At 63.2% G+C, this 112,238-nt stretch carries 110 protein-coding genes, 1 tRNA gene and 1 other RNA gene (2 of these 112 running past the window's edge); 63 read left to right on the top strand and 49 right to left on the bottom strand.

Annotated elements, in window-relative coordinates:
• The 3 genes in view from AC1DQK_RS03665 to AC1DQK_RS03655 are tightly spaced (each overlapping or abutting the next) and all read right to left on the bottom strand, a layout consistent with a single transcriptional unit that may run on beyond the window.
• A protein-coding gene (locus AC1DQK_RS03665; protein ID WP_477867503.1) for an adenosylmethionine--8-amino-7-oxononanoate transaminase crosses the window boundary here: on the bottom strand, positions 1–936 show its 5' portion. It extends 315 nt beyond the left edge of the window; only the first 936 of its 1,251 coding nucleotides appear in the window; it begins with the start codon at positions 934–936; the stop codon falls past the left edge of the window.
• Positions 933–1,562 (bottom strand): dethiobiotin synthase, encoded by a 630-nt coding sequence (gene bioD / locus AC1DQK_RS03660; protein WP_477867501.1) that lies wholly within the window; start codon positions 1,560–1,562, stop codon positions 933–935. The genes AC1DQK_RS03665 and bioD overlap by 4 nt, the downstream gene beginning before the upstream one ends.
• Positions 1,559–2,668, bottom strand: a complete 1,110-nt coding sequence (locus AC1DQK_RS03655; protein WP_477867499.1) for an 8-amino-7-oxononanoate synthase — start codon at positions 2,666–2,668, stop codon at positions 1,559–1,561. Before AC1DQK_RS03655 ends, bioD begins: the two co-directional genes overlap by 4 nt.
• Positions 2,669–2,796: 128 nt before the next feature.
• On the opposite strand from AC1DQK_RS03655, the gene grpE reads away from it, so the two are divergent.
• Positions 2,797–3,333, top strand: coding sequence for a nucleotide exchange factor GrpE (gene grpE / locus AC1DQK_RS03650; protein ID WP_477867497.1), 537 nt, complete (start codon positions 2,797–2,799; stop codon positions 3,331–3,333).
• A 33-nt stretch (positions 3,334–3,366) separates the two neighbouring features.
• Here grpE and AC1DQK_RS03645 read toward each other — a convergent pair whose 3' ends face one another.
• Together AC1DQK_RS03645 and AC1DQK_RS03640 are read right to left on the bottom strand one after the other, a co-directional pair.
• Positions 3,367–4,302, bottom strand: coding sequence for a sulfotransferase family protein (locus AC1DQK_RS03645; protein WP_477867495.1), 936 nt, complete (start codon positions 4,300–4,302; stop codon positions 3,367–3,369).
• Positions 4,302–4,763 carry a copper chaperone PCu(A)C gene (locus tag AC1DQK_RS03640; protein ID WP_477867493.1) on the bottom strand — a complete coding sequence of 154 codons (462 nt, stop codon included), beginning with the start codon at positions 4,761–4,763 and terminating at the stop codon, positions 4,302–4,304. Before AC1DQK_RS03640 ends, AC1DQK_RS03645 begins: the two co-directional genes overlap by 1 nt.
• A gap of 162 nt (positions 4,764–4,925) precedes the next feature.
• On the opposite strand from AC1DQK_RS03640, the gene dnaK reads away from it, so the two are divergent.
• On the top strand, positions 4,926–6,821 hold the full coding sequence (gene dnaK, locus AC1DQK_RS03635) for a molecular chaperone DnaK (RefSeq protein WP_477867491.1): 1,896 nt from the start codon (positions 4,926–4,928) through the stop codon (positions 6,819–6,821).
• 76 nt (positions 6,822–6,897) lie between these two features.
• Complete coding sequence (gene dnaJ, locus AC1DQK_RS03630; RefSeq protein ID WP_477867489.1) at positions 6,898–8,025, top strand: molecular chaperone DnaJ; 1,128 nt, start codon at positions 6,898–6,900, stop codon at positions 8,023–8,025.
• Positions 8,026–8,047: 22 nt separating this feature from the next.
• Here the strand turns inward: dnaJ and AC1DQK_RS03625 are convergent, their stop codons facing one another.
• Positions 8,048–11,263: a DUF3857 domain-containing protein gene (locus tag AC1DQK_RS03625; protein ID WP_477867487.1), complete on the bottom strand. Its 3,216-nt coding sequence runs from the start codon at positions 11,261–11,263 to the stop codon at positions 8,048–8,050.
• A 180-nt stretch (positions 11,264–11,443) separates the two neighbouring features.
• The gene (locus tag AC1DQK_RS03620) at positions 11,444–12,445 is read right to left on the bottom strand and encodes a hypothetical protein (RefSeq protein WP_477867485.1); all 1,002 of its coding nucleotides are present in this window, start codon (positions 12,443–12,445) and stop codon (positions 11,444–11,446) included.
• A gap of 367 nt (positions 12,446–12,812) precedes the next feature.
• On the opposite strand from AC1DQK_RS03620, the gene AC1DQK_RS03615 reads away from it, so the two are divergent.
• From AC1DQK_RS03615 to AC1DQK_RS03565, 11 genes are all read left to right on the top strand, one after another.
• Positions 12,813–13,685: an alpha/beta fold hydrolase gene (locus AC1DQK_RS03615; RefSeq protein ID WP_477867483.1), complete on the top strand. Its 873-nt coding sequence runs from the start codon at positions 12,813–12,815 to the stop codon at positions 13,683–13,685.
• A 5-nt stretch (positions 13,686–13,690) separates the two neighbouring features.
• Entirely contained in the window at positions 13,691–14,833 is a 1,143-nt protein-coding gene (locus tag AC1DQK_RS03610; protein ID WP_477867481.1) for a glycosyltransferase, read from the top strand.
• Positions 14,834–14,940: 107 nt separating this feature from the next.
• A complete protein-coding gene (locus AC1DQK_RS03605) occupies positions 14,941–16,344 on the top strand; it encodes an NAD(P)H-dependent flavin oxidoreductase (protein ID WP_477867479.1) in 1,404 nt (467 codons plus the stop codon).
• A gap of 239 nt (positions 16,345–16,583) precedes the next feature.
• A complete protein-coding gene (locus tag AC1DQK_RS03600; protein ID WP_477867477.1) occupies positions 16,584–17,135 on the top strand; it encodes a hypothetical protein in 552 nt (183 codons plus the stop codon).
• Positions 17,136–17,140: 5 nt separating this feature from the next.
• On the top strand, positions 17,141–18,181 hold the full coding sequence (locus AC1DQK_RS03595) for a hypothetical protein (RefSeq protein ID WP_477867475.1): 1,041 nt from the start codon (positions 17,141–17,143) through the stop codon (positions 18,179–18,181).
• A gap of 136 nt (positions 18,182–18,317) precedes the next feature.
• The gene (locus tag AC1DQK_RS03590; RefSeq protein WP_477867473.1) at positions 18,318–18,512 is read left to right on the top strand and encodes a hypothetical protein; all 195 of its coding nucleotides are present in this window, start codon (positions 18,318–18,320) and stop codon (positions 18,510–18,512) included.
• Entirely contained in the window at positions 18,513–18,692 is a 180-nt protein-coding gene (locus AC1DQK_RS03585) for a hypothetical protein (RefSeq protein ID WP_477867471.1), read from the top strand.
• A 454-nt stretch (positions 18,693–19,146) separates the two neighbouring features.
• A complete protein-coding gene (locus AC1DQK_RS03580; RefSeq protein ID WP_477867469.1) occupies positions 19,147–19,845 on the top strand; it encodes a glutamine amidotransferase in 699 nt (232 codons plus the stop codon).
• Positions 19,846–19,906: 61 nt separating this feature from the next.
• Positions 19,907–20,245 (top strand): STAS domain-containing protein, encoded by a 339-nt coding sequence (locus tag AC1DQK_RS03575; protein WP_477867467.1) that lies wholly within the window; start codon positions 19,907–19,909, stop codon positions 20,243–20,245.
• A gap of 25 nt (positions 20,246–20,270) precedes the next feature.
• On the top strand, positions 20,271–21,233 hold the full coding sequence (locus tag AC1DQK_RS03570; protein ID WP_477867465.1) for an MBL fold metallo-hydrolase: 963 nt from the start codon (positions 20,271–20,273) through the stop codon (positions 21,231–21,233).
• A complete protein-coding gene (locus AC1DQK_RS03565; RefSeq protein WP_477867463.1) occupies positions 21,208–23,268 on the top strand; it encodes a CHASE2 domain-containing protein in 2,061 nt (686 codons plus the stop codon). Before AC1DQK_RS03570 ends, AC1DQK_RS03565 begins: the two co-directional genes overlap by 26 nt.
• Here AC1DQK_RS03565 and AC1DQK_RS03560 read toward each other — a convergent pair.
• Complete coding sequence (locus tag AC1DQK_RS03560; protein ID WP_477867461.1) at positions 23,265–23,855, bottom strand: OmpA family protein; 591 nt, start codon at positions 23,853–23,855, stop codon at positions 23,265–23,267. The two genes, AC1DQK_RS03565 and AC1DQK_RS03560, sit on opposite strands and share 4 nt — an antisense overlap.
• Positions 23,852–24,286 carry a FecR family protein gene (locus AC1DQK_RS03555; protein WP_477867459.1) on the bottom strand — a complete coding sequence of 145 codons (435 nt, stop codon included), beginning with the start codon at positions 24,284–24,286 and terminating at the stop codon, positions 23,852–23,854. The genes AC1DQK_RS03560 and AC1DQK_RS03555 overlap by 4 nt, the downstream gene beginning before the upstream one ends.
• A 42-nt stretch (positions 24,287–24,328) precedes the next feature.
• On the opposite strand from AC1DQK_RS03555, the gene AC1DQK_RS03550 reads away from it, so the two are divergent.
• The 6 genes from AC1DQK_RS03550 (at position 24,329) to AC1DQK_RS03525 (ending at position 27,826) form a co-directional block, all read left to right on the top strand.
• Positions 24,329–24,742 carry an ATP-binding protein gene (locus AC1DQK_RS03550; protein WP_477867457.1) on the top strand — a complete coding sequence of 138 codons (414 nt, stop codon included), beginning with the start codon at positions 24,329–24,331 and terminating at the stop codon, positions 24,740–24,742.
• 231 nt (positions 24,743–24,973) lie between these two features.
• Positions 24,974–25,819, top strand: a complete 846-nt coding sequence (lgt, locus tag AC1DQK_RS03545) for a prolipoprotein diacylglyceryl transferase (RefSeq protein ID WP_477867455.1) — start codon at positions 24,974–24,976, stop codon at positions 25,817–25,819.
• 60 nt (positions 25,820–25,879) lie between these two features.
• Positions 25,880–26,938, top strand: a complete 1,059-nt coding sequence (locus AC1DQK_RS03540; RefSeq protein WP_477867453.1) for a class I SAM-dependent methyltransferase — start codon at positions 25,880–25,882, stop codon at positions 26,936–26,938.
• Positions 26,939–27,064: 126 nt separating this feature from the next.
• Positions 27,065–27,322, top strand: a complete 258-nt coding sequence (locus AC1DQK_RS03535; RefSeq protein ID WP_340315320.1) for a hypothetical protein — start codon at positions 27,065–27,067, stop codon at positions 27,320–27,322.
• 20 nt (positions 27,323–27,342) lie between these two features.
• Positions 27,343–27,537, top strand: a complete 195-nt coding sequence (locus AC1DQK_RS03530; RefSeq protein WP_340315319.1) for a hypothetical protein — start codon at positions 27,343–27,345, stop codon at positions 27,535–27,537.
• Positions 27,538–27,616: 79 nt separating this feature from the next.
• Positions 27,617–27,826, top strand: a complete 210-nt coding sequence (locus AC1DQK_RS03525) for a hypothetical protein (protein WP_477867451.1) — start codon at positions 27,617–27,619, stop codon at positions 27,824–27,826.
• 129 nt (positions 27,827–27,955) lie between these two features.
• Here AC1DQK_RS03525 and AC1DQK_RS03520 read toward each other — a convergent pair whose 3' ends face one another.
• The 7 genes from AC1DQK_RS03520 to AC1DQK_RS03490 all read right to left on the bottom strand — a co-directional run bounded on the left by AC1DQK_RS03520 (position 27,956) and on the right by AC1DQK_RS03490 (position 33,205).
• Positions 27,956–28,564 (bottom strand): hypothetical protein, encoded by a 609-nt coding sequence (locus AC1DQK_RS03520; RefSeq protein ID WP_477867449.1) that lies wholly within the window; start codon positions 28,562–28,564, stop codon positions 27,956–27,958.
• 16 nt (positions 28,565–28,580) lie between these two features.
• Complete coding sequence (locus AC1DQK_RS03515; protein ID WP_477867447.1) at positions 28,581–29,027, bottom strand: EF-hand domain-containing protein; 447 nt, start codon at positions 29,025–29,027, stop codon at positions 28,581–28,583.
• Positions 29,028–29,058: 31 nt separating this feature from the next.
• Positions 29,059–29,742 (bottom strand): squalene/phytoene synthase family protein, encoded by a 684-nt coding sequence (locus AC1DQK_RS03510; RefSeq protein WP_477867729.1) that lies wholly within the window; start codon positions 29,740–29,742, stop codon positions 29,059–29,061.
• Positions 29,735–30,172 (bottom strand): response regulator, encoded by a 438-nt coding sequence (locus AC1DQK_RS03505; RefSeq protein WP_477867445.1) that lies wholly within the window; start codon positions 30,170–30,172, stop codon positions 29,735–29,737. Before AC1DQK_RS03505 ends, AC1DQK_RS03510 begins: the two co-directional genes overlap by 8 nt.
• A 95-nt stretch (positions 30,173–30,267) precedes the next feature.
• Positions 30,268–31,707: a pyruvate dehydrogenase complex E1 component subunit beta gene (locus AC1DQK_RS03500; RefSeq protein WP_477867443.1), complete on the bottom strand. Its 1,440-nt coding sequence runs from the start codon at positions 31,705–31,707 to the stop codon at positions 30,268–30,270.
• Between the two features lies 1 nt (position 31,708).
• Positions 31,709–32,806 (bottom strand): pyruvate dehydrogenase (acetyl-transferring) E1 component subunit alpha, encoded by a 1,098-nt coding sequence (pdhA, locus tag AC1DQK_RS03495; RefSeq protein WP_477867441.1) that lies wholly within the window; start codon positions 32,804–32,806, stop codon positions 31,709–31,711.
• 90 nt (positions 32,807–32,896) lie between these two features.
• Positions 32,897–33,205: an FtsB family cell division protein gene (locus tag AC1DQK_RS03490; protein WP_477867439.1), complete on the bottom strand. Its 309-nt coding sequence runs from the start codon at positions 33,203–33,205 to the stop codon at positions 32,897–32,899.
• Between the two features lie 371 nt (positions 33,206–33,576).
• On the opposite strand from AC1DQK_RS03490, the gene folK reads away from it, so the two are divergent.
• The 7 genes from folK (at position 33,577) to cysK (ending at position 39,901) form a co-directional block, all read left to right on the top strand.
• Complete coding sequence (gene folK, locus AC1DQK_RS03485) at positions 33,577–34,071, top strand: 2-amino-4-hydroxy-6-hydroxymethyldihydropteridine diphosphokinase (protein WP_477867437.1); 495 nt, start codon at positions 33,577–33,579, stop codon at positions 34,069–34,071.
• Between the two features lie 37 nt (positions 34,072–34,108).
• Positions 34,109–34,184: transfer RNA gene (locus AC1DQK_RS03480), tRNA-Lys, on the top strand.
• Between the two features lie 216 nt (positions 34,185–34,400).
• Positions 34,401–34,568: a Flp family type IVb pilin gene (locus AC1DQK_RS03475; RefSeq protein WP_477867435.1), complete on the top strand. Its 168-nt coding sequence runs from the start codon at positions 34,401–34,403 to the stop codon at positions 34,566–34,568.
• Between the two features lie 201 nt (positions 34,569–34,769).
• On the top strand, positions 34,770–35,270 hold the full coding sequence (locus tag AC1DQK_RS03470) for an outer membrane protein (RefSeq protein ID WP_477867433.1): 501 nt from the start codon (positions 34,770–34,772) through the stop codon (positions 35,268–35,270).
• A 60-nt stretch (positions 35,271–35,330) separates the two neighbouring features.
• Complete coding sequence (locus tag AC1DQK_RS03465) at positions 35,331–37,610, top strand: ATP-dependent helicase (RefSeq protein WP_477867431.1); 2,280 nt, start codon at positions 35,331–35,333, stop codon at positions 37,608–37,610.
• 90 nt (positions 37,611–37,700) lie between these two features.
• On the top strand, positions 37,701–38,987 hold the full coding sequence (locus tag AC1DQK_RS03460) for an MFS transporter (protein ID WP_477867429.1): 1,287 nt from the start codon (positions 37,701–37,703) through the stop codon (positions 38,985–38,987).
• Positions 38,984–39,901 (top strand): cysteine synthase A, encoded by a 918-nt coding sequence (cysK, locus tag AC1DQK_RS03455; RefSeq protein ID WP_477867427.1) that lies wholly within the window; start codon positions 38,984–38,986, stop codon positions 39,899–39,901. Before AC1DQK_RS03460 ends, cysK begins: the two co-directional genes overlap by 4 nt.
• A 78-nt stretch (positions 39,902–39,979) precedes the next feature.
• On the opposite strand, the gene rpoH is transcribed toward cysK, so the two are convergent.
• Both rpoH and AC1DQK_RS03445 read right to left on the bottom strand, forming a co-directional pair.
• Entirely contained in the window at positions 39,980–40,885 is a 906-nt protein-coding gene (rpoH, locus tag AC1DQK_RS03450; RefSeq protein ID WP_340315296.1) for an RNA polymerase sigma factor RpoH, read from the bottom strand.
• A gap of 108 nt (positions 40,886–40,993) precedes the next feature.
• Complete coding sequence (locus AC1DQK_RS03445) at positions 40,994–41,959, bottom strand: RluA family pseudouridine synthase (RefSeq protein WP_477867425.1); 966 nt, start codon at positions 41,957–41,959, stop codon at positions 40,994–40,996.
• A gap of 17 nt (positions 41,960–41,976) precedes the next feature.
• Here AC1DQK_RS03445 and AC1DQK_RS03440 point away from each other — a divergent pair, with 17 nt between their 5' ends.
• The 11 genes from AC1DQK_RS03440 (at position 41,977) to msrA (ending at position 52,836) form a co-directional block, all read left to right on the top strand.
• Positions 41,977–42,372: a M67 family metallopeptidase gene (locus AC1DQK_RS03440; protein WP_477867423.1), complete on the top strand. Its 396-nt coding sequence runs from the start codon at positions 41,977–41,979 to the stop codon at positions 42,370–42,372.
• Between the two features lie 82 nt (positions 42,373–42,454).
• Complete coding sequence (locus AC1DQK_RS03435) at positions 42,455–43,084, top strand: histidine phosphotransferase family protein (RefSeq protein WP_477867421.1); 630 nt, start codon at positions 42,455–42,457, stop codon at positions 43,082–43,084.
• 206 nt (positions 43,085–43,290) lie between these two features.
• Complete coding sequence (locus tag AC1DQK_RS03430) at positions 43,291–45,702, top strand: beta strand repeat-containing protein (protein ID WP_477867419.1); 2,412 nt, start codon at positions 43,291–43,293, stop codon at positions 45,700–45,702.
• Positions 45,703–45,797: 95 nt separating this feature from the next.
• Positions 45,798–48,158 (top strand): chemotaxis protein CheA, encoded by a 2,361-nt coding sequence (locus AC1DQK_RS03425; protein WP_477867417.1) that lies wholly within the window; start codon positions 45,798–45,800, stop codon positions 48,156–48,158.
• Positions 48,155–48,592 (top strand): chemotaxis protein CheW, encoded by a 438-nt coding sequence (locus tag AC1DQK_RS03420; protein WP_477867415.1) that lies wholly within the window; start codon positions 48,155–48,157, stop codon positions 48,590–48,592. Before AC1DQK_RS03425 ends, AC1DQK_RS03420 begins: the two co-directional genes overlap by 4 nt.
• A 74-nt stretch (positions 48,593–48,666) precedes the next feature.
• Entirely contained in the window at positions 48,667–49,035 is a 369-nt protein-coding gene (locus AC1DQK_RS03415) for a response regulator (protein WP_477867413.1), read from the top strand.
• Between the two features lie 3 nt (positions 49,036–49,038).
• Positions 49,039–50,181, top strand: coding sequence for a chemotaxis-specific protein-glutamate methyltransferase CheB (cheB, locus tag AC1DQK_RS03410; protein WP_477867411.1), 1,143 nt, complete (start codon positions 49,039–49,041; stop codon positions 50,179–50,181).
• On the top strand, positions 50,172–51,017 hold the full coding sequence (locus tag AC1DQK_RS03405) for a CheR family methyltransferase (protein WP_477867409.1): 846 nt from the start codon (positions 50,172–50,174) through the stop codon (positions 51,015–51,017). Before cheB ends, AC1DQK_RS03405 begins: the two co-directional genes overlap by 10 nt.
• A gap of 39 nt (positions 51,018–51,056) precedes the next feature.
• Complete coding sequence (locus AC1DQK_RS03400; protein ID WP_477867407.1) at positions 51,057–51,773, top strand: N-acetylmuramoyl-L-alanine amidase; 717 nt, start codon at positions 51,057–51,059, stop codon at positions 51,771–51,773.
• Positions 51,774–51,783: 10 nt separating this feature from the next.
• An RNA gene (gene rnpB, locus AC1DQK_RS03395) (RNase P RNA component class A) lies at positions 51,784–52,163 on the top strand.
• A gap of 127 nt (positions 52,164–52,290) precedes the next feature.
• Complete coding sequence (gene msrA / locus AC1DQK_RS03390; protein WP_477867405.1) at positions 52,291–52,836, top strand: peptide-methionine (S)-S-oxide reductase MsrA; 546 nt, start codon at positions 52,291–52,293, stop codon at positions 52,834–52,836.
• 6 nt (positions 52,837–52,842) lie between these two features.
• On the opposite strand, the gene AC1DQK_RS03385 is transcribed toward msrA, so the two are convergent.
• From AC1DQK_RS03385 to AC1DQK_RS03375, 3 genes are read right to left on the bottom strand one after another with little or no spacing between them, the layout of a single operon-like run.
• On the bottom strand, positions 52,843–53,817 hold the full coding sequence (locus tag AC1DQK_RS03385) for an L-threonylcarbamoyladenylate synthase (protein WP_477867403.1): 975 nt from the start codon (positions 53,815–53,817) through the stop codon (positions 52,843–52,845).
• Positions 53,818–53,856: 39 nt separating this feature from the next.
• A complete protein-coding gene (locus tag AC1DQK_RS03380; RefSeq protein ID WP_477867401.1) occupies positions 53,857–54,204 on the bottom strand; it encodes a GntR family transcriptional regulator in 348 nt (115 codons plus the stop codon).
• Between the two features lie 42 nt (positions 54,205–54,246).
• Positions 54,247–54,828 (bottom strand): nitroreductase family protein, encoded by a 582-nt coding sequence (locus AC1DQK_RS03375; protein WP_477867399.1) that lies wholly within the window; start codon positions 54,826–54,828, stop codon positions 54,247–54,249.
• Positions 54,829–54,956: 128 nt separating this feature from the next.
• On the opposite strand from AC1DQK_RS03375, the gene AC1DQK_RS03370 reads away from it, so the two are divergent.
• The 3 genes from AC1DQK_RS03370 (at position 54,957) to thiD (ending at position 59,048) form a co-directional block, all read left to right on the top strand.
• A complete protein-coding gene (locus tag AC1DQK_RS03370) occupies positions 54,957–56,738 on the top strand; it encodes a peptide MFS transporter (protein WP_477867397.1) in 1,782 nt (593 codons plus the stop codon).
• A gap of 158 nt (positions 56,739–56,896) precedes the next feature.
• The gene (glmM, locus tag AC1DQK_RS03365) at positions 56,897–58,234 is read left to right on the top strand and encodes a phosphoglucosamine mutase (RefSeq protein WP_477867395.1); all 1,338 of its coding nucleotides are present in this window, start codon (positions 56,897–56,899) and stop codon (positions 58,232–58,234) included.
• Between the two features lie 4 nt (positions 58,235–58,238).
• Positions 58,239–59,048, top strand: a complete 810-nt coding sequence (gene thiD / locus AC1DQK_RS03360; protein WP_477867393.1) for a bifunctional hydroxymethylpyrimidine kinase/phosphomethylpyrimidine kinase — start codon at positions 58,239–58,241, stop codon at positions 59,046–59,048.
• Positions 59,049–59,077: 29 nt separating this feature from the next.
• Here thiD and AC1DQK_RS03355 read toward each other — a convergent pair whose 3' ends face one another.
• Positions 59,078–59,512, bottom strand: a complete 435-nt coding sequence (locus tag AC1DQK_RS03355) for an RrF2 family transcriptional regulator (protein ID WP_477867391.1) — start codon at positions 59,510–59,512, stop codon at positions 59,078–59,080.
• A 94-nt stretch (positions 59,513–59,606) separates the two neighbouring features.
• On the opposite strand from AC1DQK_RS03355, the gene AC1DQK_RS03350 reads away from it, so the two are divergent.
• The gene (locus AC1DQK_RS03350; RefSeq protein WP_477867389.1) at positions 59,607–60,050 is read left to right on the top strand and encodes a globin domain-containing protein; all 444 of its coding nucleotides are present in this window, start codon (positions 59,607–59,609) and stop codon (positions 60,048–60,050) included.
• A gap of 95 nt (positions 60,051–60,145) precedes the next feature.
• Here AC1DQK_RS03350 and rplI read toward each other — a convergent pair whose 3' ends face one another.
• The 3 genes from rplI to rpsF are packed head-to-tail and all read right to left on the bottom strand — an operon-like array spanning position 60,146 to position 61,431.
• Entirely contained in the window at positions 60,146–60,742 is a 597-nt protein-coding gene (gene rplI, locus AC1DQK_RS03345; protein ID WP_477867387.1) for a 50S ribosomal protein L9, read from the bottom strand.
• A gap of 18 nt (positions 60,743–60,760) precedes the next feature.
• Positions 60,761–60,985, bottom strand: a complete 225-nt coding sequence (gene rpsR / locus AC1DQK_RS03340) for a 30S ribosomal protein S18 (RefSeq protein ID WP_037527061.1) — start codon at positions 60,983–60,985, stop codon at positions 60,761–60,763.
• A 14-nt stretch (positions 60,986–60,999) separates the two neighbouring features.
• Positions 61,000–61,431, bottom strand: a complete 432-nt coding sequence (rpsF, locus tag AC1DQK_RS03335; RefSeq protein ID WP_477867385.1) for a 30S ribosomal protein S6 — start codon at positions 61,429–61,431, stop codon at positions 61,000–61,002.
• Positions 61,432–61,662: 231 nt separating this feature from the next.
• Here rpsF and AC1DQK_RS03330 point away from each other — a divergent pair, with 231 nt between their 5' ends.
• From AC1DQK_RS03330 to mltG, 6 genes are all read left to right on the top strand, one after another.
• On the top strand, positions 61,663–62,349 hold the full coding sequence (locus AC1DQK_RS03330; RefSeq protein ID WP_477867383.1) for a hypothetical protein: 687 nt from the start codon (positions 61,663–61,665) through the stop codon (positions 62,347–62,349).
• A gap of 74 nt (positions 62,350–62,423) precedes the next feature.
• A complete protein-coding gene (fabD, locus tag AC1DQK_RS03325; protein WP_477867381.1) occupies positions 62,424–63,359 on the top strand; it encodes an ACP S-malonyltransferase in 936 nt (311 codons plus the stop codon).
• A gap of 54 nt (positions 63,360–63,413) precedes the next feature.
• Complete coding sequence (fabG, locus tag AC1DQK_RS03320) at positions 63,414–64,151, top strand: 3-oxoacyl-[acyl-carrier-protein] reductase (RefSeq protein ID WP_477867379.1); 738 nt, start codon at positions 63,414–63,416, stop codon at positions 64,149–64,151.
• Between the two features lie 128 nt (positions 64,152–64,279).
• Positions 64,280–64,516 (top strand): acyl carrier protein, encoded by a 237-nt coding sequence (locus AC1DQK_RS03315; protein ID WP_477867377.1) that lies wholly within the window; start codon positions 64,280–64,282, stop codon positions 64,514–64,516.
• Between the two features lie 134 nt (positions 64,517–64,650).
• Complete coding sequence (gene fabF, locus AC1DQK_RS03310; protein ID WP_477867375.1) at positions 64,651–65,916, top strand: beta-ketoacyl-ACP synthase II; 1,266 nt, start codon at positions 64,651–64,653, stop codon at positions 65,914–65,916.
• Between the two features lie 20 nt (positions 65,917–65,936).
• Positions 65,937–66,908: an endolytic transglycosylase MltG gene (gene mltG, locus AC1DQK_RS03305; RefSeq protein ID WP_477867373.1), complete on the top strand. Its 972-nt coding sequence runs from the start codon at positions 65,937–65,939 to the stop codon at positions 66,906–66,908.
• 30 nt (positions 66,909–66,938) lie between these two features.
• On the opposite strand, the gene AC1DQK_RS03300 is transcribed toward mltG, so the two are convergent.
• From AC1DQK_RS03300 to AC1DQK_RS03275, 6 genes are all read right to left on the bottom strand, one after another.
• Complete coding sequence (locus AC1DQK_RS03300) at positions 66,939–67,373, bottom strand: hypothetical protein (RefSeq protein ID WP_477867371.1); 435 nt, start codon at positions 67,371–67,373, stop codon at positions 66,939–66,941.
• Positions 67,374–67,400: 27 nt separating this feature from the next.
• Positions 67,401–67,817, bottom strand: a complete 417-nt coding sequence (locus AC1DQK_RS03295) for a hypothetical protein (RefSeq protein ID WP_477867369.1) — start codon at positions 67,815–67,817, stop codon at positions 67,401–67,403.
• A gap of 66 nt (positions 67,818–67,883) precedes the next feature.
• The gene (gene argC / locus AC1DQK_RS03290; RefSeq protein ID WP_477867367.1) at positions 67,884–68,825 is read right to left on the bottom strand and encodes an N-acetyl-gamma-glutamyl-phosphate reductase; all 942 of its coding nucleotides are present in this window, start codon (positions 68,823–68,825) and stop codon (positions 67,884–67,886) included.
• Positions 68,822–69,757: an NlpC/P60 family protein gene (locus AC1DQK_RS03285; RefSeq protein ID WP_477867365.1), complete on the bottom strand. Its 936-nt coding sequence runs from the start codon at positions 69,755–69,757 to the stop codon at positions 68,822–68,824. Before AC1DQK_RS03285 ends, argC begins: the two co-directional genes overlap by 4 nt.
• On the bottom strand, positions 69,714–70,043 hold the full coding sequence (locus AC1DQK_RS03280) for a MarR family transcriptional regulator (protein ID WP_477867363.1): 330 nt from the start codon (positions 70,041–70,043) through the stop codon (positions 69,714–69,716). Before AC1DQK_RS03280 ends, AC1DQK_RS03285 begins: the two co-directional genes overlap by 44 nt.
• Positions 70,044–70,173: 130 nt before the next feature.
• The gene (locus AC1DQK_RS03275) at positions 70,174–71,562 is read right to left on the bottom strand and encodes a leucyl aminopeptidase family protein (RefSeq protein WP_477867361.1); all 1,389 of its coding nucleotides are present in this window, start codon (positions 71,560–71,562) and stop codon (positions 70,174–70,176) included.
• 129 nt (positions 71,563–71,691) lie between these two features.
• Between AC1DQK_RS03275 and AC1DQK_RS03270 the strand changes: the two genes are divergently transcribed.
• A complete protein-coding gene (locus tag AC1DQK_RS03270) occupies positions 71,692–71,988 on the top strand; it encodes a DUF6894 family protein (RefSeq protein WP_477867359.1) in 297 nt (98 codons plus the stop codon).
• Positions 71,989–71,995: 7 nt separating this feature from the next.
• On the opposite strand, the gene AC1DQK_RS03265 is transcribed toward AC1DQK_RS03270, so the two are convergent.
• The gene (locus AC1DQK_RS03265; protein ID WP_477867357.1) at positions 71,996–72,472 is read right to left on the bottom strand and encodes a hypothetical protein; all 477 of its coding nucleotides are present in this window, start codon (positions 72,470–72,472) and stop codon (positions 71,996–71,998) included.
• 113 nt (positions 72,473–72,585) lie between these two features.
• Here AC1DQK_RS03265 and AC1DQK_RS03260 point away from each other — a divergent pair, with 113 nt between their 5' ends.
• Positions 72,586–72,975: a response regulator gene (locus AC1DQK_RS03260; RefSeq protein ID WP_477867355.1), complete on the top strand. Its 390-nt coding sequence runs from the start codon at positions 72,586–72,588 to the stop codon at positions 72,973–72,975.
• A 106-nt stretch (positions 72,976–73,081) separates the two neighbouring features.
• On the opposite strand, the gene AC1DQK_RS03255 is transcribed toward AC1DQK_RS03260, so the two are convergent.
• The 3 genes from AC1DQK_RS03255 to AC1DQK_RS03245 form a co-directional block, all read right to left on the bottom strand.
• Entirely contained in the window at positions 73,082–73,462 is a 381-nt protein-coding gene (locus AC1DQK_RS03255) for a PaaI family thioesterase (RefSeq protein WP_477867353.1), read from the bottom strand.
• A 1-nt stretch (position 73,463) separates the two neighbouring features.
• Positions 73,464–73,880 (bottom strand): PaaI family thioesterase, encoded by a 417-nt coding sequence (locus AC1DQK_RS03250; RefSeq protein WP_477867351.1) that lies wholly within the window; start codon positions 73,878–73,880, stop codon positions 73,464–73,466.
• 61 nt (positions 73,881–73,941) lie between these two features.
• Positions 73,942–75,888 (bottom strand): potassium transporter Kup, encoded by a 1,947-nt coding sequence (locus AC1DQK_RS03245; RefSeq protein WP_477867349.1) that lies wholly within the window; start codon positions 75,886–75,888, stop codon positions 73,942–73,944.
• 201 nt (positions 75,889–76,089) lie between these two features.
• Here AC1DQK_RS03245 and purC point away from each other — a divergent pair, with 201 nt between their 5' ends.
• From purC to AC1DQK_RS03225, 4 genes are all read left to right on the top strand, one after another.
• Complete coding sequence (purC, locus tag AC1DQK_RS03240) at positions 76,090–76,866, top strand: phosphoribosylaminoimidazolesuccinocarboxamide synthase (protein WP_340315244.1); 777 nt, start codon at positions 76,090–76,092, stop codon at positions 76,864–76,866.
• A 162-nt stretch (positions 76,867–77,028) separates the two neighbouring features.
• Positions 77,029–77,700 carry an RBBP9/YdeN family alpha/beta hydrolase gene (locus AC1DQK_RS03235; RefSeq protein ID WP_477867347.1) on the top strand — a complete coding sequence of 224 codons (672 nt, stop codon included), beginning with the start codon at positions 77,029–77,031 and terminating at the stop codon, positions 77,698–77,700.
• 201 nt (positions 77,701–77,901) lie between these two features.
• Positions 77,902–78,711, top strand: a complete 810-nt coding sequence (locus tag AC1DQK_RS03230; RefSeq protein WP_477867345.1) for a ferredoxin--NADP reductase — start codon at positions 77,902–77,904, stop codon at positions 78,709–78,711.
• 243 nt (positions 78,712–78,954) lie between these two features.
• Positions 78,955–79,389, top strand: coding sequence for a Ros/MucR family transcriptional regulator (locus AC1DQK_RS03225; RefSeq protein ID WP_477867343.1), 435 nt, complete (start codon positions 78,955–78,957; stop codon positions 79,387–79,389).
• Between the two features lie 98 nt (positions 79,390–79,487).
• On the opposite strand, the gene AC1DQK_RS03220 is transcribed toward AC1DQK_RS03225, so the two are convergent.
• The 5 genes from AC1DQK_RS03220 to AC1DQK_RS03200 all read right to left on the bottom strand — a co-directional run bounded on the left by AC1DQK_RS03220 (position 79,488) and on the right by AC1DQK_RS03200 (position 85,429).
• A complete protein-coding gene (locus AC1DQK_RS03220) occupies positions 79,488–81,482 on the bottom strand; it encodes a calcium-binding protein (protein WP_477867341.1) in 1,995 nt (664 codons plus the stop codon).
• Positions 81,483–81,976: 494 nt separating this feature from the next.
• A complete protein-coding gene (locus tag AC1DQK_RS03215; protein ID WP_477867339.1) occupies positions 81,977–82,246 on the bottom strand; it encodes a hypothetical protein in 270 nt (89 codons plus the stop codon).
• A gap of 247 nt (positions 82,247–82,493) precedes the next feature.
• A complete protein-coding gene (locus AC1DQK_RS03210; protein ID WP_477867337.1) occupies positions 82,494–83,021 on the bottom strand; it encodes an FxDxF family PEP-CTERM protein in 528 nt (175 codons plus the stop codon).
• 283 nt (positions 83,022–83,304) lie between these two features.
• A complete protein-coding gene (locus AC1DQK_RS03205) occupies positions 83,305–84,024 on the bottom strand; it encodes a sugar transferase (protein ID WP_477867335.1) in 720 nt (239 codons plus the stop codon).
• 835 nt (positions 84,025–84,859) lie between these two features.
• The gene (locus AC1DQK_RS03200) at positions 84,860–85,429 is read right to left on the bottom strand and encodes a polysaccharide biosynthesis/export family protein (protein WP_477867333.1); all 570 of its coding nucleotides are present in this window, start codon (positions 85,427–85,429) and stop codon (positions 84,860–84,862) included.
• 137 nt (positions 85,430–85,566) lie between these two features.
• Between AC1DQK_RS03200 and AC1DQK_RS03195 the strand changes: the two genes are divergently transcribed.
• The 3 genes from AC1DQK_RS03195 (at position 85,567) to AC1DQK_RS03185 (ending at position 88,544) form a co-directional block, all read left to right on the top strand.
• The gene (locus AC1DQK_RS03195; protein ID WP_477867331.1) at positions 85,567–85,848 is read left to right on the top strand and encodes a hypothetical protein; all 282 of its coding nucleotides are present in this window, start codon (positions 85,567–85,569) and stop codon (positions 85,846–85,848) included.
• Positions 85,849–85,935: 87 nt separating this feature from the next.
• Positions 85,936–87,210, top strand: coding sequence for a lipopolysaccharide biosynthesis protein (locus AC1DQK_RS03190; protein WP_477867329.1), 1,275 nt, complete (start codon positions 85,936–85,938; stop codon positions 87,208–87,210).
• Between the two features lie 74 nt (positions 87,211–87,284).
• Entirely contained in the window at positions 87,285–88,544 is a 1,260-nt protein-coding gene (locus AC1DQK_RS03185; protein WP_477867327.1) for a glycosyltransferase family 4 protein, read from the top strand.
• On the opposite strand, the gene AC1DQK_RS03180 is transcribed toward AC1DQK_RS03185, so the two are convergent.
• The 5 genes from AC1DQK_RS03180 to AC1DQK_RS03160 form a co-directional block, all read right to left on the bottom strand.
• Positions 88,460–89,374: an endonuclease/exonuclease/phosphatase family protein gene (locus AC1DQK_RS03180; protein WP_477867325.1), complete on the bottom strand. Its 915-nt coding sequence runs from the start codon at positions 89,372–89,374 to the stop codon at positions 88,460–88,462. The genes AC1DQK_RS03185 and AC1DQK_RS03180 overlap by 85 nt on opposite strands.
• A gap of 83 nt (positions 89,375–89,457) precedes the next feature.
• Positions 89,458–90,897 carry a glycoside hydrolase gene (locus tag AC1DQK_RS03175; protein ID WP_477867323.1) on the bottom strand — a complete coding sequence of 480 codons (1,440 nt, stop codon included), beginning with the start codon at positions 90,895–90,897 and terminating at the stop codon, positions 89,458–89,460.
• A 42-nt stretch (positions 90,898–90,939) separates the two neighbouring features.
• Positions 90,940–92,067: a glycosyltransferase gene (locus tag AC1DQK_RS03170; protein WP_477867321.1), complete on the bottom strand. Its 1,128-nt coding sequence runs from the start codon at positions 92,065–92,067 to the stop codon at positions 90,940–90,942.
• A complete protein-coding gene (locus AC1DQK_RS03165) occupies positions 92,064–94,118 on the bottom strand; it encodes a GumC family protein (RefSeq protein WP_477867727.1) in 2,055 nt (684 codons plus the stop codon). The genes AC1DQK_RS03170 and AC1DQK_RS03165 overlap by 4 nt, the downstream gene beginning before the upstream one ends.
• A gap of 395 nt (positions 94,119–94,513) precedes the next feature.
• Positions 94,514–95,740, bottom strand: coding sequence for an outer membrane beta-barrel protein (locus tag AC1DQK_RS03160; protein WP_477867319.1), 1,227 nt, complete (start codon positions 95,738–95,740; stop codon positions 94,514–94,516).
• 78 nt (positions 95,741–95,818) lie between these two features.
• Here AC1DQK_RS03160 and xrtV point away from each other — a divergent pair, with 78 nt between their 5' ends.
• From xrtV to AC1DQK_RS03145, 3 genes are read left to right on the top strand one after another with little or no spacing between them, the layout of a single operon-like run.
• Entirely contained in the window at positions 95,819–96,880 is a 1,062-nt protein-coding gene (gene xrtV, locus AC1DQK_RS03155; protein ID WP_477867317.1) for an exosortase V, read from the top strand.
• Positions 96,877–97,575 (top strand): exosortase-associated protein EpsI, V-type, encoded by a 699-nt coding sequence (gene epsI / locus AC1DQK_RS03150; protein ID WP_477867315.1) that lies wholly within the window; start codon positions 96,877–96,879, stop codon positions 97,573–97,575. Before xrtV ends, epsI begins: the two co-directional genes overlap by 4 nt.
• 43 nt (positions 97,576–97,618) lie before the next feature.
• Positions 97,619–98,440, top strand: coding sequence for a SurA N-terminal domain-containing protein (locus AC1DQK_RS03145; RefSeq protein ID WP_477867313.1), 822 nt, complete (start codon positions 97,619–97,621; stop codon positions 98,438–98,440).
• 75 nt (positions 98,441–98,515) lie between these two features.
• Here AC1DQK_RS03145 and AC1DQK_RS03140 read toward each other — a convergent pair whose 3' ends face one another.
• Entirely contained in the window at positions 98,516–103,045 is a 4,530-nt protein-coding gene (locus AC1DQK_RS03140) for a beta strand repeat-containing protein (protein WP_477867311.1), read from the bottom strand.
• A 186-nt stretch (positions 103,046–103,231) separates the two neighbouring features.
• The gene (locus AC1DQK_RS03135; RefSeq protein ID WP_477867309.1) at positions 103,232–103,975 is read right to left on the bottom strand and encodes a Crp/Fnr family transcriptional regulator; all 744 of its coding nucleotides are present in this window, start codon (positions 103,973–103,975) and stop codon (positions 103,232–103,234) included.
• Here AC1DQK_RS03135 and AC1DQK_RS03130 point away from each other — a divergent pair.
• Both AC1DQK_RS03130 and AC1DQK_RS03125 read left to right on the top strand, forming a co-directional pair.
• Positions 103,911–104,048 carry a hypothetical protein gene (locus AC1DQK_RS03130; protein WP_477867743.1) on the top strand — a complete coding sequence of 46 codons (138 nt, stop codon included), beginning with the start codon at positions 103,911–103,913 and terminating at the stop codon, positions 104,046–104,048. The genes AC1DQK_RS03135 and AC1DQK_RS03130 overlap by 65 nt on opposite strands.
• Positions 104,049–104,486: 438 nt before the next feature.
• Entirely contained in the window at positions 104,487–104,666 is a 180-nt protein-coding gene (locus tag AC1DQK_RS03125; RefSeq protein WP_477867307.1) for a hypothetical protein, read from the top strand.
• 17 nt (positions 104,667–104,683) lie between these two features.
• On the opposite strand, the gene AC1DQK_RS03120 is transcribed toward AC1DQK_RS03125, so the two are convergent.
• Both AC1DQK_RS03120 and AC1DQK_RS03115 read right to left on the bottom strand, forming a co-directional pair.
• Positions 104,684–105,319 carry a response regulator transcription factor gene (locus AC1DQK_RS03120; RefSeq protein ID WP_477867305.1) on the bottom strand — a complete coding sequence of 212 codons (636 nt, stop codon included), beginning with the start codon at positions 105,317–105,319 and terminating at the stop codon, positions 104,684–104,686.
• A gap of 351 nt (positions 105,320–105,670) precedes the next feature.
• Positions 105,671–106,192 (bottom strand): hypothetical protein, encoded by a 522-nt coding sequence (locus AC1DQK_RS03115; protein WP_477867303.1) that lies wholly within the window; start codon positions 106,190–106,192, stop codon positions 105,671–105,673.
• 892 nt (positions 106,193–107,084) lie between these two features.
• On the opposite strand from AC1DQK_RS03115, the gene AC1DQK_RS03110 reads away from it, so the two are divergent.
• A protein-coding gene (locus AC1DQK_RS03110; protein WP_477867301.1) for a beta strand repeat-containing protein crosses the window boundary here: on the top strand, positions 107,085–112,238 show its 5' portion. The gene runs 42 nt beyond the window's last position; only the first 5,154 of its 5,196 coding nucleotides appear in the window; the start codon lies at positions 107,085–107,087; its stop codon lies off the right edge, out of view.

Here is a 112,238-nt window from a genome sequence, read left to right as displayed (position 1 = left end):
CCAGATCGCGAGATTGGCGTTGGCGGCGGCGCAGGCGATCGGGTTGGCGGTGTAGCTCGACGAGTGGAAGAACATCCGCGCCCGGTCATCCGACAGATGGGCGTCGAATATCTCCTTCGTGGCGAGTGTCACGGCCAGGGGTATGGCGCCGCCGGTCAGTCCTTTCGACAGGCACATGATGTCGGGTGAGATCCCCGCCTGATCACAGGCGAAGAGCGTGCCGGTGCGGCCCCAGCCGGTCATCACTTCGTCCGCGATGAACAGCACGCCTTCGCGGGCGCAGACGTCGCGCAGCGCCTTCAGGACATGCGGCGGGTAGATCAGCATGCCGCCTGCGCCCAGGATCAGCGGTTCGACGATCAGAGCCGCGGGTGGGTCCTGCGCGCAGAGGTTTTCGAGCGCGGCGATGGTCGTCTCGCCGTCGCCGCGGGGGAAAGGCAGCTTGGCGACGTCGAACAGCAGCGGCGCATAGGCGCGGTTATACACGCCGCGCTCGCCTACCGACATCGTGCCGATGGTATCGCCATGATAGCTGTGCGCCATCACCGCGATCTTGTGACGGGGCTCGCCGCGATTGAGCCAGGTGCCGAGCGCCATCTTCAGCGCGACCTCGACGCTGGTCGAGCCGCTGTCGGAGAAGAAGGCATGCCGAAGCGGGGCTGGGGTGATGTCGACCAGCCCACGCGCCAGCGTCTCGGCCGGCGCATGCGTCCAGCCCGCGAAGATCAGCTGGTCGAGCTTTCCGGCCTGCTCGCGGATCGCGGCCATTATCCGGGGGTGGCAATGGCCGTGCGTCGTCACCCACCAGGAGGAGATCGCATCGACATAGCGGCGTCCGTCGGCGCCGTAGAGCGCTGCACCCTCGGCGCGATCGATCAGCGGGATGTCTTCGCCCAGGCCATGCTGGGTGAAGGGGTGCCAGACGGGCGAACTCATGGCGTGAAATCCTGGAGATCGAAGGCATCCGCGAACGCCTGGGCAAGGCTGGCGGCATGAAGCGGGTCGAGCCGCGGCAGGCGGCCGAGCCGCCTGATTCCGCCGATGGCGGCAATAGTGCGTTCGCTTTCCTCGTTGGCGTCGCCGACGAAGGCGATGCCAAGGATCGGGATGTCGCGCGCGCGCAGCGCCTCGATCGTCAGCAGGCTGTGGTTGATCGTGCCGAGCGTGGTGCGCGCGACGACCACCGTCTCGAACCGCCAGCGCGCGAAGATATCGGCGAACAGCAGCCCGCCGGTCAGCGGGACCAGCAGCCCGCCCGCGCCCTCGATTACCAGCCGACGGTCGCAGCTTGGCGGTTCGAGGATGGCAGGTTCGATGACGACATTGTCGATCGCCGCGGCAAGATGCGGAGAAGCGGGAGTCACCAGCCGATAGGCCTCGGGGAAAATGCGGCTCGCCGGCATGCCGGACAGGCGGCGGACCGTTTCGCTGTCGGTGCCGCCTTCGAGGCCGGCCTGCACCGGCTTCCAGTAGCAGCCATCGATCGCACGCGTCAGCCCGGCGGCGAAGACCGTCTTGCCCACATCGGTGTCGGTGGCGGTGACGACGATCGCCTGGGTCATGCGGACAACTCGGCAATGGCATCGGCGAGGGCGGCGACCATCGACTCGTCGACATTGAGGGTCAGTGAGACGCGCAGCCGGGCGGTGCCGGCCGGTACGGTGGGCGGACGGATGCCGCGGACATCGAAGCCGCGTTCCTGCAGCGCGGCTGCGACCGTCATCGTTCGCGCATCCTCGCCGAGGATGACCGGGATGATCTGCGATCCTTGGCCGGGCAGACGGGTCCCGGCAAAAGCGACCAGCCGCGCCAGCCGTTCCCGCCGCTCGGGTTGCGTCCGGATCAACTGCAGGCTCGCCCGCACCGCTGCCGCTGAAAGCGGCGACGGGGCCGTCGAAAAGATGAAGCCGCGCGCCTTGTTGACGAGCGTGTCGGACAGTACGCGCGGCAAGCAGACCAGAGCCCCTTCGCAGCCAAGCGCCTTGCCGCAGGTCCTGAGCGTCACGACATATTCACGGCCGTCGAGCGCATCGGCAAGACCGCGGCCGTTGTCGCCGAACACCCCGGTGGCGTGAGCTTCGTCGATGACCATGAAGGCCTGCTCGCGTTCGGCCAGTTCGGCTAGCGCCTCGAGCGGAGCGATGTCGCCGTCCATGCTGTACAGGCTTTCGACGGCGATCCAGACGCGGCCTTTGTTGCCGTCTGCCCGCCAGGCGCTGATCGCGTCGGCATAGGCGTCGACGTCGTTGTGCGCCGCCGGAACCGCGGTGGCGCGGCCGAGGCGCATCCCCTCATGCGCGCTCGCATGGATCAGCGCATCGTGCACGATCAGGTCTCGTCCCGCCGGCAGGGTCGAGAAGATCGCACTGTTGGCCGCAAAGCCCGTCGAGAAGAACAAGGCCGTCTCGCTCCCGAAGAAGGCCGCCGCTTCGGCTTCAAGCGCTTCGTGCTCGGGATCGTTGCCCCTCAGCAGCCGGGATCCACCCGCGCCGATTGCGACGCCACGGTCGAGCGCCTCGGCCACCGCGTGACGCAGGTCGGGCGCGTTGGCGAGGCCGAGATAGTCGTTGGACGCGAAGTCATGCCCCCGCCGCGGGATCAGCGAGCGGCGGCGCGAGCGGTGCGCCAGAAGGCTCAGGGCCTCACGATGAGCGTCGAGGATCGACATGCTGCTCCCCTAGGGAATGCCGAACGGCGATGCAATTTGCACGGTACCTCTGGTCGATTGGCTTCGTTTGACTATATCAGCCCGCGAACGAAGGCGGGCGTGGCCTGCGCAACGAACCGGAAGATGGCATGAGCGAAGAAAATATCGGCGAAAACGACGTTGAAACCTCACTGGCCGAGGAGCAGCCCGACAGCGATAACCCGCTTGCGCGCCTGGAGAGCGAGCTTGAGAAACTCCGCAACGAGGTGCTCTACGCGCAGGCGGAAACCCAGAATGTCCGCCGTCGCCTTGAGAAGGAAAAGGCCGATGCATCGGCCTATGCCGCTACCGGCTTCGCCCGCGATGTCCTGTCGGTGGCCGATAATCTCGGCCGTGCGCTGCAGGCGATTCCGGCGGAACTGCGCGACGACGAGCGCATCAAGCCGATGCTCACCGGCATCGAGATGACCGTCAAGGAACTCGACAACGTCTTCCAGCGCAACGGCATCACCAAGATCGAAGCGGTGGGCGCAAAGCTCGATCCCAACCGACATCAGGCGATGATCGAACTGCCGCACGCGGAAGCGGAGCCGGGCACTGTCATCCAGGAAATGCAGGCCGGCTATATGATCAAGGACCGGCTGCTGCGGCCGGCGCTGGTAGGCGTGGCCAAGACGCCGGAATAGGTCCGTCGAACCTCTCCTGTCGCGTCGATGGATTCAATCCTGGTCGTGGGACAGGAGTTCGGCCTGTCGGCGCTTCAGCCGCGCCTTCGCCTTTCTGCTGCCAAACCTGGCGACATAGCTGCCCTTCAGCCAACTGCCGGTGCCCAGCATCCTGCGCTGGTGGTTCGCTATGGCCAGGCTGTTGGTCAGGCTGAGCCCGGCGCGGCGCAAGATCGACGGCGCCCGCACCGTTCCGCTGAGGAAATAGCCGTTCTGGAGCAACCAGCGTGCGGCGCGGTGCTCAGCCGACGAGAGCTCGCGGACATCCGACTTGCGCCACCGGCCGAGATCCTCGCGCGCCGGCTTGCCGGCTTGTTCGAGCATCGCCGGGAGGAACGGGAGGCCGAGATAGTCGCACAGGCGCCGCAGTTCATATTCGGGCTCGCCGGCGAGGGCTTCATATTTGACGGTGAACTGCCGTTCCGGCGGAAGCTTGTGTGACATGCGATCCCAAAGGATCTCGGCTTCCACCCAGTCCTCGATTCCATGCCACAGATTGCCGGCCCTGTGCTCGACCACATTGGCATAGGCGACATCGCGGCCGTCCCGGACCAGGTGGATGAAGCGCGCGTCGGGCCATAGCCACAGCATCCGGTCGAAATGAGAATGAAGGGTGACGCCAACGACCGCGGCTCCCGGCTTCGTCGCCGCGACCTGGTCGAGCAGCGAATGCGCGATGCCGACGAACGATGTGGCGGGCGGTATGCTCAGGCCCAGCCGCTTATAGGCCATGTTATACTCGAGCATTCGCAGGAAGGAATCACGCTTCAGGAAGCGCCCGTCCGGGCTGATCGCGTCGCCGAGGAAGTCGAAAGCGGGGGCGAAGGCGATATCGGGATGATGCGTCAGCATGTGCCGCAGCGTCGCAGCGCCCGACTGTGGCGCGGCAACCAGGAAGACCGGCGAGAAGCGCTGCGGCGACCCGGCCATCAATGCTGCATGCCGGCCATGTCGCCACTCTCGCCGCCGGCCGGGACCGTCTTGGCCTCGACCTCGATCCTGGCGCCGCTCTTAAAGGTGAACAGCATCGGGATCGCCGTGCCGGGCGTTATCCGGGGGTCCACCCCGAAGAGCATCGCATGACTGCCGTTCGGCGCGAATTCGACGGTCGCACCCGCGGGCAAAGGCACGTCCGTCATTGGCCGCATCGTCGTCATGCCCCCGTTCATGCCACTCTCATGCAACTCTATCCTGTCGACGACGGCGCTGTCGATCCTCAGCAGCCGATCGTCTGCGCGCGCGCCCAAAAGCGTGAAATAGCCGGCGGCAGGCCGGCCCTGCACCGCTGCCAGGCGAATCCAGGCGTCTTTCACCACCGGCTTTTCGCCACCTTTCGGATGGCAGGCGGCAAGGGCAGCGAGAGTGATGATAGTGGCAAGGAAGCGACGCATCGATGACTCCGTGACGAACTGCAGGGCAATTAGGGCCAGTTGCGTCTTGCAGCAATCGAATCCCCACCTATATCGCCCCCGTTCAACGCGATCGGCCACATGCTCGCCTCGTCATCTGGGGGCATGGACGGGATCGCCTCTTGGGGGTTTGAAAGGACTGGAATGGCTAAGGTAATCGGTATCGATCTGGGCACCACCAACAGCTGCGTCGCAGTGATGGAAGGCGGCAAGCCCAAGGTGATCGAAAATGCGGAAGGCGCGCGCACGACGCCTTCGATCGTCGCGTTCGCCAAGGACGGCGAGCGGCTCATCGGCCAGCCGGCTAAGCGCCAGGCGGTCACAAATCCCGACAACACGATCTTTGCCGTGAAGCGCCTGATCGGCCGCCGCTTCGACGACCCGATCACGAAGAAGGACACCGAGCTGGTGCCCTATCATATCGTCAAGGGGCCGAATGGCGACGCGTGGGTGAAGGCGGGTGGCGAAGATTATTCGCCGTCGCAGATTTCGGCGTTCACGCTGCAGAAGATGAAGGAAACCGCTGAGAGCTATCTCGGCGAGACGGTGACGCAGGCGGTCATCACGGTTCCAGCCTATTTCAACGACGCCCAGCGCCAGGCGACCAAGGATGCCGGCAAGATCGCGGGCCTCGAAGTGCTGCGCATCATCAACGAGCCGACGGCGGCTGCGCTGTCCTATGGTCTCGAGAAGAATGACGGCAAGACGATCGCGGTCTACGATCTCGGCGGCGGCACCTTCGACATCTCGATCCTCGAGATCGGCGACGGCGTGTTCGAGGTCAAGTCGACCAACGGCGACACCTTCCTCGGTGGTGAGGATTTCGACGCCAAGCTCGTCGAGTTCCTGGCGGCGGACTTCCAGAAGGCCGAGGGCATCGACCTGACCAAGGATCGCCTCGCCCTGCAGCGGCTCAAGGAAGCTGCCGAGAAGGCGAAGATCGAGCTCTCCTCGGCGCAGACGACAGAGGTCAATCTGCCGTTCATCACGGCCGATGCGACCGGTCCGAAGCACCTGGTGAAGTCGATCACGCGCTCCGATCTGGAGCGGCTGGTCGAGCCGCTGATCCAGCGCTCGATCGATCCGGTGAAGAAGGCGCTCGCCGATGCCGGCATGAAGGCCGGCGACATCGACGAGGTTGTCCTCGTCGGCGGCATGACCCGCATGCCGCGGGTTCGCGAGATCGTGAAGAGCTTCTTCGGCAAGGAGCCGCACACTGGCGTCAACCCCGATGAGGTTGTCGCGATGGGTGCCGCGATCCAGGCCGGCGTGCTGCAGGGCGACGTCAAGGACGTGCTGCTGCTCGACGTGACCCCGCTGTCGCTGGGCATCGAGACGCTGGGTGGCGTGTTCACCCGGATGATCGATCGCAACACGACGATCCCGACCAAGAAGTCGCAGACCTATTCGACGGCCGACGATAACCAGAACGCCGTCACGATCCGCGTCTTCCAGGGCGAGCGTGAAATGGCCGCCGACAACAAGATGCTCGGCCAGTTCGACCTGATCGGAATTCCGCCGGCGCCGCGCGGCGTGCCGCAGATCGAGGTTACCTTCGACATCGACGCCAACGGTATCGTCAACGTCCATGCCAAGGACAAGGGCACCGGCAAGGAGCAGCAGATCAAGATCCAGGCGTCGGGCGGTCTGACCGATGCCGATATCGATCAGATGGTCCGCGACGCCGAGCAGTTCGCCGAGGAGGACAAGAAGCGTCGCGAGGCGGCCGAGGCGAAGAACAACGCCGAGAGCCTGATCCATTCCACGGAGCGCCAGCTGCAGGAGCATGGCGACAAGGTCGATGCGAGCCTCAAGTCCGAGATCGAGGCCGCGATCGCCGAAGCCAAGACGGCGGTCGAAGCCGGCGAGCCGGGTGCCATGACCGAGAAGGCCCAGGCACTAGCGCAGGTCGCGATGAAGCTTGGTCAGGCGATCTACGAGCGCGAGCAGGCCGCTGCCGCCTCGCCTTCGCCCGATGAGGCGCCGAAGGATGACGATGTCGTTGATGCCGAATTCTCGGAAGTCGACGACAAGAAGTAAGGCAGGTAGGGCGTGATGCACCACCCGGCCCCGTTGCTGCGCGCGACGGGGCCGGTTAGCATCGTGCGGGGGCGTGATGGCTACTGACATCGACTATTATGAGCTGCTGGAGTGCGAGCGCACTGCCGACGACAAGGTGCTCAAGTCGGCCTACCGCCGGCTGGCCATGCAATATCATCCCGATCGCAATCCGGGCTCGGCCGAGGCCGAGGCCAAGTTCAAGGCGATCAGCGAAGCCTATGACTGCCTGAAGGATCCGCAGAAGCGCGCCGCCTATGACCGGTTCGGCAAGGCGGCATTCGAGAATGGAGGCGGTCAGCGCGGCGGAGGCTTCGAAGGCTTTTCCGACATCTTCGACAACATCTTCGGTGAGTTCATGGGTGGCGGACGCGGCGGCGGGGGCCGCTCGAGCGTCCGGCGTGGCGCCGATCTGCGCTACGATCTCGAGATTACGCTCGAAGACGCCTATGCCGGCAAGCAGGCCTCTGTCACGGTCGATGTCGCGGCACAATGCGAGAAGTGCGACGGTTCTGGCGCCAAGCCAGGGACCGGCGCGCAGACCTGCAAGACCTGCGGCGGGCATGGCAAGGTGCGCGCGCAACAGGGCTTCTTCGTGGTCGAGCGGGCCTGTCCGGCGTGCCACGGCGCTGGCGAAGTCATTTCCGATCCCTGCGATGCGTGCCGCGGCGAGGGGCGGGTCGAGAAGACCAAGACGCTCGACGTGCGGATTCCGCCGGGTGTAGACGAGGGAACCCGCATTCGCCTCACCGGCGAAGGCGAGGCTGGCGCGCGGGGCGGCCCGCCAGGCGATCTCTACATCTTCCTGCACCTGGCCGATCATGCCCTGTTCGAACGCGACGGCACCACGCTGTTCGCGCGTGCGCCGATCAGCTTCACCACGGCGGCGCTGGGCGGCATGATCGAGGTGCCCGGCCTCGACAGGGTACGCCACGAAATCCGCATCCCTGCCGGCATTCAGTCGGGCAAGCAGATCCGCCAGCGCGGCGCCGGCATGCCGGTGCTCAATGGCCGTGGTCATGGCGACCTCGTCATCCAGATCGATGTCGAGACCCCGACCCGTTTGACCGCGCGGCAGAAGGAATTGCTCGAGGAGTTCCGTGCGACCGAGACAGGCGAGGAGAGCCCGCAGTCGAGCGGCTTTTTCGCGCGCCTGAAAGGCATGTGGGAAGACCTGACCGAGTAGCGCGTCAACTGCGCCTCGTCGCCTACAACGTCATTCCATAGTCGCGGAATTCGTTCGCAACGTCGGGATCGGCGCGGGACGCGGCAGTCTGGTCGGCCTCGGCTTTCGCCTTGTCGCCCTTTCGCGCCCAGGCGATCGCCCGCCCGAATAGCGATTGGGCGAGATAGGGCGACTTCGCGATCACGCGATCATAGGCTTCGATCGCCTCGTCGATCCTGCCTAGCTTGAGGAGTACGAAGGCGCGGCTATCCATGATCGCGCTGCTGTCGGGCCGTTTTGCGATGGCTTCATCGCATTCGGCAAGCGCAGTCTGGAGCTGAACGCCAAGTGTCGCCTTTATCCAGCAGAGAGCGTTGAGCGCCGTTGCGTCCGGCTGCACGGCCCGTGCGGCAGCATAGTCCTTGCTGGCTTCAGTTCTACGGCCCGCCAGTTCATAGGATGCACCGCGTTGGACCAGCAGGTAGACGTCCCGCGGCTGCAAAGCGAGCGCGGACGATAAGGTGGCGATTGCGTCGGAGAGGTGCCCACTGCGGCGCTGCAGGGCGGCCTTTTCGCTTAGCGACGTGACGTCCTTGGGGTCGATGCGCAACGCGGCGTTCAGATCGGCAAGCCGGCCCGCCACATCATCCCACTGCCGGGTCTGGCTGCGGTTATAGTAGATATAGGCTTCGGGTTTGATGGCTAGCGCTCGTTCGAACTCGCTGGCCGCCTCCGTGGCTGAGCCGAGTGCATGATAGATGCGCGCGGCAGCGACATGCGCATATCCCTTGTTAGGATTGGCCTCCACCAGCGCAAGCGCCTCGGCCTTGCCATTGCCGATTTGTCCCATGTTCCTGAAGATCGTCGCGCGCAGCAAGTACATGTCAATCCAGTCCGGCGCTGCCTTCAGCGCCATGGCACTGTCGCGCAGCGCAGCCTCATCTCGTTTCAGCGCGCGATAGCTCTGAGCCCTGTGGCCGAGAGTGAAGATGTCTCCAGGCTCGCGAGCGAGTGCGAGTGAGAAGGCGGCTATCGCATCATCATACTGCCCCTGATTCTGGGCGGCCAGACCGCGACCGCGCTGGACGACTATATTGTCTGGCTGGATCGCCGTAGCCGCGTCGAAATCCTTGGCAGCCGCTGCATAGTTGCCGCGCCACACCTGGGCCAAGCCTCTGCCGGCCAGCGCTTGCGCATCCTTGGGATCGGCGACTACAGCCTTGTCATATTCGGCAAAGGCGCCGTCCAAATCACCCTTGTCCAGCAGGATCGATCCACGCGCCACGAATTCGGCTGCTGTCTTGGCGGGCTTGGCGAGTTGCTCGGCGATCTCCTCCTTGGTCTGGCGAAATTGCGGCCCGATGCGAAGTGCCACGTGCTGCTTGGCGAGCGCGCGCAGGGCAATTTGCGCTGCCGGTGCCTCATTTGCCGGAAACTCCGGCATGACGCTCCGCTCGCTCGTTTCGATCGTCAGAGTGGTACCGGTCGTCGTGGCGTGCCGCTTGTACTCCACCCCGGCGATCGTCTGGGCAACTTCTGCGTCGTCCGCCTTGATGCCTGGCGGCAGCAAATAGGTTTCTGTAGTCCGGCTGAAAGCGGGATACCCGACCGTGAAGGGTGCGGTACGATCCTGCTTTACATCCCGATCGAAGTCCGCCTTGAAGCCTATGTCGCTGTCGATGGTCCAGTAGGTGCCGCCCCGCCATTCCATGCGAGCTTCGCCGTCCATGACGAGTCGCTGCTCGCGCCGTTCAGGATCGTAGCTTGCGGTGACCGACTTGATGTCGATGAAGTCGTAGCGGCTTTTCCAATAGTCCCGCAGCCACCGGTCGCGCGCATCGGCTGTCAGATTGGCGATTCCGATGCTCATCGCATAGGCTTCGTCGTCGTACAGGACGCGCTCCGCGTGCGCGGGCGCTGGTCTGCTGATGCCACTCCGCGCATCGATGCGCAGGCTCGTCGATATCGTCGGCGCCTCGGCCGGTGGCGGCAGCATCCGTACAAGCGTTGCGCCGCGGACCAGCGGCAGTCCCCACCCGAAATCGGGCGTCTTCAGTTGGTCGAGCCGCGTGTCGCCGGTGCGGGTGCCATCGAGCCAATAGGTCTTCCCGCCAATCGTGGCACGAACGATGACATGGTTGAAGAGATTGATCATCGGCAGTCGCTCGTCGAGGCCGTCGCCAGCGAAGGCGTTGACGATGACCGGCTCGGCCTGGATGTCGAGCTCCCTGAGGATTGCAAGCAGCAGTGCGGTCTTGGCCTTGCAGTCGCCGAACCGCCGAGTCCAGGTGGTAGTAGCATCGGCTGGCACGAAGTTGCCGCTGCCCATCAGCAGCGCCACATATCGCACGCGGCTTTCGACCAGCATGAGTGTTGCTTCGGCGCGCAGTTTAGCATCGGCGGATGCCGCGCGGATACGGGATATCTCGTCCTGCAATGGGCCGGCCGCCGGCAGCTTCGCCGCCTTTTCGTACAGGGGCGCGAACAAAGCCGCGAGTTCCGACCAATCGCGGAAGTCGCTCAGCTCGACGAGCCCCCGTGTCGAGAAACGGGATGGTGCCCCCTTCGCGGGAACGAACGGCTCCGGTCGATCGACCGACGCCTCGAGCTTGACGAGGTCTCCCTCGCGTTTCGGCTTCATGGCAGGCAAGCCGGGCGTCTGCCGGAACCGCACGGGAACCGATGCCGGCCAGACGGCGCTGAAGTGCAGTCGGCCGACCGGAACATTGGCCAAGCCGGCACCGATCTGTTCGACATGCCGTCCAAAGCTGGGGTCGCTGGAGGTCAGGGTGACCGCAAAGTCGAGGATATCGCCGACCTGAAGCCCCTCGGGCTGGATATTCGCCGTCAACACGCCATCGAGCATGGCGCTCTCCAGATTATTTTCGCGGCGCAGGACCGAGAAGCTCTGGCCGGAAGCGAGCACGTCGATACGCTGGCCGCCGCGCCAGATCGCAACGTGGTGTACCGTGAGCGCATCTATGTCTGGACGCCAGGGGAGCGTGATGTTGCCGGCGGCGAGCCCTTCTGACGTCTGGATTTTGAAAGCGACTTCCGTGTAGCTGCTCAGTCGGCCCGGCTCGAGCTTATATTGTTGATCGCGAAGCAGAAACTGCAAGCTGCCTTCGGCCTTGGCATCGGGTTCCGGGATGATTGCCGCTTTCACCCAGGACGGTGCGGGACCCGTCTCCACCTTGTCGCTGGCCCAGACGGGTGCAACGGAGAACAGCGTCACCAGCCAAGCCGTCACTATCCGCATGAAGATCCCCCTGTCGCCAGCCTAGCCATCTGCTCGACCGGATCAACAGACGATCATTCCACTTTGGCAGGATCACGCTGCGGTTGAACAGAAGGGCGCCGCCCCGCAGCTCGATCCCCGCCATCCGGAAATCGAGCTGCGAAGACGGCGCCCACCCGCTGCTAGCCTGTGATGTCAGCCTCAGCTCTGATAGGCGGGCCGAAAGGCGGGCCGTGGCCGGGCTGGTGCGCGCACCGTAAGATGATCGGCCCCTTGGGCAACTCGCGCCATCTCCCTGATCGGAGCCGGTGATGCGCCCGGCATGGTAGCCGTGGCGGTAAGGCCTTGACGCTCGCGCTGGTCGAAGAAGTTGGCCCGCTTGAGGCGGCGTTTCAGCGAGTGCGAGGGATTGTTCGCCGTCGGGCCTTGATAGGCAGCGCGCGTATGGCGGCCGAACCGAGACAGATCAAACCCGGCGGGAACAGCCGTAACCGGCGCATCGGCGATGAAGCTGTCCGTCTCGCTGTGGCGTGCCATGACCGGCGTTGCCGAAGCGGCTGCTGGCACCGCATAGCCCTGCTCGCGCGCAGCCATCTCCGTGCGGGCAGCGAGCGCCGGTTGTTCCGCATCGACATCGCGGCGGCGACGGCCGAGCGCGAGCGCGCCGCCGGCAAGGGCGAGGATGGCCAGTCCCGCGCCGGCAATCGGGAGGATTTCGCCGCTGCTATCGGTCTGCGTTACCGACTTCTGCGCGTCGACCGGAACCTGGGCGGCGACAGCTGGAGCAGGGGCGGGCGGCTCGCCGGCCGAGCTGCTTGCTACGACAGGAGCGGGCGTCGGCGCGGGGGTGGCCTCCACGCGCGGTGCCGGCGCAGGCTTGACCGCAGCGGCCACAGCCTGGGCCGAGACCTTATGGGTCCGCGCGACCGGGGCGGGAGCGGGTTCCTCGTCGAATACCAGCGGTGCCGGCGCCGTTGTACCCGTAGCCGCCGCTGACGGCGCGGCCGGCGGCGTCGCGGGCGCCACACTCTGCGAGGTCGCCGTCGATGGGGGCGTGACTACCGGCGGCGGCGCCACGACCATCGGCGCGGCCGCTTCCGGCGCTGCGTCGGCGTTCTGAGCGAACCCTGGGGTTGAGGACAAAGCCAAGACGGCGGCGATCGCGGTCAGGCCGGGGCGGAGCGGGTTGGGCTGATGTCTCATGCCGGAATGAACACGGTCGGCGGAGAAAGGTTCTCCCATTCCGACGAATCGCTGCAGTCTTGCGACGAGTCGAGAAATATCCATGGCCAGACATCTCAGTATATACGTGAACATGTGTTCTCGTGTGACCGTTAATGTGGCGTTCATCGCATTGGTTGACCGAGGATATCGGAAGATATGGCGTATCTGTTGTATATATCTCTTGGAAAGTAACGGTTTTATTTGAAACATTGGCTAGTATTGTGTGGCCTTCTTAGTCGGCGTTCCCGTGAAAAGAGCCAGCCATCGCCACGGCGTTGTGGAGCCGGCGCTTGCGGGGTGATGATCATCCGGCGATACGGGGGTGGGGATCCCTGAGGTAGAGCGCATGGCGGAATGGGAAGACGGTTATTGGTGGTCGAAGGATGGCCTGCGCCTCCACTACAGGGATTATTCCGCATCTCCGCGATCACGGCAGTTGCCGATCCTCTGCATTCCCGGCCTGACCCGCAACGCCCGGGATTTCGAGAAGGTCGCGGATCGCCTGGCGGGCAAGCGCCGGATCATCGTCGTCGAGCTGAGGGGGCGCGGCGAGAGCGCGCCTGCCAAGGATCCGATGAGCTATGTCCCCGCCACCTATCTCGAGGACCTGTCCGCGCTGATCGGGCAGCGCGGGCTCGATCGCTTCATCCTGTTCGGAACGTCGCTGGGCGGGATCATGTCGATGCTGATCACCGCGACCCATCCGGGCAAGGTGGCCGGCGTGCTGCTCAACGACATCGGTCCCGAGATCAATCCAGCCGGGCTTGCTCGAATTCGCGCTTATGTCGGCAAGTCCGGCAGCTATCCCACCTGGCTTCACGCGGCGCGCGCCTTGAGCGAGGCGCATGGCGTCGCCTATCCGGATTATACGCTGGAACAGTGGCTCGACATGGCCAAGCGTCTTTGCCACCTGACCGCCGCCGGGCGGATCGTGATGGATTATGATGGCGGCATCGCCGAACCGTTCCGTGTGCCGGGCAACGAGGCGGGCGGCGATCTTTGGCCGTTGCTGGATGCCATGAAGCCGATTCCCAGCCTGCTCGTCCGGGGCGGCATTTCGGATATGCTATCTGCCGAAACCGCGGATAGCATGGTGCAGGCGCTGCCGCTCATGGAGCGTGTCGATCTTCCGCGCATCGGGCATGCGCCCACCCTGTTCGAGCCGGCCAGCGAAGCGGCGATCGACCGGCTGCTCGCCCGCATCGCCAAGGCCGGCTGACCGGGATGTCCCGCGTAGCCAGGATTCTCCACTGCCATTCGACCTTCATGCTCGGTGGCAAGGAGGCGCGCGCGGTGCGGCTGATGAACGGCTTCGGAGCGGAGGCGGAGCATGTGGTGCTGAGCGCGGTGCCCGATGCGCTGGGCGCGCGTGAAGCGATCGATCCTGGAATCAAGGTTTCGTTCCCCGGAACGGACGCACCGCCGCTGCATGGCAAGCCTGGTCTTGCCCGCTATGCCGGCCTTGCCGACTATATGGGTGGGTTCGATCTCGTGCTGAGCTATAATTGGGGCGGCATGGACGTGGTCGGCGCGCGCCGACTGTTCGGCGCCGTGCGCCGTTTGCCGCCGTTGATCCATCATGAGGATGGCTTCAACGAGGATGAGGCGGACCGGCAGAAGCCGGCGCGGGTCTGGTTCCGCCGGTTGACGCTGCCGGCAGCCGAACGGCTGGTGGTGCCGTCGCAACGGCTCGAGGCGATCGCGCGGGACGTCTGGAAGCAACCCTCGAGTCGGGTCCAGCGCATTCCCAACGGCATCCGGCTTCCCGATTTGTCCGGGATGGCGCGGCCTCTGCCGATTCCCGGCGTCGAACCGGGCGGCGGACTTATCATCGGCACGGTTGCCGGCTTGCGGCCGGTCAAGAATCTCTCCCGTCTGGTCAGGGTGTTCGCTGAAGGCGCGCCTGTCGACGCCCGGCTGGTGATCCTCGGGGAAGGACCCGACCGCAGCACGATCATCGCCGAGGCCGAGCGGCTGGGTGTGGCGGGGCGGGTCATTCTGCCCGGCTTCGTGCGCGATCCGGTGCGCATGATGGCGGCCTTCGACATCTTCGCGCTGTCGTCGGACAGCGAGCAGTTCCCCATCTCGCTGGTGGAGGCGATGGCCTGTGGACTGCCCGGCGTGATGACCGACGTGGGTGACATCGCCGCGATGGTCGCGCCCGAGAATCGTCCCTTCATCCTGCCGGCATGCGAGGAGGCCGGAATGGCGGCTGCGCTGCGAAGGCTGGCGTCGGACCCTGCGCTGCGCCGCTCGATCGGAGCCGCGAATCGTGCTGTCGCGCTCCGGGATTTTTCGGAAGACGCGATGCTGTCGAGCTATTATGATCTATATTGGGCAGCGATGGCGGATCGCGTGAGACGGTAACAGCGCCCCTATCGTTTCCCACCCGGCGATTTTTCGCGCATTTAATGATCCTTGGCTCTATAGGGCGCGGATTCCGAAGCTAAGGTTGCGCGGTATTGGAGGTCTCGTTGTTCAAAGGTCTGCGGCCGATCCTTTATGGTGGGCGCGAAGTCTGGCCCCTGATCGAGGGCGGCAAGGGTGTTTCGGCGACCAACCATGCGAGTTCCGGTGCCTGGGCTGCGGCGGGCGGCATCGGCACCGTGTCTGCGGTCAATGCCGACAGCTATGATCCCGAAGGCAAGATCATTCCCCAGGTCTACAAGGCGCTGACCCGGCGCGAGCGCCACGAGGAATTGATCGCCTATGCCATCGACGGCGCGGTAGAGCAGGTCCGTCGTGCCTTCGAGATTGCCGGCGGCAAAGGCGCGATCAACATCAACGTGTTGTGGGAAATGGGCGGCGCCCAGCGCATCCTGCACGGCGTGTTGGAAAGAACCCGCGGCATGGTGGCCGGCGTCACCTGCGGCGCAGGCATGCCGTACAAGCTCAGCGAGATCGCGGCGTCCTATGGCGTCAATTATCTGCCGATCGTATCGTCGGGCCGGGCCTTCAGCGCGCTGTGGAAGCGTGCCTATTCCAAGGCTGCCGAATGGTTGGCCGGCGTCGTATATGAGGATCCCTGGCTGGCGGGCGGCCACAACGGCCTGTCCAACGCCGAAGACCCCAAGGTGCCGCAGGATCCCTATCCGCGCGTCAAGGCACTGCGCGAGACGATGCGCAGCGGTGGCATTTCCGACGATGTGCCGATCATCATGGCCGGCGGCGTCTGGTATCTGCGCGACTGGAACGAGTGGATCGACAATCCTGAGCTCGGCCAGATCGCGTTTCAGTTCGGCACGCGTCCCCTGCTTACCCAGGAAAGCCCGATCCCGCAGGGGTGGAAGGATCACCTGACCAGGATTCAGCCGGGCGATGTGCTGCTGCATCGCTTCTCGCCGACTGGCTTCTACTCGTCGGCCGTGCGCAACCCCTTCCTGCGCAATCTGGAAGCGCGCTCCGAGCGACAGATCGCCTTTTCGATGGAAGCGGCCGGCGATCATCAGTTCCAGCTCGATGTCGGCGTCAAGGGCAAGAGCTTCTGGGTAACGCTGGGCGATCTCGGACGGGCCCGCGAATGGTATGGCCTCGGCTATACCAGCGCGCTTAAGACACCGGACAATACCCTGGTGTTCGTCACCCCCGAGGAAATGAAGACGATCCGCAAGGATCAGGCCGATTGCATGGGCTGCCTCAGCCAGTGCGGCTTCTCAGCCTGGGCCGATACCGAGGGCAACTCGACCGGTCGGCTCGCCGATCCGCGCAGCTTCTGTATCCAGAAGACCCTGCAGGATATCGCTCACGGCGGCCCGATCGACGAGAACCTGATGTTCGCTGGCCACGCCGCCTATAAATTCAAGCAGGACCCCTTTTATTCGAACGGGTTCGTGCCGACGGTGAAGCAGCTGGTCGACCGGATTTTGACGGGGGATTGAGCCGCCAATCTACGATCCGCTTCCCACGAAGGCAAGAATCATAACCGATGGACAAGCCCGTTTCGTCGAAACGTGGCGACACGGTTTTACGCTGCTGCGACTGCTCCGTTTCGGATCAACTACCGCCATGGGCTCAGAAAGGGATTGCAATGTAGGATCTTATTCGTTCACTTTATGTTCTTGCGAGATAAGGTGAGTCGATCGACCAAAGATCCGAACTATGATCGCTATGCACCGCAATGGTGAACAAAGGTCAGGTCGCCGTGCCTTCCGGTCGGAAAGAGCGGGGCGCCTATCTGGTGAGGAAGCCATCGGAACTGCCTTGGTCGGATCGGCTCAGACTCGGTCGGACGAAGTCCGGCGAGGACGAGCCATTTTTGGACGTCCCCGTTCAGGACTCCTATTTTTCCGTTCCGGCTGTGAATGCGAAAACGGGCTCGACTGCCACGGCGGATACGTTGAATTTCGGTAACAAGATGTACTGGCCAAGAGGAACGTTGGCCATCACTCACGGTCATATAGACTCCGGGCCATATCGCAGCGATGGCATGGTCGACGAGGTTAATCCAGATGAGGATCTGCCCTATGGCGATTCCGTCTCGTTGGCCATCGAAACGCCTATGCCTCAAGCAACGGTTTATAAGGGGCAGGTAGGCTGGCATTTCATTGAAAATGGGCGGCTTAAATTCATGTATCCGGTAGGAGCGGATGGTGTAGATCGGAGACAGCTAGGATTGCTCCAAGATCATCTTGATAAGGCTCAAACCCGGTATCAGCGGAGGCCGAAATGAGGTGGGTGATCCTCCTGCTCCCGATGTTCCTTTGCTTGATGCCGGCAACCGCTTACGCCGAGAAGCAGCATCTAGATGCGCCCTGCACCGCCGCCAACGCACGGCCAACATCCATCGCCGAGGCCTCGCGGGGCGGGAAGCGGCGCGAGGGCAGGTGTGTACGGATTACCGGAATCGTCGATTTCTGGACGGTGTATGGCGGCGTGGGCGACATCTACCGCGCTACCAAGGTGTGGGGCAATCATGATCCCCAGGCCCGGCGGGCGGCGCGTATTGGGATCGGGGTGTTTCCGGCAGCCATCGATGGAGCGGAAAAGGGATGGCCGTGGACTGCTGCCGCTCCGCACCGGATAACGCTCATTGGCCGATTGCACGAATGCGGTCGTGATCCGGAGACGGGAGAACCCTATGTTGGATTTTTCATGGAACTGAACTGGTGCCATCACAATGGTGGCACGATCATAGAGCCTGCTGCGATTCTGGCCGATGACCCCGTTGGTCTTATACGCATGACCGGCAGACGTGCGTGGCGTCAATATGGGGATATCGTGCCCGCTAAGAAGGGCGGGTCTTTGGAGGCTAATGCACTGGAATATATTTACCGGATGTTCCTTGCGGCTCACCGGGGGGACCGGCGAGCGATGCTGGACCTTAATGATTTCCAGGGCGTCAAATTGTCGCCAAACGGAAAGGAACTGTCTGAAAACCTCGAAGAGAAGCCTTGGCTTTCAGAGGCTCAGGATGTCCTCGATCTCTGGTTTGGAGATTCCGATTTAGTAATTTCGCGAGTTGCTCGAAGTGCCGTCCCCCCTGCCGTCCGAATTTTCCAATCGCGATGGAAAGGGGGATATAAGGAAGGTCCATGGGCCTGCTGGACATTGGCCTCCCTAGCCGAAAGCGATTGGCCGATCAGCAGTGTCGATACCGGGAATATCGCTGGACGGCCCTATGCCTGTGTCGAGTTGACGACTGAATTATATCAACCAGACGAAATTTTGACCGCAGCTTCTCGCCGAGGCTGGAAACTAAAAGAAGCTGCCAATTGATTATAATCCAATCAACTGAATAACGGCAAGTCCAGTTCAGGACGGGTCCATGAGCCAGGGCAGGTGAGATCTGACGATTCAGGAGCTCGAAAATGCCTGACCTACGCGTAACCTTTCCGAACCCGTGCCATGAAAAATGGGACAATATGATACCGACTGGGTGTCATCGAATCTGCGCACATGCGACAAAATCATCCATGATCTTTCCCAATATGATGTTACCGAGGTCCAGAAGTTATTGCAGGACGAGCCGGATAGCTGCGTTCGCGCCAGCGTGGATGCGTTCGGCGTGGTTGCCACCAAGCCGGAACGCGATGGCAGTATTCGCTGAATGATAGCCATTGCCGGTGCTTCGGCTGGCCTGCTGATAAGCCCACGAGCACTCGCGCACGAAAAGCGCGTCAATGGTTCTATCGTCGGCACTGTTGAAATAGCCGCCTCAAAAACAACAGTGACGGCAACGGCAATTCGTATCGAACCAAAACCAAATCAAATGGTCGTTTTAAGATAAAAAATCTGCCTCCCGGTACATATGCAATCGAGTTTTCTTCAGATTGTGACGGGATATGGAGCGTCAAAGATATCATCGTAGAGGATAGAGAAGTCAACCTGACGAGCGCGCCAGATGATGACCAGCGCTGCATCGTCGTCGGGCTGCTCGAAATAATCGAAAGTGAGGGGTGAACTGGAAATGGTGGTCTATGACGCATGAGCTGCCATGCGGGCCGATAAGCAGGCGAGCATTCTAAACATCATCGGGAAGTAATGTGCAGGCGTCGGTACATCACGATACCAAAAAATGTGACGAGGATTTGTCCGACATCGGCGGCGAAGGGCGGGCGGTTCAGAACTCTCACGGCTACGACTACAGGAAGGTTAATCTACCGAGGCGATAGAGTTATCCTTTCGGCCGGCCAAGAAGCCTTGCCGTTGGAATCCTGTTCCGCCGCGCTAACCTCGCTGCCATGAAGACCGCACTCGTCATCCGCCACACCCCTTATGAAGGCATTGCCGGCTTCCGCGCGCCCGTCGAGGAGGCTGGGTTCGTTATCGACCGGGTCGACGTCACCGACCCCGCTTTCCCCCATATCGATTTCGACGAGCCCGATCTTGTCGTGATGATGGGCGGCCCCATGGGCGTCTATGAGACAGCGCAGCATCCCTGGATCGCCTGCGAGATCGCGCGGCTGGCGCGGCGAATCATGCTCGACAGGCCGACGCTGGGCGTCTGCCTGGGTAGCCAGATGATCGCGGCCGCCATGGGATCGAGGGTCTATCCCGGTCCGGTAAAGGAAGTCGGCTTCGCACCGGTGAAGATCAGCCCGGCGGGGCTCGGCTCGTCGCTCCGCCATATCGAGGATGTGCCGGTGCTGCACTGGCATGGCGATACTTTCGATCTCCCGCCAGGCGTCGAGCTGCTCGCGTCCACCGACCGATATTCGCATCAGGCTTTTCGTCGCGGCAACAATCTGCTCGCGCTCCAGTGCCATCCCGAGATGGGCGAGGACCCTCGCTTCGAGGCGTGGCTGGAAGGCGAGTCCTATATTGCCGAAGCAGGGCTCACCGCGGCCGAATTGCGCGCGCAGCATGATCGTTTGGGCCCCGCTGCTGTTGCGGCCGGGCGGAAGATGATCGCGGACTGGCTTGACCGGATCGAGCCTTGATCGGCTAACTTCCCTGCGGCGCAAATAGTGGCTAGCATGATCCGAGAGGGGAGCGCTGCTTATGGATTGGTCGGAAGAGGTCCGCGCCGGATCAGTCGTGGCGGCGCCCGCTGGCAAGGTCGACGAAAGCACCGCCGCAGCTTTCGGCGCCGGCCTCGAAGCAGCGGTTGAGCGTGCGGCGGCGGCTTCAGCCAGACTGGTGATCGACTGCAGTGGTATCAGCTACATGTCGTCGCGCGGCCTGCGCGCGCTGACCTTGGCCAAGCGGAAGGCCGATGGCGCCGGGGTCAAGATCCTGCTCGCCGCGCCGAACGACATCGTCCGCGAAATTCTTGCGATCAGCCGCTACGACAAACTGTTCGGCGTGACCGATACGGTCGCCGCCGCCGTGTCGGCGTGATGGTCGGCTGCGGGGAGAGACGTCGATGCGCGTGAAGTTCTGGGGAACGCGGGGGTCGATCGCCGTCGCGCAGCCTGCCAGCGCGATCAGGACCAAGATCGCGCGCGCGCTGGTCGCCGCCGGGGGGCGGACGTTCGTCGATGAGAGCGATGCGGGCGTCTTCGTCGACACGGAACTCGATTTCGCCACGGGCGCAACCTATGGCGGCGCCACCACCTGCATCGAGATTGAGGCCGGCGACGGCTCGTTCATCGTCTGCGACATGGGATCTGGCGTGCGCGAGTTCGGCATCAGCGCCTTCGGCCGCTGCGCTGCCGGGCATGAGCGCGTCTATAATTTCTTCATGTCGCATCTCCATTGGGATCATATCTGCGGCTTCCCCTTCTTCGGGCCGGCGTTCGATCCCAATGCGCGGATCATCGTCCATTCTGGCCATGAGGATGCCGAGCAGGCGCTGCGCCGGCAGCAGGAGGAGATCAGCTTCCCGGTCGCCTTCGACTGGCTGCGCGCGAAGATTGAGTTCGTGACGCTCAGGGCGGGCGAGACGTACAGGATCGGCGGTGTCGACGTGGAGGTGATGGAGCAGCATCACTCGCACAAGAGCTACGGCTATCGCTTCGCCGACGATGACGGCAAAAGCGCGATCTTCTCGACGGACAGCGAACACAAGATCGAGAGCATGGAGGGCGAGGCGGATGTTGCCCATTTCTTTCGCGCCGCCGACCTTGTCATCTGCGACACGATGTACTCGCTCGCCGATGCGGTCTCGATGAAGGAGGATTGGGGCCATAGCTCGAACATCGTCGCGATCGACCTGTGCCACGAGGCTGGCGCGAAGCGGCTGGCGCTGTTCCACCATGAGCCGATCTACAGCGATGACGACATCCAGCGGATGCATCGGGAGAGCATCCGCTACGAGGAACTGACCCGGCGCGAGCAGCCGCTCGAAGTGCTGTGCGCCTATGACGGCCTCGAACTGGAGCTCTAGCTCCGGCCGCCGGATCTGGCTGGCGGGGATGGCCGGGCTGGTGCTGGCGGCGGTCGTCAGCGCCTGGGCGGGCGAGGCGATGCGGCGGCCGCTGTTCGACCTTTGGCAACGCCTCGCGCCGCGCGACCTGAGCGGCACCAAGGTTCACGTCGTGCTGATCGACGCCGACAGCATCGCCGCCGTCGGTCCCTGGCCTTGGCCGCGCTATCATATGGCGCGGCTTACCGAGGAGATCGCGGCGCGACGTCCCAAGGCGATCGGCTTCGACATGCTGTTCCCCGAGCCCGATCGCGTCCGCCCCGATATCTTCGCGGCGCTCTATCCGGAGCTAAGCCCATCCGCCGCGGCGGAAGTCCACGCGTTGCCGCCGATGGACCGGCTTTGGGGGCAGGTGATCGGACGTGCGCCGGTCGCGCTGGCACGCGCCGGCGTGCAGTCCGGCGGGAGCGATCCTGCGCAGTTGATCGTCGACGCCTCCATTACCGGCAAGCTGCCGCCCGCGCTGGCCGAGGCGCCACGGGCGATCGCAAATATTCCCGAACTGGAGCAGGCTGCGCTCGGCCATGGCCTGCTGAACGGCCAGCCCGACAGCGACGGCGTGGTGCGGCAACTGCCGATGCTGATGCGCCTTGGTGGTCGGCCGATGCCCAGCCTCTCGCTCGAGCTGGCCCGGATCGGGCTCGGCGAGGACGTGGTCACGGCCGGGCCAGCGTCGCTGACGCTTGGCAAGCAGAATGTACCGGTCGATGCCCAAGGCAGGATGCTGCTCCATTTCGGCAACGTCCCAACGGGTCGAATAAGTTCGGCTGCGGATGTGCTGCGGCAGGATTTTCCGGCCGATGCCTTTGCGGGAGAGATCGTCGTGGTCGGCCTCGCGGCCGAAGGAACCGTGGACATCGTGTCCACGCCGCTGGCCGCCGAAGCCTATGGGCCGCTGGTGCAGGCGCAGGCGATCGATGCGATCCTGCGGGGTGGGTGGCTGGAGCGGCCGCGCTGGATGGCACCGGCGGAGTGGGCTGCCGGCCTGCTGCTCGCGCTGTCGATCCTGCTGGTTGCGCGCCGCCGCCGGAGGCTGCTCCTGATTCCGGCGGTGCTTGCGGCTACGATCCCGGCATCAGGCTGGCTGGCCTTTACCCTGGCGTCACTGCTGTTCGATCCGCTGCGGCCGTTGCTGCTCGGCGGTGCCACCGCCGCGGCGGTGGCGGGTGCCCTATTCGTGGAAGCCCGCCGCGAGCGCGAGCGGCTGCGCGATACGCTCACGGTCGAGCGGATCGCCACGGCGGCGATCGAAGGCGAGTTGCACGCGGCCAGGAGCATCCAGCTCGGCATGGTGCCGCCCCGCTCCGACCTCGCCAGCTTCGATCCTCGCCTGGATGTCGACGCATTGCTCGAACCGGCAAAGTCGATCGGCGGCGATCTCTACGACGTCATCCGGCTCGATGCCGATCGTGTCGCTTTCCTGGTCGGCGACGTCACCGGCAAGGGAGTGCCCGCGGCACTGTTCATGGCCTTGTCCAAGGCGCTGGCGAAGAGCGTGGTGCTGCGTGGCGTCCCCAGCCTCGCCGAGGCCGCCTTCATTCTCAACGAAGAACTGATGCGGGACAACAGCGAGTCGATGAACGTGACGATGCTGATCGGCATCATCGATCTCGCCACCGGCGAACTGGTGCTGATGAGCGCCGGCCATGAAAACCCTTTGCATGTCGCTGTCGATGGCCGCGTGGCAGACCACAAGCTCGACGGGGGGCCACCCTTCTGCATCGTCGAATTCCCCTATCCGGACGAGCCGATGAAACTGCTGCCGGGAGAGACTCTGGTGCTGATCTCCGACGGGGTGAGCGAGGCGCTGAATGCGGACGACGACCTGTTCGGCCATAGCCGGCTGCTGGCGGCGATCGAGGGGCAGGGCAGTGCTACCGCCATATGCGAGTCGATATGCACGGCGGTGCGTGCATTCGAGGACGGCACCGATCCGACGGATGATCTGACGGTAATGGCGGTGCGGTACCTGGGCTCCCAACCCCGCGATCGCTAGCGGACGATGACCACTACGCGGCGGTTGGCAGGGTTGGCCACGCCGTCCGCGGTCGGCTCGCGCAGTTCGCGTTCGCCACGGCCGACTGCGCTCATCATGGCTTTGGCGATACCCTGCTCCGCCAGTGCGCCCAGGACTTCCTCGGCGCGGCGTTGCGAGAGCACGTCGTTGTCCTCGTCGCTGCCGACGGTGTCGGTATAGCCGGTGACCTGCACCTCGGCGCCCGGGCGTTCTGCTATTTCAGTCTTGAGGAAGTCCAGGCCCGGTTGCGAATCCGGGGTGATCTGGGTTGTCCCCTCCTTGAAATAGAGGGTCAGGCGCACCGGCGGCGGCGGCAGATCGGACAGCAGCGAGCGCTGGCGGGCGGTCAGCCGGGACGGGTCGATCGCGCGGGTGCGCGGCTTGCCCGACAGGCTGGTCCTGCTGTTGAGCTCGCTGACGACCGTCTCGGCCGGCTTGCCATTTTCCTCGATCACCGCGACCGCGCCGGGGCGACCTTCCTCGCCGGGGAGCAGGGTCAGCGACGGAGTCGCGCAGCCTGCGAGCAGGCTCGCGAACAGCAGCGGCGAAAGGGCGGGCCGCGTCATTTCGGCACCTCCACGATGAAGCGCGTGCCGCGGACACCCAGCAGCGAGGTCGGTGTCCGCACCTTCATCGCGTCCTGCCTGCTATGGGCGATCTGGCCCGACACGACTGCCAGCGAGCCGCGATTGACCTTGGTGACGAAGGTGCCGGCCTGGGTGGTGCGGTTATAGTCGAACTGGTCGATCGAGATCCTGCTGTTCGGGCCGACCGAGAAGCGGGTGTCGTCGATGAAGGTGAGGCTCATCTGCCCGTCCTTGCCGGTGACGAGCGTATCGCCGGCGAGCAGCTGGAAGCCCGGCCCGGGTGCGAGCTTCGCCTTGCCGCGCTCGACCAGAGCGGTGCCGACGCTGCGCTTGACGCGGGCGATCTCCCCCCATGCCGGCTGGGTGGCGACGGCCACGCCCAGCAACGCCAAAATCACGCTGCGCATCATTCTCGCATCCCCATAGCCCTGGAGACGTGACATAGCGCAAAGATGGGCGCGGGTGACTCGAAATCGCTGTCGGTAACAATCTGTTGCAATGGCGTCGATGCCGTTCACCGGACCGTCTCCGGCGCGCAGGCGTTCAGTAAGGATTGCGGGCTTCAAGAGGAGCCGGCGGCGCGGCTCGCGATTATCGTCGAAGAGCTGGTGTTCAACCTGGTCGAGCATGGCGGCGTCGGCGAGCAGGGTGTGATCGAGCTTGTGCTCACGCATCAGGACGGCGTGATTTCCATCGCGTTGAGCGACACTGGCATGGCATTCGACCTGCGGGATGCGCGATCCGGGGAGGCGATTCCCGAACGCGGCGGTGGGGCGGGCATAGACCTGGTGCGGGCGTGGGCGGATATCGTCGACTATGGATCGCAGGGCGGACGGAACCGGCTGATCCTGAAGATGAGGCTCTGAATTTACCTTCAAAGCACCATTTCTATAAAGGCGCCGGCGTCGCGCCGCCTGGTCGTGATCCTGCCGGCGCTGCTGATCGCGATCACCATGATCGGGCACATGCATTCCGCGCCGCGCGCCAACCCAATTCACGCGCTGCACTATGAGTGAGTCCGAAGAGGACCAGATCGGGGTAGCCCTTCCGCTCGCCCCCTCGTCCCGCTATGGCAGGCGCAGTCCTGTCCCCGGGGAATGCCCTTGCTCCTGCCTGTCCTGGCCATTGCGGCCCAAGCGATCCATTTCAATGATCTGCATCTCGATCCGATCGCCCTCGATCTCGGCTTCCTCCAGATTCACTGGTATTCGCTGGCCTATATCGCGGGCATCCTGCTGGGCTGGTATTATCTGACCAAGCTGATCGCGCAGCCTAACGCGCCGATGGCGAAGCGCCATGCCGACGACTTCGTATTCTATGCGACGGTCGGGATCCTGGTCGGCGGAAGGCTGGCCTATGTGCTATTCTACCAGCCCGATATACTGCGCAACCCGCTGGACATCCTGAAGCTGTGGCAGGGCGGGATGTCGTTCCACGGAGGCGCGCTGGGCGTGTCGGCCGGTATAATCTACATGGCGCGCAAGAACGGTCTGAGCTGGTTGCGCATCCATGATTATATCGCCTGCTGCGCGCCTTTTGGGCTTTTCTTCGGCCGGCTGGCCAACTTCGTCAACGGCGAACTGTGGGGCCGTCCCACCAATGTTCCCTGGGGCGTGATCTTCCCCAACGCGCCCGACGGCCTGGCGCGGCATCCCAGTCAGCTCTACGAGGCGGGCCTCGAAGGGTTGCTGCTGGGTCTGGTGCTGGCCTTCTTCTTCTGGCGGACCAATGCACGCAACCAGCCAGGCAGGCTCGTCGGTATATTCCTGCTGGGCTATGGGCTCAGCCGCTTCATCGTCGAATATTTTCGTGAGCCCGACGTTCAGCTCGGCACGCTGAGCTGGGGGCTGACGATGGGCCAGACGCTGACCCTGCCGATGGTGATCGGTGGCCTCTATCTGGTCGCGACGGGGCCGCGTCGGGCGGCGGTCTCAGCCGGGTAATGCATTGCTAACCAAGAAGGGCTACGCTCCGGTGCAATGTCACGTCGTTGATCGAGAGATATGCAGACACCCACGGAGCTGGCCGCAGCGCTGATCCGCAGGATCGAAGAACAGGGTCCGATCCCCGTCGCCGACTATATGGAGGCGGCGAACGGGTGCTACTATGCTTCGCACGATCCGTTCGGGGTGAGGGGCGATTTCATCACATCCCCCGAGATCAGCCAGATGTTCGGTGAGCTCATCGGCCTGTGGTTTGCCGATCTCTGGAGCCGTTCGCGCCAGCCCGTCGTGCATTATGTCGAGCTTGGGCCGGGGCGCGGAACCCTTGCGGCCGACGCCATGAGGGCGATGGCGGCGCAGGGCTGGCAGCCGCAGGTCCATTTCGTCGAGACCAGCCCGGTGCTGCGCAAGCTCCAGAAGGAACGCCTGCCCGACGCCACCTGGCATGACGGGATCGAGACGCTGCCGACGGACGCGCCGCTGATCATCATCGCGAACGAGTTTTTCGATGCGCTCCCCTATCGCCAGTTCGTCAAGACCTACACGGGCTGGCGGGAGCGGATGGTCGGATATGACATCGACGGATTCAAATCGGTTCCAGGCGACCAGCCGACCGACGATTTGGTACCCGAGCATCTCCACGACGCGGTGGCCGGCAGCATCTACGAGACGTCACCGGCCGGTCTCGCCATCGCACGGATTCTCGCCGGCCGGATCGTGCGCCAGGGCGGGGCGATGCTGGCGATCGACTATGGCCATGAGAATTACGATGCCGGCGATACGCTGCAGGCGCTCAACGCCCATGCCTATGCCGATGTCTTCAGCAACCCCGGCGCCAACGACCTCACCGCCCATGTCGATTTCACCGCACTGGGCCGCGCTGCCAAGCTCGCCGGCGCGCGGATCGAGGGGCCGGTCTCGCAAAGCTATTTCCTGGGAACGCTCGGTATCGCCGCGCGCGCCGCGGCGCTTGGGCGGCACCATCCGGATCGGGTCGAGGAAATCGCCGCGGCTTATCGTCGCCTGACGGACGAGGATGAGATGGGTACATTGTTTCGGGCAATGGCGGTTGTCAGCTCCAAATGGCCCAAATCGGCAGGGTTCGACATGACAGTTTAGCGTCGGGAACGACTCTGGGCTTGAGATTCTGGCGTTAGGCGCTAGGGGAGGTGCCAATAAGCCTTTGGCGAGATCGCGGTAGGTTCCGCAGGATATGCCCCCGGTGCCTGCGACAGGACCATATGAATGACCGAAGCCGTAATCGTAATCGACGCCGCTAGCGCGACGGTCGAAAAACGCAATATCGCATTTAGCGCGCTCGTCGATGACAACGAGCGCAAATTCGCCGTCAGCATCGCAGACTTCCAGAATTTCGGCGTCGAGAATGCCAAGGCCGATCCGGTCGGGTCTGTTTCGGTGATCTCGGCCAATCTTTCTGCGCTCATCCAGATCAAGGCGCGCAAGAACGAACTTCTTCCGACCACCAGGCTCGCGCCGCTCTAAACCGTCCCGAAGGGGAGATCATGACGAACATCGACCTGTATCGTGCCAATGCGGCAGCGCAGCGCCTTGCCGCCGCGAATACCAACCTGCCCAACCGCCGCGCGATGCACGAGCGCTCGGCGGAAAGCTGGGAAGCCATGGCAGCAAGCGCTGCCGATACGATCGCCCGTGCGACCGTCAATGAAGCCGCGAAGGCGAGCGGCGCGACACGCTAGGCGCGCCTGAGCCGTACATGCGTGGCGTCGCGGCAGCGGTCTGCCGACCGCGTGTCGCGCCATCGATTGGAGAAAATCTATGTCCCGCATACCCGTCAAGCCGTTCCTCATCACCAAGGACGAGAACGGATTGTTCCGCCTTACCGTGCGCGTGACGCGCTACAACATGTATAACTATCCGCTCGTCACGGCGACGATGCAGGACGAAACCTTCAAGACCATGGCGGCAGCCCGCGCTTTCGCGCGTGAGCAGTTCAACGCCGAAGCCGGCCAATACGCGACCAAATAGAGGCCGGCGATCGGGAAGCGCCCACCGCGACCCGGCGATGGGCGCATCACTAGGCCGACCGCTCAGCCGACGCTGAGCCTGCTGCCGCCGCGTGGAGCCGCGAGTAGTGCGTCCTTGGCTGAATTCGCGTCACGGCCAACGCAGCCTTTGCATCAGGGCGGCGAGTTCCGCCTCATAGCGCACGGCAGTAGGCGCGGTCGTGCGATAGGCAATCAGCCACTTGCCACCGACATAGCAGAAAAGATCCGCCTCCGACCTGAGCGGTTGTTCCTTGCCCCGAAAAGCGCTGCTGAAGCCGAACACGGCACGGCGGCCGGCATGGGCAAAACTGCCGGGAGCCGGTGAGGTCGTCCTACCTTCTTCGATCAGGACCGCTCCGGGATGTGACTGGACTATACCGGCCTTTATGTCCTCGAAATGGTCCGCACATAATTTGTCCTGCACCGCATCGATCTCCGCCGCACGCGTCTCAGCGGGCACTTCGGGTGCGGGATAGACATAAATCGTCATCACCGTTTCCCGCCCTGGCGTCATGGTCTGGTAGCCGGCGCTGACGTCGGTCGCCGCGACGTCATATTCGATCAGGCCGGTGCGCTGATAATCCCCCGCCGCTGCCGGGAAGATGAAACCGCTGCCACGATGAACATAGGCGTCCTGGCGCTCGATCATTAGCGGGCCCTCGGCGAGGATGACGCGTGGGGCGACCAGCGTCGCTAATATGGGGATGAAGGTAGCCATCGATCGCGTGATCATCCTAACCCTCGCTGTCGGGGATGCAGGGGGCAGGCCGGCTCGGCTTGCGGATGACGCGGGTGGTGGCGAACTCGGCAGGGGTCAGCGTGGCCGACTTGTCGCTGTCGGCACCGGAGAACTTGGTGGCGGTGACGATTGCCCATTCCTCGAAGCCGAGCTTGCCGTCGCCATTGGTGTCGAGCTTGGCATAGGCCTTGCGCCTCGATGCGAGATATTCCTCGCGCGTGATCTTGAGATCGCGGTCCTTGTCATAGCGCTGGAAGCGCTTCTCTTCGCGGGTCTTCTCGGTTGCCGCGGGCGGTTCGATCGGTGCCGCCGGCGCCGCTATTGTCACCGCCCTGGCAGGCGGTGGCGCCAAGGGCGGGCTCGCGCCGAGCGTCTGCCACATGATCAGCCCGCCACCGCCGAGCAGCAGCGCGCCCACCGCGCCTGCCAGATATCGCCACATCCGGTTTCTCCCCCCAATGAAGGGGGACAGCCTAGCGCCCCGTCATCCGGTAGGCGAGGGCCCGAAACAACCGATTTGGTGCGCCCTGCCGCCGGAGCCGTTCGGCCGGCAGGGCGGCATCTTGGCGCGCCAGCACGACCAGGAGGCCGAGCGGCTTGAGCATCGCCGGCCAGCGGGCGATATCCACCCCGTCGAGCCGCTCGGCCGCGCGCATCCTCGCGAACCGGCGTGCTTCCGTATCGCGCAGACGATGACCCAGATCCGCAAGCGCCCATCCTTCGCCGGCCCGCGCGACATCCTCGGGAGCCGCCCCCAGCAGCGCGGCGGATAGCGCGAACAAGGGACCGCCGCGCCCCGTGGCATGCGCTTCGAGCTCGGTCTCTCCGGGTTCTGGCGCATCAAGCAGGGCCGACCAGCCTTCCTCGATCGCGCTCAACCTTGCGCCAGTCACCCCGGTCGGGAGCAGTGTCGCCGCGATCGCGCCGAGCAGTGGCTCCGCAGGCACGACCGAATTCGCGTCATCGAGTCCGGCCAGCGCATCGCGCCACCAGACCAGCCGCAGCGCGCCGATCATAGGTTCGCGGGCAGAGGCGACGATCGCCGCCATCTTCTCGTCAAGCTGCCACAGCAGCGTCAGCGCGGCGCGACTGGCCCGTGGCGCATAGCTCAGGGCCAGCTGCCGTTCAGGGTCCGCGAGAACGGTACGATCAGGCAGTCTGATAGACGACGCCGTCCAGATGGCGCTGCAGGCAATCGATCAGAGCGGTGCGCGTGAAGGGCTTCCGCAGCAACTCGAATTGCGCGCCGTAGCCCGCGGCGAGTTCTTCGCTGAACCCGCTGACCAGCACCACCGGGAGCTCGGGCCAGCGTCGGTTCAGCCGGCGCGCCAACTGAACGCCGCTGAGCCCGGGCATCACCACATCGGTCAGGACGATGTCGAAAGGCTGCTCGCCTTCGCCGCTGACATGCAGCGCCTCCTCGGCGGACGAGGCCTGGGTGATTTCAAGGCCAATTTCCTCGAGCATCATGCAGGTCAGTTCGGCGATCTGAACGTTGTCCTCAACGTAGAGAAGACGACCCGACAGGACGTCGCCTGACTTCCAGGATGGATGATGCGGGGTGGAAGATGTCAATCTGCCCGGCATGGTTCTCTCCCGAGTCTCCTCGACTCGGGCCAACCCTAACATATTTTGACATCTATCCTCTCCGCAATATTCCGTAGCGGCACACTTTACCGTGGTTAATCCCGATATGTCACCGACTTGGCTGCGGCGACGACATCGGAAACCTTGAGCAAGGCCGCCTTTTCGAGATTTGCCGCATAAGGCATCGGCACATCCTCGTTGGTCACACGGCGGACCGGCGCATCGAGGTCATCGAACGCTTCCTCCATCGCGATCGCAATGATCTCCGACGCGATCGAACAGACCGGCCAGCCTTCCTCGACGATTACCATTCGGTTTGTCTTCTTCAGGCTTGCCAGCACGGTTGCCTTGTCGAGCGGGCGGAGAGTGCGCAGGTCTATCACCTCGGCATCGATCCCTTCGGCTTCGAGCTGCTTGGCGGCTTCGAGCGACACGCCGACCCCAATCGAATAACTGACGATCGTCACATCCTTGCCAGGGCGGCAGATCCGCGCCTTGCCGATCGGCAGCACATAATCGTCCAGCTTCGGTATCTCGAAGCTCTGGCCATAGAGCAGCTCGTTTTCGAGGAAAACGACCGGATCCGGGCAGCGTATTGCTGCCTTCAGGAGACCCTTGGCATCGGCTGCCGAATAGGGTGCGATGACGATCAGGCCCGGCACGCTCGCATACCAGGGCGCGTAATTCTGGCTGTGCTGCGCGCCGACGCGGGCCGCGGCGCCATTGGGGCCGCGGAACACCACCGGGCAGCGCATCTGCCCTCCCGACATATAGTTGGTCTTCGCTGCCGAATTGATGATGTGATCAATCGCCTGCATCGCGAAGTTGAACGTCATGAACTCGATGATTGGTTTCAGCCCGCCCATCGCGGCACCGGTGCCGATGCCGGCAAAGCCATATTCGGTAATCGGCGTGTCGATAACGCGCCTGTCGCCAAACTCGTCGAGCAGACCCTGGGTGACCTTGTAGGCGCCCTGATATTGCGCAACTTCCTCGCCCATGACGAAGACGTCGCCGTCCCGGCGCATCTCTTCGGCCATCGCGTCGCGCAGCGCCTCCCGCAGCGTGATCTTGACCAGTTCGGTGCCAGCCGGAACCTCGGGATCGTCGCGCGTATCGGCGACGGCGGCAACAAGATCGCGGGCGCCGGTTTCCATCTGGTGCGGGGTGGCGGATTCGGCCACCTGCGGCTGGCCCCCGTCCTTCGGCTGTTCCTTGGGCTGCGCACCGGCTGCCTCGCCGTCGCGTTCGTTCTTGGGGGATGGCGCCTTCCTGGCGGTCGCGGCGTCCTCGCCCTCTTCGGCGATCCGGGCGATCACCGTACCCACCTTCACGCCCTCGCTGCCTTCCGGCACGACGATCTGCGCCATTGTGCCCTCGTCGACCGCCTCGAACTCCATCGTGGCCTTGTCGGTCTCGATCTCGGCGAGGATGTCGCCCGATTTCACGACATCGCCTTCCTTGACGAGCCACTTCGTAAGTGTGCCCTCCTCCATCGTAGGGGAAAGTGCGGGCATTTTCAGATCGACAGCCATCTCAATATTGTCCCACCAGCACGTCGGTATAAAGCTCGCCAGCCTCAGGCTCGGGCGATTGTTCGGCGAAGTCGGCGGCTTCGGTCACGATGGCGCGGATCTCCTTTTCCAGCTTCTTCAGCTCGTCCTCGCTGACGCCCACGGCCTCCAGCTCCTTCTTGAGCTGATCGATCGGATCGGACTTGTCGCGAACGGCCTGGACTTCGTCGCGCGATCGATATTTGGCGGGATCCGACATCGAATGGCCGCGATAGCGATAGGTCTTCAGTTCGAGCAGGATCGGCCCCTTGCCGCCGCGCACCCATCTAACGGCTTCCTCGGCGGCGCCGCGCACAGCGAGCACGTCCATGCCGTCGACCTGGATGCCCGGAATGCGGAAGCTTTCGCCGCGACGGTACAACTGGTCCTCTGCCGACGACCGGTTGACGCTGGTACCCATTGCATATTGGTTGTTTTCGATCACGAAGATGATCGGCAGCTTCCACAGCTCGGCCATGTTGAAGCTTTCATAGACCTGGCCCTGGTTCGATGCGCCATCCCCAAAATAAGCCATCGCGACGCCACCATCGCCGGAATATTTGTGCTTGAAGGCAAGGCCGGTGCCGAGGCTGACCTGCGCACCGACGATGCCATGGCCGCCATAGAAACGATGCTCGACCGAGAACATGTGCATCGAGCCACCCTTTCCGCGGCTGATGCCGGCGGCGCGGCCGGTCAGTTCGGCCATGATCAGCTTCGGGTCGATGCCATAAGCGAGCATATGGCCGTGGTCGCGATAGCCGGTGATCACCGAGTCCTTGCCGACTTCCAATGCCGACTGGAGCCCGACCGCAACAGCCTCCTGGCCAATATAGAGATGGCAGAAGCCGCCGATCAGACCGAGGCCGTAGAGCTGGCCCGCCTTTTCCTCGAAACGCCGGATCAGCATCATCTGCCGATAGAATTCGAGCATTTCGGCCTTGGTGGCCTCATACCGTTCCGGTTCGGCGGGGCGCTCCCTGTTCGGCGCTGCTGGTGCGGTGACTGCGCGCGCCTTGGGCGCGATAGATTTGCGCGGCGCAGCCTTGGTGGTTGTGCGCGGCTGTGCTGGTTTCGCCAAGCAAATTGCTCCTTGTCCTGGGGAGGATGTTGACCGCTTATAGGCGGCGCTGGGCGCCGATTTCAACGCGTAGCAGCAGAGAGTGCCGATTTAGTCGCGCGGGATGATGACTTCGTCCGGGCGGACTTGCCCGGTCGAGCGGCGGACAAGCTCGTCGCCGAAATCGGGATCGACCCTGGCGGGGTCAAGCAAGTTTGCGTGATGGCGCAGCCGATCGCGCATCGCCTGGGCGTGTTGCAGTTCGCTGATGCGCAACTGGAGCTGGCTCTTGTAGCCGCCGAGCGCAAGTAATCCGTTGGGACCGATCAGCGCTGCACTGGCGAAATAGCCGATGATGAGAATCGCCACCGCCGGTAGTACGGCACTGCGAGCCATCTGCAGAAGAGGGGCGCGATTCATGTGACCACAGAATCACTGATGACTCCGGCGATCAAGCCTTAAACGGCGCTGGGTGCTGAAAAGTAGATATTTTTTATGAAATTAAGCCGTCCCGTAGCCAGGATCGGGGGCGCGCAGCCTCCGCGAAGCCGGCTCCGCGGAATATCGGCGGCAATCTTTCGGATCCGGAACAGTGGCTCGTGCCCGGATCATTGCGATCATAGCTCCCCAAGTAACGATAACGCGCCGCGATCTTACGCCGAACTGCTCCAGGCAGAAATCGCTGCCGATATCGATTGACCGGGCCGGCGGGCGCGTTGCAGCTGCAGTGACACGGTGCTGGTTTCCCACAGGGGGTGGTTTTTTCGTGCCCCGCGCGATAGGCGCACGGGATGCGGCCCTATCGTTATGCGATTGCGCTCGGATCCAACCGGCGCCACGGCCGCCATGGCGCGCCGGCTGACGTGGTGCGCGCCGCGACGGCTGTGCTGGAATCGGCGGGGCTGGCGTTGATAGCCGAGTCGCCCGTGATCGCCACGCCCGCGCTCGGCCCGGCGGGACGCGGCTTCGCCAATGCCGCGATCATCGTCGAAACACTGCTCGAACCACCTGCCTTGCTGGCCTTGCTCAAGGCGATCGAAGCTGCGTTCGGCCGGCGGCGCGGCCGGCGCTGGGGGGCTCGTGTGCTCGATCTGGACATCGTGCTGTGGTCGGAGGGCCGATGGCCGCGCTATGGCGGGCGCCGCCTCATCATTCCCCATCGTTCGCTCGAAACGCGTGACTTCGTGCTGCAGCCGCTCGAGCGCGTCGCGCCGCAATGGCGCGTGGGGTCGGGAGCGAGAACAGTGAGACAGGCGCGAGCGCGGCTTATCCGTCGCGCGGGTTGACCCTGGCAGCCGCGACCAATAGGGAGGCGGCGTCGGTGGGTCCGTAGCTCAGTTGGTAGAGCAAGCGACTTTTAATCGAGAGGTCCCGGGTTCGAATCCCGGCGGACCCACCAGGCATGCCCATGTGCTGCCATGCTACTATTCCCCGCCGAAAGCGTGCGGACGGGTTCGGATGATCTCAGCCTATGTCTAAGGCTGATCTCTCAATTAGGTGCCTCGAATAGTTCGGCGCTGGCAACGGTTCCTGCAGCATTAACCCTTGCTTCTTACGCGGCCTTAAGGCGCAGCGGATTAGATGAAGCTTGGATATTCACGGGAAGGATGGTCCAATGCAGAAGTTCATCAACCTTTGTCGCGACAGTCGCGGCGCAACGGCGATCGAATATGGCCTGATTGCCGCGCTCATCGCCGTTGCCGCGATCACCGCGATGAGCGCGCTGGGCAACCAGCTGTCGACGACGTTCAGCAACGTCAGCACCAACATGAAAGCCACCTGAGCCGGGCTTCGACCGTTTCCGCTGTCCTCGCCAGTGCGTATCTTCTGGCGAGGGCCAACATGGCGGCGGCGAATGATCCATCATGGATTCATCTGCCGCCGCCATAGGAACGCGCTGGCTTGAGTCGCAAGACGACCTTCATTATCGGCCCGTAACGATAGGGACCGATCGGGATCGGCTCGATTCTGTGAAGGGGGTTCAATGCTTCGTTTTCTGACTGCGGCGGCTGCCGCTGCGCTATTCGCGGCGCCAGCGATGGCAGACAATGTCTACATCGAGCTGCATAGCGGCTATGACGGAGTCACTTATGCCGGCAACACCTATGGCGGCATCGCCTATGGTGCCGGGCTCGGCTATGAAGTCACGCTTGGCGGCAAGGTCTATGCGGCGATCGAAGGCAATGTCGACGATAGCTCGTCGAAAAGCGACTTTTATGGGATCAAGTCCGGCCGCGATCTTAGCGCGGTAGGCAAGCTGGGCGTCGGCGTCACCGACAATCTCAGCATCTATGTGCTCGGTGGCTATGCCAATGCCAGGCTCAAGGGCTTCGGCGGCAGCATCGATCTCGATGGCGCGCGGGCCGGGATCGGCTGGCGCTATGACGTCGGCAAGGCGTACATCAAAACCGAGTTTCTATACTCAAATTATGAGCTCGGCTTCACCCGCTATCAGGGCATGGCAGGCCTCGGCTACAAGTTCTAATCGACGATCCCTCGCGCCGGGGCCTTGCTCCGGCGCGGGCCGTTCCCTAACTGTTCGCGGGTGACTCAGGATGTTCCCGCCAATGAACCCGGCTATCTGCGCGGGCTGAACGCCCCTCAACGCGAGGCGGTGCTCACCACCGAAGGTCCGGTGCTGGTGCTCGCTGGCGCGGGAACGGGCAAGACGGCGGCACTGACCGCGCGGCTGGCCCATCTGGTGGCGACACGCCGGGCCTGGCCGTCCGAGATCCTCGCCGTTACCTTTACCAACAAGGCTGCGCGCGAAATGCGCGAGCGGGTCGGGCGGCTGCTTGGCCAACAGGTCGAGGGCATGCCCTGGCTGGGCACCTTCCACGCTGTAGCCGCACGAATGTTGCGCCGCCACGCCGAGCTGGTCGGCCTGACCCCCAGCTTCACGATCCTGGACACCGACGATCAACTGCGGCTGCTCAAGCAGTTGCTGGCCGCCGCCGATCTCGACGAGAAGCGGTGGCCCGCGCGACAGCTCGCCGGCCTGATCGACCGCTGGAAGAACCGGGGATTGACTCCCGCCGATCTGGATGCCGGAGAAAGCGAGCTGTTCGGCAATGGTCGCGGCGGTGAACTGTACCAACAATATCAGGACCGGCTGCGCGCCGTGAACGCCTGCGATTTCGGCGATCTGCTGCTGCACATGCTGACGATCCTGAAGACCCACCGCGACGTTCTCGCCGATTACCAGCAGCGCTTCCGCTATGTCATGGTCGACGAGTATCAGGACACCAACAGCGCCCAATATCTTTGGCTCCGGCTGATCGCGCAGGAGCGCAAGAATATCTGCTGCGTCGGTGACGACGACCAGTCGATCTATTCCTGGCGCGGTGCGGAGGTCGCCAACATTCTGCGTTTCGACCGCGATTTTCCGGGCGCGACGGTGATCAAGCTCGAACAGAATTACCGCTCCACGCCACATATTCTGGCAGCGGCCAGCGGACTGATCGCCCATAATGGCGGGCGGCTGGGCAAGACGCTGTGGACCGAGGAGGGCGAGGGCGAGAAGGTTCGTATCGTCGGGATCTGGGATGGACCCGAGGAGGCGCGCCGGGTCGGCGACGAGATCGAAGGCCATCAACGTGGCGGCGGCAAGCTCGACGACGTCGCGATCCTCGTGCGCGCGCAGTTCCAGACGCGCGAGTTCGAGGACCGCTTCATCGCAATCGGGATGCCCTATCGCATCGTCGGGGGATTTCGTTTCTACGAGCGCGCTGAAATTCGCGATGCGCTTGCCTATATGCGGGTGATCAGCCAGCCGGCCGATGACCTGGCGTTCGAGCGGATCATCAATACTCCCAAGCGCGGTCTCGGCGACAAGGCGGTCGCCAAGCTTCACCAGTTGGCCCGGCGCGAGGCGATTCCGCTCACGCTTGCCGCCGCGCGCATTCTCGGCACCGATGAGCTGACCCCCCAGGCGCGGCGCTCGCTCGGCAACCTGGTCGGCGACATCGCCCGCTGGCGGGACCTGTTGGGGCAGCTTCCGCATGCGGACGTGACCCGGCAGCTGCTCGAGGAATCGGGTTACATCGCCATGCTCCAGAACGAGAAATCGACCGAGGCCGATGGCCGGCTGGAAAATCTCAACGAGCTGGCGCGGGCGATGGAAGAGTATGAGAATCTCTCCGATTTTCTCGAACATGTCAGCCTGGTGATGGATAACGATGCCGATGCGGAGACGGCAAAGGTCACGATCATGACGATCCATGCGGCGAAGGGCCTGGAGTTCGGCATGGTGTTCCTGCCCGGCTGGGAAGAGGGTGTTTTTCCTTCGCAGCGGTCGCTCGACGAGGGCGGCAATGCCAGTCTCGAGGAGGAACGACGGCTCGGCTATGTGGCGATAACGCGGGCGCGGCGGCGCTGCACGATCCTGCACGCGGCCAATCGGCGTATCTATGGCCAATGGACTTCCTCGATCCCTTCGCGTTTTGTTGCCGAGCTGCCGGGCGGGCATGTCGAGGCAGAGACGACAATGTCCGGCGGAGAGTCGCTGTGGCGTGCGCAATGGTCGGAACATGCCGACCCCTTCGCCCATGTGAGCCGAGCTGCCGGCCGCGGACCCGGATGGCAACGCGCGACGGCGGCAGGCGGCCTCGGACAACCATCGGCGGGTGCGCGGGTCGTCGAGGCCCGCGCCTCCGCCGTTAGCTTCGCGCAGCCCTCGCGCAAGGACATATCGGTCGGTCAGCGTGTCTTCCATAGCAAGTTCGGCTATGGCTCCGTCGTCGAGATCGAGGGCAACAAGCTCGAGATCGATTTCGAGCATGCCGGCCGAAAGCGGGTACTCGACAGCTTTGTCAGTCTGCCCTGAGATGGAATTATCTACTGTAAAAGTAGAAATCGTTGTGATCTGCCTCTTGGGTGGTTGCCCGGTCGATCAGCAAGCGCCTAGAGGAGCGGCATGACGTTGCGCGGTCCCTTATCAATTTCGGCCTACAGGCATTATTGGGGGGCGCGTTTGTGCTCGACGATGGCGCTCAACGCGATGGGCGTGGTCATCGGCTGGCAAGTCTATGACGTCGCTCGCCGCACCATGGGGCCGCGCGAGGCGGCGGTGCAGCTGGGGCTGGTCGGCCTCGCGCAGTTTCTGCCGCTCATGCTGCTGACCCTGGTCAGCGGCTGGACCGCCGACCGCATCGATCGTCGATGGATCGCCCGTTCGACGACGGTGCTGGAGCTGCTTTGCGGAGCCGCGCTCGGCCTGGTGACCTGGTACGATGCGGTGACCTTGCCGGCGCTGTTCGCCGTGGCGGCGCTGCTCGGCGTCGGGCGTGCTTTTGCAGGCCCGGCGCTGCAGGCCCTGTCCCCCAATCTCGTTCCGAAGCAGCTTTTGCCGGCGGCGATTGCGACTAGCTCGATAGCTTGGCAGGTCGGCGCAATCGCAGGCCCGCCGCTGGGCGGCTATCTCTATGCGATATATCCGCCGCTCGCCTATGCGGCAGGCACGCTGCTGCTTGCCGTGTCATCGATAATGCTGATGCTGATCGGGCCGGTGCCCCGCACGTCGCTCGACGGCCGACAGAATCCATGGGGGCAGATGATCGAGGGATTCAGTTATCTGCGGCGCAATCGCCTGGTGCTCGGCGCGATATCGCTCGACCTGGTCGCCGTCCTGCTAGGCGGCGCGACCGCGATGCTGCCGATCTATGCACGCGACATATTGCACATCGGCTCATCCGGGCTAGGCCATCTGCGTGCCGCGCCTGCGGCCGGGGCGGCAATCGTCGCGATCTGGCTGAGCCGCCGACCGCTGCGCCACAATGTCGGGGTCAAGCTTCTCGTGGCGGTCGCCATCTTCGGCATCGGCACCATCGGCTTCGGGCTATCCTATCGGGTGCCCGATCCAGAGGCATTTGCACTGCTATGCCTGGCATTGCTGGGCGCTGCGGACATGGTGTCGGTATATGTCCGCCAGTCGCTGGTCCAGCTCTACACGCCGGACGCGATGCGTGGACGGGTCGGTGCGGTGTCCGTATTGTTCATCTCGGGTTCGAACGAACTCGGTGAGGTGGAATCGGGTTTTCTAGCCTCAGTTATCGGCCCGGTTGCAGCGGTGGTGGCCGGCGGCGTCGGCACCATAGCCATAGCAGCCTTGTGGGCAAAACTATTCCCGGAGATACTGCGCGCGCGGACGCTCGATCCGCCTGCGTCGTTCGAGGATGTGCGAGTTCAGGAGAAAGCAGCATGACCAGTTTTGCATCGATACTGGAGACGATCGGCAACACGCCGCATGTTCGTGTAAACCGCCTGTTCGGTGACGCCGAGGTGTGGATCAAGTCCGAGCGCAGCAATCCGGGCGGCTCGATCAAGGACCGTATCGCACTCGCCATGATCGAGGACGCCGAAAAGGCCGGCAAGCTCAAGCCGGGCGGCACGATCATCGAACCGACCAGCGGCAACACCGGCATCGGCTTGGCTCTCGTTGCGGCGGTCAAGGGTTACAAGCTCGTGCTGGTAATGCCCGATAGCATGTCGGTCGAGCGGCGCCGGCTGATGCTGGCCTATGGCGCGAGCTTCGATCTCACGCCTCGCGAGAAGGGCATGAAGGGAGCGATCGAGCGTGCGCTTGAGCTGCAGGCGCAGACGCCGGGAGCGTGGATCCCCCAGCAGTTCGAGAATCCCGCCAATATCGATGTACATGTCCACATGACTGCAGAGGAGATATTCGCGGACTTCAAGGACGCGCCGATCGACATCCTGATAACGGGTGTCGGCACCGGCGGCCATATCACCGGCTGCGCGCAGGTGCTCAAGCCACGCTGGCCGGGGCTGAAGGTGTTCGCGGTGGAGCCCACCCTGTCTCCGGTGATTTCGGGCGGCCAACCCGGGCCACACCCGATCCAGGGGATTGGCGCCGGCTTTGTGCCCGCAAATCTGCACACCCAGCTGCTCGATGGTGTGATCCAGGTCGATCCGGCTGACGCCAAGGAATATGCGCGCCGGTCGGCGCGTGAAGAGGGGATGCTGGTCGGCATCAGCTCTGGCGCGACGCTGGCGGCGATCGCCCAGAAGTTGAAAGAAGCACCGGGTTCGCGCGTGCTGGGCTTCAACTACGACACGGGTGAGCGCTATCTGTCGGTGCCGGATTTCCTGCCGGAATGATCGAAGCGCGCGTCATGCTCAATATGTTTCAGCATGACGCGAAAAGAAAAGGCGCCCCGTTTTCGGAGCGCCTTCTTGTTACATTGCGGGCAGCAAGCGCTTCTCGCCGGCGATGCGCATCATCGCTTTCTGCAGCTTGTCAAAGGCACGGACCTCGATCTGGCGAACCCGCTCGCGGCTGACGCCATAGACCTGGCTGAGCTCCTCGAGTGTCTTGGGCTCATCCACCAGCCGGCGCTCGACCAAGATGTGCTTCTCGCGGTCGTTCAGCGCGGCAAGCGCCTCGTTGAGCATGTTGTGGCGCACGCTCTTCTCTTCCGCGTCGGCGATCCGTTCGTCCTGCAACGGGCCCTGGTCGACCAGCGCATCCTGCCATTCGCCTTCGCCGTCTTCGCGCATCGACATGTTCAGCGACGCGTCGCCGCCCATCGACATGCGCCGGTTCATGTTCGTGACCTCTTCCTCGGACACGCCGAGATCGGTCGCGATCTTGCGAAGATCCTCGGGCTTGAGATCCCCGTCCTCGAAAGCGTCGAGCTTGGATTTCATCCGCCGCAGGTTGAAGAACAGCTTCTTCTGCGCGGCGGTCGTGCCCATCTTCACCAGGCTCCACGACCGCAGGATATACTCCTGGATCGACGCCTTGATCCACCACATCGCATAGGTGGCCAGGCGAAAGCCGCGATCGGGCTCGAATTTCTTCACGCCCTGCATCAGGCCGATATTGCCCTCGGAGATCAGTTCGCTCGCCGGCAGGCCATAGCCGCGATAACCCATCGCAATCTTCGCCACCAGGCGCAGATGCGAGGTCACGAGCTGCGTCGCCGCTTCGGGATCGCCATGCTCCTGAAAGCGCTTGGCGAGCATATATTCCTCTTCCGGCTTCAGCAGCGGAAACTTCCGGATCTCGGCCAGGTAGCGGTTGAGGCTCTGCTCCCCGCCAAGTGCGGGGATCGTGGCGGGCACGTTCTTTCCGCTTGCCATGATCATATTACTCCCCATCTAGATGCCCAACGGGACCATCCGCATAATTGCCAATGCGGTACGGCTAGCGATCCAGGCTCGAATCATCCTCGTACCGATCTGTAACATCTATATCATGTTCTTTTTCAGTTCGCTGAACAAATCGAGCATATCCCGCGGAATTTCGCTATCGAAACATAAAGCCGCGCTTGTTACCGGATGAATGAACCCCAGACGCGCAGCGTGGAGCGCCTGCCGCTTGAAATTCAAACGGTTGAGGAGCTCCCGGTGTTCCGGCCGGGATCGGCCATAGACCGGGTCGCCGAGCAATGGATGGCCGATTGACGCCATATGGACGCGGACCTGGTGGGTGCGCCCGGTCTCGAGTCGGCATTCGACCAGTGCGGAAGCCTTCAGCCTTTCCACGGTCTTGAAGTGTGTCACCGCGCGCTTGCCGCGCCCGTCCTCGACGACGGCAATCTTCTTGCGGTTGGCAGACGATCTCGCCAGCGGTGCGTCAATGGTGCCTTCGCCGGGCCGGGGGATTCCCGCGACGATCGCCTTATATCTGCGATCGATGCTATGCTTGGCGAATTGCGCCGCGAGGCCGACATGAGCGGGGTCGGTCTTTGCCGCGACCATCAGCCCCGACGTGTCCTTGTCGATCCGGTGGACGATGCCGGGCCGTTCGACACCACCGATTCCGGACAGGCTTCCCCGGCAATGATGGAGCAATGCATTGACAAGCGTCTTGTCGTAATTACCGGCGGCAGGATGAACGACCAGTCCGGCCGGCTTGTCGATCACGATCAGATGCTCGTCCTCATAGGCGATGACGAGCGGAATATCCTGCGCTTCGTTATGCGCGGGCGCGGGATCCGGAACCGTCACGGCGAACGTCGCTCCCTCGGCGACTTTCATCGCAGGGTCGCGGGCGAGCAGCCCATCGGCAGCTGCCACCTGACCCGATGAGACCAGCGCCTTAAGCCGTTCGCGAGACAGGGTCGGCAGAGCCGCGGCCAATGCGCGGTCGAGCCGCCAGCCTGTGGCATTGTGAGGCACGATTGCCTGCAATATCGATTTCCCCCCGGCCATCCTGTAGCGATGTGGCGATGCGCCTGACGATATCAAGCCCGTTTATAGCGGAAATGCTCAAAGCTGCGGCGGCCAGCCCGGAGGCGGAGATTTGCGGCCTGCTCCTGGGACGCGACGATGTCGTGGAGGCGGTCCTGCCTTGCACCAATGTCGCGGGGGATCCACGCGACAGCTTCGAGATAGATCCGGCTGCTCTGATATCGGCGCATCGCGCCGCTCGGGCCGGAGGCGCGACGCTGATCGGCCATTATCATTCGCATCCGCACGGCGCCGCCACACCGTCGGCACGCGATTCCGCCGCCGCCGAGCCTGGAAGCTACTGGATCATCATCGCCGGCACCCATCTGCGCTGCTGGCGCGCCTCCCACGGCGGACGCTTCGATCCCGTCGCGATTGCCGCACCTGACGGCTAGCTGCTCCATAATCGTCGATTGCGAAACCGCGCCGCCCTTGCCAAAAGACGCGACCCGTTTCGCGCACTGAGGAAATAGCCCCATGGTCAACCGCTCGGCCGAGTTTGCGAGCCTGCTATGCTCGCGTCTGTGCCACGATCTGTTGTCCCCGGTCGGCGCGCTGAACAACGGCCTTGAACTCCTGGCCGACGAGACCGACCCGGAGATGCGGGCGCGCTGCATGGAATTGCTGGCTGAAAGCGCGACCGCCTCCGCCAACAAGCTCAAATTCTTCCGGCTTGCCTTCGGCGCAGCAGGCGGCTTCGGGGAACTGGTGGATACGCGCGAAGCACGCGCTGCCGTCGAGGGCTTGCATGGCAATGGCAAGGTGAAGCTCGGCTGGATGGTAGAGGCGAATGCGCTGCCGAAGGGCGCGATAAAGGTGCTGCTCAACCTGGCCCTGATTGCCGGCGATGCGCTGGTCCGCGGCGGCCAACTCGATGTCGCCGCTGAGGGTGGCGAGATCGTTATCCGCGCGGAGGGCCCGCGCCTCGTGCTGGATCCCGAACTGCGCAATGCGCTGCTGGGTGAAGTCGACCCCGATATGCTGAGTCCTCGTGCTGCGGCGTCATGGCTCGTCCATCTGCTGGTGAGCGATCAGGACGGCACGGTGCAGGTTTCGCAACCCGAGGACGGAGTGCTGATGATCGGTGCCAACCTGCCCAACGCTTAAGCGCGGGCAAGCCTTTACTCCTACATTTGCCTCAGCCGGATTCGCGGCTTTTGCACCGATTCAGCACAGCGCGGCACCCTTTTGCGTTTTAACGCCTTGACGGGGGCGGAACAAATCTACGACGGCGATCTTCGGATTCGTTTGGGGGCGTATCCGACGTACTCTATCAGCCGGAAAAAACGGCTGACAAATTCCAGGGGAAATGAATGTCGACGCTTTCGGGCACCGGTGGCGATAATTCACTTGCCGGCGGAAACAACGCGGACTCGCTGACCGGGTTCGGCGGCGACGACACCCTCGCCGGCAATGGCGGCAATGACACGATCAGCGGCGGCGACGGCAATGACCTGCTCGATGGCGGCAGCGGCAACGATCGGCTCGTCGGCGGGCGCGGCAACGATATCTATGTCGTCGATGCCATCGAAGATGTCGTGGTGGAGCTTGCCTCGGCTGGGACCGATACGATCCGGACTTCGCTGACGTCGTACAGCCTCGCCGGTCTGGAGAATATCGAACGGCTTGCCTTTACCGGCTCGGTTGGCGCCAGCGGCATAGGCAACGCAGGAGACAACATTCTGACCGGGGGTACCGGCGGCGACACGCTCGACGGTGGGGCAGGCACCGACACGCTCCGCGGCGGCGATGGTGATGACCTTCTCGTTCAGATTGGCGATTCGACAGGGGTCGAGCGTTTTGAAGGTGGCTCGGGCGCTGACACCCTCCGTATCTCCAACTCCGTTGTGACCGAAACCGAAAACGGTCCGAAATATTTCGTCAACCTGAGCGGAAGCGTACTTCTGTCGGTCGAGAAGCTTGCGTTCCGTTCCGCCGCGCAGACCGAGTTCCTGCTGACGGTCAACCTGGAGCAGCTTTCCGACGTCACCACATTGGCCGGCGGTGCCGGATTCGACCGATTGATCGTCAATGCCGGAAAAAGCGGAACCTACCAGTTGCCGAGCCTGGCTCTCACCAGCTGGTCGGCGGACGACCTTGTCTACCTGGTGGGCGAACGCGCCGTCGATTACACGCTGAAGGCGTCGGCCAGCCACGCCGGTACGCAGATCCTCACCGGCAATCGCGGCAACGACGTTCTGGAGGGGGGAGCCGGGAACGAGATCATGGTCGGCGGTGGCGGTAACGATACGCTGATCGGCGGTGCAGGTGGGGACCGGATGATCGGCGGCGGCGGAGACGACCTCTATGTGCTCAACACAGCAGGCGGGCAGGTGGTCGAAGAGGCTGGCGGTGGCACCGATATGGTCCAGACCACTCGATCCAGCTTCAGTCTCGCCAAGCTCACCAATGTCGAGGCCCTTGCCTATACGGGCAGCGGGGCGGCGAGCCTCATCGGCAATGTGCTGGATAACATGCTGACGGGCGGAAACGGAGCCGACACATTGGACGGCGGTGCGGGAAACGATCGATTGAGCGGAGAGGGCGGCGACGATGTTTATATCATCGACGGCTCCGGCGATGTTATCGTTGAACAAGCTGCCGCTGGAACCGATACGATCCGCACAGCCCTGAATAGCTTCAGCCTCGCCGACATCGCCAATGTCGAGAATGTCGTCTTCACCGGCACGGGTGGCGTCAATCTGATAGGAAATGCCGCGAGCAACGTCCTGACCGGTGGAGCGGGCGCTGACACGCTGGATGGCAGCGGGGGTATCGATCGCCTGGTTGGCGGCGGCGGCGACGATGTTTACCTCGTTGACGCAAGCGGCGATGTCGTGGTCGAGGCGGCTTCGGCGGGCATCGATACGGTTCGCACCATATTGCCGAGCTACAGCGTGGCGGATCTGTCCAACGTCGAGAATATCGTCTTCACGGGCACGGGTGCAGCCAACCTGACCGGCAACGCGGCGAACAACCAGCTGGTCGGCGCAGCCGGTCCGAACACGCTGGTTGGTGGCGGCGGCGATGACACGCTGGCTGGTGGCGCCAGCGATGACACGCTGGACGGCGGCGAGGGAGCCGACCAGCTTAGCGGCGGAGCCGGGAACGACCTGTACATCGTCAACGGCCCTGGCGATCTGGTGGTGGAGGACATCTCGGGCGGCAGCGATACTATCCAGACGGCCATGACAAGCTTCAGCCTGGCCACTGTGCCCAACGTCGAAAATCTCCGTTATAGCGGTTCTGGCGATGCTTCGCTGACCGGCAATGCCGGCGCCAATATATTGATGGGTGGGGCGGGCGACGACCGATTGATTGGCGGCGGCGGACGCGACACCCTCACCGGCAACGCCGGTGCCGACCGCTTCGTGTTCGCGCGCGGCGATGCCGCCTATGCCACGCCTGGTTATGTATCCGACATCATCACGGATTATCAGGATGGCAGCGACAGCTTCTCGCTAGTGGGCGGGATTGGTAGGGGGACCGGTCATGTCCTCCATGCCGGGCAGGGGCTGATACTCGGCTCGATGGCTGCCGCGTTCGGCTATGCTCAGGCCCTTCTTAACGCTCACGACGCGGCGCGAGATGTCGCCGTACTCAGCGTTGGAACCGATAGCTACCTATTCTACAACGATGCGGGCGGGGCGACGATCAACTCGATCATCAAGCTCGCTGGCGTTGCCGATGCGTCGATGATCGACGGCAGCGATTTCGGAAGCTGAATACTCGCCCGGCAGCGTAGGGTTCAGCGTCGTAAACCCGCTTTTAACCAAAACAATGCCATCACTCTTCCCGATACTGGTTCAGGAAGGGTGAGATGGACGATCTGCTCGGCGATTTCGTCGCGGAAACCCGCGAGACGCTCGAAGCGCTGGGCGGTGAAATCGTTGCGTGGGAAGCCGCGCCCGACGACCGCTCGCGGCTCGACGCGATCTTTCGCTTCGTCCACACGGTAAAGGGAAGTTGCGGCTTTCTCGATCTGCCGCGGCTCGAAAAGCTCAGTCATGCCGCAGAGGATGTGCTGGCTGACGTTCGTGCGGACCGGCGCCGTCCCGATCCCAAGCTCGTCAGCGCCGTACTTGCGGTGATCGACCGTATCGCCGAACTTGCCGACGCTATCGAGACCGGCCATGTGGTCGCCGAAGGCGACGATCACCTGCTTGTCGCCGCGCTTCAGCCCGGCGCGGTCGATCCTGAGCCGGAGACGGCGATGCCCGCCGAGATGACGACAGCGAACGCCGCATTGACGCCGCGCACCGTTTCGCGCACGATCCGGCTTCCGGTCGACCTGCTCGACCGCATGATGGCCGGCGTTTCGGACATGGTGCTCGCTCGCAATGAACTCGCCCGGCGGCTTCGCGACGATGGCACCGAATCGACTACCGAAGTCGCTTTTGAACGGTTGTCGCTGTGCATCGCGGAGATGCGCGATGCCATCACCCGAACCCGAATGGCGCGGGTCGAGCACCTCTTCACGGCGTTGCCGCGGATGGTGCGCGATATCTCCACCGAGTTGAACAAGCATGTTCATCTCGAGATAGATGGCGGTGATGTCGAACTCGATCGGGAAATGATCGAGATGATCCGCGATCCGCTGACCCACATAGTGCGCAACGCGATCGATCACGGCATCGAACCGCCTGAAGCCCGTATACTGGCAGGCAAACCGATGGCAGGTCGGCTCCATGTCAGCGCCCGGCAGGTCGGCAACCAGATTCTCATCGAAGTCATCGATGACGGCCGCGGCATCGATGCCGACCGTCTCGTCCAGAAGGCGATCGCGGTCGGGATCATCAGCCAGGAGCGCGCTGCAACGCTCAACTGGGATCGCAAGCTCGAACTGATCTTCGAACCAGGCTTGTCCACGGCGCAGCAGGTCACGGCGATCTCGGGCCGCGGTGTCGGCATGGATGTCGTGCGCGCCAACGTCGAGCGAATCGGCGGTCTCGTCGATATCGACAGCCGGCCCGGAAACGGCCTGCGCCTTACCCTGCGAGTGCCGCTCACGCTTACCATCATCCCGGCGCTCACCATCAGCAGCGGCGGCCAGCATTTCGCCATTCCACGCTCGGCCATCGACGAGATCGTCCGGATCGGCGGCGACGCAGTGAAGATGAGTCAGCTTGGCGGTGCCGATATCGTGTTCATCCGCGGCACGCGTTTACCGGTCGTATCGCTGGGCGATGTGCTCGGCTTCACCGACAAGGCGCGGCAGACCAATCTCGTCGTGCTCAAGCTGTCCGGCGGGGCGCGCTATGCGCTCGCCGTCGAGGCGGTCCATGATCATGAGGAGCTGGTGGTAAAGCCGGCAGCGCCCGTCGTCATGGCGTGCGGTATCTATGGCGGCACCACCTTGCCTGACAACAGCCGGCCGATGCTGCTCCTCGACGTAGCGGGGGTTGCCGAAAAGGCCGGCATCCGACGGGAGGACAAGGGCAGCGCCGAAGCCGTCACCGAGCACGTCGAAGAGGTGCAGCACGAAGAAGGCGCTGTGCCGGTGCTGCTGTTCCGGGATCTCGACGGCATCGAACGCGGCGTGCCCCTCGGACTGGTCGAGCGCATCGAGGATTGCTTCGCGTCTTCGATCAGCAAGACTGCGGGCCGTGCCCGGCTCAACATCGACGGCCGGTTGGTGCCGCTCGTTTCCTGCGGCGCGGCGATTTCCGAGTCGAAGGTCCGCGTGCTCAGGATGCATGACGGCAACGAGGAGCTCGCTTATGCGATCGACAGCGTAATCGACATCGTGCCGGTCGCGATCGATTTGCAGCGCAACACCGTCCCGGGCCCGGTTTCCGGCGTCATGCTGGTCGAAGAACGGCCGATCGAGTTCATCGACGCTTTCTGGCTGTTCGCGCAAGGCGCGGGTGGTGATGCGAAGCCTGCCCACCGTCCGGTCTGCCTGCTCGCTGACGACGACCCGTGGACGCGGCAGGTGCTGGCGCCGCTGGTCGAAGGGGCGGGTTACAGCGTCGTCTATTCCGACGACGAGGGAGCCGCAGCGGCAGATCTCGTTATCGTGCCCGATGGCGCAGCGCTCGACAGCACCGGCACCTGCAGCATCCTGCGCTTACGCCCGACGGCCGAGGAACGCGGTGCGTCGCCCGACAGCCTGTGGCGATATGACCGGCCCGGTCTCACCGCCGAGCTGCGGCGGCATTGGAGCAAGCGAAACGCATGATGATGAACGATCTCTATCTCATCGTCGAAGTCGCCGGCCAGCGCGCCGCGCTTCCGGCTTCCTTCGTGGAATCGGTGGTCGAGGTCGAGGATATCGCCCCGGTTCCCTGCGCGCCGCCGCACGTGTTCGGCCTGTTCGCCTTGCGCAGCCGCGTGTTGACCGTGATCGACACCATCGCCGCGCTCGGCGGCAATCGCAGCACGGCCGGAGAGAAGCAGGCGGTAATCGTTACCGTGGACGGGCATCTGTACGGACTGCTCGTCGACAATGTCGATGACGTCGTGGCAATCGAAGGTGCGCCGGCCGAGCCGCGGGCGCTGCTCTCGCCAGGTTGGGTGCAGTTTTCCCGGGGGGTGCTCGAATATCAGGGCCAGCCTTTGTTGTTGATCGACGTTCCCGCGATGGTTGCCGGCCCAGTCCATCTTGCGGCGTGAAACCGGCATTAACGCCGCGCTTACAAGTTCCTCGCTATAGTGCTCGCACTGCATAGCCAAGACGGAAGATCGTGATGAAGACCTGCCTGGTGGTTGATGATTCCAAGGTGATCCGCAAGGTCGCCCGTCACATATTGGAAGCCTTGCATTTCAACGTCGAGGAAGCTGGCGACGGGCGCGAGGCCCTCGACCGCTGCAACGCCGGCAACCTGCCAGATGTCATCCTGCTCGACTGGAACATGCCGGTGATGAGCGGCATGGAGTTCCTGAGGTCGCTGGGCGATGCGGCGATCTCCAATCGCCCCAAGGTGGTGTTCTGCACGACCGAGAACGACGTCGCACATATTCGCGCCGCGATCGATGCGGGGGCAGACGAATATATGATGAAGCCTTTCGATCGCGAGACGCTGGAAAGCAAGCTGCAGCTCGTCGGCGTCGCCTGAGTCATGGCGCAGGCGGGCCTCAATGGCAGCGTCAGATATAGGAGTGCGGATGGCAGCCGATCGGCGGTCAGGCCCATTCGTGTGCTGTTGGTCGACGACTCGCTCGTCGCCCGCACCGTGCTGGCGCGGCTGCTCGAGGCCCGTCCCGAGTTCGAGATAGCAGGCGCTGCGCCCACCGCTGACCAGGGCATCGTCTTTCTCGCAGGTCACCAGATCGACATCGTCGTCCTCGATGTCGAGATGCCGGGCAAGGACGGCCTTACTGCCCTTCCCGAGATCCTTGCCGCCAGTCATGGCGCGCGGGTGCTGATCGTATCGTCCGCAGCCGAGGCAGGCGCTTCGGCGACCGTGCGGGCGCTGACCCTGGGCGCCGCGGATACTCTGCTCAAGCCGACGGCGGGGAACTTCGCCGGCGAGTTCTCGCACAAGTTCATCGAGGCGCTGTTGCGGATCGGCCACGCCCGCCATCTCCCCGAAAAGCTGGAAAGCAAGGCACGCGACGCAGCGCCGCGGGCTATCGCGCCGGTGCCGATGATATCGTTGCGACCGACCAGGAGCGGAAAGATATCCTGCCTCGCCATCGGCGCGTCCACGGGCGGGCTACACGCGCTGTCGGCTTTTCTTCGGCAGCTGTCGCCGAGCTTCGATGCGCCGATTCTGATCACCCAGCATCTGCCGCCACCCTTCATGCCCTATTTTGCGGCGCAGCTTCGCGATATCGCCGGGCGGCCTGCATCTGTGGCTGCCGACGGGATGGCGTTAAGGCCCGGTGAGATGTTCATCGCGCCGGGAGAGGGGCATATCCGCCTGGCTCGCAAGGGTAGCCGCATCGTGATCCGCATCGATGCCACCACGGCGCCCAGCCGCTGCATGCCGTCGGTCGATCCGATGTTCGAGGCGGTGGCCGAGGTCTATGGCACGGAAGGAGTCGGCGTCGTCCTCACCGGCATGGGACGGGACGGCACGATCGGCGCAGAGGCGATGGTGCGCTGCGGCGCGGAAATTCTGGCCCAGGATGCGGCTACGTCGGTGGTCTGGGGTATGCCGGGCTCGGTCGCGCAGGCAGGGCTTGCCTCGATGGTGATGGCGCCGGAGGGTCTCGCGCGCCATGTCTGTAACCGGGTGGCAGGCCCGGCGTGGAAGTAAGCTCCCGCGCCGGCCTCGTCATAGCTCGCCTGTTCGAGAAGGCGACCGGGCAATTGTTGTCACAGGATCGCTTCTGGCGAATTGAAACAACCCTTTCCCCCCTTTGCCGCGCGCGCGGGATCGAAAGCTTCGATCATCTGGCTTCCGCACTGGAGCGCTCTGCCGATCCCGAACTGTCGCTCGACATCATCGACGCGCTTCTCAACAACGAGACGAGCTTTTTCCGCGATACCGCTGTGTTCAAGCTGATCGGCGAGGAGGTCCTGTCCCGGCTGACTGCAACGCGGCAGCGTGACAAGCGGTTGCGCATCTGGTCGGCGGCCTGCTCGACCGGGCAGGAGGCGTATTCGCTGGCGATGCTCTTCGCTGAACAGGGCGAGCGTTGGAATGGGTGGAAGATCGAGATACTGGGGAGCGACATCTCCCGTTCGGCAGTTGGCCGCGCGCGGGCGGGCCTCTACACGCAATTCGAGGTGCAGCGCGGGCTGCCGATCCGTCATCTGGTGAATTGGTTCGATCCGGTGCTGGATGAGGGCTGGCGCGCCAAGCCCCAGCTGGCATCGCTGGTCACCTTCACGCGGCATAATCTGCTCGGGCCACCGCCTGCCGGTGGGCGCTTCGACCTCATCCTGTGCCGAAATGCGCTGCTCTACTTTTCACCCGAGCGTCGCCACCAGATGCTCGAAGGTCTGGCACTCGCCATCGCGGGTGACGGCGTGCTTCTGCTCGGCGCGGGGGAAACCGCGCTTGGCAGCTCCAACCGGTTCATAAGCGACCCGGTGTTGCAGGCGGTTTATCGCCCCGCCGGCTACGCCGCCGTCGCAAACGCCGCCTGACGCGTTGCTAGCCCTCCAATGCGGGGGTAAGGCACGGTCATGAGCGAGATGATCGATTGCCCGTCGCCGAATTATGACGAGCGCGCGTTGCCGGTCTCGATGCTCGTGCTGCATTATACCGGCATGGAGGACGCGGCTTCCGCGATCGCGCGGCTGACCGATGCCGATGCCAAGGTTTCCAGCCATTATCTTGTGGCCGAGGACGGTCAGATCGTTCGGTTGGTGCCGGAGGAACGCCGCGCCTGGCATGCGGGCAGATCATTCTGGCGCGGGATCACCGACGTTAATTCAGCCAGCATCGGTATTGAGATCGTCAACCCCGGGCACGAGCTTGGCTATCGGCCGTTCCCCAGGGCGCAGATGGATGCACTGGTGCCGCTGATCGCCGACGTCACAAAGCGCCATGGCATAGCGCCGGCCAATGTCGTCGGTCATTCGGACGTTGCGCCCCAGCGCAAGCAGGACCCCGGCGAACTGTTCGACTGGGAACTGCTCGGCAAGCTCGGGTTGGCCATCAAGCGGCCGCGGCACGGGCTGCAGGATCCGCATTGGACTCCAGGTGGCTTCCTGCTCGCGCTCGAACGCTTCGGCTATGACGTCAGCGACGGCCCTGCGGCGGTCACCGCCTTCCAGCGCCGGTTCCGCCCCGAGACTATCGACGGCATCGCGGATGGCGAGACGCGCGGTATCCTGCTGAGGTTGCTGCTCCACCGCGAGGGCGACGCGCTGCTTGAGCCCAGCGGCAAAACGCCCTAACAGCGTCCCACCAGAGGGCCAGGCGATCGCTGCGCACCGTTTATGCGGCGCGGGGAGGAAAGTCCGGGCTCCAAGGAGTAACGGTGCCGGGTAACGCCCGGCGGGGGCGACCCCAGGGACAGTGCCACAGAAAGCAGACCGCCCGGCGGACTCTTCGGAGTTCCGGGCAAGGTCGAAAGGGTGCGGCAAGAGCGCACCGCGGACCCGGCAACGGGAACGGCATGGTAAACCCCACCGGGAGCAAGATCGAATAGGGACGGCATATGGGCTACTCCGCCCGGTCGTCCGGGTTGATTGCTGGAGGCCGGGTGCGAGCCCGGTCCTAGAGGAATGATCGCCCATCCAGCGCGAGCTGGTGGACAGAACCCGGCTTATCGGCCCTCTGGCTTTGACCTTCCATTGCATCGCGGAAATGACGACCTATGTTCTTAGAGGTCGTGCTGCCGGCGCAGGCCGGTATCCAGTTGCGCCATCGAGCGCCTGGACCCGACTTCGCTGGGGCCAAGCTGGAGAAAATATGGCTCAGGAAATCGCTACGCTGGCCGGTGGCTGCTTCTGGTGCATCGAAGCGGTATTCGACGATGTGATCGGAGTGAGTTCGGTCGAGAGCGGCTATATTGGCGGGCAAGTCGCTAATCCTACCTATCAGCAGGTGTGCGGCGGACGTACCGGCCATGCCGAGGCAATCCGGGTTGCGTTCGATCCCGAGGTGATCAGCTATGGCGAAATCCTCGATATCTTCTTTCACGTCCACGACCCCACCCAGCTCAATCGGCAGGGCAATGACGTCGGCACACAATATCGATCGGCGATCTTTCCGCATTCGACGGAGCAGGAGGCCGAAGCCGAGGCTGCGATCGAACGGGCCCAGGCCGATTGGCCGCAGCGGATCGTCACCACCATCGAGCCCGACGCGCCCTGGTATGTCGCCGAAGATTATCATCAGGAATATTTTGCTCGCGAGGGAGGGAACAACGGCTATTGCGTGATGGTGGTGGCGCCCAAGCTCGCGAAATTCCGCAAGAGCTATGCTGCGCGCCTCAAGACGAACGCGCCGGCTTGACGCTCGTCATCCCGGACTTGTTTCAGATCCATCGCTGGGCGGGCGGGGCGCCGCGGCTCTCTCCAGCCGGTCGTTGATCGCGAGGCCGAGGCCGGCGCGGGGTATCGGTGCGACAGCGATTGCTGCAGCGTCCGATCGATCCGCCTCGTGAAGCATATCAAATAGTCGGGTCGCGGCCTCGGCGAGATCGCCGCGATCCGACAAGCTGCTTCGTCCGGCGACCGGGCCGAAACCGATATGGAACTCGTCCGCGCCCGCAATGTCGGCATCGAGCCGCACCCTCTTCGCTGGCGCATAATGGCTGAGCATCTGTCCCGGCGCCTCGATCTCGCCGTTGTCACCGGTGTCGACGGCCATCCCCGCGACCAGTTCCAGCATCTCCACGGTCACGCTGCCCGGGCGCAGCAATCGTAGTCCGCCGTCCGCGACCGCGACGATGGTCGACTCGATTCCAACTTCGGTGGCGCCGCCATCGAGCACAAGTTCGATCTTCCCATCGAGCGATCGTGCGGCATGTTCGGCGCGGGTCGCACTGATCGAACCGCTGGCGTTGGCGGACGGCGCCGCAAGAGGATGGCCGACGCTGGCGATCAGGGCGCGCATGACGGGGTGCGCGGGTGCACGGACGGCGATCGTCTCCAGGCCGGCAGTGACCAGGCTCGCGATCCTGGCACTGGCTCCGGTGGGCAGGACCATCGTCAGGGGCCCTGGCCAGAAGGCCTCCGCAAGGCGACGGGCGAGTGGCGAGAAAAGCGCCAGGCCTTCGGCCATCGCAAGATCTGCCACATGGACGATCAGCGGATTGAAGCTGGGCCGTCCCTTGGCGGCATAAATCGCCGCCACGGCCTCGCCCGATGTTGCGTCTCCAGCCAGCCCATAGACCGTCTCGGTCGGCACGGCGACCGGTACGCCACGCCCGATCAGCGCGGCGGCCTCGGCGATGCCGGCTTCGTCTGCGGAGATGATACGGGTCGAGATCATCTCCGCGCCGCTATAGCGCGTAGCCGGGAAGGGCAAGGATCAGCTGTCGACGCGTTCGAGCAGGTCGGCCGGGTCTATCTTGAGGCGCCGCATGCTCCGCACGACGCGCGGCCACTCGTCGCGCAGGAAGGTCTCCCGCGCCTCGCGGCGCAGGCGCGCGGTCGCCCCCTCGGCCACGAACATGCCCACGCCGCGCTTTACCGCGACGAAGCCTTCGTCCTGAAATCCCTGATAGGCTTTTGCAGCGGTCAGCGGGTTGGCGCCATGCTGCGCAGCAAAAACGCGCACCGACGGCAGTGCGTCACCATCACCGAACGTGCCATCAAGGATCGACTCGGCGATGATATCGCGAAGGCGAAGATAAACGGGGCGATCCTGGCTGCTCATGGCGTCACACTGTCCTAACACAGCAGGGCGCGTCAACGGCAATCAGCCTTTCCACGTCGAAACGACAGCTTCATACGTCGGCCGGGGCCGCTCCTCGAGCGGACGCGATGGCGAGCCGAGGAAGAGGAAACCGGCGATGCGGTCCTGCGGTGCGCCGCCCAGCGATTCTAGAACCTGCGCGTCATAGGCCGCCCATCCCGTCAGCCAGCAGCCGACGAAACCCGCGGCATGGGTAGCCATCAGCAGATTCATGCAGGCTGCCCCGGCCGAAAGTTCCTGTTCCCAGCGGGGGATCTTGCTATTCGCAGCCGGGGTGGACAGCACGGCGACGAGCACCGGCGCCTGGTGCGCGAATTGATCCATCGCCTCCAGTTCGATCCGGCCGGCATCCGGCTTCTCGGCGCGATAGGCGTCCTGCAGCAGATCCGCGAAGGCGCGGCGGCGATCGCTTTCGATGATCACGAACCGCCAGGGGTTCAGCTTGCCATGGTCCGGCACGCGCATGGCGACCTCCAGGATCTGGCGCAATTGCGCGCTGTCGGGGCCGGGCGCCACCATGTCGCGCGGCTTGGCCGAACGGCGGGTGGCGAGCAGGGTAGCGGTCGAGCTGAGATCGTTGAACATGTCGGTCTCCCTACCGCATCAACATTCAGCTTCACAGGGCCGGAATCGTTGTTACTCTTTACATCCATGAAGGCAGCGGCGGCGCGGGCGCGCCCCAAGAGCCCAACGCACAGAACAGAAAGCACTTCATGGTCAATCCCGACGCCGATGCCACCACCGAGCCCGGAACCCCCCATCTGAGCCGATCCGACGGCGACGACTGGTTCGGCCACCCCAGGCAGCTTGCCAGGCTGTTCTCGACCGAGGCAATGGAGCGCTTCGGCTATTATGGGATGAGGGCACTTCTCACCCTCTATCTCACCCAGCATTTCCTGTTCAGCGACCAGACCACCAACGGGCTTTACGGCGGTTTCACGGCGCTGGTGTACCTGACCCCGCTGATCGGCGGCATTCTCGCGGATCGCTATCTCGGTTCGAAGCGATCGGTGAAGTTCGGCGCGATCCTGATGTCGATCGCCTATTTTACGCTGTGCTTCGGCGGCCCCACGGCCAAGCCCTATGCGCTTGTCGATGGCACCCGCTACGAGGTGGTCATCGACGAGGCCAAGCAGCAATATATAGTCGACAACGGTCAGAAGCTGGCGATCAAGGGCCAGGAGGACGGGTCGGTAACCCTGGCGGCGCCTGATGGCCAGGTGGTGCGCACCATCGCCAAGGGCGGCTTCAGGTCCGATGCAGACCGCAGCGCCGTCCATACCGGGCTGATGCTGGTTGCACTGGCGCTGCTCACGATCGGCAACGGCTTCTTCAAGCCGAACATCTCGACGATCGTCGGCGCGCTCTATCCGGTCGGCGATCGCAGGCGCGATGCCGGCTTCACCATCTTCTATATGGGGATCAACCTTGGATCGCTCTTCTCGCAGATCCTCTGTCCATTCCTTGCCGTCGCGCTAGGCTGGTGGGCAGGCTTCGGCCTCGCCGCGATGGGCATGATGATCAGCTGGGGCCTGATCCAGTTCGCTGGCGACAAGCTGGCGGGCTATGGCGATCCGCCGCCGGGACAGACCAAGGACCGCTCGCCGCTGATCTATATCGGCGCGATCGCAGCGATCCCGATCGGCTGGTTTCTCTTCACCAACCTGATGAGCAGCCAGAGCGCCGAAGCCGGCAGCGGCATCGTCGGCTATCTGCTGGCGCTGCCGATCATGGGCAAGGTGCTGTTCTTCACTTTCCTCGCATCGGTCATCTTCATTCCGATATGGGCCTGGAAGGCAGGCAATCGCATCGAGTTCCAGATGATGGTCGCCGCCATCGTCCTGATCATCTTCAACGTCGTGTTCTGGACGCTGTTCGAGCAGGCTGGTTCATCGCTGACGCTGTTCGCCGATCGCAACACCGATCTCTCGATCTTCGGGCTGTTCACGATGTCGGCGGGGCAGACCCAGTTCTTCAACGCCTTCTTCATCGTCGTGCTGGCGCCGCTGACCTCGGTCATGTGGAATGCGCTGGGCCGCCGTGGACTGGAGCCGTCAATCCCGATCAAGTTCGCGATCGCGCTGGCCGGCGTCGGCCTCGGCTTCCTCGCGCTGGTGTGGGGAACGCGCTATGCCGGGGCGGACTTCAAGGTGTCGGTATGGTGGCTGGCCTTGCTCTACCTGATCCACTCGATGGCGGAACTCTGCATCTCGCCGGTCGGCCTGTCGATGATCACAAAGCTGTCGATTGCGCGCGTAGTCGGGTTGATGATGGGATTGTGGTTCCTGTCGATCAGCTGCGCCCAATATGTCGCAGGCGTGGTCGCGCAGGTCGCGAGCGTCGAGACGGTCGGCGGTCAGGTCACCAACCTCAAGGTCAGCCTCGAAACCTATGCCGGCGTGTTCCAGACGATTGGCCTCATCTCGATCGGCATAGGCGTGGTGCTGTTCGTCCTGTCCCCGGTCATCAGGAAGTGGATGCATGGTGTCCAATAAGCGCAGGCTGGACATGACGCTGCTCAAGGCTTGCTAGCGGTGGGCGTGTCAGTCCCACCCCTTAATGGCGGAGTGGATCTCGCCCGATGTGAAGGGCTTGAGGCGCGGCGTATTTGAGCGCATCTAACGGTGGAAATCCGGGCGGGGACCCTCCTAATATGGCGCGTAAATATTTCGGCACCGACGGTATCCGGGGCCGCACCAACGAAAGCCCGATGACGGCCGAGATCGCCATGAAGGTGGGACAGGCGGCGGGCGCACACTTCCTGCGCGGCGAGCATCGCCATCGCGTGGTCATCGGCAAGGATACCCGGCTGTCGGGCTATATGATGGAGTCGGCGCTGGTCGCGGGCTTCACCAGCGTCGGCATGGACGTGGTGATGATGGGGCCGATTCCGACCCCGGCGGTCGCGATGCTGACCCGCTCGATGCGCGCCGATCTCGGCGTGATGATCTCGGCCAGCCACAATATGTTCGCCGACAACGGCATCAAGCTGTTCGGGCCCGACGGCTACAAGCTGTCCGACGACGACGAAGCGGCGATCGAGGCGCGGCTGGACAAATCGACGAAGCTTGCGGCCTCCGCCGATATCGGCCGTGCGCGCCGCGTCGAGGACGCACGGGGGCGTTATGTCCACGCGGTCAAGTCGAGCTTTCCGGAGCATCTTCGCCTCGACGGCCTGCGCATCGTCATCGATTGCGCCAATGGTGCCGCCTATGAGGTCGCTCCATCGGCGTTGTGGGAGTTGGGTGCCGATGTAATCTCGATCGGGGTGACTCCCAACGGCATCAACATCAACGACAAGTGCGGCTCTACCGACACCAAAGCGCTGCAGGACAAGGTCCGTGAGACGCGCGCCGACATCGGCATTGCCCTGGATGGCGACGCCGACCGGCTGATCATCGTCGACGATCAGGCCAAGGTCGTCGATGGCGACCAGCTGATGGCGCTGATCGCCACGGGCGCCAACCATCGCGGCGAACTGAAGGGCGGCGGGCTGGTCGCCACGGTGATGTCCAACCTGGGCCTGGAACGCTACCTGGCATCTCAGAAGCTGAGCCTGCACCGTACGCAGGTCGGCGATCGCTATGTGGTCGAGACGATGCGTGCCGAGGGCTTCAACGTCGGCGGCGAGCAATCGGGTCACATCATCATGACCGATCACGCCACTACCGGCGATGGCCTGATCGCCGCGCTGCAGGTGCTGGCGCGGCTGGTTGAGAGCGGCAAGCCCGCCCATGAACTGCTTCACCTGTTCGATCCGCTGCCCCAGCTTCTCAAGAATGTCCGTTTCACTGGCGGTGAGCCGCTGAAGGACGACAAGGTGATCGCCGCGATCAGTGATGCGGAGGAGAAGCTCGAAGGCACCGGCCGGCTCGTCATCCGCAAATCGGGCACGGAGCCGCTGATCCGGGTGATGGCCGAAGGCGAGGACCGCAAGCTCGTCGAAACCATGGTCGACCAGATTTGCGAGGCGGTCCGCAAGGCCGCTTGAGACTATGGCGATGGCGCGAATCCTGATCATCGCCGGCTCGGACTCGGGCGGCGGCGCGGGCATCCAGGCGGATATCAAGACGGTCACCCTGCTCGGCGGTCATGCGATGACGGCGATCACCGCCCTGACCGCGCAGAACACGCTGGGGGTCACCGCGGTTCACGCCGTGCCTGTCGAGATGGTGATCGCACAGATCGACGCGGTGGTGAGCGACATCGGCGTGGATGCGATCAAGATCGGCATGATCGGCTCGGCGGAGATCGCCGAAGCCGTGGCCGACCGGCTCGATCGGCCGGATCTGGCCGCAGTTCCGCTGGTGTTCGATCCGGTGATGATCGCGACCAGCGGCAGCAGGCTGGCGGACGAGGCGGCGATCGCCGTTTTCGGCCGGCTGCTGGGCCGGGCGGCGGTGTCGACGCCCAATATCGATGAACTGGCTGCGCTGCGCGGCCTTGCCTTGCGCGGCGCGGCCGAGATCGCTGCGGCTGCCGCTCACCTGATGGCGCATGGGAGCGGGGCGATTCTCGCTACCGGAGCCAATCTGTCGGAGGGCATCCTGACCGACATGCTCTTCTCCGGTGGGGTTTCGCCCCGGTCCTGGGAGGCGCAGCGTATCGACACAATCCATGATCATGGAACGGGCTGCACGCTGGCCAGCGCCATCGCTACGGGGCTGGGGCAGGGCATGGCGCTACCAGCGGCGATCGACCGGGCGCGGGGGTTCGTCAGGGCAGCACTGCTCGACGCACCCGCGCTCGGGAAAGGGCATGGCCCGATGGGTTTCCGCTTTCTTCTCGCGGATGAGAGAGCGTAGAGGACGGGACATCATCGTCCCGCTAAGCGTCAGGCCGCTTCGGTAGGCTCCAGCCCGAGCAGGACCGATAGATCCAGCCGCCGCCGCGAGATGTCGGCCAGCGTATATCGATCGAATACCGCCAAAAAGGCCTCCAAAGCCTCGCCCAGCACGCCCGTGAGGCCGCAGGCGGGTGCGATCAGACAGGTATGGCAGTCCGCCAGAGCGTGATCGTGCTCCGTATGGCGGACAACCGCGCCGATCGAGATTTGCTCTGCCGGCAGCGCCAGGGTGATGCCACCACCGCGCCCACGCGTTGTCCGGATGAAGCCGGCTCTGCCGAGGAGATGGACCACCTTCATCAAATGGTTCTCGGAGATCGCGTAGGTGCGCGCGATTTCGGCAATGGATGCGCGGCGTTCGGGCCGCACCGCCAGGTGGATCAGAACGCGCAGCGCATAATCGGTGTGGCGGGAGAGGCGCATGCCGCAGGATAGGCGATCGCTAAGATATATTCAATTTGCATCTTCTTCGGAGCCTATGTAGATGTATGTTAGATACATCTTAAAGGGGATTCGCATGAGCAAGCCGCTATCGAAGCAGACCATCGACATCGTCAAAGCTACCGCGCCCGCGCTTCAGGAGCATGGCGTGGCGATTACGACGCGCATGTACGAACGCCTGTTCACCGATCCGGCGGTCAAGGACCTGTTCGATCAGGCCGCGCAGGAGTCGGGCGAGCAGCCAAAGCGGCTTGCCGCCGCGATCCTTGCCTATGCGAAGAATGTCGACAATCTCGGTGCGCTCACATCGGCGGTTGAGCGGATGGGCGCGCGGCATGTCGATACCGGGGTCAAGCCGGAGCATTATCCGGCGGTTGCCGCCGCGCTACTGCCAGCGATCAAGGATGTTCTCGGCGATGCGGTCGACCAGACGGTTCTCAACGCCTGGGGCGAGGCCTATTGGTTCCTGGCCGACATCCTGATCACACGTGAGCGCGAACTCTACGCCGCGGCTGCATAGCTTAAGGCCGATCAGCGCGACCGGCACCTGATGACAGCATAAGAAAAGGCCGCCCGGATCGCTCCGGACGGCCTTTTTCTTATCTGGTCGAAGACTCAGGCTTCTTCGGCGGGCTGCTCTTCGAGCAGATCCGCATTGATCTCGCCGGGTTCGGCGTTGGGATCATAAGCTTCGGTGAAGCCGGCCTCGTCGCGCTCGAACATCGATGCCATGACATCGACGCCCTGCGACTGCAGCTCGGCCTCTTCGGGCGAGCGTGCAACGTTGACGGTGATGCTGCGGCTGACCTCGGCGTGAAGGACGACCTTCACCTCGTGAACGCCGATCGCCTTGATCGGGCGGCTGAGCACGATCGCCGACTTGGCGACCTTGATGCCGTCTTCGGCGAGTGCATCGGCGATGTCGCGGGTCGAAACCGAGCCGTAGAGCTGGCCGGTGTTCGATGCCTGGCGGATCAGGACGATCGACTTGCCTTCGAGCGAGCCGGCTTCCTGTTCCGCAGTGACGCGGCGGTTGGCGTTGTCTGTTTCGATCTGGGCGCGGTTCGCCTCAAAGACCTTCTTATTGGCTTCGTTGGCGCGCAGTGCCTTCTTGCGGGGCAGCAGATAATTGCGTGCAAACCCGGCCTTGACGGAGACGACGTCCCCGATCTGGCCCAGCTTTTCAACGCGTTCGAGCAGGATCACGTCCATGGTGGCGGTCCTCCCTTCTTACTTGACGATGTAGGGAAGCAGCCCGATGTGACGGGCGCGCTTGATCGCCTTGGCGAGTTCGCGCTGCTTCTTGGCGGACACTGCAGTGATGCGGCTCGGAACGATCTTGCCACGCTCGGACACGAAGCCCTGCAGCAGACGGACATCCTTGAAATCGATCTTGGGAGCATCCTTCGCGGAGAAAGGGCAGCTCTTGCGGCGGCGGAAAAATGCGCGTGCCATGTGTCTATTCTCCCTTACGCCATTTCGCGATCATCGCGGCGGGGGCGGTCGCCCCGGTCGCCACGATCACCACGGTCGCCGCGATCACCACGGCCGTCACGGCGGCCGTCGCGCTCGTTGCGCTCGCCACGGCGCATCATCGCCGACGGGCCGGCTTCCAGCTCGTCGAAGCGGATGGTCATGTAGCGGATCACGTCTTCGTTGATCGCAGTCTGGCGCTCGAGCTCGGCGACCACACCCGCGGGGGCGTCGATCTGGAGCATCACATAGTGCGCCTTGCGGTTCTTCGCGATGCGATAGGCGAGGCTGCGAAGACCCCAGGTCTCGGTCTTGACGACCTTGCCTTTGCCATCTTCGACGATTCGGGTGGCGGCTTCCGCCAGCGCGTCGACCTGAGCTTGAGCCAGATCCTGACGCGCGAGAAACACATGCTCGTAGAGAGCCATGTTCGCGTCTTCCTTACATTTGGCCGATCGCTGACGTCGTGCCAATCACGAACGCCCCTCCGGCTGTCTTCCAAAATGCGCAGGGGCAGAGAACGAGTCTCTACCCCGGCTGCGGCGGCCTATGGCGGAATATCGCCATGAAGGCAAGTGCGGGAGGTCGTGCGGAACCGGGAGGAGGGGGAATGGTTCAGGAAGGGGCAGCGTGTAGGATCCGACGATGAAGCTGCTTTGATGACACCACGCGGATTAGCCGCATTCGCCCTCATCGCGATACCCGCCCTGGCGGTACCGCTTCTCGCCGCGACACCGCGCCAGATCCTTACCGAAGCCGCCTTCCAGTCGCGCGACAAGGCGAGCGCCCTGGCGCTGATCGACGAGGCAGACAGGGGCGCCGCTGCATTGCTGGCGCGCGATGGGAGCAATCACGAAGCCGCTCTCGTGCGGGCGATGGCACTGGGCTACCGTGCCAAGCTGACGCGCAGCCGCCGCGATGCGGTGGCGGCGCGACGGTTGTTCGAACATTTTGCCGCTGTGTCCCCAAATGATGCGGACGCCGCAGCGGCGATCGGGACCTGGCATCTGGATTCGGTGATCGCTCTGGGCGGCTTCGTTGCGGGCATGGCGATCGGCGCGAAGAAAGCGACAGGTCTGGCGATGATGGATCGTGCGGTCGCGCTTGGCGGCAACCGGGCGCTGTTTCCAGGCCTGGCAGCGCTGCTGAGGCTGGCGATAGATCCTGCTGATCCGCGCGGCCGCGCCCTTGCCGAAACCGCGAGTGCCGCCAAAATCGTGTTACCGATCGACACCATCATGCAGCGCAACGCCGCAGCGTTGCTGGTGCCGCTCCGCGCGGGTGACCGTGGCGCCACGCAGGCGCTCGCAAAGCAGTTGCTGCCTTTCGGCCGGCTGAAGCGGTAAGGCGCCGCAGGCCTTTGGGCTTGCCTCGGCAGCGGCTCTTTCCTACTGCCGCTCGCCAGACGAAGGGAGCCTCGATGCGCGCATTCATCTTTCCCGGCCAGGGCAGCCAGGCCGTAGGCATGGGCAAGGTCCTCGCCGACGCCAGCACCGTGGCGCGCGAGGTCTTCCAGGAGGTCGACGATGCACTCGGCCAGAATTTGTTCAAGCTGATGGTCGAGGGCCCGCCCGACGAGTTGATGCTCACCGAGAATGCCCAGCCCGCCATCATGGCCAACGCCATCGCGACCTGGCGCGTGCTGCAGAAGGAAGGTGGCGTCAGCCTGGTCGACAAGGCTGCCTTCGTCGCCGGACACAGCCTGGGCGAATATAGCGCGCTGTGTGCAGCCGAGGCGATCGATCTGGCCACGACAGCGCGGCTGCTGAAGCTTCGCGGCCAATCGATGCAGGCGGCCGTGCCAGTTGGCGTGGGGGCGATGGCGGTGTTTCTGGGACTCGACTTCGAAGGCGCGAAGACGGTCGCCGAGGAAGCGGCTCAAGGCGAGGTCTGCGAGGCGGCCAATGATAACAGCAACCGTCAGGTCGTCGTCTCCGGGCACAAGGGCGCCGTCGAGCGAGCGATAGAGATTGCCAAGGCGCGCGGCGCCAAGCGCGCGCTGCTTCTGCCGGTATCGGCGCCATTCCACTGCTCGCTGATGCAGCCTGCCGCCGAAGCGATGGCGGAAGCGCTTGGGACGACCGCGGTGCAGAGCCCGCTGGTCCCGGTCTACGCCAACGTCACCGCAGCCCCGGCCGCGGCGCCGCAGGAAATCGTCAAACTGCTCGTCCAGCAGGTGACCGGTACGGTGCGGTGGCGCGAGAGCGTTGCGGCGATGGCCGATGCCGGCGTCGAGCAGTTCGTCGAGTTCGGCGGCAAGGTGGTCGGCCCGATGGTCAAGGACATCACCGACAAGGCGCTGGCGACGAGCGTCGTGACGATGGCCGATATCGAGGCATTCGCGGCGAGTCTGTAGTTTCACGTCACCCCGGCATCCACCGGGATGACGGAGTGGGTGGGGAGGAAGAATATGTTCGATCTTTCAGGCATGACCGCATTGGTCACCGGCGCCTCGGGCGGCATCGGCTCGGCCATCGCCAAGGCATTGGCGGCGCAGGGCGCCAGGGTCGCTCTGTCCGGCACCCGCGAGGAAGCGCTGCAGGCCGTGGCGGCGGAGATCGGCGGCGACGTCGTGGTGCTGCCGTGCAACCTGGGTGAGGCCGCTGCTGTCGATGCTTTGATCCCGCGCGCCGTAGAGGCGCTCGGCAAGATCGACATTCTCGTGAACAATGCCGGCGTCACGCGCGACAATCTGATCATGCGGATGAAGGACGAGGAGTGGGATCAGGTGATCTCGGTCAATCTCGAAGCCGCATTCCGGCTGATCCGCGCTGCGACCAAGCCGATGATGAAGGCGCGCTTCGGACGGGTCATCACGATCACCTCGATCGTCGGCACCACCGGCAACCCCGGGCAGGCCAATTATGCCGCCTCCAAGGCCGGCCTGGTGGGCATGTCCAAGGCGCTGGCGCAGGAACTTGCGAGCCGCAATATCACGGTGAACTGCGTCGCGCCCGGCTTCATCGCTTCGGCAATGACGGACGGGTTACCAGACGCACAGAAGGACGCGCTGCTCGGCAAGATCCCGGCCGGCAAGCTGGGCGAGGGTAGCGATATCGCCGCGGCGGTCGTCTATCTGGCGAGCCCGGAGGCGTCCTATGTCACCGGCCAGACCCTGCATGTGAACGGCGGGATGGCCATGATCTGAAACCGGCGGGTGTCGCCTTTCCGGTTAAATCCGGATCAAGCGCTGCACATCCGTCATCAAACCATGCTTGCAAGCAATGTCGGCCCTCGTTAGGGCAGGCGCAAGAGACCCTAAGGAAGGTTTAGAACATGAGCGAGACCGCTGAGCGCGTTAAGAAGATCGTTGTGGAGCATCTGGGCGTCGAGGCCGAGAAGGTCACCGAGGAAGCCAGCTTCATCGACGATCTTGGCGCAGACAGCCTCGATATCGTCGAGCTGGTCATGGCCTTCGAGGAAGAGTTCGGGGTCGAAATCCCTGACGATGCCGCCGAGAAGATCGGTACCGTCAAGGATGCGATCAGCTATATCGAAAGCCACAAGGGCTGATCGTTCCGCCCACCGGCCGTTGACCGACCGGGGCAGGTGACAGAGCCGAGCAGTTTCAGCGGCTCCCCGACCCCGGACTTTCCGATGGGACGGGGGGCCGCTTTGCCGTTCAAGACAAGATGCAGGAGAATGCCATGCGCCGCGTGGTCATAACCGGATTGGGACTGGTCACGCCACTTGGGGCGGACGTCGAGACCGCATGGGCCAACATCCTGGCCGGCAAGTCGGGTGCCGCCCGGATCACGCGCTTCGATCCGAGCGATCAGGCCTGTACGATCGCCTGCGAGGTGAAGGCTCCCGATCATCCTTATGGGTTCGATCCGGGCAAGCGCGTGGATCACAAGGTTCAGCGCCAGGTCGATCCTTTCATCATCTATGGCATCGATGCCGCCGGCCAGGCGCTCGAGGATGCCGGCCTCCTCGATATGACCGAGGAGGAAAGCTACCGCGCCGGCCTGTCGATCGGGTCGGGCATCGGCGGCCTGCCGGGCATCGAGAGCGAATCGATCGTTCTCCACGAAAAGGGGCCGCGCCGTGTCTCGCCGCATTTCGTCCATGGCCGCCTGATCAACCTCATCTCGGGCCAGGTCTCGATCAAATATGGTCTGCGTGGGCCGAACCATGCGGTCGTCACCGCCTGCTCGACCGGTGCGCACGCGATCGGCGACGCCGCGCGGATGATCTCCATGGACGATGCCGACATCATGGTAGCCGGCGGCGCGGAGGGCGCGATCTGCCCGCTCGGCATCGCCGGCTTCGCCCAGGCGCGCGCGCTGTCGACCGCCTATAATGAGACGCCCGAGAAGGCATCCCGCCCTTATGACAAGGGCCGCGACGGCTTCGTCATGGGCGAGGGGGCCGGCGTTGTCGTGCTCGAGGAATATGAGCATGCCAAGGCTCGCGGCGCGAAGATCTATGCCGAGGTGATCGGCTATGGCCTATCCGGCGACGCCTATCATGTCACCGCGCCACATCCCGAGGGATCCGGCGCCTATCGTTCGATGGCGATGGCGCTCAAGAAGTCGGGCCTGCAGCCATCGGACATCGACTATATCAACGCGCACGGCACCTCGACGCCGCTGGGCGATGAACTTGAGGCCGGCGCGGTTCGGCGGCTGTTTGGCGATGCGCTTCAGACGGTGTCGATGAGCTCGACCAAGTCGGCGATCGGCCATCTGCTGGGCGGCGCCGGCGCGGTTGAGTCGATCTTTTGCATCCTGGCGATACGGGATCAGATCGTGCCGCCGACGCTCAACCTCGAGAATCCGAGCGACGGGCTTGAGGATTTCGATCTCGTCCCGCTTGTCGCCAAGAAGCGCAAGGTCAAGGCGGTGCTCAACAACAGCTTCGGCTTTGGCGGCACCAATGCCAGCCTGATCATGCGCGCAGTCGAGGATTGAGTCGGCGCAGGAAGCCATCGATGCTGCGCCGCCTGATTGCGCTTATCCTGGTACTCGCGCTGGTCGCCGGCGGCGCCGCATTGTGGATATCGCGCGACTGGTGGGGCGACGGTCCGCTCGATAAGCCGGTGACGGTGCAGGTGGCGAGAGGCGACACACTCGCCTCCGCCGCGCGTGCGTTGGAACAGGCCGGAGCGATCCGGTCGACGACCAATTTCCTGCGCTTTGCCCGCCGTTTCGGTCCCGACTCTCCGATCAGAGCCGGCGAGTTCGAGATTCCCGCGCGGGCCAGTGGGCGAACGATCCTCGACATTCTCCAGCACGGCAAACCTGTCCAGCATCTGGTGACCATCCCGGAAGGGATGCCGTCGATCCTGGTCTATGAGCGGTTGATGGCCGAGCCCGAACTCACCGGCACGGTCGACGTCCCGGCGGAGGGATCGGTGCTGCCCGACAGCTACAGCTATGAGAAGGGTGAGCCGCGCGCTGCCGTGCTCGCGCGGATGCAGGTGGCGATGCGGACTGCGCTCGACGACGCCTGGACGGCACGCAAGCCGACCACCGTTGCGCGCGACAAGCGCCAGGCGCTGATTCTCGCCTCGATCGTCGAGAAGGAGACCGGGATCGCGTCGGAACGGCCGATGGTCGCCGCCGTCTATTCGAATCGCATCCGCGAGGGGATGAAGCTGCAGGCCGATCCGACAGTGATCTACCCGATCACCAAGGGTAAGCCGCTTGGCCGGCGGATCAAGCGCTCCGAACTGAACGCGGTGAACGGCTATAATACTTATGCGTCTACCGGCCTTCCCGCCGGGCCGATCGCCAATCCGAGCCTCGCGGCGATCGAGGCCGTGCTTGATCCGGCGAAGAGCAAGGCGCTTTATTTTGTGGCCAGCGGCAAGGGTGGCCATGTCTTCGCCAACACCCTGGCCGAGCATAACGCCAATGTGCAGCGCTTTTACGCCTTGCGCCGCGCGCGTGGAGAGATGTAGCCGGGGGGGTGCGTCGGCGCGAAGCGGTGCTCAGCCGATCCAGCGCTTCTTCTTCGCCGATGTCGCGAACCACAGTTCGAACCCCGCAACCAGGATGATGATAGCTGGGAGAACCGCCGAGTCTGCCCCGACGGCCTTGGGGAAGCTCGTCATCAGGAAGATGTACCCGAACTGGATGATCACGGAGACCAGCGAGATCAGGTATAACGGTCGCGCCCAGGCACTGCGCAGGAGCAGCGCGAGCGATCCGAAGGTGCCGCTCCAAACCGCCGCGCCGAAGACCCACCAGAGCCATTGCGGCATGTTTGCGACGGCGTCGGCCTCGACCTTGCCCATCGAGGCAGCCAGCTGGTCATAGGATGTGGTGAGTTCCGTATAGAAGGAATAGATGCCCATCGCGCCCCACAGGCACAGAAGCACGGCTAATATCCAGTACCATGCCGGTACCGCTGCACGATCGGTCATCCTCTGTCTCCCGATTGCTTATCTGCCTCAGCCGAGCCAGCCATGGGTCTTGGCCGCACATGCGAACCCGATCTCACCCATGGCGACCAGCGCTATGAAGGCCGGAAAAGCCGCCGATGATATCCCCAGCTTCGCTCCGCCCTTGAAGACTACGAGGAACCAGCCGAACTGGACGATCACGCCAACCAGCGAGGCGATGAACAGGGGGCCCGCGGCCAGCATCCGCAGCAACAGTGCCACGGCGCCGAGCATGCCGGCGCCAACGGCGACGGCATAGGCGACCTTTGCCGCAAGCGGCATGGCGAGCCAAGCCTCGCGCTGGGCTTCGGGCAGCTTGGCGATCTTGTCAGGACCCGCCGTCATCTGGCTGTAGCAGGCGGCGCAGCCGATCAGGTTCCAGATCAGGATGAGGGCCGAGACGATCCAATACCAGACAGGAACCATCGCGATCTCCCCCTGTCGCAAAACGGACAGAGAATGCTCCGCTTTGGAGGGAATGACAATGCCGGTCTAGAGACGCAGTCCCTCCGTCTCGTTCAGGCCCAGTGCGATGTTGAGGTTCTGGACCGCGGCCCCGGCGGCGCCCTTGCCGAGATTGTCGAGGGCCGCCACCAGGCGCGCCTGGCCGGCTTTCTCATCTGCATAGACGAACAGGTCGAGACGATCGGTGCCGGCCGCATGCTCGATCATCAGCGCGGGCGGATTGTCGCGCGCCACGCGGAGGAGCGCGCTGCCGGCATAAGCTTCGCTCAGCACGTCGCGAAGGGCATCGCCGCTCGGGCGGCGGGGCAGCAGGTGCAGGTGCAGGGGGATTTCTACCAGCATGCCGCGATAGGTCCGCGCCACCGAGGGGAAGAAGATCGGCGGGTGATCGAGACCAGCACGCTTCTGCATTTCGGGTACATGCTTGTGGCCAAGCCCGAGGGCATAGGCCCGGAAAGCAGTTTCGGTCGCTTCCGGCGAGTTCGCGTCCTCGAACATCGCGATCATTGACTTGCCGCCGCCCGAATAGCCCGAGACGGCGTTCGTCGACAGGGGCGTATCCGCAGGGAGCAGCCCGGCCCGCACCAGCGGTCGCACCAGCGCCAGAAAACCGGTGGGGTAGCAGCCCGGATTAGAGATCCGCGTCGCCTTTGCCAGGACCTCGCGTTGATCCGGCTCCAGCTCGGCGAAGCCATAGGACCATGAACCCGCAGTCCGATGCGCCGTCGACGCGTCGATGACCCGGGTGCCGGGATTTTCGATCAGGGCGACCGCTTCGCGCGCGGCATCGTCCGGCAAGCACAGGATCACCGCGTCGGCCGCATTGAGCGCCTCGGCACGGGCAGAGGCGTCCTTGCGCCGATCCTCGGCGATCGCCAGCAATTCGATATCGTCGCGACAGGCAAGCCGGTCACGGATCTCTAGTCCGGTGGTGCCCGCGGCACCGTCGATGAAGACCCTCGACGTCATGATATGATTCTCCGCCGGCTCAGTATCGGCCGGTCATGATTGGGGGCGAGACGGGCCACGACATCGGCGAGCGGCTCGATCACCACGCTCATCCAATAGGCATTGGCATGGATCAACCGGAAGTCGTCTACCATCAGCCCGATATGGCCTGGGAAATTGACGATGTCGCCTCGTCGGAGTCGGTCCGTTTCGGCCAATGCCTCGCCCAACGCCTCGCGCTGCATGTCCGTATCACGCGGTGCGGCTATGCCGGTCGCCCCCAACGCCACCTGGACCAGCCCCGAACAGTCTATGCCATCGGCACCGCGGCCACCCCATAGATAAGGCATGCCGAGGAAGACCTCCGCCACGGTGACGGCATCATCAGCCCGCTCGCCGAGCGGCGCGACATGCCGGTCGTGAACGAAGCCGGTCGCGAGCGCGACGAAGCCCCCCTCCGCCTCGCCGGCGAGCCGAGCGCCGAACGGCAGCGTTCCGATGACCGGAGACTTTATGGACGGCCCGGAGAACAGCAGCGCTTCGCGCACCGAGACGCGAAAGCCGGGCTCGAAGGGTAGCGCCAATGAATCGGCTGCGACATAGCCGACATAATGGTCGTGCTTGGAATAGCCCCAGGCCCAGCCTGCGACCACGTCCAGCACGGCGAATTCCTCGCCCGGCAGAATCTGCGAAGCCGCCTCGGCATCGTCACCCGGCGCGGTGCGGATCATGGCGCTGCCACTCGCCACGCGCGGCATAGGCGCGGCGTAATGGGGTGCGAACAGGGTGCCGGCCAGCGCTACGTCGGCGATATCGCGGCGAAACGCGTTGATCCGGCCGTCCAGGCGTCGCGTCGGTCCATCGAGATGAAAGGCGCCGGCCGAGGCGAGCCGGCCGCCGGTGGTCGGTTCAGTTGCGCATCTTCTCGAGATCGATGGACTTTCCGAACGCATCGAGGAAGGCGGCCCCTTTATCGGTCTTGGCGACGAAGATGTTGCGGCGATCATTATCGTCGCGCTCACGGCGCAGATAGCCGAGCGAGCCCAAGGTATTCAAGGCGCGCGTGATGACCGGCTTTGAAACGCCGAGTTGCTGTGCCAAGCCGCGAACGGTGTGAGGACCCGGGGTGATGTAGCTGATCAGCAGCAGGGCCATCTGCCGATTGGTAAGATCAGGCTGCCCCGACCGGACATAGGACACCAGGGCCCGCATCCATTGGGAAAGCTGGTTCTCGGCCATAATACGCGCCCTTCACATGAAAGCTTGGTGGGAGGTGCATTCTCCCAATAAGAAAACACGCGGGCTCCGACTTCGTTTCAGGAAGCGATATATTTTTCCGCGACTCGTCGCTTAAATCCGGCATTCGGGCTTATGCCGAAACGAATCTGGCACGGAGCATTGAGAAAGCCGCTCGCATTCCGAGCGCGTCGCCACCCTTGGGTCTGCCCGGCTTGGCCGTCGGCCGCCAGGCGAATGTATCGAAGTGCGCCCAAGGCGTACCTTGAGGCACGAACCGCTCGAGGAATAGCGCTGCGGTGATGGCGCCGGCCATCCCACCTTCGCCGGCATTGTTGATGTCCGCAGCCGTCGACTTGAGCATCTCGGCATAATCCGCCCAAAGCGGCAGCCGCCATACCGGATCCGAAACCTGCTGCGCCGCGAGAGCGATATCGACCGCGAGCCCCTCATCGTTGGTGAACAGGGCTGGGAGGTCAGGGCCAAGCGCGGTTCGGGCCGCGCCCGTCAAGGTGGCGAAGTCGAGGATCATCAGAGGCTTGTCCTCAGCCGCGCGCGCGAGGGCGTCGCCGAGCACCAGGCGGCCCTCGGCATCTGTGTTGCCGATCTCCACGGAGATCCCCTTGCGGCTGCGCAATATGTCACCAGGCCTGAACGCTTCCGCCGACACGGCATTCTCGACGGCGGGGATGAGCAGGTGAAGGCGAACCGGAAGGCCCGCGCCCATCACCAGTCGCGCCAGCGCCAGCGCGTGCGCCGCGCCGCCCATGTCCTTCTTCATGTTGAGCATTGCCGAGGATGGCTTGATGTCGAGTCCACCCGAATCGAAGCAGACGCCTTTTCCGACGATCGCTACTCTCGGATGCTTCGGATCGCCCCATTCCAGCTCGATGAGCCGGGGCGCGCGATCACGGGTCGCCGCCCGCCCGACCGCCGCGATCATGGGATAGTCCTGGTCGAGTCGGTCGCCCTGGGTGAGCCTGAAAGTCGCATCATGCTCCCTGGCGACGGCTTCCGCCGCCGCGGCGAGCTCGGCCGGCCCCATGTCGGCGGCCGGCGTGTCGACTAGGTCGCGGACCAGCGCAACGGCCTCGGCCAGTGCAACCGAGGTTGCGATGTCGGCCGCATCTTTGGTCAGCAGGACGCGTGCCGGGACCGGCTCCGGCTTTTCCAGATAGCGATCGAAGCGGTGGTGCGCGAGGAGCCAGCCGAGCGCGCCTTCGGTCGGAGCCTCTCCCTCGAGCCGGTAGCGGCCCGCCGGAAGCTTTTGCGCCACCGCCGCGATTTCCCACGGACCGGGATGCTTGGCCGCGCCGAAGACGGCAGACCATTCACCGTCCTTGCGGCCGGGCAAGATCAGCAGTTCGCCCGGCTTCGCCTTGAACTGGCCGGCTGCAGCCAGGGTGCGGACCTGCACTGGCTGCGCTTTCAGCCAATGGCTGAAAGCCTCGGCCGGAAGGGCGGTGAGAAGATGGGCGGGTTCGCCCCGATCGGGGAGGAGCAGGTCGGAAAAATCGGTCATCCAGCGTTTGTAGGGCCGGATCGTCGGGCGTGGAAGCGCTTGCAGCAGACTGCTGGTTTAGGTCGGGTTCCCTCGCAATGTTCAGCCGGCATAAATCCTCTCGACGACAGACTTTCTGTCATCGGTATCATGCGTGCCGATGGCAATAATCGAACCAGACTGGGGCCGTTGATGCCGCGTTATTATTTCCATTATCGCTGCGATTCCATGGATCTTGACGACGAGGAGGGCGTCAGGTTGCGCGATGACGAGGCGGCGTCGGAACAGGCGTTAAGAGGCGCGCGCGATATTCTTGCCGCCGAGGTACGTGAGGGGCGCCTAGCCTTGGACCACCTTATCGTGGTGGAGCGCGACGGCGGCGTGCCGGTGTTGACGCTGAGCCTCGGTGAGGCTGTCGGGGTGCCAAGGATAGTTTCAATTCGGTAGCTGCGCATCAAACTATTGTGATTATGGGCATAAGCTTGCGCATGGTTAGATGCTTGTCGGGATAGCCGGAACGCAGCAATCGCCCCTCGACATGCTCAGGCGAAACGAGTTCTGCCACAAGGCGAAGCTTGTAGAGACGTTCGTTCGTGCCCCACAGGCAGGCGATGGCCGGATCGTCGTCGTGGCGCGTGATATCCAGCCATCCCGAAAGCTCGCCCCTGCTGACGTTCCCCGAGCCGAGATAGGCGAAATTGCTGTCGCCGCCGAACAGCCGCTCCGCCTGCACCTGCAGGACCCCACCGCGCATCTCGTGGTCGAGGCACCCAAAGCTGCCGCACCGCATCGTCCAGATCCCGTCGAACGAGGTACTGGATGAGTTGCCCTTCGTGGCATAGAGATCGTGCGATTTCATAGGGGCTTTTGCCGACGGCCGTTGGAATGCCTCATGGATAGCAGCTAAAATGTTGAAAAATGGTTGTTCCATGCCCTGCTTGATAGGCGGCCGGATAATGTCCGGCGCAGCGGGAACGCCGGCTGCCCGAACTCGTTGTGACTACAAGTGGTCATATCGGACCGGTGGCCGGAGGGGGATGGCTGGTGGACAGAAATTTGGTTTTGGTCGTGGAAGATGAACCCGTCATCTGTTCGATGATAGAAGACGCCTTGCTTGAAGGCGGGTTCCAAGTCGCCTGTTGCGGCACTGCCGACGAAGCGCTCCTCTTCCTCGATCAGGAGGGTAATGGCCCTGCCGGCCTGGTGACTGACATCAGAGTGGCCAGCGACATATCCGGATGGGATGTCGCTCGACATGCGCGGGAGTACTATCCTCAGGTGGGCGTGGTCTATGTCAGTGCGGATAGCGGCAGCGATTGGAGCGCCTTCGGGGTTCCAGGCAGCATCTTCATCCAGAAGCCCTTTGCCTCTGCCCAGATCGTTACAGGCATATCGACGGTTCTCAACCAGTCTGGCGGATCGATTGCGGAGTGAGCGCGCTTTCCATCCGCCGATCGTAAGCCCACGGCAGGCGCGGGACAGTGGTCCGGATTGAACAGGCCGGCCTTTGCGCTGGCGGATCCCTGCGTTTTATGAGCGGCTATCGATCCAGCAACAGGTGCATCCGGGCGGTCGCTATCGGCCTGCTGCGGTCGTCCTGCCAGCAGACGGCGCTGGCATTGGCGACGCGCTTCCCCACGCGCACGATTTGCGCCACCGCATGCGTGTCGATCATGAGCCCGCCGCGGAGATAGTCGACCGCGACGTTGATGGGCTTGATGCGGGTATGGTCGCCGTTCCCGAACTCCTGGTTGATCGCTTCATAGCAGGCCATTTCGAGCAGCCCCGCGATCACGCCGCCATGAACGAAGCCCGGCCGCCCCTGGATTTCGATCCTCCACGGTATCGTGAGGATAGGTTCGCCGGTGGCTTGGCTGTACCGGGCGCCGATGACTGCGGCATAAGGCGGCTGCTGCTCCATCTCAATCCGCCGTGAAGAAGAAGCTGGACATGGACTGTGCGACGAGATCGTCCGGGTCGCCATCATGCGCTTCGCAGCGCACGAATGCGACATGGCGCGTGACGCGGTAGCAGGTGGCGCGCGCGGTGATTGCACGGCCAGCAGGCGCCGATCGCAAATAGTCGATCCGCAAATCGAGCGTCGCCAGGGGCCGCACCCGCTTAATCTTGGCCATTATCGAGAGACCGGACACGCTGTCTATCAACGAGATGATCGGGCCAGATGCGAGGATACCGGTTGACCGGGTCATGGCGAACCGCGGATCATAGTCGAACGCCATTTCGGCCCAATCCTCGCCATGGGCTACGTAGCGCAGGCCCAGTTCCGCCGTGTGGCCGGCCAGGGCGCCTCGCAGCTTCTGCAGTTCGATCTCGTCCATGATTGGTTCCGGCATAGGATTTTGCGCGTCGGGTGCAAGCCCCACGCTCATCTCGCCCGCTTCAGATCGTTGTCTGCGAGCCAAGTTCCACAACCCGGTTCGGTGGGATCTTGAAGAAATCGGTCGGGTCGGAAGCATTGCGATGCAGGAAAATGAACAGCAGGTCCTGCCAGAAAGGCATGCCGCTATTTTTGGAGGGGCGCAGTGTCGAGCGCCCGATGAAGTAGCTGGTCTGCATCGGCTCGAGCTTGTTGTCGCCATGGCGAAGCGCGAAGGCGAGGTCGCGTGGAATGTCGGGGCTTTCCATAAAGCCATAGTTCAGCACGGCCCGGGAAAAATTCTCGTCGATGTCGTGCATCTCCAGCCGGTCCGCGCCATGGACCACTGGACTGTTCACCGTGTTGATCGTCAACGCCAGATTGCGTTCGTGGAGGATCTTGTTGTGCTTGAGATTATGGAGCAGCGCACTCGGCGCGGCTTCCACGCTGGATGACAGAAAGATCGCCAGGCCCGGCACGCGCTCGGGCGGTCGCGTGCGGAGCATTCGGGCAAGTTCGTCGAGCGCGATCGCTTGGCTCTGGTCTATCGCCAGCAGCAGGGCGCGCCCGCGGACCCAGGTCGCGATCAGGAGCCCGACGCCCACTGCGACGATCAATGGCGCCCAGCCCCCTTCATAGACGCGCAGGATATTGGCGCCGAAGAAGAAGATATCCAGCAACAGCAGCGGGGCGATTACAGCCAGCGTGATCGGCAGGCGCCAGCCCCAGGAGCGGCGCACGACCACGAATCCCAGGCAGGTGGTGACCACCATGGTGCCCGACACCGCGATGCCATAGGCGGATGCCATCGACGAGGAGGAGCCGAAGCCGAGCACGAGGATCATCACGCCGATAAACAGCAGCAGAGTGATCGATGGCAGGTAGATCTGGCCGGCGGCGTGTTCGGAGGTCTGGCGGATCTTGAGGCGCGGCAGCAGGCCGAGTTGGATTGCCTGCTGGGTCAACGAATATGCGCCCGTGATGACGGCCTGGCTGGCGATCACGGTGGCGCAGGTCGCGAGCAGAACCAGCGGTACGCGCGCGGCGCCCGGCGCCATCAGGAAAAACCAGTCCTGGTTGGTGAAATCCACGCCGCGAGCGGCGGCGACTTCGAGCCGGTGAAGGGCGAAGGCGCCCTGCCCGAGATAGTTGAGCGCAAGCGCCGGGAAGACGATGATGAGCCAGCCGAAACGGATCGGCTTTGCGCCGAAATGGCCCATGTCCGCCGTGAGCGCCTCCGCGCCAGTCACGGTCAGGAATACCGCGCCCATCACGAACATTCCCGCCAAGCCATGATTCGCCATGAACAGCACGCCGTTGTGGGGCAGGAAGGCCATCAATATGGCGGGTTCGTCGAAGATATGGATCAGGCCGATCGCGGCTATCGTCAGGAACCAGATCAGGCAGATCGGACCGAAAAGCCTGGCCACGAGCGCGGTGCCTCGCGCCTGCATCAGGAACAATCCGACGATGATCGCCGAGGTGATCAGGATGATTTCGCCGCGGGATATGGCATGTTCGAGACCAGGGATGGTCTTGAGGCCTTCCACGGCCGACAGCACCGACAGGGCAGGGGTGATGATGCCGTCACCGTAGAAGAGTGCCGCTCCCGCCGCGCCCAGCACCAGCACCAGCATCCGGCGCTTGCGCGCGGATCGCTGCGCGAGCGCCATCAGGGCAAGCACGCCGCCCTCGCCGTTATTGTCGGCGCGCATCAGGAACATCACATATTTGCAGGTGACGACGAGGATGAGCGCCCACAGCGCAAGGCTGAGCACGCCCAATATCTCGCTGGCATTGATGCCGCCCTCCGCAGCCTGGCCCAGGGCTTCGCGGAAAGCGTAGATCGGGCTGGTACCGATATCGCCGAAGACGACGCCAAGCGCTCCCAGCGTCAACGCCGCCATCGTGTCCTTCCGACGCCGCGTAAGCGGTTGTCCCGCTTGGGGGTCGGCCATATCACTCTGCATCAAGCAGCCCTCGCACGGCAAATCGGCGGCGGAGTAGGCCCGTGCCGGAACAAATGCACGTGAAATGTTGCTGCGGCGCGGCAGCGTTTGCGTGGGGGCGGCAATCGCTGTAAAGGCGACTTCGAACTGCCTCGGTGGCGCGTCCGAATCGACGTTGTCTCCGGGGCTTCTCTGTTTCCCGCGCCCCCGGAGGCCCGACCGATGACCCGCCGCCGCCAAATATACGAAGGCAAGGCCAAGATCCTGTACGAAGGTCCCGAGCCAGGTACCTTGATCCAGTATTTCAAGGATGACGCAACCGCCTTCAATGCCCAGAAGAAGGGCACGATCAATGGCAAGGGCGTGCTCAACAACCGGATCTCGGAGCATATCTTCACCCTGCTCGGAACGATCGGCGTTCCGACCCACTTCATCCGCAGGCTCAACATGCGCGAGCAGTTGATCCGCCAGGTCGAGATCGTGCCGATCGAGGTCGTGGTGAGAAACGTGGCCGCGGGATCGATCGTCAAGCGCCTCGGGATCGAGGAAGGCACCCAATTGCCCCGCACGATCATCGAATATTACTACAAGGATGATGCGCTCGGCGATCCGATGGTCGCCGACGAGCATATCGCATGTTTCGGCTGGGCGAGCCAGGAGGAGATGCACGACATCGCCGACATGGCGATTCGCGTGAACGATTTCATGTGCGGGCTGTTTGCCGGCATCGGCATCCGGCTGGTCGATTTCAAGCTCGAGTTCGGCCGCTTCTGGGACAATGACTATAGCCGCGTCATTCTGGCCGACGAGATCAGCCCTGACGGCTGCCGGCTGTGGGACATGGTAACCGGCGAGAAGCTGGACAAGGATCGCTTCCGCCAGGATCTGGGCGGCGAGGTCGAAGCCTATCAGGAGATCGCACGGAGGCTTGGTCTGATGCCCGAAGGTGACAATATGATCCTGGACCTGGAAACCCATCGGAAAAACAGAGGTAAGTGATTTCAACCACTTAGATCGGGTTTCTGACGAGAGTGGTTTAATCCTTTCCGCTTGCCGCAATCTCGCCGCATTTGGTCGCACTGCTATTTACAACTTAGACGCTAGACATATGGTTCTGCATGACTTCTGGCCGGTTCGGGCCGAGTCGAGGAGGATCGAAGCATGGCGAAGTCCCGTTTCGAGCACCCATCCGCAGCGGCGGTGACGCTGTTGTTGCCAGACCTCGATTGCGATGCCGCCGGCTATTGGCAGCGCCATTGGACCGAAAGCCGCATCGATTGTCACGCTGTCGATCTGGGCAGCGCTCGACAACCCGATCGCAACAACTGCGTGATGCGGCTCGATCATGCCCTGCGCGGCGTGGGCGCTCCGGTGATTCTGGTCGGACACGGGCTCGGTGCGCTCACCATTGCCGCCTGGGCCGGGTTGATGAGCAGCGAGAGTGAAAACGCGGTCGCCGGAGCCCTGCTGATCGGGCCTTGCGATCCTTCGGCCGACAGCGCCGACCCGCGGCTGCAATGTTTCGCGCCCTTGCCGACCACCATATTCGCATTCCCTGCTCTGGTCGTAGCCAGTGACGATGATCCTGCGGTCCCGGCCGACCGCGCGTTCAGCCTGGCACGGCAATGGGGTGCCGGTTTTGCGCGCTTCGGCGAGTGCGGCCACTTCATGCCGTCCGACGGGCTCGGATGGTGGGACGAAGGCGAGGAATTGCTCGACCGTTTTATCGACCTGGTCGAGCCTGGCTCTTCTCAGCCGATCCGCAGCCTCGACGATATTGCGACCCCCAGCCGCCTTGCCGCATCCGGGCGGGCACCCATGTTCCGTCCCTAGGACGGTTCGCGCCCCGTCCGCTCCATCTCCGGGGAGCGGGCGGGGTTGCTTTTGCGTCGCCCATCTCGCCATGATCGAGCGCACATGTGCGCCGCATGAAGCTTAGCTGTCCTTCGGCCAAATTATTCCGATGTGGCGTCTGCCTATCCGCCCCATTAAGGGAGCGCGCACGATCACGTATCAATGGGAAGGACGCAAACGATGAGCAGCCGGACGGAAGCGGTAAAGATCGCGCCGAACGATTCGTTCAATATCCAGACGGTGCTCTGGGTGAAGCATTGGAACGAGCATCTGTTCAGCTTCGCCGTGGACCGGCCCGCATCGATGCGATTCCGTTCGGGCGAGTTCGTGATGCTCGGCCTGCCGACCGACGCGCGCCCCTTGTTGCGGGCCTATTCGATCGCAAGTCCGTCATATGCCGACGAACTCGAATTCCTCTCAATCGCCGTCGAGGAAGGTCCGCTGACGTCGCGGTTGCGCCACATCATTGCAGGCGATGAAATCTATCTTGCGCGGAAGACGACGGGCACGTTGGTCGCAGACGCCCTGACGCCAGGCAAGCGGCTGTTTCTCCTTGCCACCGGTACCGGGCTCGCGCCCTTTCTGTCGGTGATGCGCGATCCAGATATCTATGAGCGCTATGAGCAGGTCGTGATCGTTCACAGCGTGCGCCGGCTGAGCGACTTGGCCTTTCGCGACGTGCTCGAGACGCGGCTGGCCGGTGATCCGCTGGTGGAGGAGGAGGCGGCTGCGAAGTTCCGCTATGTCCCCACGGTGACCCGAGAGCCGTTCGAGCGACAGGCACGGATCACCGCGATGATGGAGGATGGCGGCATGTTTGCCGGCGTCGAGGGCGAACCGAAGTTGGATCCGGCGACCGATCGGGTGATGATGTGCGGCAGCATGGACATGATCCGGGATTGCTCCGCAATACTGGAGAGACTCGGCTTCCAGGAGGGCTCGAATGCCAAGCCCGCCGATTTCGTTATCGAAAAGGCTTTTGTGGGCTGAGCCCGCCCAGGGATTTACTGCGTGGAACCCACCGGAAGGGGAAACTGCCGATGGGTTCCTAGCCCCTTTTATGAAGCGGCCCGAAAGCCGCTCCTATGGATAGAACTATAACGCCTGCGTTTCGTTCCATGCGTTGCCGGCCCAGGGGAACTTCGTACCGCGGCGGCTAACATTTGCTAACACAGGCCGCCCAAGGCTCCGGTACAGGCTGATCCGTCCAGGTTCACCGAACGGAGGCGGCCGTTGTCCGATACTCTCCTCGCCATCACGGCGAATATCGTAGCGGCTCATGTCGCTGCCAACGCTGTCCACGCCAGCGAAGTGCCCGGCATGATCAAGGCCGTCCATGCGGCTTTGGTCGGGCTGGGCGCTCCCGTCGCTTCTCCCAAGCAGCAGGAGCCTGCGGTTGCCGTCCGGGGATCGGTGAAACGCGATTATCTCGTCAGCCTCGAAAGCGGCAAGCGGATGAAGATGCTCAAACGCTATTTGATGGCCAATTACGGGATGTCGCCGGACGATTATCGCCGCAAGTGGAACCTGCCAGCCGATTACCCTATGGTTGCGCCGAACTATGCCGATCGGCGTCGCGAAATGGCGAAAAAGATCGGCCTCGGGAAGAAGCCGGTGCAGGGTAGCGAAGCATCGCGTGACGCGAGGCCCTCCCAAGCGGCCAGTTGAGCCACTTCCTTTGCGTCTGCCGGTGGGCAAGGCCATGAATGATGACCATCGGCCCACCGGGACGCTCCATTCCTTATCGGAAGGCGCCGAGCACCTCCTTAAATGACGGTCGCATATTCGACGCTCGCCAAGGTGCCGTGACCAAGCTTTATCGCCACGTCATATCCGGCATGGCTGCTATCGGTTTCGGCGAACAGGAAGGCATCGGTTCCAACCTGAAAGGCGGCGATCTTGATCGTTCCCTGCGCAAAGAGGGTGTCAGCCTGGCCCTGCGCGGCGGCGAAGGTGGCCGCTTTCGCTTCCATATAATTGGTCGCGCTGCCGGAGATGTCGAGGTCGATCTTGTATCGGCTCTGCCAGTCGACGATCCGATCGAGCCCGGCTGCCGTCGCGCCAAGTGAATCGCCTGAGGCGAAGCGGAAGACATCGTCTCCGCCGTTTCCGGTCAGTGTGTCGACGCCTGCACCGCCAATAATGAGGTCCTTGCCCGAGCCGCCCAGGATGATGTCGTCGCCCGCATTGCCAGACAGGCTATTGCCGCCGCCTCCCCCATAGATCGAATCGTTGCCGTTGCCTCCGAAGATCTCGTTCTGGCCGGTGCCGCCATCGATAAAGTCATTGCCGGCGCCTCCGTAGAGCTTGTCGTTGCCGCCAGCACCGTAGAACGTGTCGTCACCACCCGCGCCGATGATCGTGTTGGCCTGCGCATCGCCATAGACCTGATCCTTGCCCTCACCGCCCAGAAAATCCGGTCGGGTGGCGGACAGCCTGCTCGTCAGGGAACCACCGGCAGGAGCGGAACCGCCGCTGATCACCAGCGACGCGATCAGTTCTGCGGACGGATCACCGCTTGAGACGACCGGAGCCACGGCCGGCGACGTGATGGCTGTCACCGGCGCGACCGCGGCCTGCGTGGTCGGCACCACGGGCTCCACTATCGACTGAATCAGTGGGGGCGGGGGGGGCGCGATCGGATCCGGGATGTCGGTGACCTCGACGATCACCGGGTGATCGGTGACCGAGACATGAACCGAGGTGACGTCCGCATAGGTCGCGACGGCTGCTGCCGAAGCAAGAGGATCGAAGATCTTCACGCTGACATGGTTGGCACCGAAATCGAACGTGACGTCCTTGCTGGCCGCGGTGATCGCGCGGTGATTGATCTCGTCCCAGATGTCGGGCTCGGACCATGCTACCAGGTCGGTTCTTCCATCCGACTTCTGCATCGCCAGCACGGCACCATCAGTGGGAAGATTGGCCACGGTGTAGTTGAGCGCCTGGGTCGTGAACGTCGCGGCAGCGGCTCCACTGTCCGCCAGGATCGTCGTCAGATTATGGATCGCGGTCGCCGCCAGTTTCGGGTTGTTGGAGAGATCGAACAGGCCGAGATTCTTGTCGATGCTGACTCCCGAAGGATCCGCATAGGCATCCAGCAGCTGATAGAGATAGGTGTGCGAGACGCCGAGCTTGGTCGCGTCCATCAGCAGGTTGAGGGTCTGCTTGGCCTGGGTCGCCTGATCGACCCCACCCCAGTTGGAGCTGGTCGGCGCGGTATAGTAACCGGCCTCGGTCAGCACCGTGGGCTTGCCAGCCATCGCTGAGGTCTGGTCCTTGAGGCCGGCGATCAGCGTGCGGAGCGGCTGGGCACCGTTTTTGGGGTAAGCATGGAAATTGGCGTAATCGACGTCCTGCACGATGTTGGCGCCGGTCAGGCCATAGGTGTCGATGCTGCTGAGCGTGGCATTGGCGGCGAGTGCCTTGGCCAACGCGGTCATATAGGCGGTGGCGCCTGCCAGGCCGGTGACGCCGCCGAAGGTGACGGGCCAATTGTTGACTTCATTGACTCCCTCGATCGCGATCGTTGCGCCGGGGTGCGCCTTGGCGAAGGTTTCGATCGCGGCGACGACATCGGCGGGGCTGCGGTTGCCCGAGGCGACGAAGTCGAACTTGATGCCGGCGTTCGCCATCGCGTCAAATGCTTTGGTCTGATACCAGTAGGCAGGAGCAGTATCGCGTACGATGCTGATCCCAAGATATTTCATATCCGTAATGACATTGGCAGAGTTGGCATATTTACCGTCATTATATGCCATGTGAACATTTACGCCGATGCTTTGAATAAAATCTTCTGTGCGAATCGGATTCGTCATTACGCCGGTCCTTCGTTGCGATAGACCAGCTGTTAGGAAAAATTAATTAACGGGTTCTTACGGGGAACTTTGTTTCTAGCTGCGTGTTGCGGCGAAATTCTTCCGTGATCGTAACGATCCGCTGCCGATGATGAGGCGGCCTGCCGTCTAGTCCGTTCGCATCCGGAACATCAAATGCGATCAACGGTTTCCTTATGGCTGTGAGCTGAGGATTCTCGAATGCATCTGCTATGTCATTGGGGTATTCATGCGTGGATCACCCACCCGGCGACCAGCAACCCGTCACGGCTGGTAAGCCGCTGCAAGCGGTGTTCACGCTTTCGGGTGGTTCAGCTCCCGCGGCACCTCGATAGAAAGCCGCCTGTAATGATCGATCGCTCTACGAACGCGGAAGGCGTTACCGACGCTTAATGGCTAGATGCAATCCGATTGACCGGTCAGGGATTGAAGCCGCCGCGAAACAGCTCAAGGCCTCCAAGTATCCCGATGACACTCGCCAGAGAGACGATCGCGGTCGATGGGGCGAGGGCGCCGCCTGTCAGAGGAGGCACGCCGAACAATCGCGTAAGCACAAAACCGCCGATCAACGCGCCGGCAACGCCGATGATCGTGCCGAATATCACTTCGTGCCTGTTGTGAACACTGACCATCCAGCTATAGAACCAGCCGAGCAGCGCTCCAATGGCGAGCATCAGAAGTATATCCATAGACGAGTTCAGCATCGTGCCTTCCGCGGTGGACGAACCTCCAACCCATATCGTAACGCCTACGAAGTGAGTGGATCTACCCGAATTGACTGAAACGTCCGGGTGTCAACAAGGTTTCACAGCGGCCATGAACTGGATCACTTACTTTTATCTACGCAAAAAGTACGGAAATATATGATAATTCATTTGATATTAATCGAAGCAAAAAGATACCCGCCAGAGGAGCCTGGCGGGTATCAATAGGTGATCAGCTGAACGCCAGGCGATCATTGGCTGCATTAGCGGTACGACGACGGGTGCGGACGACGCCGCCCACGAAGCCGAAGCCGATGATCATCATGGCCCACGTCGCGGCTTCGGGAACGGCCGCGATGTTGAGCGTGCCCGCGTAGCTGGCATTGGAGCCCGCCGATCCACTGATCGTCAGGAGATTGGCAGCGCCGGTAGCGACGTCGCTGACGAAACCGAATTCAAACCGGCCCGCGGGGGTCAGCGTGAAATTTTGTCCGTTCAACGATACTGAACTGAAGTCGATGTTCTGGGTTCCGGCATCCTGATAACTGGTCGAGATCGTACCGGAAATCCGATATGCTTGGCCAGCTTGGATGAAGCCGTCGAACGACCCCAGATCGATCGAATCCGTGAAAGCACCAGGTGTCACGCTGGTATTTCCGAACGTCGCGGTAGAGTTGTCATATTGTATATATGCAGCAGCGGAGGCGGGCGCCGCGACAAACGCCGCCACCGCTAATGCAATCGATGCGATCGATTTCATAATCGTACCTTTCGTTGAGTGCGAACCCCCTTTCGGAGGCCCCCCGCGAAAACGATAATGGATTAATATATGTTCCAATTCCACAGTTATTCGTAATAACGAATTGGGAAAATGATGTATTAATGTCAACTCGATTACATTTCATACATAATGTCGAAGTGACAGTCTGTCATTATATACTATGCGTAACAATAATGTGGAATATAAACAGGTTTGGGGAGAAGGTTGTCTATTCCCGTGGGGTTGATCTTCCGGTCGACCTGGCTGCACCGTTACGGTTTTCTCAATATGACCCTTTGGCCAAAAGCACGCATGGTACAGTCAGCATCAGGATCTGCACATCGAAGCGCCATGTCCTCGACCGCGAGTAGGCGACATCGGCAGCAATCCGGCGGCGATAGGAGATGTCGTTGCGCCCACTGATCTGCCAGAGGCCGGTCAGCCCAGGCCGTACCCGGCAATAATGGTGGAAATAGCGCCCGTAGCGCACGATCTCGGCCGCCACGATCGGACGTGGGCCCACCAGGCTCATATCGCCGAGCAATACGTTGATCAGCTGTGGCAGTTCGTCGATGCTGCTCTTGCGCAGGAAGCGCCCGAAAGGCGTGATCCGCGGATCATTGCGGAGCTTATGATCCCGAGCCCATTCCTGGCGCGCGACCGGATCGCTGGCCAGGACCTCCGCAAGGCGCGCATCCGCGTCCATCACCATGCTTCTGAACTTGAGGCATTTGAACTTCGCGCCATTCCTTCCCACCCGCTGATGACCGAATATTACCGGCCCGGGATCGCTGCAGAATATGATGGCGGCCACCATGATCAGCAGTGGCGCGAGGAACAGCATGATCATCACGCTCAGGACGATATCCAGAGCCCGCACGATGATGGCATCTGCCTTGTCGGCGGGTGCCTTTTCGGCGGTGAGCGAGAGGCGGGCATCGTCGCTGAGCGCATGCAGGCTGACGATCTCCGCAGCGGCCTGGGCCACGGGCTTGGTACGCAATGACTCGTATAACACCGGCTCATATCCATTATCTTGTTCGACGCGAAGCCGAAGGCCAGATTCGATCGGCATGACCGGTCGCAAGGCGGCTGACTCGAAGCGTCCCATCATCGTAGCACCAGCACGTTGGCCGGGATGCCACTGTCCCTGTCGCTCCCGGCTTGGCCGGGCGACGGCGCGGCGATCAAGGTCCGCGCAAATGAGATCGACCCTTTTTTCCACCTTGGACATTCGTCATCCCTGCGGACTCGAAGGCTTTCGCCCGATTTGTTCTACGTCGCACTCAGCAGGCCAGCGACCTGTCGGCTTTGAGGTTGCCCGATGCGTTCGCACACGCAGCGAGAAATTCCACAAGGCGCCGGGTCCGAAGGGAGTCCCTTCATTACGCTCCCTTCATAAGGCTCGCAATCTAACGGAAATACTTTGGAATGGTTCCGCTCGATTGATCCCTCAGCTCGCCCCATTCGACGTTGTCGCACCGCAACAATCTAGCGCTTTGATCCCGGAACGATGCGCGCCGTACCGCCAAATTTCTGCCGCTCAGACAGCTCAACCAGGCGTTCGGAATTCGCACATTTCTTTGATCTATGATGCATGTCGAAGCGCGAAAAGCTGTGTCTGCGGCGGAGATTTCCGGCCGACTGTGATGGCGGCAATCGACCATGTCTCCGCGACAGCAACCCCCACCGCTTCGCTGGTGCATCATATGGGATTGGCGAGGTGGCCGGCCTGGGGAGCACGGCAAGCAGGCGCTAGTGTGCGATGCGCATCAAGCATGCCAAGCCGTCCATCCGCACTGGCAGGCGGACGGGCAGGGGCAGTGTCAGGGCAGATGTCAGAAGTAGCGTTCGCCTACGCGGATCAGATCGCCCGGCAGAATCTTCACGTCTGTCTTCTTGATTGCGATCGAGCGTTCGACGGGATCATTTTCTCGCTTGATGAAGACCGTGTTGGTATTGGCGCGCGTGGAATAACCGCCCGCCATCGCGATCGCTCGACTGACGGTGAGACCGGCGACGAAGGGATATGAACCGGCGCGCCCCACTTCCCCGAGGATATAATAGGGGCGATAGTTGACCACTTCGACGCTCACCTTCGGATTGGCGACATAGCCTGAACCGAGTTTTGTGGTGAGCATGTCGCGCAACTCGACGATGCTCTTCCCATCGGCCGGCACGTCGCCGATCAAGGGGAAGGCAAGCGAGCCACTGTCGGTGAGTGCGAATTCGCCGGTTAGCGCTGGCTCGTTGTACACCGTGATGCGCAGCCGGTCGCCCGCTCCGAGGCGATAGCCCTGCAGGGACGAGCTCGCATCGACTGCCAGGGGAGGCGCGGTCGTCTCGCAGCCTGAAACAGCGATCAGGGCGGCAAGCGCCGCAAGGTGTGTTGGCAATCGACGGTTCATAGAACACCCCTTCATTAGACCAGCTGGATCAGCCGCTGGCGGCTTAACTCCCTCGGGGTGAAATGGATGCAACGAGACTTGCAAAAAGCTCCGAATTTGTCACTACAAGGGAAGCGGGGCAAAAAAACGGAGTCGGTATGCGCTCGACGATCGGCGTAACCGTGGCTTTTGTCATGACGCTTTTGCTTATCTGGACCAACGAAGTAACGAGCTGGACTGCCGCCGCGATTCTCGTTTGGCTGGCGGCTACGGCCGCAGCGGTCATGCTCGTCTTGCGATCTCCGAAAGGGCGATCCGCGCGCCATGGGCTGTTTCGCTCGCAATCGGGCCGATCGAAGAGATTGGACACAGGCCGATCGCCCGCCACGCGCGCGCTCGACGCCAAGCCGAAACGCTTGCCTAACCATCACAAGCCCTGAACAAAGGCGATCCCGCGGATCTGGATCGGGCGTGGCGGCGCCGTCGTGCCGATCGCCTCGAGCCGTGACGTGGGCGCCGGATTTCACATGATGCGGTTTTCACACCAGCTTCCTTCGGTCACCCAGGTGACGGCAATGTCCTTGCGCGCGACGGCGCTCGCAAGCCGCTTCGCTCTTTCGATCTACGCGCTTCGATATCTCAGCATAGAAAGCCTCGGGACGTTCGGGCTGGCGGTGGGCTTCGCTGGGATCATGCCTCCATTGCTGGGGCTCGGCATCAACTATCATCTCAACCGAGACATCCTGGCAATGAGCCAGACTGAAGCCCATCTGGCCGCGCGGGACAGGCTGATCGTCAGCGTGTCCATGTTGGCGCTAGTGTGGCTCTGCGCGGCCCTGTCGGGGGCGTGGAGCCTGTCTCTGCTCGGCGGCTATCCTCTGCTCCTCGGCCTTATCGTCAGCCTGGAAACGTTGGCGACCGACATGCACGTGATGATCATCAACCGTGGGCATGCGGTGCTGGCAAACCTGTTACTGTTCATCCGCTCGGCAAGCTGGATCCCGCCGGTCATCCTGCTCGGGATCGCGGCTCCGGCGCTGCGCAGCCTGTCGGCCATATTCGCCGCCTGGCTCCTCGCTCTCATCGTCAGCGGGGTGATCGCGGCCCTCTTCTTCATGCGACGCATCGGGACGCCATTCTGGAAGCGGGCACCGCGCGTCTGCGCGCTGCTCAAGCGAGCCCGCGCCAACCCGCTCATATATGTCAACGATCTCGGGCTTGCCGGCCAGACCTACCTCGATCGCTTCGTGGTATATTGGCTATTGGGCAGCACCGCGACCGGCATCTATACCTTCGCCTTTTCGATCACCAACAGCCTTTATGTGCTCGTTCACGTGTCGACGGTGCAGATCGCTCTGCCTTCTTTGGCGAGGGCGATCGACGATCCGGATCAAGAACGCTGGCGCCGCGTTCTGGTCAGTTACGTCAGGCAGGCCACTTCATTCGGGCTCTGCCTCGCCGCGCCGATGATCGGGGTGGTACTGTACATCTTGCCGATGGTGGACATCCGCCAACTTACGGAGCAGTCTACATTATTCTTGTCGATGGTGTGCGCAGCGGTGATGAAGCCCGTGTCAGATATCTTCAATGTCGGCCTCTACAGCCGACGGCGGGACACGGCTGTGGCGGTTCTGAACATCGCCGCTCTCGTCCTCGGCACCCTGTTGACCATGATCGCCATCTCGCTGACCGGGCTGGCAGGCGTGGGCATCTCGTCAGTCATCTGGGTGCTGTTCCTGGGAGGGGCACGCTCGACCGCTGCCGGTCTGTGGAGCCCTGCTCGTCTCGGGCCGCGGTCTTGATATTGTCGCGCCGAAACTGGGCTGGTGCGCTGGGCAGCCATCGCCCATCCACTTCTTGAGGCCGGGCCAGAGCGGTGCGCGTTCTCGTCATTTCCACTCTCTTCCCGCCCAACGTGATCGGCGGCGCGGAGATCTCCGCCTGGAATCTTGCCCGATGGTTGAAGAGCCAGGGGCATGAGGTCGGCGTCGTAACCACGGCCAACCTTCCCGGCGAGGCGGAGGATGACGTCGTCGACAAGGACGGCCTCAGGGTCTGGCGGATTTGGATGCCGCGGCGCTACGCCGCCGCGAACCATATCGACCGCCCCAAGCCACAAAAGATGCTGTGGCACCTCCAGGACCATCTCGATCCGCGAAACCGTCGCCTGGTCGAGAAGGTCATCGATGCGTTCCAGCCCGAGTTCGTGAATATCCACCTGCTCGCGGGGATTGGATTCAACATCCTCGCCAGCTTGGCGAAACGCGACTTGCCCGTGATGTTCGCGCTTCACGATCTGGCGGTGATCTGCCTGCGTTCGAGCATGTTCAAGGACGGCCGCGAATGCCGCACGCGCTGCGCCACCTGCGTCGCTTCGTCATGGTGGAAGCAGCACCTCATAGCCAAGGTCAGGCGACTGGGTTTCTATTCGCCGTCCAGCGCCAACCTGGAGACGGTCGAGGCACATTTCCCCCTGCACAGATATCTGACGCTGGTTGCGCCCAATCCGAACCGCTATCCGGAACCGACCGTCACCTCCGCACCGTCCGAGAAGGTGCGCTTTCTGTATGTCGGGCGCATCCACCCGACGAAGGGAGTCGAGACCCTGCTTGCTGCGGCGGATTCGCTGGCCGAGCGCCATGATTTCTCGCTGACGATCGTCGGGGAAGGGCCAAGCGCAGCAGGCTTGCGGAACAGCTATGGCGATCGCAGCTGGGTTCATTTCACAGGCAGGGTTCCGCAGGAGGAGGTCAGCAACTGGATGGTGGCCAGTGATGTGCTGTGCATACCTTCGATCTGGGCGGAGAACTCGCCTGGCGTTGCCATCAATGCGCTGAATTGCCGGCTGGCGATTCTGGGTAGCAACAAGGGCGGGATCCCCGAACTCGTTCATCACGAAGATAATGGCCTGCTCGTCGAAGCCGGCGACGTGCCGGCCTGGGCGAAGGCCATGGAGCGCCTGATCGAGGACCGGCAGGGCCTGGAAACCATGCGCGAAAATGCGGCGCAACGGGCCACTGCGTTCCACCCGGCGACGCTCGCCGAGAAGCTCTATCGCTTCATGCTCTCGATCGCGGAACTGCCCGAAGGGGCGGGTGAACGCGCCAGCGCCAAGGTCGCGATAACGGGCCGGTGATCGGAGCCGCTCGACGGTCCGGTACGAAGCGAGGCCACCCGCCAGGCGCGGCCGGCATAGACATGATCAAGCCCCAGTAACGGCAGGGGCCAGCTGTGCCTCCGCGGCAGCAAGGCAGGCCAGGTCGGCATCTCCCGCGTTATCCGGCGCAGGCCGAGCGCGCGATCGAGCCGTTCCATGGCATAGCTGTGCGGCGGCGTGTTGAAGTCGCCCGCAACGATCAGCCTGTCCTGCTCCGATCGTCGGACCGCCTTGCGTAGGGCCGTGATCGCGGATCCCTGGTCGTTGAAAGGCCAGGGCCGCATCAAATGAACGGAGATCACGGAGAATGGAACGCTCCCATCCTCGAACGTCGCCTTGACCGCCGACAGCCCCTTCGCATTCTCCTGATCGCCGGTGCCGAGATATTCGACCTCGATCGGTGCACGCTTCGAAAGGATCAGCGTCGAGCAGAAATATGTTGCTCGGCAACTGAACTGATAAGGATAGGCCGGTTCGAGGCCGCGCAGGATCTGGCGGGCTTTGTTGGAGGCTTCGCTGATCGTGATGATGTCCGCGTCCTGCGCAAGCAGCCAATCGACGGCGGCCTGTGGATCCCTGTTGTTCTTGAACAGGTTGAACTGGATGAGCTTGATGTCGCCCGTACCGCCCATCTCCCGGTGCAGGGCGGCCTTCGTGAACAGCTCGGGCAACAGCATCACCGATGCGTAGAGCCCCAGCATCACGAAGCTCGCGAGCGCAGCCTTTCTGGCGGTCCGGATCAGGAACGCCGATGCCAGCAGGCCTATGGGGCACCACAGCATCGAAAGCTGGTTGACCGAGTCGGCCACGTCCGAGAAGCTGCCCAGCAGACCTATGACGGCGATTGCCGAACAGAGACCAGCAATTGCAAGGGCAGTGCGTGCTGTCCCGATCAAGTGGCGGCTTCGAATGCGATCGGTCGGCCAGCCGGGGGCGCGAGACCGCGGTTCGATCTCACCCGCGCAGGGGCCGCGCGAAGGGCCAGCGCGACGCCGCAGAATATGCCGAACACATAGCCCGGATCAGCCGTCGGCCAGCTGACACCGAGAGGAAACAGCGACATGATCACGGTCCAGCCGGCTGCGGCGCCGACGTCCTCGACCGGGTTGCTGCGGCTGACATAGGTCGACATCCGGCCGGGCTTGAAGACGTGGAGGAGGAACAGGATGAGAGTCGCCGAGCCGATGATCCCGGTCGATCCGAGAACGGCCGTGATGAGGCTGGACGAGCGGAAGCTGCCGACACCGATGCCCAGCCCCTTCGATGCGAAGAAGGCGTCGACGCCCTGCTTTGCCCAGAACGCCCGCTGCTGGCCCGACAGGCTGTCGCCCTTTTCGATCGTAAGGGCGTAGAGGATATCGCCGAGCGTCTTCGCCAGCGACGGGTGGAACAGGATCAGCACGCACACGCCGATCACCATTGCCAGTGCCGTCGCCATGAGCATCGCCGCCTTGGAAAATTTGAGGCTGTTCGGGAACAGGATCATCCGGACCATGAAGAGAGCCAGATAGGCGGCCAGCCCGGCATAGGCGGTAGACGAGGTCGAGACGACCAGCACAAGTCCCATCAGGAAGGCGGCGCAACCGGTACGCCGTGGCATGACGTCACGAAGCCAGCATTCGCATGAGAATACAAACCAGAAGAAGCCGAAATTCGCATAGGCCGATGGCTCCGGCCACACGCCGGTTATCCGCGCAAATCCGCCTATCCCCTGATTATATTGATAATAAGAGCCGTTACGGAAGAAATCGATAAACAGCGAGTAGGGAGTGCCGGCGAGCAGCGACGCGCTGACGCCGAGATAGACATGGACAAAGGCCACTATGGTTGCAGCCTTGACGATGACGATCGCACCCCGCGGCTGGCGGCAGGCGACATATGTCACGACGGCATAGAGCGCGGTCGCGATGAGGCTCAGCGACGCGGTGATATTCTGCGAGGTGAAGACGAGGGGAGTGGTTCCGAACATGCCGCGCAGGCCAACCGGCTTCAGTGGAACGACATTGATGTCCCCGGCGAAGAGCCTCGGCAGGATGAAGGCCGAGACGACCCCGTAGCTGGCGAAGGCCAGCAGGAACAGGTTGGCACCCAGGCTGTCCTGCACAAGCCGCCCCCGCCGTTCGCCAGGCAGGAAAATCCGCAAAATGGCGAAAGCCAGGCCAAGATAGGCCGGCGGGATGGACGCGCCCCCGAGCGCCGGCAGCACCGCCGCGGCACCGCCGCCGAGCAGTGTGCAGGCGAAACAGAAGGCGACCATCGCCTCGATGCTTCTCCTGAACAGCAGGAACAGCCCGGTGGCGAACAGGATCAGCCCGAGGAGCGTCGGTAGCATCGGTCAGGCCCTATGAGCGCAGGGCATCGATCTTGACCGTTCTCACCGCGCAAGCGCCCCCAATATGCCGGCATCGAACTTGTCCGGAGAGAATTTGCGCGCCTGGCTCATGGCCGCTGCCGGATCGAAGGCCGGCAGCCAGGCCTCCATCGCCCGAACGCCTTCCACCAGCGACGCGGTCGTCTGTTCGGCGAAGTAAAGACCGCTGCGTCCCGGCGCTACGGTGTCGAGCGCGCCGCCCTTCCCATAGGCCAGCACCGGGCGCCCCGACGCCATCGCCTCGACGGGCACGATGCCGAAATCTTCCTCGGGCGTGAACACGAGCGCCTTGGCCCGCGAATAGGCAAGGCGCAACTGGTCGAAGTTCAGCTTGGAGACGATCGTGATGTTCGGCCCGGCGCGGCGCCTTAGCTCCGCCGCCATCTCGCCTTCGCCAACCATCAGCAGGGGAAGCTTCAATTCGTTGAAGGCGTCGACCGCCAGGTCCGCGCGCTTGTAGGGTGTCATCTGGCCGACCCAGAGATAACGGTCCTCGAGATCGGTGGTGGGCCTGAACAGGTCTACGTCGACGGGTGGGAATACCACCTGCGCATCGCGGCCCCATGCTTTCTGCACCCGCTTCCGGATGAAGTTGGAATTGGCGAGAATCGTGTCGACCCCGTGCGCCGAGCCGGAATCCCACGCCCGAAGGCGATGGAAGACCCATGGCATTGCCATCCTGGATAGGAAGCCCGCGGAGTGACGGTAATCGTGGTAATGGTCCCACAAATAGCGCATCGGCGAGTGGCAATAGCAGAGGTGAAAGGCATCGTTTGCGGTGATTACGCCCTTGGCAGGGCCGGACTCGCTGCTGATCACCAGATCATAGCCGCGCAGGTCCAGCTCTTCGAGCGCGAGCGGCATCAGCGGCAGGTACTTCTGATAGAGCTTCGAGGCCCAGGGAAGCTTGTTGATGAAGGTGGTCGTAACCTTGTGGCTCCTGATCAAGGAGGAGACCTGGTTCGGCACATAGACGTGGGTGAAGATGTCAGCTTGAGGAAATAGGCGCAGCAGACGCTCGAGCACTCGTTCGCCGCCGCGCATGCCGACCAGCCAGTAATGGATGATCGCCACGCGGCGCGGCGCTTCGCATGTCGCCCGCCAGGCTTCACGTGGGAACTCGGCGCTCAACTGTAATATTCCTTGTAGCTGTCATAATAGGCGGTGGCGTCGCCATATCCGAAGCGGGATTGCTTGCGCATATCGACCTGGCTGAGCACGACGCCGGCCAGATGCATACGGCGCGCGGGCAGCAGCTTCAGCGCATTGCGAACCGCATGGTCGGGCGTCTTGCGCCAACGCGCGATGAACAGCACGGCATCGGCCAGCGTCGCGATCACGCGTGCATCGACCACCGGCAGCACCGGCGGCGTGTCGATGATGATATAGGTGAACTCCTCGCGAAGTTTCTTGATGACGTTGGCGAGCGCATCGCCCGTGACCATCTCGCCGCCATCGACGGGGGTCTTGTTGAGCGGTAGGATCCAAATCCCGCTCTCATGATGCTGGATGAGGGCGTCGCTCAATGATGCGCGACCGCGGAGCACCTCGATCAAACCGGCATCGGCGGGATCGGCGATCAACTTGTTGGCTGCCCGACGCCGCGGATCGCAGTCCACCAGAACGACTTTTTCGCCATCGATGGCGGCAACTCGGGCTAGGCAGGCGGCCGTGGTGCTTTTTCCTTCCTTCGGCACCGCTGACGTAATGGCAACGACCTGGACGACCGCTCCTACCGAATATTCGATCGACGTTCGCAGGCTGCGCAGCGACGCGTTGAAGCTGGAATGCGGATGCTCTGCCACTGCCTCGAACGGGGCAGGCGGATTGTCGACGACGGAGTCGAGCAGCGGGATCGTTCCCAGATAGGGGACGTGAAGGTTGTTTTCGACGTCTTCCCCGGTGGTCAGGCCAGAGAAGAGCAGTTCGCCTCCGAATGCAGCGGCCAGCCCCGCACCAACGCCCAGGGCAAGCGCGAAAAACATGTTGAGCGGGATGTTCGGGCTGCTGGGTCCGTCTGGCGGCTGTGCCCAGGAGACAACACGGGCATCGGCGGTCTCGGTGCCCTCCTGCGCCGCAGCGGTCTTGTAGCGGTTCAGGTACGCCTCGTAGAGTCCCTGCGATGTTTCGGCCTTGCGGGTGAGGTCGTCGAAACCAACCAGCGCGCGATTGCTGCTCGCCAGCGTCCCCCGCGCCGCGCCGAGGCTACCGGCCACCGAGGACAGGCGCTGGCTGGACACGTTGGTGTTGGCCTTGAGATTGGAGATGACACGGCTGATCTCGCCTTGGATGGATTTGTCGAGATCGGCCACCTGCTCCTTGAGTTTGATGATGTCAGGGTGCAGCGGGCCATATCGAGCCTGCAGGTTTGCGAGCTCGGCGCCCAACTGCGCCCGCTGCGTCCGCAATGACGATACGACCGGTGATTGCAACGCTGCGCCGACATCGTCGCCCCGCGACCCGCTTCTGAGCTGCTGCTCCGCGGTGGCGAGCCTGGCGCGGTCTTCCGCGGCGGCGGCGCGCGACATCGCCAGTTGCTGGTCGTAGACCGAGACATTCTGCTCGGTCAGCTGCGCGGCATTGGTGCTCAGCAGATTATGCGCGATGCGGTAATCCTGCACGGCGCGGGTGTCGATCTGGGCCTGGCGGCGCAGCTCTTCCATCCGCTTCTTGAGGAAGACGATGGCTTCCGCATTTTCCCTGCGCTTGTCCTTCTGCGCCTGGAGCGAATATTGCCTCGCATATTCGTTCGCGACGAGCGTCGAAAACTCCGGACTTGTCGACGTGAAGGTGATCGTCAGCGCGTAGGATGCTCCCGCGCGAGCGACTTCGAGTTTGTCCTTCAGGAAACGGAGAACATATTCCCGCTGCGCCTGCGGATCATAGGCACGCTGCGACAAGGGTGGCGGCGTTCCGGTGATGAACGACTGGAGCGAAGCGAGACGGCCGGGCTTCGCGTTGCGAGGATCAAGCGCCGGAAGCTTGTCGAGCTGTAGCGCGTCGGCAACCTGGTTGGCCAACTCGCTGGAGCGGATGACCTCGACCTGCGTGTCGACGATGGGTGAGGAAATCTCGCCGGTGTCGGGGACGATCTGCTCCTGCAGCGGTGTCACCTGCGTCGGCCTGCTGTCAAAGACGACCTGCGACGACGCTGAATAGAGCGGCGTCGCCCGGAATGTCATCAAAGCCACCAGCGAAACGATTCCAAGCAAGACGCCGAAAAACAGAGCCCTACGCCGCCGCAATATCGCGATCAGCGTGTTGAAATTGACTTTGTCCTTCGCGGCTTCTTCGCCAGTGTTCCCTGTCAGTGCGAGATTTTGACGTGCTATCTCGTGGTCCCGGTAGAGATCGATATTAGTGGACAATGGGGTACCCTCGTGCCGCAGGAGCTCACCGGGCCACAACGTGCGTTGCCCGATTTCGTTTCGCCGCCTCGGTGGTCGGTGAGATAAAAGCGGCCATTTGTGCGGTGCGGCATATACTTTTGCGCCGAGTGCGGCATTTTGGGAGGCAAGCCGAGGTGCCAATGTGCTGCTCTGCACATTGGCACCGGAACCCTTGCGAGAACGCTAGATCAGCGCTGGGCCAGAATGGACAGGGAAATGCGATTTCCGCGATAGTCGTTGTTGAACAGGCCGCGCCCATTCTGCTGCTGACGATCATATGCGAGTGTGACGGCGAAGTTGCGGTTCAGATAATATCGCGCACCGGCTCCGGCATAGTAGCGCTGTTCGCGACGGTCGATGCCGCGATAGGTTTCCCGAGTTCCTTCGACGTAACCCGTAAGAATCAGCCGCCTCAGCAGTTCGTGCTCGACTTCCAAGCGCACGCGGCTCTGCAGCACGCCGGGCACCCCGGCGATGGCGCTATCCGCGATCTGCCGGCTGGCTTTCAGGCGGAAGGTGGTCAGTCGCGTGGGTTCGTAGATCAGGTTGGCGCTGTAATTGAGGCCACTGAACCCCCGGAAACGAGGGTCGTCGAAGGATTGATGAATATAGCCAAGCCCGGCCTCGCCGTGGAGCAGGCGCGTGACTTCGAACCTGATGCCGGCGAGCGCGGTGTAGCCCTTGGAATCGCGGCTCTTCAGATTGCGGTAGTTGATCTTGTTGATCGAGGTGGAGACGAACACGCTAGAGGAGCCGCCGATCCGGTTATCGACCCGAAATCGCGCGACCAGCGTATCATGGTCTCTCAGGCTCTGGTCGACAAATATGCCGCCGCCCTTTATGTCCTGGTAGCGATAACGGTCGGCGCTGACTCCGCCGCTGAAGGCTATCCGGTTGAATGACTTGGCGGTGCGGAGTGCGGCGCTATAGCGATCATAGCGGACCGGCTCGCCGGTGACGAAGTCGTTGCCGACGGTGCCACGGGGTTCAACAAGATGCCCATAGTCGGCCGTTGCCCCGACGTTCCACGACTGCAAGATGTCCAGCCGGCCATCGGCCGTGGCCCGATATTCTTCGCTGTTCTGGTCCTGATTGGAAAAATAGCGCCGTACGGTGGACGACGCGCTCATCACCAGGCTGTGGCTCGTCCAGTTCGATCGGGCGACGACGCTGGGCGTGACCGTTACCAGGCCGTCACCGACGACGTTGTTATCGCGCAGAAATATATTGTCATCGTAGGTCAATCGGGCCTGCACGGAGGGGTAGATCCTGAAGCCTCCCGCGCCAATGCCGGAGGGATCATATGTCGTCGGCCGAGAGTCGGTAAGTTCAACGCTCTGCGCCTGCAAGGCTGTTCCTGCCAGAGCAAGTCCCGCGGCGATCAACCCTCTGGTGAACACTATATTTTTTGTCATTCCCTGATGACCCCGCCTGGTTTGGCCCATGAACTTGGTGAACGCTTTCGCCCTTTTTCGCGTATTGCCCGATCACGCATGCGGCCCAGCGAACGTAGTCACGAAATTGTTCCAATAAATTTTCATGGCGCGTGCATCCTTCTCGACAAAGTTGCGTTTGGTCAGCCGTCGAGGTCGCTCGACCAGCAATACGGACATGAGGCCTCGGTTCAGGACTTGGATCATTCAATTTTAAAGGATGGTGCCACGCTGGGCAGCCCGGACTCCGTCCGCAGTCCGCTCCGCATTTGGCGAATAGTCAAACCAGCGTGGTTTTTCTGGCTCAGCCTGGCGATCTTCGTGATTCCGACGATAATCGATCTTGCGCGTGGCGCATGGACCGAGGAACAGACCGCCCATGGGCCGCTGATCTTCGCGTCCGGGCTATGGCTGATCGGCCGGGAACGCCGCAAGATCATAGGGCTTTCACGGCCAGGTTCGCTGCCATTGACGATGATCGTGCTGGTGCCGGCGCTGCTGCTGTTCGTCGCCGCCCGGGTGCTGGGCTGGCTCGGCGTCGAGTGCCTGTCCGCCTATGCCGCCTGCATCGTCCTATTCTATTACCACGCCGGAGCGGCAGCGTTGCGCGCGATGTGGTTTCCGCTGCTGTACATGGTGTTCATGTTCCCGCAGCTCGACACCATCGTGCTTCCCCTGAGCCGGCTGCTCAAGATGGGTATATCCTCAATGGCTGTCGAAATTCTCTCCAGGCTTGGATACGAGGTCGCGCAGGCAGGTGTCGTGATCTTCATCGACCAATATGAGATACTCGTTGCGACAGCCTGCTCAGGTCTTAATTCGTTGCTAACCCTTTCGGCTATCGGCGTGTTCTACGTCTATGTCTGCTACGAAGGCCGCTGGCGGGAATCGCTACCCCTGCTGATCCTGATCTTCCCCATTGCGGTGACGGCCAACTTCACGAGGGTTTTCGTGCTGATCCTCGTCACCCATTATTTCGGTGACGCCGTCGGGCAGGGGTTCGTCCATGACTTTGCCGCGATCTTCATGTTCGTGGTCGCGATGGTCGCGCTCGTCACCGCCGATACGGCCGTGCGCGCCATTCGTGGCCGGAGCGGCCGACAAGACCGCGTGACGATATGAGCCAGGACAGCTGGGCCGGCATCTCGCCGTCGCGCCGGCAGCTTCTGTTCGGGGCGCTGTTGCTCTCGGCATCGGCTGCCGGCCTGGCACTGAAGCCGAACCGCAGCACCAACCCGCTCCCGAAGGGCGCTCTGGAGAAATCGATCCCGGCCACGATCGGATCCTGGTCGACGAAGCGCGCCAGCAGCTTCGTATTGCCGCCGGAGGACGCCGACCCGCTGCGCATATACGATCAGGTGCTCACCCGCGCCTATCAGCATCCGTCGGGCGTCGTGTTGATGCTGCTGATCGCCTATGGCAGCGGGCAGACCGGCCTGTTCCAGGTTCACCGGCCGGAGGCGTGCTATCCGGCCAACGGTTTCACGCTCGGGCCGAAGCGGACCGTCAGCGTCGACGTGCGTGGCGGAGAACGCATAGCGAGCGGCTTCTTCACCGCCAGCGCCTATAGCCGCATCGAGCAGCTGCTATACTGGACGCGCATCGGCACCTCCTTTCCAACGACGTGGCTCGAGGAAAACCTGGCTGTCGTTCATAGCAACTTCTCGGGCTCGATTCCCGACGGAGTGATCGTGCGGATGTCGATCATATCGCCCGACCAGGATCGGTCGCTCGCGCTGCTGAAGTCGTTTGCCAGGGAATTGACGGAAATGTCCGGGCCAACCGCGTTGAAAGTCATGCTAGGTCCGAAGGCATGAACATCCGCCGCCGCCAATGCCAGCATGTTATCGGGAGAGAGCAATGAAAAACCCCCACCGCACCATGATGTTGATCGCTGGCCTGGCGCTGCTGGCCGGCTGCGGGAAGAAGCCGGAAGGGCAGGTCATCGCTACCGTCAACGGTGACGAGATCACCCGGCAGCAGCTCAACATGCTCATCCGCGACAGCGGGTCGGCATCGGCGGCTCAACGCAAGCAGCGCCAGAACGAGGCGCTGTCGCAGCTGATAAACCGCGAACTGCTGGTCGAGGCGGCCAAGGAGCGCAAGATCGACAAGTCGCCGGAATATCTGGCTGCGGTTCGGCAGGCGTCGGACAGCATCGCGATCCAGTTGCTGCAGCAGCAGATCGCGCAGTCGGTGCATACGCCGCTCGACCTGGATGTGTCGCGTTATGTCGCGGAGAATCCCACTCGCTTCGAAAGGCGTGAGATTTTGACCGTGGACCAGATCCGCGCGCCGGAGTCAGTGCTGCGCACGGGCTGGTTCGCTGCTGCGAAGTCGCTTGACGATGTCACCGCGGGCCTGCGGCAGAACGGCATCCAGTTCGAGCGGGCGACGCGGGAACTCGACACCATCTCGATGCCGCAGCCGATCCTTGCGCAAATGCTCGCTGCCGGCCAGGAGCCCTTCGGCCTGGCGTCTGGCGGGATCGCGACGATCGTCACCGTCCTGAAAAGAACTCCTGCGCCGCTGATCGGCGACGACGCCCAATCGGCCGGCCTGGCGCTCATGCGCAAACAGTCCGCGGAAGAAGCGCTACAGCGTACCCTGACCGCTCTCAAGGCGCAGGCGAAGATAGACTATCAGAATGGCTTCGGCCCGCCGGCGCCCGCGCGAAAGTGACGGCATTTCCCCGGCATGGTCGTGGACTGGTTCGATCCGGATCGCCATTTGGAACGGCCCTGCTGCGAACGTCGCTCAGATCAGTATGAAACTGCTCGCCGCCAGCACCGGCTTGGTGCTCAGCAGCCCGATCTGGATCTGAGCCAGCCCGCCGACGCCATCGGGATCATAATAGAGATTTCCCGTCGACTGCTGGTAGATGAGATGCTGGTCGGTGCTCACGGCTTGGGCGCCGTTGAAGAATCCTGATGCCGGTATCGCGCCTGCCGGCAGGTTCGAGAAGGCGGTGAACACCGTGCGGGACAGCTGGAACAGGTCTTCCCCGGCGACGAAGTCCTTCACCTTGTCGCGCTCGGCGGAAGTGCCGAGATAATCGAACAGGAATATGTCGGCGCCCGCGCCGCCGGTCAGCTCATCCGCCCCCACGCCGCCGATCAGCGTGTCGGCGCCGGCACCGCCTTGCAGGAAATCGCCGCCCTCCTCTCCCCATAACAGGTCGTTCCCGTCATTGCCGGTAAGCAAATCGCCGCCGAGGCCGCCATGCATGACGTTTGCGCCGGAATTGCCATTGACGATGTTGGCGAGGTCGTTGCCGGTCATCGAGAGGTTCGCCGAACCTGTCTGGTTCAGATTCTCGATGTTGGGATCGAGGGTGAAATCGACCGACGTGTTGACGGTGTCGGTGCCTTCGCCGACATTCTCGACAACCTTGTCGCCAATGTTGTCGACATAATAGCTATCGTTGCCAATACCTCCGACAAGCGAGTCGGCACCTGCTGTGCCATCCAGCGTATCGTTGCCAGCGCCACCCAAGATGGTGTCGGCGCTGGCATTGCCTGTCAGCACGTCGTTGCCGCCGAGACCGTTGATCGTCCACAAGTCGTTAGTGGGTGCCGTGAAGACGTTGACGCCGTTGTCGCCCGTCCAGCTCTTGGGTTCTGGCAGGTTGTTCAGGGCGATCGTAAAGGTCGTCTCGGCGAACAGCCCGGCGGCATCGGTGGCGCGTCCGACAATCGACTGGGTCGGCGTCGCCTCATAGTCGAGCACCGCACCGCTTGCGACGGAGATGACCCCTGTCGTCGGGTTGACGATGAACCGTCCGCCTGCGCTGTTGGTCAGGCTGAAGCTCAACGTGTCGCCCTGGTCGACATCAAGGCCGGATAGCGTCCCGACTACGGTCCCGGCCGCGGCGTTTTCGTTTACCTGAGCATTCGACAGACTGAGGTTGGTCGGCGCGTCGTTGGCGCCCATGATGGTAAGCGATACGGTCGCGCTCGATGTGATGCCGCCCTGATCGGCGACCGAATAGGAGAAGCTGTCTGTTGCCGTTTGCCCTGCGGCAAGCTGCTGGAACAGCGCGCCCGGGGAATAGGTGATCACACCGTTGGCCAGGCTGAGGTTGGCGCCCGCCGACGTCGTCGGCGGCAGGGGCTGGATAGTGAGCTTGTCGCCGGCGTCGGGATCTTTGTCGTTGGCGAGCAACACGCCGCCTGGGATAGTGCCGCCATCCTCGGACACGTTGACGGCATCGTTGAACGCGGTCGGCGCATCGTTGACCGCGGCGACGTTGATCGTGACATGACCCGTGGCGCTGTTGCCGGCGCTGTCGCCCGCTGCATAGGTGAACAGCGCTGCGCCGTTGAAGTTTGCAAAGGGCGTGAACAGGATGCCGCCATTGCCGTCGAGCACCACCGAACCGCCCGAGACGGCCGTCACGCCGCTGATGGATATCGGTAGTCCGTAGCTGTCGGTATCGTTGGCCAGCAGCGCGGATATCTGGAAGACGGATGGCTGGTCCTCGGTGCCCGCCAAGACATCCGCAGTGGCGATGAGGGGCGGCGGGCCGCCCTGCACCGCAAGCGGATCGAATATCTTGTACTTGACCGACGTGCCGAGATCGTCGCCGCCAAGCCCGCCATAGTCCGTCCATGCGACCGCGAAGCCGCCATTGCCCGCGGCGGCCACCGTGGGATCGGCCTGGACCCCGGGTAGCTGGCCGTTGACGATGAACTCGCCGCCGATCTTGACGCCGCCGCCGGTAAATATCTGTGCTTTGATCCCGGCAGTGCCGACCTCCGGGCCGCTGCCGCCATAATCGGCCCAGCTGATGATGAAGCCGCCGTCTGCCAGCGCCGACACGGCCGGGGCCAGCTGGGCTCCCGCCGTCGTCGTATTCGCTAGAGACTGGCCGCCGAGCGGGGATCCGGACGCGTCATAGATCTGGAAGGCGATGCCGTAATTGTCGGGATCGCCGCCGCGCTGGCTGGCATCGGCCCAGCTGACCACGAAACCGCCGGTGCTCAGCGCGGTGATGCTTTCCTGTTGCTGGTTGCCCTGCGTCAGGCTGTTGACGAGGAACTCACCGCCGACCTTCGCGCCAGCCGCATCGAAGAGTTGCGCCTTCACGGCATCCTTGCTGGTGTCGCCGCCGATCAGGCTGCTGTCGCGCCAGCTGACCACGAAGCCGCCGGCCGTCAGCGCGGCGACAACCGGCGTATCCTGCGCGTTGGCGGTGTTCGTGTTGACCAGGAATTCGGAGCCCACGGCATTGCCCGCCGCGTTGTAGAGCTGCGCCTTCACGCTGCTGACGCTGCTGTCGCCCCCCTGTCCGCTGGCATCCGCCCAGGTCACGACAAAGCCGCCGGATGCAAGCCCGGCAACCACCGGCGTCTTCTGTGCATTCAACGTCGACGTGTTGATCAGGAACTCCCCGCCCGTGGCGCTGCCGTTGGCATCGAAGACCTGCGCCTTGATGCCGCTGCTCGAGGTATCGCCGCCAACCGCACTATTGTCGGTCCAGGTCACGACGAAGCCGCCCGATGTGAGGCCCGCCACCGCGGAACTGTCCTGGCCGTTCAGCGTCTGCGTATTGACCAGGAATTCGCCGCCGATCGGATTGCCATCGGCATCGACGATCCGGCCCTTGATCCCGGTCACGCTGGTATCGCCCTGGCCGCTTCCGTCGGTCCAGGTGATGACATAATGATCGTTGGCGATGGCCGTGACCGACGCGAACTGCTGGTTGTTGGCGATGCTTGTATTGGCCAGCAGCTCGGATCCGCCGCCATAGCGATTCTCGACGATGGAGTCGGTGACGGACAGACCAAACACCTTGTTGAAGCTGTTCCCGAAGCCGTCGGTTGCCCTGACGGTCAGCGTAGCGCTGGAGGCGCTTTCATAGTCGAGCGCGAGACTGTCCTGCACGACCAGCCGGTTGCCCTGGATGGCGAATGCGCCGCCCGTGGAATCGTCGACGATCTCATAGCTGTAGAGCGCATTGCTGGCGCCATTGGCAGAGAGGCTGGCAAAGGTCGTGTTCTCGACCGCCGCCTCGGAGACGATGTTGTTGGACAGGCTGATGTTGCTGATCGCGCCCGTTGTGGGGGTAAGGATCTGCATCTTGATTCCCCCGTCGGGGTCTCCGTCGAGCCCGCTGCGGTCGGTCCACCCGATGACCAGCGCGCCGGATGCGAGCGAAGCGATGCTTGGCAGTTCCTGTGTCCCGAGGGTGGTGGAGTTGACCTGGATTTCGGCGCCGACCTTGTGGCCAAGATCGTCAAAGACCTGCGTCTTCACGCCGAAGCCGCTGGCATCGGAGGCGAGCAGGCTGTTGTCGCGCCAGCTGACCGCGAAGCCGCCGCCGGCGATGCCGGTGACGGTAGGCTGGTCCTGCGCGTTGAACTCCGTCGTGTTGACCTGGAATTCCGTCCCGACCTTCGCACCGCTCGCGGCGAAGACCTGCGCCTTCAACCCGGAGCCGCTGGTGTCCCCCTGGAGGCTGGTATCGCGCCACACGATGACGAAACCGCCGTTGGAGAGCGAGGTGATGGTCGGCTGGTCCTGCGTCGCCGCCGTTGTGCTGTTGACCAGGAACTCGGAGCCCGACTTCGCACCGCTGGCGGTGAAGACCTGGGCCTTGATGCTGGGCGCTGTCGGGTCGCCGCCCAATCCGCTGCTGTCCACCCAGCTCGCCACGAATCCGCCCGAGGCGAGCCCGGTGATGACGGGCGCCTGCTGGCTGCTCGCGATCGTGGTATTGACGAGGAACTCGCCGCCCACTTTCAACCCGAGCTCGTTGTAAATCTGGGCGCGCACACCGGTGCCGGTTGCATCGGGCGCAGTCGCGCTGGCATCGACCCAAGTAATGACGAAGCCGCCCGATGCGAGCCCGGTGACAACCGAGCTGTTCTGGTTGAGCCGGGTCGTGCTGTTGACCAGGAATTCCGATCCAATCTTCCCGCCGTTCGCATCGAACATCTGAGCCTTGACGCCGAGACGGTCGGGATCGGGGCCCACGGCGCTCGCATCTGTCCAGGTGACCACGAAGCCGCCTGAACCCAGCACCGCTACCGAGGCCTGGTCCTGCGCATTTGCCGTGGTGGTGTTGACGAGGAACTCGCCGCCGAGCGCACCGCCGTTGGCGTCATACAGCCGGGCCTTGATCCCCGACCCGCTGCTGTCGCCGCCGATACCGCTGCTGTCTGTCCAGCTGACGACGAAGCCACCCGTAGCCAGGGCGGTGATCGTCGCATCATTCTGAACGCCGGACGTCGTCGAGTTTGCGAGGAACTCGCTTCCCGCACTCGCATAAGCTCCATTGGCCATTGGCTTCCCAGTCGTAAACAGGTTGATCGATTCCGGCTGTATTCGCTGGTTTCTGCCGTTTTAGAGCAGGACGTCCTGCCGCGGATGTGCCATTCCGAGCCTCGCCCATATCATGTGAGGGATCGCGCTAAGCCTTTCGGGCGATCCGCGGAGTGCCCAGGCAATGCCCGCGTCACGACAGGATGTTCACGACGTCGACTGGTGCTGATCGACGCGCAGGTAACTGTCGCTGAAATCGCCGATCTGCCGCAGTTCGGCGATCTTGCTGACCGATATGCGTCGTTTGGTGCGCTCGATCACGCCTTGTTCGGTCAGCCATTTGAGCACGCGGCTGATGTGCACAGATGTCAGGCCGAGCGCGTCGGCGAACTGCTCCAGTGTGATCGACAACTGGCGCCGATCTCCGTCCTCGACGCCGGAGATGCTTAGGCGTGTATCCAGCTCACACAGCAGATGGGCAAGGCGGGCGCGGGCGTTTCTGCGGCCGATGTTCAGAATCCACTCATGGCAGATCGCTGCGTCGACGAGTGCCTCGATCCATATCGCCCTTCCGATCGAGGCGTTGGTCAACACCAGGCGCCGCAGCGCTGCCATGGGGAACTCCATGATCCGGATCCGCGTCATCGCCTGAACATTGTCCTCCGAGATGCTGAGAAAGAGATTTTGCAGGTTCAGGAAATCGCCGCTCATCTGGAAAGCGACGATCTGTCGGTCGCCCGCGCTGGTGAACTTCTGGCGGCAAGCCAAACCGTCTTCGATCAGGGCGAAATGCGTTACGCTTTGTCCCTCGCGCTGAAGGAAGGCCGAACGCTCGATCGTGCGGAATTGGCAAGGGATCGCCGCTAGCTGGGAATGGTCCGCGATCGTGAGCGGCGCATTTCGGCTGAGCCTCGAAAACAGCCTGATCGATTTATACCGGTTGATGGGCACTTGTAACTCCGTCGTGGAGCGGGTGAAGTTCTCAAGCGCCTGTGTTCACAATATTGCCGCGCATCATGATTGATGAACCGCATGACATCGTTTGTGCATGGTTCACCTGTGATATTCTTCTGAAATTACAGCGTAATGCTTATGGTGGAGGAACTAACCAGATCATCACACGTGCTCTCGGAATTGCGCGGTGGCGGTTAATCCGGCTCGACCACGACTCACGCTGTCGCAGGTCGTAGCTAGCCGCTTCAGCGTCGATCGCGCCGATTCAGATGGGCGGTGGGCGCCAGTTTTTCAATCCATCGGATTTTTCGCGCGACCGGTCTGCAACTGCTCGATTTTGTGTTGCTCTCGTCAAGCTATTGCGCTGACTCGACTGTCAGGATCGCCACGTGCGGCGCGCCCCTGGGCCGCTCTACCTATTTTGAGTTTCGGGCAGCTTCATGGGGGTAATGGACGTGCAGCGATTTCGGTATATTCTGAGGCAGCCTAACTCGGGGGGGTAGTGCCAGTGATCCAGCAGGTTCCAATGTCGGTTTTGGGTAGCCAAGAGGCGAACGAGGTGCTGAACGCTGTTGCGTGTGGCATGACGTCAGTGCTGCAAGCCAAGCTTTGGGCGGATGAACTTCGCGCGGAAGGATTTGCGGTGCTTGCCAGGGAAGTCGAACTGCGCCTGCCCGTGTGGCAATGAGCTAGGACCCGGACCAGCTAGCTCGTCCGGCTCCCAAATCCATGAGAAATAGCCCAGATCGCGGCTTGCGTGCGGTTTAGGCTCCCAAGTTTGCGCAGGAGCGTCCGGACGTGAAGGCGGACGGTCGCGATGCCTATTCCCAGGCGTACAGCGATTTCCTTGTTCGAGCAGCCGTCCGCCAGGCATCGTAATATGGCGAACTCACGCTCCAAAGGCGCCCCGTGGCGAATTCCCGCAGCCTGTCCTTCGCGCGAGCCGAAAGCTTCTACGAGTTCTGTGACCAGCGGGGAGGGGATGAACCTCTCGCCAGCGGCGATGAGCCGCAGCATCGAGACGAGAGCGGCGGGACTCGAACTCCACGATAGCACGGCATCCACGCCGGCCATGAAGGCGAGTCGCAGATGGTGGCGGTCGCAGTGGTCGCACAACAGCGCGATATGTGCCGAACTGTGGAGTTGCCGGAGGTTGGTTATGGTGGCGAGCCCTTGCTGGTCGACCGGCGCATCCAAAACAAACACATGTTCATCGGCATCGCTGTCCGCTGGAATAGGTCCGGCGGGGGCATGCACGTGCGACCCCACTACCAATCCGGCACCGCTCAGTATCTGTTCGAGACCGGCTGCCCGCAGTTCGGAATTGCTCAGGATCACCACGCTTACTGGAGCGCCGTGCACCGCATCCCCGGGCACCGATCGCGATATCGAATTCGCTTGCGATGGCGCAAGGACGAGTCGCGGTGGCATGGGCCGGCTCGAGCGATTGTCGCCCTCGTTCGTCAATTCAGGTGATCCGGCTGCGCATGATGAGCGGTGAGTCCTCTGCGGCCATATTGGAAATTGCCGTCGCGGAGAGGCTTGCCAAATGATGGTCGTTTATCCGCTTTGCGAGACATTGTTCGACCAGCGACGGTCTGCCGAGGCTAAAGCTTTCGTCTCCTCCGTTCGGTTCCGTCAGGCGCATTGGAGCATCGCTGGCCCGCCAATTCCGAGGCCCTGCCATCGAGGCTAGTCCGCGGGCGAGCTGAGTTCGCATGACGCAACATTGTTGCTTCGAAGATAGGTCGCGGATGTGCCGTGCGGGACGAACGCATATTTTCCATCGATGGCTATGGTCTTGTAGAGGTAAATGGGCAGCGCAGCCCGCTTGCCCTTGCTTTTCCAGGGATAGGCATAGCTGCGCTCAGTACCCGGTATGACGATGTAGGAGGCTTTCCCGCCATTGTCGGAGAATATCAGCAGGAAATCGTTCGACGGCCGGCCACCTTTTCCCCGCGGGGCGGCTGACCAATGGAGAACGGGGCCTGCGGCGGAAGCTTCGCATGAGAGGCCGGTGACGAAACCGAGGATCGCCGGAGGGACATCTTCGGAAGGATTGACGAACTGAGGGTTGTCAGGATTGCCCAGCGCGGTAAGGATTGGAGCCGGCCGGGCCGGTTGTATTGCAATGATGCCAAGCACAAGGAGCAGGCATGGGCGGATTGTCATAGTCATGCTATGCATTCCTATCCAGTTGATCTTGGAGATCATCGTGTGGGTAAGCGTGTGCTAAGTAAGATGTGTGCTTTCCAGATTTTGTTCCTTGATGCACTAAGTCAGAGAATTCACAGAGGGAGCCTTCGGCTTACATCATTATTGCCACGAAGCGACCGAACGGGCTGCTGGCAGGAGGGGCCGTGGATGGAGTCGTCTTGACGCAACCTGCCGTTACCCGATCGTCGCCGGACGATGCGCTGTGCGACTTGCCCGGCTACGCCCTGCGCCGCGCCACCAATGTGGTGATGGCGTCTCGGACGCGTCGATTCTGCTCTTGATCGCCGAGCGCACCGACCTGCTCGCGCGTATTCCCGCCCAGCCCGCTCTCATTTCCTTCCGGCGCTGAAGGCTCTGTTGGCCTGATGGTGGTTCAGCGGAGGACTAACAGATCGCGGGGTTCAAGAGCGGCACGCCGCTTCTCTATCCCGCCATTTCAGACGACCAGTTGGCACATCATGTCGGTGCGAGGGCGTCAGCATTGGCTGTTCACGGGCCTGCAATGACCCGATCGCAAAAATGCCGCCGGCTTGTACCCGGCGCTATTTTGCAGCAGTCGGCATGTTGCCGCGGTCACCCAGGGCCAACCGGGCGTTACCATATCCCTTTATGCGAAGACGGCTGAGACCAAGACGGCGAAAGCGGAAAAAAGAAGGGTGGCGGCCAAATTTGCGCTGAGCCGTTGGCGGCTGACTACGGCGCGGCATTAGATATAAGTATAACACCTACCGTATTTTTCTATGCGGATTGATTACAACTTCGAAAACTTCCGCTTCTACCTTTAGAGGACGGAGAGATGCGCCGGGGGGGTGCCGTTCGAGGGGGTACGTGTCGTGTTGAGTTTAGGTAAATTTGCGGGCGTAGCCGGCGCTGTTCAAGGCGTGGGGTTATGATCCGCCTTTCAGGCCGGCGCACCTTGGTTGCGGCAGTCAGCCTGCTCGCGCTGAGCACGGCGGAGGCCGGTGAGATCGGCGCACCCGCGGTCGTTCGTGGGACCGCGACACTGTCCGTCGAGGGCACCACCACCACCGTCAATCAAACCAGCGGCAAGGCTGTGCTCAATTGGTCAACCCTGTCGGTTCCGGATGGAGGCACGCTGCGTTTCCAGCAGCCAGATTCAAATTCGATCACGCTTAATCGCGTCACCGGTGGCGGTGTCTCGAACATCGACGGGATGATCACCGCCAATGGGCAGGTGTGGATTCTCAATCCCTCAGGTGTTCTCATTGGGCCGGGCGGTCGCGTACAGGCCGCAGGCTTTCTCGCGAGCACGCGCGATATCCTCGACGATGACTTCATGGCCGGGCGCTATGCCTTTAGCGGACGCGGCAAGGGCGAGATCACGAACGCCGGCCAGATCAGCGTAGAAAATGGCTATGCCGTTCTCGCGGGCGGGAAGGTCAACAACAGCGGTCTGGTGTCGGCGCGGCTTGGGACTGTCGCCTTGTTGGGCGCGCAAGGATTTCTGCTCGATCTGGCAGGCGACAAACTGCTGTCCTTTGCCATTACCGAACCGCTTGCGACGGTTGCTTCCGACGGAGTCATCAATAACAGCGGTCGACTGGTGGCCGATGGCGGTCGCGTCATTCTCACCGTCCGTGCCGCCGCCGATGCGGCGGCGAGCACGATCAACAGCGGAGGGTTGGTCCAGGCGCAGTCGGTCCAGCTTCGCAATGGCGAGATCATCCTTGATGCGGGCCCTACCGGCGAAGTCAGCAATGCCGGCACACTGGACGCCTCGGGCCTCGCCACTGGAGAAAGCGGCGGCCGGATACTTGTCGCCGCGGAGAGTATTGAGATTGCGGGCGGCGCGCGCCTCGACGCGCGCGGCGATATCGGCGGGGGCATCATCAACGTCGGCGGAGGCCTGCGGGGCGGCGATTTCGGCGGTCGTGCGGCGGCCGTTCGCGCCACCGTTGCGCAGGGGGCCGTGCTCGACGCCAGCGCTGTAACCCGCGGCAATGGCGGTCTCGCCGTTCTCTGGTCCGACACCCACAACCCGCTGTCGGTTACGCGTGCCGCAGGCGTGTTTCGGGCGGACGCGGGCGCGCTTGGCGGCAATGGCGGCACGATCGAGACATCGGGCTACTCGATCCGGACCGAGGGCGTCACCGGATCGGCCGCGGCACCCAACGGTTTTGCGGGGGAATGGCTGTTCGACCCTTATGACATTCGGATCGTCGATCAGTTCAGCGCATCGCCCGCCTCGGAGATTCTCGCGGGGGATATCGCCAATCTGCTCAACAGCGGCACCAATGTCACCGTCGACACCGCGAATGCGCCGTCGTCGAATGCGCCGACCTCGTCCGCCGGCAACATTACCGTCAACACGTCGATCACCAAGTCTTCGGGGGCCGCCGCGACGCTGACCTTGCGCGCCCACAATGACATCACCCTCCAGCCAGGCGCCAACATCTTATCGACCAGCGGCGGCTTCAACGTCGTCCTGACCGCTGACAGCGACCATGATGGCAACGGCATCATCTATCTCGGCGGCAACATCACCACGGTAGGCGGGCAATCGAACGGCCTCGTCGGCATCAAATATGAAGGCTATTTCAACGATAATTTCGCCTTCTTCAACACGGCGCAGGTCCAGGCCGATACACGGTTCGACAATCTCTTCACGTCGATAAACGCGACTACGCCGGGCCAGAATTTCGACGATACCTATTCGGTGCGCTTTTTCGGCATGTTCCAGCCCAGCGTCACCGGGTCATATGATTTCCGCATCGGCAGCGATGACGCCTCCTACCTTTTCCTCGGCAACCCCGGCGAAACGGTCGCCTCGCTCGAGAGCCGGGTTACCCCCCAGAGCGCGCTTGCCTCCGCCCCGGGCGCGCATGGCCTGGCGTTCGGTGGCGGCAGCACCACGCTCACCGCGGGCAATCTCTATCCAATTCTCGTCTATTTCGGAGAGGCGGGCGGCGGCGATGTCGTCATCGTCGATTTCATCCCGCCCGGCGGCACCCGTACCGACAATGGCACCGGTTTCTACGTCACCAACATGGGCGGCCAGGCAACGCTGAACGGCAATGTCCAACTGATCCGCAACGCGACGATTAACGCGCAAGGCAATGTCACCATAAACGGGACAGTGGACAGCGCCACGACCTTTGCGGGCGTCAACCCGCAGACCGACAGGTATGGCCTGACCATCGTCAATCCGAACAATGCCGTCACCGTCAGCCAGGCCATCGGCGCGATCAATCCTCTGGCCAATTTCGTCAGCCAATCGAAGAATCTGTCGACACGGTCGATCGCGGTTGCCGCCACGGGCCAGATCCAGCTGGCCGTGACACAGGGCGGCACCGTGATGGGTTCGCTCGCAGGTGCCGGCTTCACCAAGTCCGGCGGCGGCAAACTCGACTGGACCGTGGGAAGCGCCGGGGACGTGGCGATCGGCGATCTTTATCTCGACGGCGGCGCGCTCAATGTGAAGACCGCCTCGACGCTGGGAATCTCGGTTCCGATCACCCTGACCGCAGACAGCCTATTGTCCTTCCAGGCGGCGGGCACGGTCAATCTGGCTTCCGCCATCAATGGCGGCTTCAATCTCGATGTCGGCAGCGATGGCGCACTGGCCATGGATGGTGAAATCGGCCTTTCGAGCCGGCTGGCGCGCCTGCGTATCGAATCCCTCGACGTCCTCACGCTGGGAACGAACGCCGATCTCCGCACGAGCGGCGACATCAGACTGGCCGCCGGTCACCGCTTTGTGAACAACTCGACCAACGGCGCCGTTCTGAACAGCCTCGGCGGGACATGGCGGGTATTCAGCAACAACAGCGCGCCTTTTGGCAGCACACCCGACGTCACCGGATCGCTGGCGCATGATTTCAAGACCTATGGCATCGGCTTTTCGACCGCATCGAATCTGGCAAGCCTCGGTGCGATGGAAGGCACGTCGGCGGCGCCGGCCGGGGGAAATGGATTTCTATATTCGCTGGCCCCCACGGTCACGGTCACTGGCAACGTCTCCCGCGAATATGATGGAACGACAACCATTGACCTGCCGAGCGTGGCGCTGTCGGGCAGCGGGGCAATCAACGGCGATACGATTGTCGCAGGCGCCGCCAGCGGGAGCTTCGATCTTCCCGACGCGGGGACCAGAAGCGTCGTTCTGAACGGTATCAGCCTTGTCGCCCAGGACAGCGCCGGCAAACCCGTTTATGGCTACAAGCCCAACGGCACGGTCAGCCTGACCGGCACGATCACGCCCAAGGTGCTCACCGCGACGCTGACCGGCTCGGTATCGCGTGTTTACGACGGCATAGCGACCACGACATTGACTCCGGGCAACTACCAGCTCTCCGGGCTGGTAGCCGGTCAGAGCTTCACCATCGATCAGACGGCCGGGACCTATGCGACGCCCAATGCCGGAGACGGCATCGTCGTCACCGCCACCCTGGCGGCGGGCAACTTCACCGCCGGACAAAATACCCTGGCCGCCAATTATGCGCTGCCGACGTCAGCATCCGGCGCGATCGGAACGATTTCGCCGCAACAACTGACGGCGACCCTCACGGGTGCGATATCGCGCGCCTATGACGGTACAACCGTTGCGACCCTGGATTCGTCCAATTATCAGCTCGGCGGGTTGATCGGTGGCGATAGCATCACCGTCAATCAGGCTACCGGCACCTATGGCAGCCCGAATGTCGGCACCGGCATCACCGTCGACGTCACTCTGGACAATGGGGACTATCTGGCCGGCGCGAGCACGTTGCTGAGCAATTATTCGCTGCCGACCGGGGCATCCGGCGCGATCGGCGAAATCAGCCTGGCCATGCTGACCTATGTCGCCGATCCGGTCAGCCGCCTTGTCGGGACCTCCAATCCGGCATTTACTGGTACGGTGAGCGGATTTGCCGCGGGCGAGACGATCGACAGCGCGACATCCGGCACGCTGGCCTTCACCTCGGACGCGGGAACGGACGCTCCACCAAGCAGCTACGCGATCAACGGGGCCGGCCTCAGCGCGACAAACTACGCTTTCCAACAGGCCACCCAGAATTCCACGGCGCTGACCGTCCTGGCCCCGAACCAGTCACCACCGCCACCGCCACCGCCGCCACCTCCGCCACCGCCACCGCCACCGCCACCTCCGCCGGTGGTGGAGCCATCTCCGCCACCTCCGCCACCTCCGCCCGTGGTCGAGCCATCGCCACCACCGCCGCCGCCTGCGCCGGTGGTTGAGCCGTCGCCGCCTCCGCCGCCTCCGCCGCCTCCGCCGGTGGTCGAGCCGTCGCCGCCACCTCCACCGCCACCGCCGGTGGTCGAGCCGTCGCCACCGCCCCCACCGCCTCCGCCGGTGGTTGAGCCGCCGTCGCCACCACCTCCACCGCCGCCTCCGCCGGTTGAGGCAGTGGTCGAGGACGCGGCGCGTTCGGTCGTTTCGACGGTTTCGTCGATCACCGTTCCGACGCCGCCGACTCCGTCGGTATCGACGCCGAGCGCCGCACCAGCACCTGCTCCGGCGCCGGCTCCGGCTCCGGCTGCAAGCTCGGCGCCCGCGAGCAGCGATGCAGGAGCGCCCGCAGACTCTTCTTCGTCGGGTGACACGTCATCGGGCGGTTCGGAGCCGGCATCGAGCGACAGCAGTTCCTCATCGAGTGAAGGCGGCTCGTCATCGGGTGATAGTGCGGCCGCGTCGTCCGATGCGGGCGGCGCGCCGGCGCCCGCATCCGATGGCGGCGGTGATGCTTCGGTCAGCTCCTCGGCGGCACCCGCCGCATCGGGTAGTCCTGCTCCCGCCGCGAGCGGTGGGGGCGGCGGCGGTAGCTCCGGCAGCGAGGTTGCGGTCGTCGCGGTCGCTCCGGCGCCGGTCGATGCCCTCCCGCCGTCGCCGGTGCCCGATACGCCGCCGCCGACACCGGCCGACGCCGCAGATGCCGGTGATCCGATCCTTCAGGCGGCGGCTCCCGAAGGGCCACCAGCGCCGGCGGCCCAGGTGCAACGCGCAACGGCAATGCTGACGCAGCTCAATCCGAACATCGCCGTGAGCGTCGACCTGCCGCCGCGCGTGCAGGGTGCGCCGGGG

This window comes from Rhizorhabdus sp. P4_G5, assembly GCF_056401065.1.
Note: the sequence above shows the minus strand (reverse complement) of the source record. Positions and strands in the feature narration are given on the sequence as shown.

What these genes read in the sequence shown, in the direction of transcription:
- bioD (WP_477867501.1), bottom strand. Translation starts at nt 1,562, where the DNA reads ATGACCCAGGCGATCGTCGTCACCGCCACCGACACCGATGTGGGCAAG.
- AC1DQK_RS03655 (WP_477867499.1), bottom strand. Translation starts at nt 2,668, where the DNA reads ATGTCGATCCTCGACGCTCATCGTGAGGCCCTGAGCCTTCTGGCGCAC.
- grpE (WP_477867497.1), top strand. Translation starts at nt 2,797, where the DNA reads ATGAGCGAAGAAAATATCGGCGAAAACGACGTTGAAACCTCACTGGCC.
- AC1DQK_RS03645 (WP_477867495.1), bottom strand. Translation starts at nt 4,302, where the DNA reads ATGGCCGGGTCGCCGCAGCGCTTCTCGCCGGTCTTCCTGGTTGCCGCG.
- AC1DQK_RS03640 (WP_477867493.1), bottom strand. Translation starts at nt 4,763, where the DNA reads ATGCGTCGCTTCCTTGCCACTATCATCACTCTCGCTGCCCTTGCCGCC.
- dnaK (WP_477867491.1), top strand. Translation starts at nt 4,926, where the DNA reads ATGGCTAAGGTAATCGGTATCGATCTGGGCACCACCAACAGCTGCGTC.
- dnaJ (WP_477867489.1), top strand. Translation starts at nt 6,898, where the DNA reads ATGGCTACTGACATCGACTATTATGAGCTGCTGGAGTGCGAGCGCACT.
- AC1DQK_RS03625 (WP_477867487.1), bottom strand. Translation starts at nt 11,263, where the DNA reads ATGCGGATAGTGACGGCTTGGCTGGTGACGCTGTTCTCCGTTGCACCC.
- AC1DQK_RS03620 (WP_477867485.1), bottom strand. Translation starts at nt 12,445, where the DNA reads ATGAGACATCAGCCCAACCCGCTCCGCCCCGGCCTGACCGCGATCGCC.
- AC1DQK_RS03615 (WP_477867483.1), top strand. Translation starts at nt 12,813, where the DNA reads ATGGCGGAATGGGAAGACGGTTATTGGTGGTCGAAGGATGGCCTGCGC.
- AC1DQK_RS03610 (WP_477867481.1), top strand. Translation starts at nt 13,691, where the DNA reads ATGTCCCGCGTAGCCAGGATTCTCCACTGCCATTCGACCTTCATGCTC.
- AC1DQK_RS03600 (WP_477867477.1), top strand. Translation starts at nt 16,584, where the DNA reads ATGGTGAACAAAGGTCAGGTCGCCGTGCCTTCCGGTCGGAAAGAGCGG.
- AC1DQK_RS03590 (WP_477867473.1), top strand. Translation starts at nt 18,318, where the DNA reads ATGGGACAATATGATACCGACTGGGTGTCATCGAATCTGCGCACATGC.
- AC1DQK_RS03585 (WP_477867471.1), top strand. Translation starts at nt 18,513, where the DNA reads ATGATAGCCATTGCCGGTGCTTCGGCTGGCCTGCTGATAAGCCCACGA.
- AC1DQK_RS03580 (WP_477867469.1), top strand. Translation starts at nt 19,147, where the DNA reads ATGAAGACCGCACTCGTCATCCGCCACACCCCTTATGAAGGCATTGCC.
- AC1DQK_RS03575 (WP_477867467.1), top strand. Translation starts at nt 19,907, where the DNA reads ATGGATTGGTCGGAAGAGGTCCGCGCCGGATCAGTCGTGGCGGCGCCC.
- AC1DQK_RS03570 (WP_477867465.1), top strand. Translation starts at nt 20,271, where the DNA reads ATGCGCGTGAAGTTCTGGGGAACGCGGGGGTCGATCGCCGTCGCGCAG.
- AC1DQK_RS03565 (WP_477867463.1), top strand. Translation starts at nt 21,208, where the DNA reads ATGACGGCCTCGAACTGGAGCTCTAGCTCCGGCCGCCGGATCTGGCTG.
- AC1DQK_RS03560 (WP_477867461.1), bottom strand. Translation starts at nt 23,855, where the DNA reads ATGACGCGGCCCGCCCTTTCGCCGCTGCTGTTCGCGAGCCTGCTCGCA.
- AC1DQK_RS03555 (WP_477867459.1), bottom strand. Translation starts at nt 24,286, where the DNA reads ATGATGCGCAGCGTGATTTTGGCGTTGCTGGGCGTGGCCGTCGCCACC.
- AC1DQK_RS03550 (WP_477867457.1), top strand. Translation starts at nt 24,329, where the DNA reads ATGGGCGCGGGTGACTCGAAATCGCTGTCGGTAACAATCTGTTGCAAT.
- lgt (WP_477867455.1), top strand. Translation starts at nt 24,974, where the DNA reads ATGCCCTTGCTCCTGCCTGTCCTGGCCATTGCGGCCCAAGCGATCCAT.
- AC1DQK_RS03540 (WP_477867453.1), top strand. Translation starts at nt 25,880, where the DNA reads ATGCAGACACCCACGGAGCTGGCCGCAGCGCTGATCCGCAGGATCGAA.
- AC1DQK_RS03535 (WP_340315320.1), top strand. Translation starts at nt 27,065, where the DNA reads ATGACCGAAGCCGTAATCGTAATCGACGCCGCTAGCGCGACGGTCGAA.
- AC1DQK_RS03530 (WP_340315319.1), top strand. Translation starts at nt 27,343, where the DNA reads ATGACGAACATCGACCTGTATCGTGCCAATGCGGCAGCGCAGCGCCTT.
- AC1DQK_RS03525 (WP_477867451.1), top strand. Translation starts at nt 27,617, where the DNA reads ATGTCCCGCATACCCGTCAAGCCGTTCCTCATCACCAAGGACGAGAAC.
- AC1DQK_RS03520 (WP_477867449.1), bottom strand. Translation starts at nt 28,564, where the DNA reads ATGGCTACCTTCATCCCCATATTAGCGACGCTGGTCGCCCCACGCGTC.
- AC1DQK_RS03515 (WP_477867447.1), bottom strand. Translation starts at nt 29,027, where the DNA reads ATGTGGCGATATCTGGCAGGCGCGGTGGGCGCGCTGCTGCTCGGCGGT.
- AC1DQK_RS03505 (WP_477867445.1), bottom strand. Translation starts at nt 30,172, where the DNA reads ATGCCGGGCAGATTGACATCTTCCACCCCGCATCATCCATCCTGGAAG.
- AC1DQK_RS03500 (WP_477867443.1), bottom strand. Translation starts at nt 31,707, where the DNA reads ATGGCTGTCGATCTGAAAATGCCCGCACTTTCCCCTACGATGGAGGAG.
- AC1DQK_RS03490 (WP_477867439.1), bottom strand. Translation starts at nt 33,205, where the DNA reads ATGAATCGCGCCCCTCTTCTGCAGATGGCTCGCAGTGCCGTACTACCG.
- folK (WP_477867437.1), top strand. Translation starts at nt 33,577, where the DNA reads ATGCGGCCCTATCGTTATGCGATTGCGCTCGGATCCAACCGGCGCCAC.
- AC1DQK_RS03475 (WP_477867435.1), top strand. Translation starts at nt 34,401, where the DNA reads ATGCAGAAGTTCATCAACCTTTGTCGCGACAGTCGCGGCGCAACGGCG.
- AC1DQK_RS03470 (WP_477867433.1), top strand. Translation starts at nt 34,770, where the DNA reads ATGCTTCGTTTTCTGACTGCGGCGGCTGCCGCTGCGCTATTCGCGGCG.
- AC1DQK_RS03460 (WP_477867429.1), top strand. Translation starts at nt 37,701, where the DNA reads ATGACGTTGCGCGGTCCCTTATCAATTTCGGCCTACAGGCATTATTGG.
- cysK (WP_477867427.1), top strand. Translation starts at nt 38,984, where the DNA reads ATGACCAGTTTTGCATCGATACTGGAGACGATCGGCAACACGCCGCAT.
- rpoH (WP_340315296.1), bottom strand. Translation starts at nt 40,885, where the DNA reads ATGGCAAGCGGAAAGAACGTGCCCGCCACGATCCCCGCACTTGGCGGG.
- AC1DQK_RS03445 (WP_477867425.1), bottom strand. Translation starts at nt 41,959, where the DNA reads ATGGCCGGGGGGAAATCGATATTGCAGGCAATCGTGCCTCACAATGCC.
- AC1DQK_RS03440 (WP_477867423.1), top strand. Translation starts at nt 41,977, where the DNA reads ATGCGCCTGACGATATCAAGCCCGTTTATAGCGGAAATGCTCAAAGCT.
- AC1DQK_RS03435 (WP_477867421.1), top strand. Translation starts at nt 42,455, where the DNA reads ATGGTCAACCGCTCGGCCGAGTTTGCGAGCCTGCTATGCTCGCGTCTG.
- AC1DQK_RS03430 (WP_477867419.1), top strand. Translation starts at nt 43,291, where the DNA reads ATGTCGACGCTTTCGGGCACCGGTGGCGATAATTCACTTGCCGGCGGA.
- AC1DQK_RS03425 (WP_477867417.1), top strand. Translation starts at nt 45,798, where the DNA reads ATGGACGATCTGCTCGGCGATTTCGTCGCGGAAACCCGCGAGACGCTC.
- AC1DQK_RS03420 (WP_477867415.1), top strand. Translation starts at nt 48,155, where the DNA reads ATGATGATGAACGATCTCTATCTCATCGTCGAAGTCGCCGGCCAGCGC.
- AC1DQK_RS03415 (WP_477867413.1), top strand. Translation starts at nt 48,667, where the DNA reads ATGAAGACCTGCCTGGTGGTTGATGATTCCAAGGTGATCCGCAAGGTC.
- cheB (WP_477867411.1), top strand. Translation starts at nt 49,039, where the DNA reads ATGGCGCAGGCGGGCCTCAATGGCAGCGTCAGATATAGGAGTGCGGAT.
- AC1DQK_RS03400 (WP_477867407.1), top strand. Translation starts at nt 51,057, where the DNA reads ATGAGCGAGATGATCGATTGCCCGTCGCCGAATTATGACGAGCGCGCG.
- msrA (WP_477867405.1), top strand. Translation starts at nt 52,291, where the DNA reads ATGGCTCAGGAAATCGCTACGCTGGCCGGTGGCTGCTTCTGGTGCATC.
- AC1DQK_RS03385 (WP_477867403.1), bottom strand. Translation starts at nt 53,817, where the DNA reads ATGATCTCGACCCGTATCATCTCCGCAGACGAAGCCGGCATCGCCGAG.
- AC1DQK_RS03380 (WP_477867401.1), bottom strand. Translation starts at nt 54,204, where the DNA reads ATGAGCAGCCAGGATCGCCCCGTTTATCTTCGCCTTCGCGATATCATC.
- AC1DQK_RS03375 (WP_477867399.1), bottom strand. Translation starts at nt 54,828, where the DNA reads ATGTTCAACGATCTCAGCTCGACCGCTACCCTGCTCGCCACCCGCCGT.
- AC1DQK_RS03370 (WP_477867397.1), top strand. Translation starts at nt 54,957, where the DNA reads ATGGTCAATCCCGACGCCGATGCCACCACCGAGCCCGGAACCCCCCAT.
- glmM (WP_477867395.1), top strand. Translation starts at nt 56,897, where the DNA reads ATGGCGCGTAAATATTTCGGCACCGACGGTATCCGGGGCCGCACCAAC.
- thiD (WP_477867393.1), top strand. Translation starts at nt 58,239, where the DNA reads ATGGCGATGGCGCGAATCCTGATCATCGCCGGCTCGGACTCGGGCGGC.
- AC1DQK_RS03355 (WP_477867391.1), bottom strand. Translation starts at nt 59,512, where the DNA reads ATGCGCCTCTCCCGCCACACCGATTATGCGCTGCGCGTTCTGATCCAC.
- AC1DQK_RS03350 (WP_477867389.1), top strand. Translation starts at nt 59,607, where the DNA reads ATGAGCAAGCCGCTATCGAAGCAGACCATCGACATCGTCAAAGCTACC.
- rplI (WP_477867387.1), bottom strand. Translation starts at nt 60,742, where the DNA reads ATGGACGTGATCCTGCTCGAACGCGTTGAAAAGCTGGGCCAGATCGGG.
- rpsR (WP_037527061.1), bottom strand. Translation starts at nt 60,985, where the DNA reads ATGGCACGCGCATTTTTCCGCCGCCGCAAGAGCTGCCCTTTCTCCGCG.
- rpsF (WP_477867385.1), bottom strand. Translation starts at nt 61,431, where the DNA reads ATGGCTCTCTACGAGCATGTGTTTCTCGCGCGTCAGGATCTGGCTCAA.
- AC1DQK_RS03330 (WP_477867383.1), top strand. Translation starts at nt 61,663, where the DNA reads ATGACACCACGCGGATTAGCCGCATTCGCCCTCATCGCGATACCCGCC.
- fabD (WP_477867381.1), top strand. Translation starts at nt 62,424, where the DNA reads ATGCGCGCATTCATCTTTCCCGGCCAGGGCAGCCAGGCCGTAGGCATG.
- fabG (WP_477867379.1), top strand. Translation starts at nt 63,414, where the DNA reads ATGTTCGATCTTTCAGGCATGACCGCATTGGTCACCGGCGCCTCGGGC.
- AC1DQK_RS03315 (WP_477867377.1), top strand. Translation starts at nt 64,280, where the DNA reads ATGAGCGAGACCGCTGAGCGCGTTAAGAAGATCGTTGTGGAGCATCTG.
- fabF (WP_477867375.1), top strand. Translation starts at nt 64,651, where the DNA reads ATGCGCCGCGTGGTCATAACCGGATTGGGACTGGTCACGCCACTTGGG.
- mltG (WP_477867373.1), top strand. Translation starts at nt 65,937, where the DNA reads ATGCTGCGCCGCCTGATTGCGCTTATCCTGGTACTCGCGCTGGTCGCC.
- AC1DQK_RS03300 (WP_477867371.1), bottom strand. Translation starts at nt 67,373, where the DNA reads ATGACCGATCGTGCAGCGGTACCGGCATGGTACTGGATATTAGCCGTG.
- AC1DQK_RS03295 (WP_477867369.1), bottom strand. Translation starts at nt 67,817, where the DNA reads ATGGTTCCTGTCTGGTATTGGATCGTCTCGGCCCTCATCCTGATCTGG.
- argC (WP_477867367.1), bottom strand. Translation starts at nt 68,825, where the DNA reads ATGACGTCGAGGGTCTTCATCGACGGTGCCGCGGGCACCACCGGACTA.
- AC1DQK_RS03285 (WP_477867365.1), bottom strand. Translation starts at nt 69,757, where the DNA reads ATGCGTTCGGAAAGTCCATCGATCTCGAGAAGATGCGCAACTGAACCG.
- AC1DQK_RS03280 (WP_477867363.1), bottom strand. Translation starts at nt 70,043, where the DNA reads ATGGCCGAGAACCAGCTTTCCCAATGGATGCGGGCCCTGGTGTCCTAT.
- AC1DQK_RS03275 (WP_477867361.1), bottom strand. Translation starts at nt 71,562, where the DNA reads ATGACCGATTTTTCCGACCTGCTCCTCCCCGATCGGGGCGAACCCGCC.
- AC1DQK_RS03270 (WP_477867359.1), top strand. Translation starts at nt 71,692, where the DNA reads ATGCGTGCCGATGGCAATAATCGAACCAGACTGGGGCCGTTGATGCCG.
- AC1DQK_RS03265 (WP_477867357.1), bottom strand. Translation starts at nt 72,472, where the DNA reads ATGGAACAACCATTTTTCAACATTTTAGCTGCTATCCATGAGGCATTC.
- AC1DQK_RS03255 (WP_477867353.1), bottom strand. Translation starts at nt 73,462, where the DNA reads ATGGAGCAGCAGCCGCCTTATGCCGCAGTCATCGGCGCCCGGTACAGC.
- AC1DQK_RS03250 (WP_477867351.1), bottom strand. Translation starts at nt 73,880, where the DNA reads ATGGACGAGATCGAACTGCAGAAGCTGCGAGGCGCCCTGGCCGGCCAC.
- AC1DQK_RS03245 (WP_477867349.1), bottom strand. Translation starts at nt 75,888, where the DNA reads ATGCAGAGTGATATGGCCGACCCCCAAGCGGGACAACCGCTTACGCGG.
- purC (WP_340315244.1), top strand. Translation starts at nt 76,090, where the DNA reads ATGACCCGCCGCCGCCAAATATACGAAGGCAAGGCCAAGATCCTGTAC.
- AC1DQK_RS03235 (WP_477867347.1), top strand. Translation starts at nt 77,029, where the DNA reads ATGGCGAAGTCCCGTTTCGAGCACCCATCCGCAGCGGCGGTGACGCTG.
- AC1DQK_RS03230 (WP_477867345.1), top strand. Translation starts at nt 77,902, where the DNA reads ATGAGCAGCCGGACGGAAGCGGTAAAGATCGCGCCGAACGATTCGTTC.
- AC1DQK_RS03220 (WP_477867341.1), bottom strand. Translation starts at nt 81,482, where the DNA reads ATGGCATATAATGACGGTAAATATGCCAACTCTGCCAATGTCATTACG.
- AC1DQK_RS03215 (WP_477867339.1), bottom strand. Translation starts at nt 82,246, where the DNA reads ATGGATATACTTCTGATGCTCGCCATTGGAGCGCTGCTCGGCTGGTTC.
- AC1DQK_RS03210 (WP_477867337.1), bottom strand. Translation starts at nt 83,021, where the DNA reads ATGAAATCGATCGCATCGATTGCATTAGCGGTGGCGGCGTTTGTCGCG.
- AC1DQK_RS03200 (WP_477867333.1), bottom strand. Translation starts at nt 85,429, where the DNA reads ATGAACCGTCGATTGCCAACACACCTTGCGGCGCTTGCCGCCCTGATC.
- AC1DQK_RS03195 (WP_477867331.1), top strand. Translation starts at nt 85,567, where the DNA reads ATGCGCTCGACGATCGGCGTAACCGTGGCTTTTGTCATGACGCTTTTG.
- AC1DQK_RS03190 (WP_477867329.1), top strand. Translation starts at nt 85,936, where the DNA reads ATGATGCGGTTTTCACACCAGCTTCCTTCGGTCACCCAGGTGACGGCA.
- AC1DQK_RS03175 (WP_477867323.1), bottom strand. Translation starts at nt 90,897, where the DNA reads ATGCTACCGACGCTCCTCGGGCTGATCCTGTTCGCCACCGGGCTGTTC.
- AC1DQK_RS03165 (WP_477867727.1), bottom strand. Translation starts at nt 94,118, where the DNA reads ATGACATTCCGGGCGACGCCGCTCTATTCAGCGTCGTCGCAGGTCGTC.
- AC1DQK_RS03160 (WP_477867319.1), bottom strand. Translation starts at nt 95,740, where the DNA reads ATGACAAAAAATATAGTGTTCACCAGAGGGTTGATCGCCGCGGGACTT.
- xrtV (WP_477867317.1), top strand. Translation starts at nt 95,819, where the DNA reads ATGCGGCCCAGCGAACGTAGTCACGAAATTGTTCCAATAAATTTTCAT.
- epsI (WP_477867315.1), top strand. Translation starts at nt 96,877, where the DNA reads ATGAGCCAGGACAGCTGGGCCGGCATCTCGCCGTCGCGCCGGCAGCTT.
- AC1DQK_RS03145 (WP_477867313.1), top strand. Translation starts at nt 97,619, where the DNA reads ATGAAAAACCCCCACCGCACCATGATGTTGATCGCTGGCCTGGCGCTG.
- AC1DQK_RS03140 (WP_477867311.1), bottom strand. Translation starts at nt 103,045, where the DNA reads ATGGCCAATGGAGCTTATGCGAGTGCGGGAAGCGAGTTCCTCGCAAAC.
- AC1DQK_RS03115 (WP_477867303.1), bottom strand. Translation starts at nt 106,192, where the DNA reads ATGATCTCCAAGATCAACTGGATAGGAATGCATAGCATGACTATGACA.